Source organism: Neobacillus paridis, assembly GCF_016765675.1.
Lineage (GTDB): Bacteria > Bacillota > Bacilli > Bacillales > Cytobacillaceae > Neobacillus > Neobacillus paridis.
In genome coordinates, this window is sequence record NZ_JAESWB010000278.1 from 57,672 (window position 1) to 163,907 (window position 106,236).

Consider the following 106,236-nt stretch of genomic DNA (forward strand, 5'->3'; position numbering starts at 1 on the left):
TTAACATTTTTTTATAAAAAACCATTTTTTACACATACTACTGTTATCAGAATTTTGCTGTGTGGGAAGTGAGATTTTGGAACAAACCATCTACATTCGCATGCGACACCGCGTTCAATCTTGTCCCCGCCAGACGATTTATTTAAAGGACGCTGCGCAAATCATTGCTGATGAAAGCAAGCTTATAAAGCTTCAACAAATGATCATTCATCAATTAACAGAAAACGACGGTAACATTGTTGTGATTGATATTATGAAGGTGATCCAGCTGATAACCAGCCAATTTGGGGACATAGAAGTTCAGACAATCGGCCCTGCCCAAACCATTATTGAAGTAGTGTCCAAGCAAAAAGGAGTCTCGATTCCTTTTTTTCTTTTAATATGGTTCCTATTATTTTTTGGTTCGGCGTTAACGCTGATGAATTTTCATGATGATGTCAATATGCGGAGTGTTCAGGAAAAGATTTATACCATTATTACCGGCAGGCAGGAAACAAAACCACTATTGTTTCAAATTCCCTATTCGATTGGGCTTGGCCTTGGGATGATTTTATTTTTTAACCATGTCTTTAAGAAGCGGATTAACGATGAACCGAGCCCGCTTGAAGTCGAAATGTTTAATTATCAGATGGATTTGGATAATTACGTCATCCTGCATGAAAATAAAGAGAGTATGAAACGGATACATGACGATTAAAATAATCCTTACCATTTTTTTAGGGGTTGCAAGTGGATTATCTGTTGGTGCCGGTTTTGTTGCCTTTCTAACTGTACTGGGCATTATTCCTCGATTGACTCAACTAACGAAAACGATGAAAATGATCCAATCCTATGAGTGGGCCGTTGTCATCGGGGCGCTTACAGGAGTGTTCGCAAGCTTAAGAGACCCATCGCTGAACCAGTCTCCTTACCTGTTAATTCCCCTGGGGATTACCGGTGGAGTCTTTATCGGAATGTTAGCAGCCGGTCTTACAGAAGCCTTAAATGTATTTCCGATTCTTGCAAAAAGAATTCGTTTAGACGGAGAGATTGTGATTTTAATCATGGCCATTGTATTAGGTAAAATATTTGGTTCCATCTTTCAATGGCTATACTTTGTTCATCATTAACTACTTTTTAGAGATAAATTAAATTTTTGAAAGGAGTGGTTTTTTTGACACAAAAGCAGGTGGAAAAATGGCCAATTCCGAAATCAGTGAATGAAATTGAACATTATATGAAACAGCGGGTAGGACTGGGGGTAAGTTTTGACATTGGTGTCCGCAAATTGAAAATATTAAGATGCGATGTCCACATTTATTATATCAATGGTTTAACGGACACGATGTATATTATTCAACTAATAAGAGAGTTACTTGGAATTAATAACCGTGAAAAACTATCTTCCGACATATTTACACTTGTTGAAAATAGGCTGGCCAATCAATCGGTAGAAAAAACCCAGGAATTGGATCAATTAGTTACTGAGGTTTTATCCGGCCTTATTGGGGTAGTAGTGGATGGGGCGGATACAGCATTTATTATTGATGTAAGAAATTATCCCGGCCGGATGCCAATGGAACCTGATACCGAAAAAGTTGTCAGGGGCGCCCGCGACGGTTTTGTCGAAAATATCGTGTTAAATACGGCATTAGTCAGAAGAAGAATCCGTGATGAACGACTTCGCTTTGAGATGTATAAAGTCGGCAGACGGTCTATAACCGATGTGGCTCTTGCATACATAGAGGATGTTGCTGACCCTGATTTAATAAATATTTTAAGACAAGAGCTAAAGGCGATTGATATTGATGGAATCCCGATGGCCGATAAAACTCTTGAGGAGTTTATTGTGAAACAGGGAGCCAATCCCTATCCAATTGTGCGATATACGGAAAGAGCAGATGTCGCAGCAGCCCATATATTGGAGGGCCATGTAGTGATTTTTTGCGACACCTCGCCGAGTGTGATTATTACTCCAACTACTTTTTTTCACCATGTTCAACATGCCGAGGAATTTCGCGAAGCGCCAGCCATGGGGACCTTTGTTCGCTGGACGCGTTTTTTAGGTGTATTTACCTCGATATTTCTGTTACCGCTCTGGCTTTTATTTGTCCAGGAGCCATCGTTACTGCCGGAAAAACTTTCCTTTATCGGGCCTAACAAACAAACGAATATTCCCATTGTTGTTCAGCTGTTTATGGCTGATTTTGGGATAGAATTTTTACGCATCGCTGCTATACATACACCGACACCGCTTTCAACCGCGATGGGCTTGATTGCGGCTGTGCTAATCGGACAAATTGCCATCAGTGTTGGACTATTTGTCCCAGAGGTTATTCTTTACGTAGCAGTTGCCGGGATTGGAACCTTTACCACGCCAAGTTATGAATTAAGTGTTGCCAATAAAATTGCCAGGATGCTGTTGATGTTGGCGGTAGCCTTTTTCCATCTGCCGGGGTTTGTCATCGGCTGTACCTTATGGCTTATTTTCCTGGCTAATATGCGGGCGCTGAATACGCCATATTTATGGCCGTTTCTGCCATTTGAACCAAGAGGATTTATGCAGATTATTTTCCGCCAGTCGATCCCTGGGTCTGCATTGAGGCCAAGTATCGTTCACCCAAGAAATCGGTTCAGGCAGCCCCCCAAAAGGTAAATTTTAAAAGAAAAAATTGCAGAATAGCTGCAGTTATGCTAAAGTAATTTTAATTAAATAAAGAACTAAGCATAAAAATAGGCAGTATCTTTTGCAGATTCTGTCTATTTGTTTATTATTTAATAGGTTTGTCTACATAGACTGTAGTGAGTCGTTACGGAGAGAGGGAAGAAGATGTATTTTTACGGAACAACTGGAGTAAATAAACAAGGACATTTGGAAATAGGCGGTGTTGACAGCCTTGAGTTAGCAAAAAATTTTGGCACCCCTCTGTATGTATATGATGTTTCCTTAATTAGGGAAAGAGCTTCCGGATTTAAAAAGGCGTTTGCGGAACAAAATGTAAAAGCTCAAGTAGCCTATGCCAGTAAAGCATTTTCGACGGTGGCAATGGTGCAGCTTGCGGAGGAGGAAGGTTTATCTTTGGATGTAGTATCCGGCGGTGAATTGTATACGGCTTTGGCTGCCGGCTTCCCTGCGGAAAGGATTCATTTTCATGGTAATAATAAAAGCAGAGAAGAATTGGAAATGGCCTTAGATAACCAAATAGGCTGTATTGTCATTGACAACTTTTACGAAATAGAGCTGTTAAAAACCATTTGTCTAGAAAAATCAGCCAAAGTAAATGTTCTGTTACGAGTCACACCCGGTATTGAAGCACATACACATGATTACATTTTAACCGGGCAGGAAGACTCAAAGTTTGGCTTTGACCTACAAAACGGTCAAGCGGAAAAAGCACTTGCTGCTGTAATGGCATTTGAATCTTTCGATGTCCTTGGCCTTCACTGCCATATTGGTTCACAAATATTTGAAACAACCGGCTTTTTGCTGGCGGCCAGAAAAATTGTTGAGAAGCTGGCGGAGTGGAAAGCAAAGGTCGCCTTTGAAGCAAAGGTATTAAATTTAGGCGGGGGCTTTGGAATTCGCTATACGAAAGAGGATGAACCGATTCCGCCATCCCAATATGTCAGTGCGATTATCAAGGAAGTCAAACTTCTAATTGAACAATACTCCCTTGAAATGCCGGAGATCTGGATCGAACCTGGCCGTTCGCTTGTGGGGGATGCAGGAATGACTTTGTATAAAATTGGCTCCTCCAAGGATGTTCCGAACGTAAGGAAATATCTGGCGGTCGACGGCGGGATGAGCGATAATATTCGTCCTGCCTTATACCAGGCAAAATATGAAGCGGTCTTAGCCAATAAACCGTTAGCACAAAATACTGAAACGGTTTCAATTGCCGGGAAATGCTGTGAATCAGGTGATATGCTAATTTGGGATCTGCCTTTACCAAGGGCGGAAGAGGATGATATTTTAGCTGTTTTTTGTACCGGGGCCTATGGCTATTCGATGGCGAACAACTATAACCGGATCCCTCGGCCGGCAGTTGTGTTTGTGGAAAATGGAAACGCCACTCTTGTTGTAAAAAGGGAAACCTATGAAGATTTAATCAAGCACGATCTGCCATTAAAATAAGAGCTGCCGGAGAACCGGCGGCTCTTTATGCGTTTTAAGAGAAGAAGGACTTAATTGTATCAATTAACCAGATAAAGAATTGTTTGATTTTTTCAAGAAATCCTTGTCCCTCGTCTGATTGAAGGTATTTAGATATTCTGTCCTTTGCTTTATTGAGCTGATCGCTAACTTGATTCCAGTTAATATCAAGGTTTTTTAATTTGTTGAATAAGTTAATCAATCGTTGCATTTGCTGATCTGTTAAAGTTACATTTAAGTCTTTGGCGGCTTGTTCGATAATATTTCGCAATTCCTCGTCGTTTTTTGGTTTCTTTTTGGCGATTTCCTCTTTAACTTTGGCGATAAGGGCGGTGGCGTTCTCATTACCAATCGAATCCCCAAGCTTTGCAGTTTCAACCATTTCCTGGTTTGCTGCCTGCTTCACATCTTCCGGGATTGTTTTATCGGCGGAAATTTCATAAGCTTTGATAATCCCGGTAAGGGCAGCAGTTCCAGATACAGAAATGGGAGCCGTTATATAGATGTTTGCATCTTTGACACCTGCGGTTATAAGGGCGTTGACATACATTTCATCGGTAACCCAATTAATATTTTTGGTTTTCACCGTTATGCCAGATCCCTTAGAGGCAATCGTGATGGCTGAAGATGAAATGGCCCTTGTCCCAATTAAAGACTTGGCAATATATTTTCCCAGATATTGATGTTCCTCCTGATTGGACACAGTGACGATTTGAACATCTTTTGGCGCCCTCATTTCCTCTAACAAGCTGTTTTTTTGCGCTTCTGATAAATTTTCGCCTAAAGTGACAATCATATCACCTTCGGCCATATCAGCAAGACTATGTATCGGAAAAAGACACAAAATCAGACTTAGCAGCAGTATTAATCGTTTTTTCATCGAAATTCTCTCCTTGTTTGTTTATGTTTATAATATATCCGATTCTAATATAATTAACGAAAAAAACAAATTTGGAGTTTCATATAAAAATTAATAGTTTTTAATTTTTTCTGGAAAATGGATTATTTTTGATATTTGTTGTAGAATGTAGCCAGTAACAACTTCGGATACGGTATACTTGTTTTGGAGGATAGTTTTCCATGAAAAAAAGTAATTGGGCCTTATTTGGCATTCTTATTGCCATTTCTTTGATATGGGGGGCAATCTATTGGATGTTTATTGTACCGAAATAATAGATATTTTTTCGCACTTTTAGACTTCGGTTTACGGTGTATGCTTGAAACATTATCATCTTACGTACATATGATAAATAAATGGTTTATTATTTGATTCTTTTGGGAAAAATATACTATTGTTAAACCAAATAACTAGATTGGTTTATTTCATTTAATGAGGGATCTAAATGTTAATTCGTTATAAAAAAACATTCGAAAAAATTGCCATGGGTTTAATGTCATTTATGCCGAATGAGAAGGACTTAAAGAAACTCCAGCAAACAATGAAGGAATATGAGACAGAAGACACAAGGCAGCTGTTTTTATGGAAAGAGGAAGATATTATCGGGCTCCTTGGTGTTGTTTTTCATTCTGAGCGGAATGCAATTGAAATCCAACATATTTCCGTTAACCCCTCTCATCGATTCCAAGGGGTGGGAAAAAGAATGGTGAAGGCGCTTAAGGAAATGTATCCTGAAAAGGAAATAATCCCAAATGAAGAGACAGCTGCATTTATCGAAAAATGTGATATCTGCTGAATAAACAAAAAGGCAACTTTTATAAGTTGCCCTTTTTTGCTAACAGCATTCGGTTTCTTTCTTCAATCACACTCGTTCTGTCCCGTAACTTATGGCGGTGAATTAGCTCATCATTCGTTACATCACTCGCTTTCCCCCATTCTAATCCACGCTGTTGACAAATTTTGAGGCATTCGTCCATTAACGCCGAATCAATGATCGGCAGTGAAAAGCTGGTATAGAAATGGTTTGCTTCAATGGCCAGAAGACGCTCGTTTAAAACATTTATCAAATCCCCACTGTCAATGCCAAGTTTCACTAAAGAATCTGCCTGTGTTTCAAATATTTTAATCGCTTTTTCCAGTGTTCGTTTGGCACCGGCGAAATTTTCTCTACGGTGGTGATATGCGGATACAGCCATTAAAATGAGACCAACCCAAATGGAATCCTTGTTTCCCGGATCGGACTGTTTCCAATAATCCTCCAAAATTTCGTGACATTCAAAATAATCTCGATCACCGTGAAAATGAATTAAATAGTCAATGTATGCTGTTGGATACAATGGAGTCCCCCCATTCCTTATAACTCCATTTTACCATATCAAGATGCTGGAAACTGCATAAAAACATGAATAAAAGACCCGAAGATCCGGGTCCTTTTTTATCGGCGATATGAAGGCTATTTATTCTCTGTTTATGGGCATACCTCAGTTTCCATTTACCATACCCAAGCCGCACCAACGATAATTAACAAAATAAACAATACTACGATTAACGCAAATCCGGCTCCGAAACCGCCAACGCCTACGCCATCAGCCATATCTAAAACCTCCTAAAATTTTTTTCCTTCTCTAGGTTAGAATGGCTGTTGTAAATTCTAAAAATAGCCATCAAAACCAAGCCAATACCTAGAGAGGACGCCAAGCGGCGTGTTTTCTCTAATATCATATGAAGGGTATTTGTCCATTGTTATGGGCGAATGTCATCACTCCCTTAACTGCATTAATGATGAAATGATTTACTATTGAGATAAACTGACAAAATCCCTATACTAAGAATAGTTATTTTTTGAAAAAGCGGAGTGAAAGAGATTCTTCCTTTTTTCCAAAAGTCGGATCCTATCCATTTTGTGTCATGAATGATGCTGATTGATTACCATTCAAGCGCGGTAATAAAATTATTTCAGGAATTTTGGTGAAAAGTAATGCCTTACCAGGTAAAGATCGACGTATTTGAAGGTCCATTGGATTTACTGCTCCATTTAATTAACCGACTGGAAATTGATATTTACGATATTCCGGTCGCGCAGATTACAGAGCAATATTTATTATATATACATACAATGAAGGAGTTAAAACTGGATGTAGCCAGTGAGTTTCTTGTCATGGCCGCTACCCTTTTGGCGATTAAAAGTAAAATGCTGTTGCCAAAGCATGATGAGGATCTTTATGACGAAGATCAGGAAATTGCCTTTGAAGAAGACCCAAGGGATGAGCTGGTCGAGCGCCTAATTGAATACCGCAAATTTAAAGAAGCAGCCCAGGGCTTGAAATCAATGGAAGAGGAACGTGGTCTAATGTACTCAAAGCCGCCGAGTGATATGTCTGATTTTGTGAAAGACATTGAGCCCCCCAAGGCAGAATTACAAGTTTCGCTTTATGACATGTTAGCTGCTTTTCAAAAATTGTTACGCCGAAAGAAACTTCAGCGTCCATTGGCGACGAAAATAGCCCGTCAGGAAGTCTCAATTGAAACAAGAATGACAGAAATATTGGCTGATTTAAAGGAAATTAATGGGCGGATGAACTTTAATGATTTATTTCCACAACCAACAAAAGACCATATTGTTGTCACCTTTTTGGCTATTTTAGAACTGATGAAAAGGAACGAAATTGATGCCTGGCAGGACGAGAATTTTGGTGAGATTTTTGTCGAAGCTGCTAAGAAAGGAGCTGATTCGGTTGACCATTATTAACTGGACAAGCATACTTGAGAGCTTGTTATTTGCTGCCGGGGATGAGGGGTTAACGTTAAAACAAATAGCTGAGGTTTTAGAAATAGACGAACTGGAGGCAAATGATGTTATTGAGGACCTCAGGCAAGAGTATGCTGCAAACGAAAATCGGGGGATTATCATCGTTCAGCTGGCTGGAACGTATCAGTTGGCCACTAAGAAAGAAAATGCCGATTATTTAAAAAAACTCGTGGATTCCCCCAATACCTCGACACTGTCGCAGGCAGCGCTGGAAACCTTGGCGATTATTGCCTATAAGCAGCCGATTACTCGAGCGGAAATCGAAGAAATTCGTGGAGTAAAGTCGGAAAGGCCGTTACATACGCTTATGGCAAAAGCATTAATCAAAGAGGTCGGCCGTGCAGAAGGGACTGGAAGGGCCATTCTTTATGGGACGACGAAGGAATTCCTTGATTATTTTGGATTAAAAAGCCTGGAGGAGCTTCCGGCACTTCCAGATAAGGTGGAAGATGAATATATTCAAGAGGAAGCCGATTTATTTTTTGAGAAATTTCAAGAAACCATCAATTCATAAGCCGCAAATTGATGCTTGATTTATGTTAAAATAGTGGTATGTTTCGATATTGCGCAATTGAGTAAGGAGCGGATTACGTTGCTAATTAAAGAATGCAAAGGGTATGAATTGGAGAAGGCAAAATCAAATACCTCCGAGGACTTTTTTAACAGAAGCGAACTGACCTATATCGACGATGGGGTTGAAAAAACGCTACATGTTCTATACGTACGTTATTTTGATGAATTATTCCCTGAATTTACTCCGTTTGAAGCAGATCCAGTTTTTGTCCATGACGGCAATGAAGTAAAGTTTAAAGACATTGTTGCCCTGGTTTGTTTCCTGAAAAATCCCGGGTTAAGAGAACGGAAACGTCTCTATATCAATTCAAAACAGGAATTTGCTGCTTATTTTCAGGATATTAATTTTGAAAAAATAAAAGAAATTTTTACATCGCTTCAACAAAAGCAAGGGTATGAGCTGCGTTCTCCAATAGAATTTATGATGCAGCCACAAGTAAAATAAATTAACGTTCATTTCCAGGACTGTCCTTTTAAGAGGGCAGTCTGTTTGTTTTTTTGGGGTCTTAATAAATTCGTTCATACATACCATTTAGAAAAGATTGTTGGGAGAGTGGCAACGAATGGACCATTTTAGCCAATATGTCAGTGAACTATTTAAATGGAATGGTCAAATGAGGCAGTTTCTCGAGTCTAATCATGTAAGGCAGGATTCTGAATTATGGGAAAAGCTTGATCAATTTGCTGATTTGATAGAGCATACCAACCGTGATTTATCCGACGAAGAATTGCTGCAGTTACAGGCTAAGGCAGAACATATTCACGAGGAAATGGAGTCTTACTTTAACCGGAAACAGGAAAATATGGTGGGAACCATAATGGTGACGGAAAAAAGCCTGCCGCCGGGTGGACATACACTGCCCGATCTTCCATATCCTTATGATGCTCTGGAACCCTATATTTCAAAAGAGATTATGAGGCTTCACCATGACCAGCATCATCGTACGTATGTGGAGGGGTTAAATAACGCCGAGCTTGAAATGAAAAAGGCCAGAGAGTCTAATGATTATACCATGATCAAACACTGGTCACGTGAGCTTAGCTTTCACGGATCGGGCCATTATCTTCATACCATTTTTTGGAGAAATATGAGTCCAAATGGCGGCGGCGACCCCCAGGGGCTGCTAAAAATGGAGATAGAAAATTATTTTGGCAGTGTCAAGGCCTTTAAAAAACATTTTTCAGAAACGGCAAAACAGGTGGAAGGTGTCGGCTGGGCATTGCTCGTTTGGTCGCCAAGAGCTAAACATTTGGAGCTATTACAAACGGAAGGTCACATGCTCATGACGCCATGGGATACGACACCGCTGCTTGTTCTTGATGTATCGGAGCACGCCTACTATCTCCAATATAAGAATAAACGATCCGATTACGTGGATAATTGGTGGAATATCGTCAATTGGCATGATGTTGAAATGAGATTTGAAAAAGCAGCCGATATCAACTGGCCTTTTAGATAGAAAAGGTATCAGACGATTCGTTTACCGGTGCTTTTTTTACAAGGAGATAAAAAATTTAACTGCTTATATCGATGCCCCCTTACTGAAAAAGCCAAGCAGCAGAGTTTTTGTCATATCACACCTTGTCCCGCATAAAATTTAATAAATAATGAGAAGGACGAGGTATACCAATGAAAATAATAAGAAGGCTCATGTTTCTTTCACTTATGATTACTATATTCATTGTCAATATTCCTCATAAGGTTGATGCTTCACTGGGGGTAAGTGCAGCAAGCGCTGTTTTAATGGAACAGAAATCGGGACGTGTCCTTTTAGAGAAAGAAGCCTATACGAAAAGAAGAATCGCCAGTATAACGAAAATAATGACCGCGATTCTTGCGATAGAATCCGGCAAGCTGGATAAAACTGTGACGGTTAGTGAAAAAGCAGTCCGGACAGAAGGTTCATCCGTTTATTTAAAACCCGGACAAAAAATAAAGCTTGAGGATTTAGTCTATGGATTAATCCTCCGGTCGGGGAACGATACAGCTGTGGCCATTGCCGAATATATCGGTGGCAGTGTTGACGGATTTGTTTATTTAATGAACCAAAAAGCCAAAGAGATCGGTATGGTCAGCACTCATTTTGCTAATCCACATGGACTTGATGATCATGAAAACCATTATTCCACTGCTTATGATATGGCCCTCTTAACCCGTTATGCTATGCAAAACAAAACTTTTCAGAAGATCTTTGGGACAAAGGTGCACCGTGCACCAAATCCAAATGAGGCTTGGGATTACAAATGGACGAACAAAAATCGCCTGCTGACAAAATACAAATATTGCACTGGCGGGAAAACCGGTTTTACTAAACGGGCCAAGAGAACGCTCGTTACAACAGCAACAAAAGGAGATATGGATCTCATTGCCGTCACCTTAAATGCTCCAGATGATTGGAATGACCATATATCCATGTATGAGACGGGTTTTATAAATTATGATATGGCTGAGGTTATATCAAAAGGGAAAATCACGATTGGAAAAAATAAATATTATAAAAACGATCAATTATATATTAAAAAATCAATTCTCTACCCGGCAACGAAAGAGGAAATGGACTTATTTAGCGTCAAATACAAATTGAACAAGCCCGAAAAAAAGTGGCTTTCGAAACATCAAGAGCATGTTGCCGGAAAAGCAGTTGTTTATTTAGATGGAAGAGCAGTTGAGGAAACACCCATTTTTTATCAAAATGAAACCGCAAAAAAGAAAGGTTTCTTTGATTTTATGAAGGAAATATTTCTTTCGATTATGGGTGTGAAGCTACATGGTTAATTATATTTGGGTTGGAATGACGATTATTGGCATTATTTTCGCGCTGGTGAATGGAACAATGGATGAGGTCAACAAGGCGGTGTTCGACGGTGCCAAAGAAGCAGTGACCATTTGTATTGGGTTGATTAGTGTGCTTGTCTTTTGGCTGGGAATGATGCGAATTGCCCAAGAATCAGGTTTGCTTGAGAAATTATCGAGACTGTTCCGTCCGCTCGTTAAAAAAATCTTTCCTGAGGTTCCGGAGAATCATCCTGCAATGGGGTATATGCTGTCAAATATGATTTCGAATATGTTTGGCCTGGGAAATGCTGCAACACCGCTCGGTATCAAAGCAATGGAAGAATTAAAAAAGTTAAATGGCGGCAAAAATTCAGCCTCCAGGTCGATGGTTACTTTTTTGGCGATGAATACTGCCAGTATAACACTTATCCCGACAACGGTCATTGCCATTAGAATCAACTATCATTCTGCATCGCCCACTGAAATTGTCGTACCGACGATCATTACGACTGTTTTATCGGCAATTGGGGCCATTCTCATTGATCGCTATTTCTATTATCGAAGAAGCCGAAAAGGAAGATGATACATGTCGCTTTCGACGATCTCAATCACATTTATACCACTATTAATTGGTTTTATCCTGCTCTATGGCACATTTAAACAAGTACCAACATATGAAAGTTTTGTAGAAGGCGGAAAAGAGGGGATCAAAATTGCCGTACAAATCATTCCATTTTTAGTAGGAATGCTTGTTGCAATATCCATTTTTCGGGCATCCGGGGCCCTAGAGGCATTAACAAATCTCCTCCGCCCGTTGATGAAAGCAATCGGAGTCCCAGTGGAAATTGTGCCGCTATTATTTATTAGACCGATCTCGGGAACAGCCGCTCTCGGTATGACAAGTGATTTGATTGCTAACCATGGACCAGACTCTTTTATCGGCCGACTTGCTTCGATCTTACAGGGGAGTACGGATACGACCTTTTACGTATTAACCGTTTATTTCGGGGCCGTCGGGATAAAAAAAATGGGTGATGCCTTAAAGGTAGGACTATTGGCCGATGTCGTTGGAATTGTCATTTCCATAATAGTAGTAAGTGTCATTTTTGGAGCTAAATAGGATGATATTACCCCGAAATAGAGCAGGTCTTCGTTAAAAGGCCTGTTTTTAAATTTGTCGATAATTTTATATATCCAATCTCTGTAAAAATGTGTATAATATTGCTAGTTTAATAGAAAAGAGGGATCCTATGAAATCTATCTGGAAAAAGATTAGTACCATCGGTATTGGTGCGGTGTTGATGACATCGACAATTTTTACCTCTACCGCCCAAGTTACTGCAGCGGGTAAGCAAGGAATGAACAAATCGGCGATTCAAAAAAAACTCGCCCCAATTAAGCAGAAGATTAAAGAAAGCAAAGCCTCCTTACTAAGTGATGATACCCTCATTATTAAGTATAAGCAGCCGATCAATCAAGGGGAAGTAAAAGGAGTAAATAAAGACTTTATTATCACGCAAAATGTCAAGCAATTAGGATATATAGTCGTTAAGCTGCTTAAGAAAAATAATCTGCAAAAAGTCACCCAGGCATTCCAAAAAAACAGCAAGGTCCTTTCGGTTGAAAGAAGTGTAATGTATAAAACATTTTCGGTCCCGGCAGACCCGAAGGTGAACGATGAATACCATTTATCCATGTTAAATATCGCAAAAGCACAGCAATTAGCTGGAAAAAAGAAAGTGAAAGTTGCCGTCATCGATACGGGAATTGATCAAAACCATCCGGAATTAAAGGGTAAGGTGCTTCCAGCTTACAATATCATTAACCCGATGAATCATGGCGCACCTGATACCCACGGCACCCATGTAAGCGGGATTATTGCCGCTGCGAAAGGGAATGGAATCGGCGGTTATGGTATAAACCCGAATGTGGAAATTTTGCCGATTGACGTCCTTGACCGTGATGGTTTGACATTAGGCATGACATTTGACTATACAGTTGCCCAAGCAGTTCTCTATGCAGCAAGCCACGGTGCAAAAGTGATTAATATGAGTCTTGGATCGCCATTCCCATCGACGATTCTTAAAGATGCGGTTGATACAGCGATCCAAAAAGGCGTCACTGTTGTGGCTGCCGCCGGCAATGATGCCGAAGCGTATCCAAATTATCCGGCAAGCTATGAAGGCGTCATTGGGGTCGGGGCAGTGAACAACAAGAAACAGCTCAGCTGGTTTTCTTCCTATGGCCCGTCCGTAGACCTTGTGGCCCCGGGAGAAGATATTTATGCTCCTATTTATGATTATGAGAAAAAATCTTCCTTTGAGACGCTGAGCGGAACGTCGATGTCCTCTCCGATGGTGGCAGGGGTCGCTTCACTGCTTTTATCCAAGCATCCAAACCTGAAGCCCGCCCAAGTAGAATACATACTTGAACATACTGCAAAAGACTTGGGAGCAAAAGGATACGATATAAAATACGGGAATGGACTCGTCGACCCAGTCGGGGCATTAAACTATAATATTAAGAATCTACCCTCTTTCGTTACGGCGAAGTGGACGAAAAAGGATATTTTACAAAAAGCAACCACATTATCGTTCGCAGATTCAAAAGAGCTTACGGAAAACTTTACAAAACCGTCGGAACAAAAATGGTATCAATTCCCTGTGAAAAAAGGCGAATTTATCCAAACCGCTTTAAACGGTCCAAGTCAATATGACTATAAAATGACACTTAATATTTACTCTGACGATCAGACATTTTCTGTAGATGTCAATAAGCAAGAAGCCGGAAAAACGGAAGGAAAGCTAATCCAGGCGCCTTTTTCCGGAACAATGGCAATCGGGATCAGTGATGTTAATGGAAATTATGATGAATCACCGGCTAAACGGTCAACCTTCCGCCTAGCAATCCAACGTTCTGCCGAAATGCCGGAGGATGAATCAACGATGGAAGCGCCGATTGAGGTAAAATCATTACCATATACATCGGAATCTCTCACCTTTATGGGAGAAAATGGCGATGATGATTATTTCCGTTTTAAAACGGGTGAAGAAACAGCTGCAAGAGTAACCTTATCGGGAGTTGCCGGGATTGATTCCAATATTCAAGTCTATGATTTGTCAATGTCAAACGAAGCTGGGCAGCAAGGAGAATCCGGAGCGACTGCAACCAGTTCTAATCAGCCTAATCCAGACACCCTTCCGGTAGATCAACTACCGTCTGTTGCGCAAATGGATCGAAATGGGATTGGCGCCGGGGAAAAACTATCATTTGAAGTTACCCCAAATAGGGAATATCTCGTAAAGGTATCAAGCAAACCAATGCTGCAAAACGAATCCGACATGGGGATGACGATTTTCGATCAATCAAGCGAGGAAACTCATTCCTCTTTATTGCCATATACAGTGAAAATTGAAACAAAGGTTCTCCCGCAAGACGAAGATAATATCGGGAATGGCGAGTCTGGCGGCGAAGAAGGTGATTCAGCTTATTATCAAACAATCTTGGATAGTGCCATTCCTACTAAAATTGGACAACCAATTAAAGGATATATTCAAAACTCAGGTGATGAGGATTGGTACAAAATCGAACCAAGCCAAACAGGAATCTATCAATTTAGTTTAGCGAATGATGACTCAGACAAGCCATATGTTGAATTATATCAAGTCATCAATAGTAAAGATGAGTATGGAAAGCCGATCCTTGATTTTTCGTATATTGGAAGTAATGAAAGTGACAATTTGTTTACAGGCGAATTGAATGGGACGATGCATACAGGATTGAAGAAAAACGAAACGTATCTGATTCATTTTACGGGTAATCCAATGATGGATATGGGCGTCTCCATTGACCCGTATAATCTATCTTCAAAACTGTTAATCTCAAACCCGGGGGATCAATATGAAGATAATGATGCAACAGAAAACATAAAAGATCTTCCAGCGTCCGTTATCCGTGGCAATTTTGCCATGCCAAATGATATCGACAATTTTTACTTAAAAGGGAACAAGACGCAAATTTACAGTCTGTTATTTGAAAGCGGAAAAGCAAGTGAAAAAATGCTGCAAAAATATCCAAAGGAATTGTTTGGGGACATCTATGGAGTTGCGATTGTCTACCGTGATATAAACAAAAACCGGAAAATTGATGAGGCAGATAGTGAAATGGCCACTATCATGATCAAAGGCCTATTTGAAGGTGCTTCCAACAACTACGGTTCGTTTAAGGTCGAAAAAGGTCAAAACTATATTATTTCGATTATCGGACTGACGGTTAGTTCAACACAATTATCACTAGTCCCGTATCAATTAACCGTTGCTCCGGTTCCGACCAAAGATGAAGACAGTAAGTCCAAGGTGAAAAATAATATACCATCCAAGCCGATTAGCCTGAAAAAGAAAAATTCTCATACGCTTTACGCCACCGGCCATTTAAATAGTGGTATAGGATATGGCGACGAAGACTGGTATGTGGTCAATGTGAAAGACAAGCTAAACGGATATATTTCCTTTGAATCGGGAAATGAGGTGGACGGAGTTATTTCCCTCTATAAAAATGGAAAGCTTATTTCAAAAGCCGATTACTATGGAGCAGGACAAGCAGAAATGATGCGGGTTCAGTTGAAAAAAGGAAAGTATCACATTAAAGTGAAAGATGTATTTGGCAACTCCACGATTAAACCTTACACAATTAAAATTACGAATTAGCTGAAAGCTAAAAATCAGGCGCCATGCGAAACATTCGCGTGGCGCCTGTTAATGATTGCAATTCACCGGGCAGTGGCTGCTCGGTTTTCTTATTTTATTTAATGGAGCCGTTGCTTTGAAAAGTCAGCAATTTATGTCATAATTCAGTAGGAAGAATGAATATATGAGTATTTTTGAATTGAATCGACAATTGATTTTTGAAATAATATTGAGGTGGAATAGATGGAACGATTACAAAAAGTGATTGCCCGTGCTGGCATCGCATCCAGGAGAAAAGCTGAAGAGTTAATTATCGCCGGCAAAGTGAAGGTTAATGGAAAAATTGTTACAGAGCTTGGAGTTAAAGTTTCTCCTTCCGACCGGGTAGAAGTCAATGAAATTCCGATCGAGCGGGAAGAACCAGTTTATTTTCTTTTATATAAACCTAGAGGTGTGATCTCAAGTGTCAGTGACGATAAAGGAAGGAAGGTTGTTACTGATTTCTTTGCTGATTTGAAGGAAAGAATTTTTCCAATTGGCCGGCTCGATTATGATACATCTGGATTATTACTGCTGACAAACGATGGGGAATTTGCCAATTTACTGATGCACCCCAAAAATGAAATTGAAAAGGTTTACGTTGCCAAGGTTAAAGGAATCCCCTCAAAAGAGAATTTGAAGAAATTAGAAAAAGGGATTCAGCTTGAAGACGGCAAGACAGCACCTGCCAAAACCAAAGTCCTTTCCATTGATAAGAAAAAACAAACAGCTATTGTTGAATTAACAATCCATGAAGGAAGAAATCGTCAGGTGAGAAGAATGTTTTCTGCAATCGGTCATGACGTGTTGAAACTGAAGCGAGAGCGTTATGCTTTCTTAACATTAAACGGATTAAGGGCCGGTGAAGTTAGAGAATTAACTCCGCATGAAGTGAAGCAATTAAGAGCAGCTGCGCTGGAGAACGGGAACAAAAAATCGAAAAAAGGATAAACTTGGGAAGGGTATCCATCGCTATTATAAAAAATTCATAGAAACGTCACAATTTTGTTCTTCGATAAACACTATGTTAATAATGAAAAATGGTATAATTTAGCTTAACTGTTTCATGTTTTAATGGAGGGGTTTTGATGAAAAAACGGCGATTAATAATCAGAACGGTGATTCTGACAATCCTGGTAGCGGCCGTTGCTTATACACTATATGCGAATTTTATGCAAGACCATAAACAAAAGGTGGCCGTAGGAGACCAGGCCCCAGATTTTGTTTTGACTGATATGCAGGGAACCAAACATCGCCTTTCTGACTATAAAGGACAAGGGGTTTTTTTGAATTTTTGGGGAACGTGGTGCCCGCCCTGCAAAAAGGAAATGCCTTATATTAATAACCAGTATCATCAATTTAAAGACCAGGGTGTACAGGTGTTAGCTGTTGATATTCAGGAATCGGAACTTGCAGTCAATCAATTTGCTGCTCACTACAAGCTGGATTTTCCAATCATGATTGATACAAACAAGGAAGTTATGACTACATATGGCGTAGATCAACTGCCGGCCACATTTTTAATCGATAAAAGTGGAAAGGTTGTCAAGTATCATACCGGTGAAATGACGGAAAATGATGTAAGGGAATTTATGGAGAAAATAAAACCTTAGCGGTTATGGGGAGTTTTTACAATGAAAGATGTCAAATGTGAATGCGGTCACGTCAATCCACATGGAACTGTACTGTGTGAGGCTTGTGGAAAAATACTTGACGAGCAGGAAACGAATAAGCAATTGCTTGATATGCGTTATGAGGGCAGTGCCCGCCGCTCCCAAACGTATAATAAAACAATGATTGATAAAGTATGGAACTTCTTCTCCTCTGTTAAAGTTGGTGTCTGGCTGATTGTCATTACGTTAATAGCATCCATTATCGGAACGATACTGCCGCAGAAAATGTACATAGACCTGCCGCCTGAAGTTTACTATGAACAAGAATACGGCACATTCGGAAAGTTATATTATCAATTGGGCTTTGATAATCTATATGGATCATGGTGGTATTTATTATTAATTGCCTTGATTGGTGTATCGCTTGTGATTTGCAGCCTTGATCGAGTGATCCCCTTATATAAAGCGCTAAAGGCACAGCGTGTTACCAGACATGAAGGCTTTTTAAAACGGCAGCGCGTTTTCGGGGTTACCCAAAATGCTGATAAAAGTGACTTGGCCATTTTAAAGCAGCATCTCGTACAAAAACACTATCATGTTCGTGAGGAAAATGGTAATTTACTAGCAGAAAAAGGCCGGTTTTCACGCTGGGGTCCATATGTGAATCATGTTGGGTTGATTATCGTTCTATTTGGCGGCATGCTTCGTTTTGTCCCAGGAATGTATGTGAATGAAAATCTTTGGATCCGTGAAGGCGAAACGGCTTTGGTTCCGGAAACAGGTGAACAATTTTATTTGCATAATAACCAGTTTATATTGCAGCACTATGATAAAAATAAAAATAAAAAATTTGAAAAGGCGCTTGCAAAAGCCGGAAACGTCGTGAAGAACTATCAATCAAACGTTGTTTTATATAAACGTACAGGAGAGAAAATTCCCGGGGAAAAGCCAAAACTTGAGAAAGTGAAAGAATATAAGGTTCGGGTTAATCATCCGCTAACATTTGAAGGCTACTCCGTTTATCAGTCATCGTTCAGAAGTGAAATGAATGCGATGAGATTTGCCCTCACTAATAAAAAAACAAACCAATCTTATGGAGAGTTAAAAATAAATCTGCGCGAGCCAAAGGAAAAATATGATTTGGGTAATGGATATTCGGTTGAAATCCTTAATTATTTTCCCGATTTTGAGTTTGGAAAAGATGGAGAACCTACGACAAAATCACGGGTACCCAATAATCCTGCATTTGTTTTTCGCATGTATTCTCCGGAAAAACCAAAAGGGGAGACAAGTTTTGTGGCGATTAGACAAACGATTGAGCCATTTGGAAATAATACCTATAAAATGGCGTTTAGAGGTATCGAAACAAAAAATGTTTCCGGTTTTGTTGTTCGGAAAGATTCATCCTTATGGTTAGTTATTTTGGGTGGCATTTTATTCATGATCGGTGTAGTTCAAGGGGCCTATTGGAATCATCGCCGGATTTGGGTACAAAACAAAAATGGGGAAATCTGGATAGCGGCGCATACGAATAAAAACTGGTATGGGTTAAAAAGGGAACTGGAAAAAGTCCTTGAAGAGACAAACATAAACATGCCCGAAGATCAACTTCAGCGGGAAGAGACGGATAAGGAGGGAGTATAGTTGGTTACAATAAGTAGTAATTTATTGTTTGCTGCTTTTATTCTTTATTTAGTTGCAACCGTGTTTTATGGCGGCTCAATTAAAGCAAAGAAAGATCCAAATGAAACAAAGAAAACAAATAAATGGGGTAGTATTGCTGTATTTTTAACCATTATTGGCTTTATTTCACAGCTAGGCTACTTTATTACAAGATGGATTGCGGCCGGACATGCTCCAGTTAGCAATATGTTCGAATTCACCACTTTTTTTGGCATGGCTCTTGTTGGTGCCTTTATTGTGATTTATTTTATTTATCGAAGTACGTTGCTTGGATTATTTACGATGCCAATTGCTATTTTGGTGATTGCTTATGCAAGTATGTTTACAAGGGATGTTACGCCATTAATTCCGGCACTGCAAAGCTATTGGCTAAGTATTCATGTTACCACTGCAGCTATCGGGGAAGCTATTTTAGCCATCAGTTTTGCCGCAGGTCTTATCTATTTGGTTAAGGCGATTGATCAAACAAAATCGAATAAACGAACTTTTTGGCTTGAGATCGTCATGTTTGCATTAGTTGTTGTACTTGGTTTTGTTGTTGTTTCAACTGCTTTTTCCGCCATCGGCTATCAGGAGAAATTTACTTGGGTAGATAAACATGGTAACGAAGCGAATCTTGAATATACAATGCCTGCCTTGACTGGACCTCATGAAGGTAAATTATTGACAAGTGACGGATTCAAACCATTAGTTGAAATGCCGGCATTGATTAATGCTAAAAAGTTAAATACTGTTATTTGGTCGTTTTTAGCTGGATTTGTTCTTTATGGTGCTATCAGACTTATCCTTAGAAAACGGATTGCAGCTGCACTTAAGCCAATGGTAAAAAATATTAAACTTGATTTCGTCGATGAAATCAGCTACCGTTCCGTATTAATTGGGTTTCCGGTTTTTACATTAGGCGCTTTGATTTTTGCGATGATCTGGGCACAGGAGGCATGGTCCCGCTTTTGGGGCTGGGATCCTAAAGAAGTATGGGCCCTGATCACGTGGCTGTTTTATGCTGCCTTCCTGCACCTGCGATTGTCCAAAGGCTGGCATGGTGAAAAGTCGGCATGGCTTGCTGTCATTGGCTTCGTTATTATTATGTTCAACCTTGTTGCGGTCAACCTTGTAATTGCCGGTCTTCACTCTTATGCCGGTTCTTAAAAGACAAACGTATAGCCTTCACTGTAAGTGAAGGCTTTTATAAAATTATTAAACATTTTTCACATTGTCATATTATTGACACTTTTTAAGCCATTTATTGACATTGAACATATGGCAAAAAGGTAAACCATTTTGTAAAATAATCATCATGGGGGGATTACAATGGAAAAAGAAGTGAAAATTTTAGTTGTTGATGATGAAGAACGGATTCGCCGTTTATTAAGAATGTATTTGGAACGAGAAGATTTTATTATAGATGAAGCTGAAGATGGGAATGAAGCACTATCAAAAGCAATTTCCAACGACTATGATGTTATTCTCCTTGACCTGATGATGCCGGGCAAGGATGGTATTGAAGTTTGCCGTGAACTTAGAGAAAAGAAGGCAACACCGGTTATTATGTTAACGGCAAAAGGTGAAGAAGTGAATCGTGTTCAAGGCTTTGAAGTTGGAACCGATGACTATATTGTAAAACCTTTTAGCCCGCGCGAAGTTGTCTTACGGGTAAAGGCAATCTTGAGAAGAGCGTCGCGAACCACTTACCTGCAAACAGAAACAACAACAAAGGATGTTATTGTATTCCCGCATCTCACAATTGATAATGACGCCCATCGAGTAATGGCTGATGGGAAAGAAGTAAGCTTAACACCCAAAGAATATGAACTGCTCTATTTCCTTGCCAAAGCACCGGATAAAGTGTTTGATCGTGAACAATTATTAAAAGAAGTTTGGCATTATGAATTTTTTGGCGATTTGCGTACAGTTGATACCCATGTGAAACGTCTTCGTGAAAAATTAAACAAAGTTTCCGAACAGGCTGCCAGGATGATTGTAACAGTTTGGGGTGTAGGCTACAAGTTTGAGGTAACAAATGAATGACCTTTTTACGAAGTGTTGTAGGTAAACTTTGGTTTACCATCCTTTTATTAGTTTCATTAGTTCTGTTTATTTTAACAGTAATGCTTCTCGAATTTTTTCAAAACTATGCGATTGAGAAAACCCAGGATGATTTAACCAATACAGCCGAAAAAATCGCTCGGATATTAGAAGAACACCCCAATAAGGAATTGCCAATTGGTTTGGAAATATCATGGGAAGTGATCGACAAAGTAACGAAAGTGGTCATCATTAAAAATGACCATGAAGTCTATTACTCACCCAACACGGGGAACGATCAAAAACTAACACTTAACGATATTAAGAATGATCCGGAATTATCACAAGTACTCGATAAAAATAAAACGGTTGAAAAAGTGTCCAATTTATCCACCAAGAATAATGTCAATAATAAGGATGCTGATTATTCCATTATCGGCGTACCACTGCATCTTTCAGGAGAAAATGGTGGAGTTTTTATCTATCAATCTCTGGAAGTCATGAAGGATACTTCTCAGTCAACAACTAAATTTATCTTACTTGTTGCTGGTGTAGCGATTATTTTAACGACTATTTTCGCCTTCTTTTTGTCTACCAGAATTACGGCTCCGTTAAGAAAAATGCGGGAAGCTGCTTTTGAAGTGGCAAGAGGGAAATTTGATACAAAAGTGCCAATCCTCACCCATGATGAAATTGGAGAACTGGCAACAGCTTTTAATCAAATGGGGCGGCAGCTAAAATTCAATATGAATGCCCTTAATCAAGAAAAAGAGCAGCTGTCCAGTATTTTAAGCAGTATGGCAGATGGGGTGATCACCTTTAACCGTGATGGGGCCATCCTGATTTCAAATCCCCCGGGTGAACGCTTCCTTCAATACTGGTATTATGAAAAAGGAGAAGGTGCAGAATCGGAGGCGATTCCCTCCCAAGTAATGGAACTGTTTCACAAAGCAGTTGAAACGGAAAAAGAACAAATGGGAGAAATATCGCTTCAGGGACGACATTGGGTCATTATTGTCACACCGCTTTACAGTAATCGATTTGTCCGCGGGGCAGTAGCCGTATTAAGAGATATGACCGAAGAAAGGCAATTGGATAAAATGAGGAAGGACTTTATTGCCAATGTGTCCCATGAGCTTAGAACGCCTATTTCCATGTTGCAGGGCTACAGTGAAGCGATTGTTGATGATATTGCGGAATCTCAAGAAGAGAAAAAGGAAATGGCTAAGGTTATTTATGATGAATCCCTTCGTATGGGCCGCCTTGTCAATGAACTGCTTGATCTTGCACGCATGGAAGCCGGACATCTTCAATTGACGAAGGAAAAAGTAAATGTTTCTACCTTTATCAATCGAATTATTCATAAATTTCAAGGGCTGGCAAAGGAAAATGAAATTTATTTGAATACAGAAATTGAAGCTGGAATCGATTTCTTCTACTTCGACCCTGATCGCATCGAACAGGTTCTGACGAATCTAATTGATAACGCCATCAGGCATACACCAAAGGGAGGCTCTGTTGTACTAACGGTTGCTCCGGATGACAAAGGAATGAGAATGGAAGTAAGAGATTCAGGATCAGGGATTCCAGAGGATGACCTGCCATTCATTTTTGAACGTTTTTATAAGGCAGATAAAGCAAGAACACGTGGAAAGTCCGGTACAGGACTTGGACTCGCTATTGCCAAAAATATCATTGATGCCCATAAAGGAACGATTTCGGTTCACAGCAAGCTTGGTCAAGGAACGACATTTTCCTTTCTTTTGCCGCGAAATAAGGCAGATTAAACGACTTCTTGCCGATTGTTCTTGATTCACGGGAAACATTCATTCGTGGATAAACATTTTCTTAGGCTCTTCCAGATTATTTGGATGGGCCTTTTTTATTTTATTTTTTGCTAAAAATTCCCTTTCATTTTATTGGAAAACAGTCTATATTTATTAGGGTGAAACTTTTCCTACTGAAATAGCGACTAATTCAATGAACGGGGAGGGGAAATGATGGACTCCGTTTTCGATGAACTATATAAAAAATATCACCATGATGTCTTTCAATTTTTGTTTTATATGGTCAGAAACAGGGAACAGGCAGAAGATCTAGTGCAAGAGGTCTATATTAGGGTGTTCAAGTCCTATACTCGCTTTGAGGGCAAAAGCAGCGAGAAAACATGGCTTTTTTCGATTGCCAGAAATGTAGCCATTGATTATTTTCGCAAGCAAAAGGGCTGGAAGGACAAACTGATGGAGAAGTTTGATTGGTCTACGAATCAAGTAAAAGATGACTATCCAATTCCCGAAGAAATTACCATTCAAAAAGAAGAAATTCAATGGATATATAAATGCTTGGAATATTGTACAGTGGATCAACGTGCAGTCGTCATTTTAAGGTTTATACATGATTTATCGATTGCGGAAACAGCAAAGGCTTTAGGATGGACTGAAAGTAAGGTAAAAACAACGCAGCATCGTTCGTTAAAGGTTATAAAAAAGCATATGGAAGCCTTTTATGAAAAGGAGGGAATGCATAGTGAAAAAGTCAGAGTGGAGCGATAGAGAGATTGAAGAATTATTGCGTAAAATGCCCAAAATACAAGATTATCGCGATCCTCGTGACATTTACCAAAATCTTTCCTTTAAAAGACGAAAATCGCCTTCTTGGGTGTTGCCAAGCATTGCAGCAGCTGCGGCTCTTTTTCTAGTGCTTGTTCTTGGACCCAAACTTTTCGATGGAGGGGGGAGGGCGCAGTTATCTCTTGATAAAGCTGGAGGAGAAAAAACAGTTGAAGACAAAAGTCTGATGAGAAAAAATGAGACTGGAGCCAATAAAATTACCATGTCAAGTATGGACAAGAATTCTGAGAAACGGGCTCCTGAGCTGATGAAGTCTGCTGTTTATGATGAGGAGGTTGGAAACGGGAAGGTAATTACCTATTGGATCCCGGATGATCAGGTCCAAAACCTCATTCCAGTGTCCATGATTATTAAGGATCCGCAAAACAAGTCATGGCTGGATTTGTTTAACGAGCAGATGGAACGCTTAAATGAAGATGGCTGGGGATTAACGGACTACTACCCAATAAAAGCAAAATTTAGCCTGGATAAAAAGAATCAAACTCTTGACGTTAATGTTCCGAGTGACCATCCATACGGTCAGGGTGCTGCAAATGAGAAATTTATCGATATTCTTAAAAAAGATATAGCATCCAATAGTAATTTGAAAAAGGTTAGATTGTTTACGAACGGGAAGCCTGGGATCGAATTTGGAAATTATGGAAATATCCCAGAACTTACGATCGAACCTGAAAAAAATCACGCCTTTTTGTTTTATTATCCGAATAAAAATGAATCTCCTTTTCTCGTTCCAACAATTGAATCATTTAAAACGATTAAGGATGCGCTCATTGCCATGAAAAAAGATCTGCCAGATTATGGGCTTAAAAAATCAATGATGTTTGAACTGCAGGAAAAGGATTTGGCGATTCGAAATAAAACATTACATGTATCAGTGAAGAAAGATTCGAAAATAAAGAATGATCAGCAAACCTTGTTTTCATATGAGGCCCTATTATTAACCGCTAAAGAATTTGGTTTGGAAAAAGTGGTAATCAATGATGCACCTTTAAAACAAATTGGCCCATTTCATCTTTCTGAGGAAAACAAGGTACCAATTGCCCCTAATCTGCGTAATATAGATTATTGATCGTAATCAACCTTTTTGGTTGATTTCTTTTTTTGCTCTGGCTCCTATTTTTTGTATAAATTGACCGTCATCTCCAAAATATAACAAATATGTTTGTTCCACCTCCACAATATGTTCTAAAAATGAAGGGGATTACATATCGTGAGGAGGAGAGTTTTGATAAGGAGGAAAAGGGAAAAAATGCGTGACTACATAAGGAGGTTTTTAATTGCCATTATTATGGCACTTTGTGTAAGTTTATTATTTTTAGGAGGGAAACATTCGGAAGCTGCAGGTGTCACAAATAAAGGGGAGAATGGGCATTGGCTTTGGCCTACGGACGGTATCATCACTGATACCTATGGAACAAGGCTGGGGAAACATAAGGGAATTGACATTGCCGGGGGAAGGGAAACTCCAATTATTGCTGTCCAAGATGGTGTAGTGGAGAAGTCCTATTTCTCCGATACATATGGAAATGTGGTTTTTATCAAGCATGTAAATAATATTGTTGCCGTCTATGCTCATTTAAACAAACGAATGGTTCATAAGGGCCAGAATATCAAACGAGGACAACTTATCGGAAAAATGGGTAAGACTGGACAAGCCACCGGTACACATCTTCATTTTGAAGTACATAATCGGGAATGGCGTTACGATAAGAAATTTGCCTTTAATCCGGAAAAATTATTGGGCAGTACTGAAGTAGGTGAAGTTGTGCAGGCTGGAGTGGCTCGAAATCGAGCATTGACCGCCAGTTCCCATGTTCGATCACTCAAGAGAGGGAATGTACGGAATACTGGGCCGGCCAATCAATATGTTGTCCGTCGTGGTGACACATTATCTTCCATTGCCTTAAAGAAAAAGGTACCTGTCGCCAAAATCAAGAAAATGAACGGCCTGAATTCAGACTTCATAGTTCCTAATCAAGTTTTAATCCTAAAGTAAAAAAATCGACCCACTGTCATAAAAGACGGTGGTTTTTTTGCATTTATTTACTATATTATGAACAAAAAGTTAATCTTTTTTTCTTTCGCTTAACAAAGTGAATTTTTTTCAGTATAATGTAGACATAAAAAATATCGATCTATCTTCGGGGCTGGGTGAGATTCCCGACCGGCGGTAATAGAGCAATGCTCTTAAGCCCGCGAGCCGTTTCGGCAGGATTTGGTGCGATTCCAAAGCCGACAGTATAGTCTGGATGGGAGAAGATGGAGGTTCTGCAGACGTTTGCAAAAAATTTACATAGCAAGCGTTTATTGAACATGCCTAAAAACTCCCTCAAGTCAATTTATTGAGGGAGTTTTTTTGTGGGATGTCCGAATGCTGAACCTCTCTTCCTAAATGATGGATCAAAAGGAGAGAGGAAGATGAAGAAGATGAGAAAAAAACACTCAAAGGTGAAAGTAATGGTATCCATTGGGATGCTGAGCAGTATTGCGTATCTATTAATGGTACTGCAGTTCCCATTACCGTATTTTCCTAATTTCTTATTTGTCGATTTCAGCGACATACCTGCCATGCTTGCCACTTTAATTTTCGGTCCAGTTGCTGGAATACTGGTCGAGCTGTTAAAAAATGTTTTAGACTATGTTGCAACCGGAAGTCAAACCGGAATTCCGGTTGGCCATATTGCCAATTTCTTTGCCGGTATTATATTTATCCTGCCAACCTACCTTGTTTATACCCGAATCAAATCAAGGAAGGGAATGACGCTGGGATTGATTGTCGGAACGGTTATTATGGCTGTGGTCATGAGCATATTAAATTATTACGTCATTCTGCCGGCTTACACGGCGTTATTAAATATGCCTGATATGCGAAGCTATGTCATTCCCTTTATTTTACCATTCAATATCATTAAGGGTATCATGATGTCGATTATTTTCATGCTGCTATTTATTCGCATGCAGGCATGGATCAATAAATTTTCTGTTGTGAATAATGCTTAATCAAATGAAAAGCAGCCTGATAATAATGGCTGCTTTTTTCATTTATCATATAAAAAATAACCCCCGCTTTGAAAGAAGCGGGGGTAGTAGCTTAATCTTTAAATTGAAAAATTACTCAAATTTGTTTGGATCTCCATCAAAAGGCTCATCTGCAACTTTAATAGAATCAGTTGGGCAGCCTTCGAAGGCATCCATCATATCATCGATTAATACATCAGGAATTTCAACAATTCCTTCATTATCGTCAAGGGTTACAAATGCAATCCCGTCATCATCATAATCATAAATGTCTGGAGCAGCTGCACCGCATGCACCGCATGCAATACAAGTTTCCTTATCTACAATAGTATACTTAGCCATGAAAAAACCTCCCAGTATTATTCAAAAAAAATTCTTAATTGTTTACCGGTTTTAAAATATTTGGTAAACGTGTTTTCCACCTCTATTTTAAAACTGTATCGGTAACTTTTCAATAGGAAAATAATTATTATCATTAAGGTTTGTTTATTTTCAAAACTTGTTGCTTTTTAGGACAACATGATCCTGATTTTCATGTTAAAATATATAGAGTTTAAGACGAAAAATGTAGAATGAACTCAAAATGTGGTGGTTAAAAAATGGTTCAGCTGACATCCATCATTCTTTATTGTTTAAAGCAGTTAAGCAAGGAAAGAACGGTGTATTCCATTTATCACCTCCTAAATGGGAAAAAATCTTCACAAACCATTCAGGATGCTCATTTATTTTCCCTAAAGAAATTCTTTGGTGTGCTTTCACCTTTATCAAGAGATTCGTATGATAGCATGATTCGAACCCTGCAGGAACAAGGGTACATAATTAATCATGGGGAACAACGTTTTCTGCTCACCTCTTCGGGTGAAAGTTTTTTAAACAAGCATCCGATTTTAAATGAGCTGAACGGCTGGGAGTATCACCAAATTACCTGGCCGTTTTGGGAACGACTTTCATTACTTATTCAGGTGGCCTCCAATATTGTACACCAAGAAAAATGTTATATTCCGATTCAAAAAAACAAAGATGTTCATCAATGGGTTAAAACCGTTCTGAAGGAAATGAAGGTTCCAAAATATGATCTTGGCAGGATGATCTACCAAGAGCTCATCGCTTGTTTTGAACATAATAAGACATTGGACCCTTCCGTATTAGTTTTTCGTTTAACTGGTTTTCAGCAAATTGGTTTAACGCCGATGCAAACAGCCCAAAAATTATCAATGAATCATTTTGATTATCAGCTTCAGTTTATCAATATTATTCATTATATGATCCGAAAGATAGCTGAAAAACCTGAGCAATTTCCGATACTGTCCTTGCTTCAGCAGGAACTGAGACAACAGCATGAACTGACCCAGTCTTCAAGAAAAACGTGGCAATTACTCATTCAAGGCTATTCTCTTGAAGCAATTGCCCGTTTGCGTAAATTAAGGGAAAGTACAATCGAGGATCATCTTGTTGAAATTGCTTTATATGTAAATCATTTTTCAATTGATCCATATGTGGAGCAAAAGTTACAGGAAGAAATTTTAGCGGTTTCAAGACGGATTGCCTCGAGACAATTAAAGCTAATAAAAGACCAGGTAAATAAGGCAAGTTACTTTCAGATAAGGTTAGTGTTGGCAAAGTATGGTGGTTCATAATGGAATTAGAAGATTTACTAAAAAAACAGTTTGGCTTTACGTCGTTTAAAACGGGACAAAAGGAAGTAATTTCTGCACTTTTAAACAAACAGCATACGTTAGCCATGCTTCCCACCGGAACGGGAAAATCATTATGTTATCAACTGCCTGGCTATATATTTGAAGGGCAAATTGTCATCGTCTCCCCACTGCTTTCTCTCATGCAGGATCAAGTGGAGCAAATGAAACAGTACGGTGAAAAGCGGGTCGTGGCGCTTAATTCATTTCTAAGCCAGGAAGAACGAGGGAATGTCCTGGCATTCTTGGATCGCTACAAATTCATTTTTATCTCACCGGAAATGCTAATGTCTCCATATATTATTCAAAAGCTTAAGAACATATCCATTTCGTTATTTGTGGTTGATGAGGCCCACTGTATTTCCCAGTGGGGTTATGACTTTCGTCCGGATTACTCGAAGCTTGGAGAGGTTCGAAAAACCCTTGGTAACCCTCTTACACTTGCACTCACAGCAACCGCAACAAGTAAGGTTCGTGAGGATATCATTCGCTCGCTGGGGCTTAACGGGGTAAAGAAGATTGAGTCGACCATTGATCGCCCCAATATCGGTTTTTTTGTGGAACAAATAGCGGATTATCGCCAGAAGGAAGATCGTGTCTTGGAGCTTGTAGCTCAGCTGCAAAAACCGGGGATTATCTATTTTTCCAGTAAAAAGGCTGCTGAACAGATGGCTGACCTTCTATCCGAACAACAAATTTGCCGCGCAAGTGTTTATCACGGGGGATTAGATCAAGATACAAGAATATTAATTCAGCAGCAATTTATTTATGGTCAGCTCGATGTGATTTGTGCCACAAGCGCTTTTGGGATGGGGGTAAATAAAGAAAATATTCGTTTTGTCATCCATTTTCATATGCCGATGCAGTTGGAATCCTATTTGCAGGAAATTGGCAGGGCCGGTCGTGACGGAGAGCCCAGCATTGCCATTTTGCTTTATTCCCCTGGCGACGAGTTGCTTCCCCTGCAACTTGCTGAAGGAGAGTTGCCCTCTGAGTCCCAAATTGATTGGTTATTTAACCTCCTGGAGAATGAGGGAGAGTCAGTAAACGGGGGAAGGAAATTATCAGAAACATGGAGGGAACTTGGCGGTTTTTCAGAGGTGCAATGGCGAATCGTGGAGGAATTCGTAACTCGTCTTGGTCAGCAAAATAAAAACTTATGCAGCATCAGAAATGAAATAAAGGAATTTGCCAAAAGGAGAGGGCAGGCTAAAAAAGAAAGTATTTTTAAAATGAAGAGTTGGATTGACATCAATACATGCCGGCGTAAATTTATTTTACATTATTTTGATGATCCTTTCACTTCGGAGATAAACCAGTGTTGTGATCGATGTGGGCTCCAATTAGAACCATATCATTCATTTAAGAAGAGTCCACAAAAAGAAACAATCGATATTTCATGGAAAGAATATTTGCAAAAATTATTAATAAATGGCGTGTTGAATAAATGAAAAATAAATATAATGAGATTATTTCCAGTTTAACGGATAAGGAATTGCTTTTTCACCTATATTTAACGCAAATCATCATTCTGTTCATTTCAGCTATTTTAGGATGGATCTTATTTGGGGATCTTTCTTATTGGGATCATTTTCAACTAAGCGATCCCAATCTTTATAAAGTAGGGTTAAGCGCAGGAATAGTAGTGGTCATCACCGATATTGTCCTTATGAAAGTATTGCCGTCCTCGTTTTATGATGATGGCGGTTTAAATGAACGGATATTTAAGGGGCGTCATCCGTTTCACATTATAGTAATAGCTGCCTTTGTTGCTTTTAGTGAGGAGCTATTATTTCGCGGTATTATTCAAACAAAGCTCGGGCTTATCTTGGCAAGTATCATTTTTGCGATCATTCATTATCGTTATTTATTTAATTGGTATCTGTTTTTGAATATTGTCTTACTTAGTTTTGTCATCGGGGTCATTTATCAGTGGACAGGAAACTTTGCGGTTACATTTATTATGCATTTTGTCATAGACTTTTTATTGGGGATCTATATTAGGTTTAGACATTCTCTAAAACGTTGCTAACTAACAGTAAGGAGTGAAGGGCCCTGTTATGAATAGTGAAGAACCATATAGAGAACAGGCAGAACGAACAAAACGGTCGATTCAGAAATTAACTGATACCGGAGAATATGACCAATTGCCGCCGCGAGCGAGGCTTCACCGCCGAAAAAAAAACAAAAGAAAAAGGAAGCTTAAATATCCACTGATCCGATTTTTGGTTCTGGTCTTCATATTGCTGCCTATTATCATTTTTACACTTATTTCTCATTACAATGGAAAAAAGGTTCAGCCGACAGACAAAACAAACCCCAGTAATGTTGGTTATGAAACGATCCATCTTGAACAATCAAATGATGATGGCGGAATAAGAGTCGATAAACAGAAAGTAAAAAATCAGGAAAAAAGCAATTCGCAGGTGCCCTGATACTAGATCATCACTAGCCAATCTTCATGATTGGTTTTTTGGCATATTGGGGCGGACAAGTTCATAAGATGGTATGGAATGGAGGGGATAAGATGGATACTCCAATCCAATTGCTAGAAAACACGGATCTGGCAACAAAACAAATGTTAGAAAACCTTAGAAAAAGAAAGGAAAAGTTTGATCTTGCCGAAAAACGGCATTATCTATCCATTTATGCTACCATTCTAATCGCTTTACTGTTTTTTTGTTATTTTTATTTTACCATCGCTCAACATTATTCCTATTCTTTTTTTGCGATGTTTACTGCCGCCTTGAATGATGAAGTGAATGTTTATTTGCTCTCAGCATCGCTGATTAGCTATGGGGCAATGAATGTATTACGACAGCAAAAGGAGAAGAAGGAAAAGGAATATCAAGAATTACGGTGTGAAATTGTCGATCGAAGTAAGGATCTATGGAAAAAAGAAGAAGAATGGAAAAATCGCCACCTCGTTTTTGAAGTAATGAAAAAACATTACGATATTAATCTGTACCATGAAAAAAAATAGAAGCAGCCGCTACTGCTTCTTAGAATATTGTCTTTTTTCCTTGCTCTTCTTTCAAAATTTCTACTGCTTCACGGAATCGCTGTGAATGAATGATTTCCCGCTCGCGTAAAAAGCGCAATCCATCATTTAAGTCCGGATCATCACTCAAATTGATAATCCATTGATAGGTCGCTCTAGCTTTTTCTTCAGCAGCGATATCTTCATAAAGATCTGTAATCGGATCACCCTTTGCCTGTATATAAGTAGCGGTAAAGGGAACACCTGCTGCATTATGGTAAAACAGTGCTTTATCATGATCAGCATAATGCCCATCCAAGCCGGCCGCCTTCATCTGTTCCGGAGTGGCATCCTTTGTTAATTTATAGACCATTGTGGCGATCATTTCCAAATGAGCAAACTCTTCGGTACCGATATCAGTTAAAAGTCCAATTACTTTATCAGGGATCGTATAACGCTGATTTAAATATCTTAAGGCTGCAGCCAACTCACCGTCAGCACCGCCATATTGCTCAATTAAAAATTTGGCCAGCATCGGATTGCAGCTACTGACGCGAACAGGATATTGCAGTTTTTTTTCATATATCCACATTGCTTTCCTATCCCTCCCATAACGAGCTTAGATAACGGGCTCATCCACTTTTATACTTATCTGGCCGCATCCGTTTGCGAACGTATGCTCCGTACTTTAAACCTGCCATGGCCAGGGCGTATCGTCCCAATTCCAAGGATGTCCGGAGTAACTATTGCCAAACTGTTGCAGGGGCCCAAATTGGCTTTCGAATTGCTTCTTAATTCGTTTTCTTTCTTGTACATAGTGATTAAATTGGTGAATGGCCTCAAGGTCATCGTTATGTGTATCCAAGTACAGCGTAAGTTCGACTAAAACAAAATCAACAGCCTGCAGCTGCTCCATTAAATGATAATATTCAGCAGGCACCTGCTTCATGAGGGCACCCCCTTATTCCCTTTTTCATATGGACTATACCAAGGATCATAAAATGCTTTCCAGAGTGTACCGGTTCTTAATGCCTCCATAGGTGAAAATTGCGGTAAATTTGGCGGTTGGAAACCGATATATAAATGCGGTGGAGTTGAATACGTTTTTTCAACCATTGGTTTACATGGATCAAATGGGCTTACATACGGATGATATGTTTTGAGATGAGTATGCATCATTACCCTCCCTTTGCTAATCAACATCATTCAATCATATGACCGGTAATTGAATAACATGACATAAATCTTTACCATATGCAAGGATTTTTTAGGAGAAAGTCGAAGTATAATAAGGTGAAAGTACTTAATTTTTGAGGTGATGGGACATGTTTGTAAAACATATGATGATTCCACGGCATGAATGTGTGATTGCTCAAGAAAATGAAACCTTGAAGGAAGTTTTACAAAAATTGGAGGAACATCATATTGATGGGCTGCCAGTTTTACAAGGAGATCGTTACCTTGGGGTTGTGACCAGATATCGGATTTATGAAAACTTCTTCCGTTCGGAAAAACTAAAGGAGGATTATCTCACCTCTACTCTGGCAAAGGATATCGCTTCTCATCAAGAAAAGTTTCTGGTCGGTGGCGAATTATTTGAAAGGACGATGCTAGATTTAAAGGATTTTCCATTACTTGCTGTTGTGGATGAGAATCATACCTTTCTGGGGATCGTCACGCGTGCAGATGTATTAAGTTTCTTTGAGAGTGCCTTTGGCGTGAATCGCCCGGGAATAAGGATTGCGTTTACATCGGTGGAAACGGAAGGAAGAATCGCCCGGCTATCTGAAATAGCCCATCACTTTCACGAACACATCATTTCACTTGTCACCTTTGATGAAACGGATAAACTTGTTCGAAGAATTGTTATGAAAATCGAAAAGAATGATAATATTGATAAGTTTGTCAAAAAGCTAGAAGAACATGGCTTTAGAATATTAAGTATTCAAGAAGTTTAAGGTATTTAAATAAAGCTCCCTCTCATACGTTTTTGTGAGAGGGATTTTTTACATATTGCTAATAGTTCCCGTAAGTGTTTTTTAGTCAATGCTTTATTATGGTATGATTTCTTAAAAAAGAAATGGGGCATAACACAATGCAAATATTATTGTTGCTGCTGATTATTTTTGCCGCCTGCCTGTTCCTATATATGCTGCGACAAGCGTTTCTTAATCATGTTGTCCGCCATGAATTTAATTTTTCAGATTTTCCTCAGTCTTTTGGTCAAGTTGTTATTTTTTTTATTTCGGACATTCATAGAAGGACGATTTCTGATGCAATTATTAATGAAGTAAAGGGAAAATCCAATCTGGTTATTATCGGCGGCGATTTAACAGAAAAGGGCGTTTCTTATAAAAAGATAAAAACAAACCTCGTTAAATTGAAGCAGCTTGGTCCGATTTATTTTGTTTGGGGAAATAATGATTATGAAAAGGATGTTCAAAAGTTAGAAGCTATCATGAGCGAGACAGGTGTTACGATATTAGCCAATACGGCCGTTCATTTCACTTCAGAAAAGGGAGAAAAATGGAGCTTGCTTGGGGTCGATGAAATGGGACAGGAACGGGACCGTCTTGACTTAGCCCTTTTAGCTTCCGATAAAAAAAGCTTCAAAATTCTTGTAAGTCATTACCCTGCGATTACGGAAAAGATTCTTCCAGAACATGAAATTCGTTTAGTATTAAGCGGGCATACACATGGAGGACAAATTCATATACTGGGGTTTAGTCCACAAAAAAGAGGGGGGGTAACCAAGTTAGAGAATACCACTCTGCTTATAAGTAATGGATATGGGACGACTGCGCTGCCATTAAGACTTGGAGCACCGGCTGAGTGCCACCTGATAACCGTTTCCAACCGTTAATTCCCTTTGAGACAATTCACCAACCTTCCTCTCAGGCATAGACTAAAACAAGAGTAGTCATATGCAGGGGGCAAAATTATGCGCTTAGAACGCTTAACAACAAACAAGATTAAAATTTTTTTAACCTCTGACGATTTAATCGATCGAGGACTTTCCAAAGAAGACATCGGGAAGGATGCCAGTAAGTGGAATCAGCTTTTTCATGAAATGCTTGAGGAAGCGAGTTTGGAATTTAACGTTGACATACAGGGATCCGTAGCAGTTGAAGTTTTCTCGCTTCAGGCTCAAGGGATGATTATGATTATTACTGTTGACGATGATAAAGAAGAAGCATTAGGCGATGGCTTTATTGAAATGCAGGTAAGGGCTTGCGGTATGGAAAAACTCCTTTTTGAATTTGCGGAATTGGAAGATCTGATAAATGCAGCAGAAAGACTTGCGGCAACAGAACTTTTCGGCGGAACCATCTTTACATTGAATAATGTCTATTACTTGTTAATGGATCAAGCTAGCAATGAACAAAATGAAAAGGCTGCCTGCCTATTATCTGAATATGGAAATGCCTCAATCCTCAGCCCTCATATTCTTGTTGAATACGGTAAGATCATTATTAAAAATAAGGCAGTAGAAACCCTCCTTCATTATTTTAAATGACTTTTTTAAAATAACTTTCGAAGGAGGAGTTCCTCGCTACGAACGCCATTCCGCGTTTATCAGGTTTCTTATACTCCACAAGTATTCCTTGTTAACTAAGGAATGGCAGCGTTTACATAGGTGGAAAATTGAAGGGGGAAAGGAAGCATATATTCCTTGCATTAATCCTTTAAAGGTGTATACTTGTGACTGAAAGCGGACAGCATTCTTACAAGTGATTTCTTAGGAGGTTTACAAATGGTAGCCGAAAATGGTACTGGTAAGACTACTCAAGAGGAGCAGCTTGATGTGTTGAAATCAACACAGACAGTCATTCACAAGGCTCTTGAAAAGTTAGGATATCCCGAAGAGGTATATGAACTTTTGAAAGAGCCATTACGTATGATGACAGTTAAGATTCCAGTTAGAATGGATGATGGATCCGTTAAAATATTTACCGGTTACAGAGCACAGCATAATGACGCTGTAGGACCAACAAAAGGAGGCATTCGCTTCCATCCGGATGTAACAGAGACAGAAGTGAAAGCATTATCAATATGGATGAGTTTAAAATGTGGTATTGTTGACCTGCCATATGGCGGCGGGAAGGGCGGGATTGTTTGTGACCCCCGTGATATGTCCTTTAGAGAACTAGAGAGGTTAAGCCGTGGCTATGTACGGGCAATCAGCCAGATTGTTGGACCAACAAAGGATATTCCTGCTCCAGATGTCTTTACCAATTCGCAAATTATGGCGTGGATGATGGACGAGTACAGCCGAATTGACGAATTTAATTCACCTGGATTTATCACCGGTAAACCGCTTGTTCTTGGCGGTTCCCATGGTCGTGAATCGGCAACGGCAAAAGGCGTAACCATTTGTATCCGTGAGGCAGCTAAAAAACGGGACATTGATATAAAAGGTGCAAGAGTGGTCATTCAGGGTTTCGGTAATGCTGGCAGTTATTTGGCAAAATTCATGCATGATGCCGGTGCAAAAGTGGTTGGCATATCTGATGCATATGGTGCTTTATATGACCCGAACGGCCTTGATATTAATTACCTTCTGGATAGAAGAGACAGTTTTGGTACGGTGACCAAATTATTTGATAACACGATTACAAATAAAGAGCTGCTTGAGCTGGATTGCGACATTCTTGTTCCGGCAGCAATTGAAAATCAAATTACAGAAGAAAATGCTCACAATATTCGGGCAAGCATCGTTGTTGAAGCAGCAAACGGTCCAACAACATTGGAAGCAACCCAAATATTAACAGAGCGTGGCATCCTCCTTGTTCCGGATGTACTGGCTTCGGCCGGCGGTGTCACTGTCTCTTACTTTGAGTGGGTTCAAAACAACCAAGGTTATTATTGGACAGAGGAAGAAGTAGAGGAGAAGCTGGAAAAGATCTTGGTCAAAGCATTTAATAATATTTATTATACTGCCCAAACACGCCGTGTTGATATGCGCCTTGCGGCCTATATGGTCGGAGTCAGAAAAATGGCAGAAGCAAGCCGCTTTAGAGGCTGGATTTAAGATTGAATTATTAAAGAAAAACTCCTATCATTATCAGGTAGGAGTTTTTAATGTTTTGAATAAGGAGTGTAATCACGGTGCAAAATGAAGAAATTATCATAGTTGGCGCCGGTCCTTGTGGGCTAGCGGCAGCAATTGCGTTGCAGGATATTGGAAAAAGCCCGCTTATTATTGAAAAGGGCAATGTAGTAAATTCGATTTATCATTACCCGACACACCAAACATTTTTTAGTACAAGTGAAAAATTAGAAATCGGCGGTTTTCCATTTGTCACGGATACGTATAAACCAAAAAGAAATCAGGCGCTTGTCTATTACCGCGAAGTGGCAAAACGGAAAAATTTAAGAATCAATGCTTATGAACAAGTAATGAAAGTTGAGAAGTCCATCGAGGGCTTTACGGTTAATACTTCAAAAGGCACCTATCATGCACGTTACATTATAATTGCAACCGGCTACTATGATCATCCAAATTATATGAATGTCCCGGGTGAAAATTTACCCAAGGTATTTCATTATTTCAAAGAAGCCCATCCTTATTTTGATAAGGATGTCTGTGTAATCGGCGGAAAAAATTCCAGTGTCGATGCCGCTCTTGAACTCGTAAAGGCGGGAGCGAGAGTCACGGTGTTATATCGCGGAGGGGAATATTCGCCAAGTATCAAGCCATGGATTTTGCCTGAATTTGAATCGTTGGTGAGAAATGGCGTGATCAGCATGCACTTTAATGCCCATGTAAAGGAAATAACTGAGACAACTGTCGTTTATCTTCAAGATGGAAAGGAAATATCTATAGCTAATGATTTCGTTTTTGCAATGACTGGCTATCATCCTGATCACCAATTTTTAAAAGCTATCGGTGTCCAAATTGACGATGAAACAGGGAGACCGATCATTAATCCCGGGACGATGGAGACCAATATTACGGGTGTATACATTGCCGGAGTGATTGCTGCAGGGAATAATGCTAATGAAATCTTTATTGAAAATGGCCGGTTCCACGGGGAATTAATTGCTAAATCCATCTTAGAAAAAACGCAAGGGTGATTGAATGATGAAAAAAGTAGTTTTATTAACAACCGGCGGTACAATCGCCAGCAAACCGAATAAAGCATCCGGTAAATTATCCTCAGGTGCATTAACGGGTGAGGAACTGGCGGCTATGTGTCAATTACCAGAGGATATTGAAGTAATTGTTGAATCTGTGTTTCAAAAAGCTAGTATCCATATTACTTTTGACGATTTACTCGTGCTCAAAAGTAAAGTTGAAAATTATTTTGAAGATGAATCTATTTCTGGCATCGTGATTACTCACGGGACGGATACGATGGAGGAAACTGCCTATTTTCTTGACCTGACGATTAGCGATCCGCGGCCAGTTGTAGTAACAGGTTCGCAACGTTCCCCGGAGGATTTGGGAAGTGATGTTTACATTAATCTACGTCATGCCATTTACACTGCCTGCTCAACCGATTTGCATAATGCGGGAACGGTCGTTGTCTTTAATGAACGAATTTTTGCGGCTCGATACGTAAAAAAAGAGCATGCCTCAAATATTCAAGGATTCAATGTTTTTGGCTTTGGCTATCTTGGTATTATCGATAATGATCAAGTTTATGTCTATCAAAAGCCAATAAAAAGAGAGTATTTTAAAGTCCGCTCAAGTCTGCCGCAAGTCGAGATCATTAAATGTTATATTGGTGCTGATGGGAAATTCATCAAGGCAGCCAGAGAAGCCGGGGTCAAAGGAATTGTTCTAGAAGGTGTCGGGCGGGGGCAAGTTGCTCCAAAGATGATGCAGGAAATCGAGGCAGCTATTCGGGCAGGAATCAAGTTGGTCATTACCACCAGTGCCGAGGAAGGCTCAGTTTACACGACCTATGATTACGAGGGAAGCGCCTATGACCTTTATCAAAAGGGCGTTATTCTTGGCAGTGATAATGATTCAAAGAAAGCAAGAATAAAATTAGCCGTGGCCCTGGCAAGTGGAATTGAGAAAATAGAATTCTAACAATAATGATTTGTAAAAAAATCAGTTAAGTGAGGGAATCTTTCATTTTATTCATCCCCTATTTCGTGGTACGATGAAGAAAATGGATTCTGAAAAGAGGTTCGACATGCTGGGAATATTATCAGCCGGATTTGCCCCTGGTTTGGCTTTACTGAGTTATTTTTATTTAAGAGATGAATATGAACCGGAACCAATCTCCTTTGTCTTACGGACATTCTTATATGGTACCCTTCTCGTATTTCCAATTATGTTTATTCAGCATGTACTTGAAACGGAGCATGTGATTAACTCGAATCTTACAGGGGCATTTTTCAGCACAAGTCTGTTGGAAGAGTTTTTTAAGTGGTTTATCCTTTATTATGCAGTATATCAGCATGTGGAATTTGATGAACCATTCGATGGGATTGTTTACGGGGTTGCTGTATCACTGGGCTTTGCTACAATTGAAAATATTTTTTATTTGATTGCTAATGGGGTTGAACATGCGGTGACCCGCGCCCTATTTCCTGTTTCCAGTCATGCGCTCTTTGGGGTAATAATGGGCTTTTATATTGGGAAAGCCAAGTTTACTGAAGGAAGAAAAGCAAAATGGATTCTTTTTTCATTATTATTACCATTTATACTTCACGGTTTTTACGATTACATTCTGCTTTCTTTGGAGCATTGGCTCTATATTATTTTTCCATTTATGATTTTCCTTTGGTGGTTTGGATTGACAAAAGTAAAAAAAGCAAAAATTTTAAGTGTCAAACATATGAAAAAACGTTTCACTGTCCAAAAAACTCTTCATTCTTGATGAAGGGTTTTTTCTTTGTGGAATAAAAATGTGCGATTAACAAAAAATAGGTGTACTGTAAATGATTTATAATGGGGGTAATTATTCCATGAAAACAAAAGCCGGTTTGCTGAAACGGTTGATCATTGCCGCATTAGTAATGACATCCCTTCCATTTATAAGTACCCAAAAGGTTCAGGCCTTTTCTAATCAAATCATCCAGCAGGGTGCAGTCGGAGAAGATGTCATAGAACTACAATCAAGGCTGAAATATATTGGTTTCTATCATGGGAAGATAGATGGAGTTTTTGGCTGGGGGACTTACTGGGCATTGCGAAACTTTCAATATGAATTTGGATTGCCCATCGATGGCTTGGCCGGACAAGCTACAAAGGCAAAACTTGTAAAATCAACCAAATATATTAGAAATGCTGGTTCAGCGAACAATCCTAAAGCAGCTAAAAACACGGGAAGCAAAGCGTCAGCTGTCAACATTCCCAGAGGTTTCTCGCAAAATGATATTCAATTAATGGCGAATGCTGTACATGGTGAATCAAGGGGAGAACCTTATATTGGCCAAGTTGCCGTTGCCGCCGTGATCCTCAATCGAGTGGAAAACCCAAAGTTTCCTAATTCGATTGCTGGAGTCATCTTTCAGCCGGGGGCCTTTACAGCCGTAGCGGATGGGCAAATCTGGCTAACTCCGAATGAAACATCAAAAAAGGCAGTCATTGATGCAATTAATGGGTGGGACCCTACGGGGAATGCTATTTACTATTTTAATCCTGCAACTGCAACAAGTGCGTGGATCTGGTCAAGGCCACAAATCAAAAGAATTGGGAAACATATTTTTTGCAAGTAGGGGTGAAGTAAAATTGATAAGAGGTTTAATAATAGGTGTTTTGGCACTTGGGGTAATTGGGACTGGTTATTGGGGTTATCAAGAGCATCAAGAAAAAAATGCCATTCTCCTAAATGCTGAAAATAGTTATCAGCGAGCATTCCACGGTCTAACATACCAAATGGATTTATTGCATGATAAAATTGGTGCAACACTGGCAATGAATTCACGGCATTCATTGTCGCCGTCTTTAGCTGAGGTCTGGAGAATTACTTCAGAAGCCCATAACAATGTTGGTCAGCTTCCTTTGACATTATTGCCATTTAATAAAACAGAAGAGTTTTTAACAAATATAGGAAATTTCAGTTATCATACGGCCGTTCGGGATTTAGATAAAGAGCCCCTGACTGAGAAAGAATATAAAACTTTACAGGTGCTTTATAAACAATCCGGCAATATTCAAAGTGAGCTTCGCAAAGTACAGCACATGGTTTTAAAAAATAACCTGCGTTGGATGGATGTTGAGCTAGCCCTGGCTTCCGGTAAGGAAACGACAGACAATACGATTATAGATGGCTTTAAAACTGTCGAAAAAACAGTCTCTGGCTTTGATGAAACAGATTTTGGCCCGACGTATGCCAACATGCAGCAACGAGATGAGAATTTTAAAAATGTTCAGGGAAGTCCGATATCACGAACTACTGCGCTCAAAATTGCCAAAAAATATATGAACTTCGATGGTAATGCGAAGGTTAAAGTGACCGAAAATGGGAAAGGTTCTGATTATGGTTTTTATAGTATTTCGCTAAAAAATTCCAAAACCGGTCAGGAAGCCAGCATGGATATCACAAAGAAAGGCGGCCATCCCATTTGGTTTATCAATCAAAGGAAGGTCAGGAAACCAACAATAAGCCTGCATGATGCTGTGACAAAAGCCCAAGCATTTTTAAAGGATACCGGCTTTACCGGTTTAGAATTATCCGAAAGCACCCAATACGACAATATCGGTGTCTTAAATTTTGTGACCAATACGAACGGGATTCGCATTTATCCGGAATCGATCAAGGTTAAAGTTGCTCTTGATAATGGTGATATTGTTGGTGTATCTGCAGACGAATACTTAACGTCATACCAGAAGCGGACATTTGAAAAACCAGCTATAACCTTAGAGCAGGCACGGAAAAAAATGAATCCCAATTTAAAAGTAATGGAAGACAGACGGGCAGTCATCATCAATGATGCCAATAAGGAAGTATTGTGCTATGAGTTTCTTGGTACCATTAAAGATGACACCTATCGCATCTTTATCAACGCCGAAAATGGAAGGGAAGAGGAAGTAGAAAAACTAAAAAATTCTGAAACGGTGTATGACGATGTTTTATAGGGGAAAAGCATGCTGCTTTTCCTTTTCCTTAGTTAAGTCAAACATAATAAAATACTGCGATCATAAGAAGATGGAAGATATGAAGGAGGATTTTTTTGGAAAGGGCTGAGAAATTTTTATTTAAACTTGTTATTGTTCAATTTTTATTTTTAATATTGACCCAAATCTTTTTTCACCAACTTAATTTTTTGCCAGAAGTCAAGCAATTAACGAAGTATGAAGGGGTTACTAAAAATACAATAACCGATATTCTTGAAACCTTAAAAGGAAAATAAAAGCAGGGGAGCCTGCTTTATTTTTATGAATTGAGCGCAAAAAAAAAAGAAGCATTTCTTTATCTTATGGTAAAATAAAGAGAAGCCAGCATAGTGATGATTTTGATAAATGTAGGAGGACTTATGAAAAAGAAATTATCTATCGCCATTGATGGGCCAGCAGCAGCGGGTAAAAGTACGGTTGCGAAAATTGTCGCAGAAAAATTATCCTATCTATACATAGATACCGGGGCAATGTACAGGGCGTTAACATATAAAGCGATAATCGGCAATCTGGACATTGAGGATGAAGAAGCTTTATTAAAATCCCTCATGTCTACAGAAATTGAATTAGTTCCTGCAGAAAGTGGACAATTAGTATATCTCGACGATCAGAATGTAACCCATGAGATTCGTACTGCTGCAGTTACCAATTCTGTTTCAATTGTTTCCAAACACCCAAAGGTGCGTAAGGAAATGGTCAAAAGACAGCAAAAATTTGCCCAAAACGGCGGTGTGGTCATGGACGGGAGAGATATCGGGACACATGTCCTGCCAAACGCTGAGGTTAAAGTATTTTTACGGGCGAGCGTGGAGGAAAGGGCTTTGCGTCGTCATTTGGAAAATCAACAAAAAGGTTTCCCGTCAGATTTGGAAAAATTAAAACAAGAAATAGCACTAAGGGATAAAATCGATTCGGAAAGAGAAACAGCCCCATTGAAAAAAGCCGAGGATGCAATTGAAATCGACACGACCTCTTTGACGATACCAGAAGTAGTCGATCAAATAATGGCTCTGGTGGACGAAAGGATTGGTCAGATGTGACCTTCTATGATTTTGCAAGATCTGTTGTAACGGTGATTTTTAAACCACTTTATCGGGTTCAAGTAATCGGGATTGAGAATTTCCCCAAAGACTCACGCGGAGTTCTTCTATGTTCCAATCATATCCATAATTTTGATCCGATTCTTGTTGGGATTTGTGCACCGAGACCGGTCCACTTTATGGCAAAAGCAGAAGTCTTTCGTGTTCCGGTGTTAGGGGGAATTGTCAGAAATCTCAATGCTTTTCCGGTAAAGCGTGGCATGAGTGATCGTGAGGCACTTAGAAAAGGTCTAAGTATTTTAAAAGAAGGTCATGTTTTAGGACTTTTTCCCGAAGGAACCAGAAGTAAAACAGGAGAACTGGGGAAAGGACTGGCTGGGGCAGGTTTTTTTGCCTTGAGAACAGATGCTGACGTTGTCCCTTGCGCTGTGATCGGTCCTTATAAAAGCTTTCATAGAGTAAAGGTAGTTTTTGGAAAGCCAATTGAGATGGAAAAATTGCGAAAAGAAAAAGCTTCTGCTGACCAGGTAACTGAATTAATTATGGCAGAAATTCATAAACTTATAAGAGAGTATCAGTAGCTTCTGCTTGACAAAATAGACTATTTATAAGAAGTTATTAATTAAGATTCTTTTTCGAATATTCTCTAGTTTTACTCGATTATTTTCATTATTTAGCGCAGAATGCTCTTACTGAAAATAAAGCATTTATATATTTTGTAGTAAATGGATTAAGGAGGATTACATATGTCTGAAGAGTTAAATCAAGTTGAGGTCAAGAGTTTTGAAGTCGGTGACAAAGTAACCGGACAAGTTACAAAGGTTGAAGAAAAACAGGTTATTGTAGATATTAAAGAAAGTAAACTGGATGGTATCATTCCGATCAGTGAACTTTCAAGCTTGCATATTGAAAAAGCTTCAGATGCTGTTCAAGAAGGAGAAGAATTGGAATTAGAAGTCTTAAAAGTTGAAGAAGAGGCATTAATCCTTTCAAAGAGAAAAGTGGATGCCGAAAAAGCCTGGGATACTTTGGAGCAGCAGTTTCAAGCTGGCGAAGTGATTGAAACTGAGGTCAAAGACGTTGTCAAAGGCGGACTTGTTGTTGATCTGGGAGTGCGCGGCTTTGTCCCGGCATCACTGGTTGAAACGCATTTTGTCGAAGATTTCAGTGATTATAAAGGACGTACATTAACGTTTAAGATTGTCGAACTTGATAAAGAAAAGAATCGCTTAATTCTTTCCCATCGTGCAGTAGTCCAAGAGGAAAAAGGAAAACAAAAACAAAACCGGCTTGAAGAACTGCAGCCAGGTCAAGTGATTGAAGGCACAGTCCAAAGAATCACTGATTTTGGTGCTTTTGTCGATATTGGCGGAATCGATGGTCTTGTTCATATTTCTCAGTTATCCCATGAACATGTTGACAAACCTTCTGACGTTGTCCACGAAGGTCAAAAAGTTCAGGTAAAAGTATTAAGTGTTGATCGTGACAACGAAAGAATTTCCTTATCCATTAAAGAAACATTACCAGGTCCTTGGTCCAATATTGCTGAAAAAGCTCCTAAAGGAAGCATTTTAACCGGAACCGTGAAGCGGCTCGTTTCCTACGGTGCTTTTGTCGAGGTATTCCCGGGAGTAGAAGGACTTGTGCATATTTCGCAAATTGCCCATAAACATATTGCTACACCACACGAGGTGCTAAAAGAAGGGCAGGAAGTTCAAGTTAAGGTACTGGATGCAAACGAAGCTGAACAACGTTTATCATTAAGCATTAAAGAGCTTCTCGAAAAAGAGCCAGAGGAAAAGTTTGATTATGAACTTCCGGAAGAAACAAAAGGCTTCCAGCTTGGAGAAGTTATCGGGGATAAACTAAAGAATTTAAAAAAATAATGGTGATAAACTGTGTCGAGATCTGAACGAAAGTGGGATCATATTCGCTATGCCCTTGCAAATCAGCAGAAATCGGTTTTTGCATTTGATGATATAAAATTTATTCATCAAAGTCTGCCTAATATTAGTACGTTCGATGTTCGATTAGACCACTCGATTGGCGAACTTTATTTAAGTTCGCCAATTTTTATCAATGCCATGACAGGCGGCGGTGGCGATCGAACCTATCGCATTAATAAGGAACTGGCACAAGTAGCCAGGGATACGGGATTGGCAATGGCTGTCGGCTCTCAAATGGCTGCCATCAAGGATAAGACAGAAAAATATACCTTCGAAGTGGTCAGGAAGGAGAATCCTTCAGGAATTGTGATTGCCAATCTGGGAAGTGAGGCTGCCGCTGATCAGGCTAAAGAAGCGGTTGATATGATTGAAGCGAATGCTTTGCAAATCCATTTAAATGTGATTCAAGAGCTAACGATGCCGGAAGGAGATAGAGATTTTACCAGGGCACTGAAACGAATTGAGGCCATCGTCAGGGCCGTTGAAGTGCCGGTAATCGTCAAAGAAGTTGGTTTCGGGATGTCACGGGAAACAGTCGAGTCACTGGCCTCGATTGGCGTGTCACTGGTTGATGTTGGCGGTTTTGGTGGGACCAATTTTGCCGAAATAGAAAATAAACGCCGGGAAAGGGAACTTTCCTTTTTTGCTGATTGGGGGATTCCTACGCCTATTTCAATCATTGAGGCATCTTCCATTGCTGATCATTCTATTTCTATTATTGGTTCAGGAGGGTTCCGGGGAGCAATCGATGTTGTTAAGGGGATCGCAATTGGTGCTGAAGCCATCGGGATGGCCGGCTTCTTTTTAAAAACGCTGGTTCAAAAAGGAATTGATACTTTAAGGGAAGAAATTGATCGACTTCATCAAGAAATAACTCTCATTATGACGGCATTAGGGGCAACCAGTATCGCTGATATTAAAAGAACTCCGTTAATCATTTCCGGAGATACCTATCATTGGTTAAACCAAAGAGGTATTGATACGAAAAAATTTAGCCAGCGGAGCATAAAATAAAGCTCTCACTTCGTGAGAGCTTTATTTTTCTATCTTTTTCCATCATTTAAGCCCCTGGCTTCCTCGGGACTTGATAATTTAGTGGCACCAGGATAATGCAGCGCTTGATCGCGGTCGGATTCCACTCTCCGCGATGCCTTTAACTTTCTTTCGTGTCGGTCATTTCCCATCATTGCACACCTCCTCCTAATAAGATGATTCACTTTGAAAATATTATTCCTAGTAGTATGAAACTGCCTATGGGATACCCATAATAGGAGTAATCGGAGGTGAATCGATTGGAAGGGGCAATGTTTTATTGGATCTTTTGGATCTTTTGGGTGTATGTAACGTTTATGATGGAGAAATCAAACCAATATCGCCTCAAACTGGCAGCCATTATTTTAATTGTTATCATTTTGTCTAATAGTCATTTGTTTCTGGGAAGATTTGAGATAACCTGGAGTGGAATATTGTTACTATTATTTTCTTACTTTTTTATTGCTAATGAAAAATTTACGGCTATCATTTATTATTCTATTTGTGCCTTAATTATTTCGATCGCCTATGTTTCGTTTCATTTATTTGAAATTTTTGACCCAATCTGGGTTATTTTAAAAAAAGAATGGCTGATCAGTATAGGCATGTGCTTTTTAACCATCATTTTACAAAAAAAATTGCATGGGAGAATTGTAATCGCTGTAAGTGGTACAATGCAGGGAGAGTTTCTAACGGCGTTTGTTTTAAATAAACTGCATATTCCCTATTCGGTTGGTGGCTTTGCTTACTTGGATGTTTGTTCCTTAACTTCAGTATTACTAGTATGCTGGAGTTTATTAGAAAATTTAGGTGCTTTCCTGCAGAACCAGCTGCAACTTTATGAGAAAGCGAAGCAAAAGTCTTCATGATTCAATTGTCACAACCTTTCCATTGCGGGTAAGGATTAACATTTGCTACACTATAAAGGTTGGCCCTTCTATGTACCAGAAGGGTTTCTTTTCATTAATACTTACAGGGTAAAATGGTTGATGTTTATTATTGGTATAGAAAGGACGGCGATTGGTATGGTTAAACCTGTTATTGCCATTGTCGGCAGACCGAATGTCGGGAAATCCACCATATTTAATAGAATTGTGGGCGAAAGGATTTCCATTGTTGAGGATGTTCCAGGGGTAACGCGAGATCGTATCTATAGCTCTGGAGAGTGGCTTTCTCATGATTTTAATATTATTGACACAGGAGGCATTGATATTGGCGATGAGCCGTTTTTAGAGCAAATCCGTCAGCAGGCCGAAATAGCCATGGATGAAGCAGATGTCATTATATTTTTAACGAATGGCAGAGAAGGGGTTACACCTGCTGATGAAGAAGTCGCAAAGATTCTGTATAAAACGAAGAAGCCTGTCATTCTTGGGGTAAACAAAATTGATAATCCGGAAATGCGTGATCAAATTTATGATTTTTATACGCTGGGTTTTGGTGAACCCATCCCGATTTCGGGGTCCCATGGATTAGGAATAGGAGATTTATTAGATGCAGCAGCAAAATACTTCCCAAAAACAGAAGAAACGGAGTATGCTGATGATGTTATTAAGTTTTCGCTCATTGGCCGGCCAAATGTCGGAAAATCTTCATTGGTAAACGCCATTTTGGGCGAGGAACGTGTCATTGTCAGTCATATTGCTGGAACAACAAGGGATGCAATTGATACTCCCTATACGTATAATGGTCAAAAATATTCGATCATCGATACTGCAGGAATCAGAAAAAAAGGCAAGGTATACGAGACAACTGAAAAGTACAGCGTTCTTCGAGCGTTAAGGGCAATCGAACGCTCCGATGTTGTCTTGGTGGTTCTGAATGCTGAAGAGGGTATTATTGAACAGGATAAAAAAATTGCCGGATATGCACATGAAGCCGGCAGGGCTGTCGTCATCGTCGTCAATAAATGGGATGCTGTTGAAAAAGATGAGAAGACGATGAAGGAGTTCGAACAAAAAATCAGGGATCATTTTTTATTCTTGGATTATGCACCCATTGTCTTTTTATCAGCTAAAACAAAGAAACGGATCCATACGCTTTTGCCAATGATTAATCTTGCCAGCCAAAATCACTCGATGCGGGTTGAGACAAGTGTTTTGAACGATATTATTATGGATGCTGTGGCAATGAATCCAACGCCGACAGATAAAGGTAAACGGTTAAAAATCTTTTATGCTACCCAAGTTTCTGTTAAACCGCCAACATTTGTTATATTTGTGAATGAACCAGAATTATTGCACTTTTCCTACGAGCGTTTTTTGGAAAATCGCATTAGGGATGCTTTTGGATTTGAAGGTACACCGATCAAAATATTTGCCAGGGAAAGAAAATAAACGAAGGAGAGTGAATGTTATGCAGAACAAGAAGGAGGTTATTACTGTTATTGGAGCCGGCAGCTGGGGAACGGCATTGGCCATGGTTCTAGCAGATAATGATCATGCAGTGCGCTTATGGAGCCATAATGAAGAACAAGTTAAAGAAATTAATGAGGCCCATACCAATAAAAAATATTTGCCGGGAATTTCTCTTTCGGAGTTAATTACCGGCTATGCTTCTCTTAGTGATGCTTTAGCCGGTATTGAAACAGTCGTTCTAGCCGTACCTACTAAGGCAATTCGCGAAGTAATTGGGAAAATGCGTGAAGTGTTAACGGCCCCCATCACGATCGCTCATGTAAGTAAAGGAATTGAGCCCGATACATTACTAAGAATTTCCGAAATGATCAAGGAAGAAATGCCGGCAGAACTCCTTAAGGATGTTGTTGTTCTTTCCGGTCCCAGTCATGCCGAAGAGGTAAGCTTAAGACATCCGACTACGGTTGCGGTAACCTCGGAAAATATGGCGGCTGCAGAAAAAATTCAGGATTTATTCATTAACAATAACTTTCGTGTCTACACTAATTCCGATGTCATTGGAGTGGAAATAGGCGGTGCATTAAAAAATATTATTGCCTTGGCAGCTGGGATTACCGACGGTCTCGGCTATGGTGATAATGCAAAGGCGGCATTGATGACCAGAGGGTTAGCAGAAATTGCCCGTCTTGGCACGAAGATGGGCGCAAACCCGTTAACATTTTCCGGTTTAGCAGGCATTGGTGATTTAATTGTCACCTGTACGAGTGTACATTCGAGAAACTGGAGAGCGGGTAATATGCTTGGAAAAGGAAAGTCACTTGATGAGGTGCTTGATAGTATGGGAATGGTCGTCGAAGGGGTAAGGACAACGAAGGCTGCCTATCAGCTCTCCAAAAAATATGATGTCAAAATGCCGATTACTGCGGCTTTGTATGAAGTTCTTTTTAATGGCAAAGATGCAAAGGATGCAGCAGAAATACTTATGTCCCGGGGAAAAACGCACGAGATGGAAGATTTAGTTAATATACTAGAAGAAAGAATCGATGAAACGGAATTTAATTGAAAAAGAGAGCCCTTTTTATTAGCTATTTGGGCGTTCGTCGAGACGTTTTTTCTTATGGATGCATACAATGCAAGCGAAGCAAATTGGTAGTATGACGCCTGGAGAATGGGTAATTTAGTCTAAACGTTGCTAAAGTAAAGTTTACGCCCCCTTTACTTTAGCTTTTTTTTTATGCATCTCGCCTTTCTATGCTATAATAACAATCGATTAAAGGGGGGGATAAAGTTGTCACCGGGTATGCTGAAAATGTGGATTTCGATTGCCGGTATGGGTTTAATGTTTTTGGCTATTATTACGATTTATTTAAGCAGATATAAACTGCATGGTTTCCTTCGGCTTGTTACGGCAGTTCTCGCTTATATCTTTATGATCTGTGCCGGTTTGACGTTGCTGATTGTGTTCTTAGCGTAAAGTGGAATAAATACATAACAATAAAGGTGATTAAATGAAAAGGAAATTGCTTGGTTGTCTAATAGCTTTTACTACTTTTCTACTGGCTGGATGTATGTATCCGAAAGAAAACCTTGCACAGAATCAAGTCCCTTATAAGGAGCAAATAAAAACGGTGCAAACTGCTGTAGATTCATTTAGAAAGGATAACGGCGGGATTCTTCCCATCAAAACAAAGGATGCGACAACACCAATTTATCAAAAATATCCGATTGATTTTAAGAAAATTGCTCCAAAATACATCGCTGAGCCCCCAGGAAATGCATTTGAGAGCGGCGGGGTGTTTCAGTATGTACTGGTAAACGTGGAAACGGATCCAACTGTTAAATTGCTTGATCTAAGGACAGCTGAGGCCATTCGTGATATCAATTTAAGGATTAAAACAAATGGTTATCCACCTTTTAAAAAGGAAATTGCTAAAAATATTTATTCACTTGATTTTAAAAAACTGGGGTATGAACAACCCCCATTTGTAACCAGTCCTTTTACAAATAAAAACCTGTCATTTGTTGTAAATACCAAAGCGGAGGTATATGTGGATTATCGCCCCGACCTTTACGAGGCTATCAAAAAAAATCATAAACCCTTAAAGCCTGGTGAGGATATCCGCTCTATTTTAGTTGATGATTCGATGTTTGTTCCAGCGTATTCATTGCCCTATACGGTCGATGCGAAAACGAAAGAACCGATTTTTCTCGAAAAATAAAACTGATTTCTTTAATATCTTAGTTCACTACATCCAATTTAGCTAGATATGTCATCGATTTTTAATTTTTGTCATAACCCTTTTTCTGCAAAATATATTGTAGGAGAAGGGTTTTTTGCTGAAAATAGCTGACTATTATAATTAAGTTCACAATCCCGAATTTTAAATAGAAACCCTCCAATTCAATTGAATTTAAAACAAGATAGATACTAAATAACTTATGAATAGGTGAGAAGGAGGGAGAAAATTTTACAAAACTGTCATAACAGGATAGGACAACGTCATAAACATATACTGTCCTAAAATACCTAATGGATGAAATTATCCCACTTTAGTCTATGATCGGGAGGGGATCACTTGGAAAAGGTCGATATTTTTAAAGATATAGCCGAAAGAACAGGCGGCGATATCTATTTAGGAGTAGTCGGTGCAGTACGGACCGGAAAATCCACATTTATTAAGAAGTTTATGGAGCTGGTCGTTTTACCGAATATAAACAGTGAAGCGGAGAGGTCTCGGGCACAAGACGAACTGCCGCAAAGTGCTGCAGGGAAAACCATTATGACAACAGAGCCAAAATTTGTTCCCAATCAGGCAGCCACTGTTCACGTTGATGAAGGCTTGGATGTAAACATAAGACTGGTCGATTGTGTCGGCTATACTGTACCAGGTGCCAAAGGTTATGAGGATGAAAATGGACCGAGAATGATTAACACTCCATGGTATGAGGAACCGATTCCATTTCATGAGGCTGCTGAAATTGGTACGAGAAAGGTAATCCAAGAACATTCAACCATCGGAGTTGTCGTAACAACGGATGGAACGATTGGAGAAATTCCAAGAAGCAATTATATCGAAGCAGAGGAAAGAGTTATTGAAGAACTGAAGGAAGTCGGGAAACCATTTATCATGGTGGTAAACAGCGCCCAGCCATACCATCCAAGTACGGAAACGTTAAGAGCGAATTTAGCGGAAAAATACGACATTCCGGTCTTGGCGATGAGTGTGGAAAGCATGCGTGAAAGCGATTGTCTTAATGTCCTTCGGGAAGCGCTTTATGAGTTCCCTGTCCTCGAGGTAAACGTCAATCTTCCAAGCTGGGTGATGGTATTGAAAGAAAACCATTGGCTCAGGGAGAGCTATCAGGAGGCCGTAAAAGAAACGGTCAAAGATATTAAGAGATTAAGAGATGTTGACCAGGTTGTGCAACATTTCAGTGAATATGATTTTATCGACAGAGCCGGACTAGCCGGTGTTGAAATGGGCACAGGAGTCGCCGAAATTGATTTATTCGCACCCGATGAACTATATGATGATATTTTAAAAGAAATCGTCGGTGTTGAAATTAGAGGTAAAGATCATTTATTAGAGTTAATGCAGGATTTTGCCCATGCAAAGGCGGAATATGATCATATCGCTGATGCCTTAAAAATGGTGAAACAAACCGGATACGGAATAGCTTCACCGACGCTTTCCGATATGAGCTTGGAGGAGCCGGAAATCATTCGTCAAGGTGCCCGTTTCGGTGTGAGACTAAAAGCAGTTGCTCCTTCGATCCATATGATTAAAGTCGATGTTGAATCAGAATTTGCACCGATTATTGGGACTGAAAAACAAAGTGAAGAGCTTGTTCGCTATTTAATGCAAGATTTTGAGGATGATCCGCTGTCCATATGGAATTCAGATATTTTTGGACGTAGTTTAAGTTCGATTGTTCGCGAAGGAATTCAAGCAAAGCTTTCATTGATGCCGGAAAATGCCAGATACAAATTAAAAGAAACATTAGAAAGGATCATTAATGAAGGATCAGGCGGATTGATTGCCATCATTCTTTAAACCGGGGCTCCGAAGCGGGTCCCTTTTTTAGTTGTGAAGAAAAGTTTGCTTTTATTTCATGAATTCTTCTTGATATGCTTAATTGATTGTGATAATCTTTTAACAGATTACGTTATAGTGCTTAAAACCCTTATATGATAGGATTTTGCCTTAAAACTTGATTGCTGCTTAAAAAAGTTAATTATTTTTTGGGCTTTCATGTTAAAATAGCGCTTTGACGTATAGAAATTAGAAAAATTGTTTAGAAATGTAGATAAGTAATCTCATTTATCTGATTAATCTTTGGGAGGAGGTGAATGGCATGAACAAGACAGAACTTATTAATAAGGTAGCTGAGGCTGGCGAACTTTCAAAGAAAGACGCTACAAAAGCAGTTGATGCTGTTTTTGATACAATTCTAGATGCTTTAAAAAATGGTGATAAGGTACAACTTATTGGATTTGGTAACTTTGAAGTACGCGAGCGTGCTGCACGCAAGGGTCGTAATCCTCAAACTGGCGAGGAAATCGAAATTAGTGCTAGCAAAGTTCCTGCTTTCAAACCAGGTAAAGCACTTAAAGATGCTGTAAAATAATTACATATATGTTGCTTTAAGTGAACGCTTAGGCAAAAGGTCATGGCATGCATTGTCCATGGCCTTTTTTCTTTTGTTTGCTTAATCGGTTAGATGATCGGTGCTTTTGGATAGAATCTTAGGGGGATATCATTTTATTTTTTTGCCTGCATTGAAAGGATTATGCTAATATGTATATTGAATTTGTCAACTTTTTTACGACAGGCGTGGGAGGAATTGAAATGTCAGAGGTCAATCGTACCCAAATAGAAGAGGCGGTACGTTTAATATTGGAGGCAATTGGTGAAGATCCCAACCGTGAGGGGTTGCTCGATACACCAAAACGGGTGGCAAAAATGTATGAAGAAGTCTTCAACGGCTTAAAGGAAGATCCAAAACAATATTTTGAAACCATTTTTAGTGAAGATCATGAAGAGCTTGTTTTGGTAAAAGATATCCCGTTTTATTCGATGTGTGAACATCACCTTGTCCCGTTTTTTGGCAAAGCACATGTTGCTTATATTCCGCAAAATGGCCGCGTTACCGGTTTAAGCAAATTAGCGCGAGCGGTGGAAGCCATTTCCCGTAGACCACAGCTGCAGGAACGAATTACGTCAACGATCGCTGATAGCATAATGGAAAAATTGGAGCCCCATGGAGTTATGGTTGTTGTCGAAGCAGAACATATGTGTATGACCATGAGAGGGGTTAAAAAACCGGGTTCAAAAACAGTGACGACTTCCGTTCGCGGGACACTTGCAGAGGACCGTGCAGCTCGATCAGAAATACTCTCCTTAATTAAAAATTAATCAAACAGATTTGAGGTGACCAGAATGGAAAAGCGGCAGTTACAAACAAACGATTATGTGGTTATTAAAGCAAATGATGATGGTGTCAACGTGATTGGGTTAACGAGGGGAACCGACACCAAATTTCATCATTCGGAAAAGCTAGACAAAGGGGAAGTGCTTGTCGCCCAATTTACGGAACATACATCTGCCATCAAAATTAGAGGGAATGCACAAATTTTAACCCAATTCGGCGAAATAAATAGTGAGCAAAAGAAATAGATTTATCCCAAAAATGGTTGATTGAAAGTGGAAATTATTTATTTTGTAAATTCAGCCCATAAAAAATTCTTTTATGTTATAATGGTTTCTGCCTTGTTTAATGGAGAAGTCAGATATGAAAAGTTCAATGGGCTCGAATTTTTCTTTCTTAATAGGTTAAACAATACATATAGAATTTTATTTTTGGGGAAGCAAGGGTGTGATTTGGGTGCAAGAAATTCGACAAAAATTTACCTGCATGAAAGGGAAGGTTGAAAAGTATGTTTTTAACAATTATTTGCTAAAACATATTGAAACTCCGATCATTGATGAGGATAAACTGCTCATTTTAGTTTCAATAACTGACCTTCTTGAATTACCGATTGCGAAACTAGAGAATTACACACTTTCCACCATGCTGATCCAAACCGCTCTCGATACCCACGAACATATCTCCGAGAAAACAGATAATGAAAAAAGCCGGCAATTGACGGTTTTAGCTGGGGATTATTACAGCGGTCTTTACTATAAGCTTTTGGCAGATTCGGAAGAAATTATGATGATTAAAACACTTTCTAATGGTGTTAAAGAAGTGAACGAACACAAAATTGCCGTTTACCATAAAGAATCAGATAACCTCGAAAACTTAATGAATAATATAAAGTCGCTTGAAAGCGCATTGCTTAAAAACTTTGCGAACTACTTTCAACTGGACTTATGGAATGAGCAAACAGCCAATATATTACTGTTTAAACGGTTACTTGCAGAAAAAAAACAGTATGTTCAACGGAAATGGTCAATTGTTTTCGAAGCAATAATGCATATCATTAATTCTCATGATGATGTCCATTTATCTGAACTAACGGATAAACAACAATCTCATTTAATCAACGTATACGATCAACTTCTTGATCGAACGAAACAAACAATTGAAGATGGAATGAACAAGATTCCTTTCTTAAATGAGTTCCTTGAAAGCAGAATTGGGTTTCTGGTAAAACAACACCAGCCATATGTAAAAACTTTTTTGGAGGAAGGGTAAAAAATGCAGCAATCGAAAGAAGAACGGGTTCATCATGTGTTTGAAAGTATTTCCGAAGACTATGATAAAATGAACTCAGTCATCAGTTTCCAACAGCATCTCAGGTGGCGGAAGGATACGATGAAACGAATGGATGTACAGCCTGGTTCTAAAGCGCTTGACGTTTGCTGCGGTACAGCTGATTGGACGATTGCTTTGGCAGAGGCTGTTGGTCCAGCTGGGGAAGTCACCGGTTTGGACTTTAGTGAAAATATGTTAAAGGTCGGAAGAGAAAAAGTGGAGCATTTGGGTCTAAAACAGGTGAAATTAATCCATGGTAATGCGATGGAGCTCCCGTTTCCCGATAATAGCTTTGATTATGTCACCATCGGTTTTGGCTTGCGAAATGTTCCTGACTATCTTCAGGTATTAAAAGAAATGCGTCGGGTTGTCAAAACTGGTGGAAAAGTGGTCTGCCTTGAAACTTCCCAGCCTACCTTAATTGGCTACAGGCAGCTTTTTTTCTTTTACTTTCGCTTTATTATGCCATTATTCGGGAAAATTCTCGCCAAAAGCTACAAAGAATATTCATGGCTTCAAGAATCAGCACGTGATTTTCCAGGGATGAAAGAATTAGCCCAATTGTTTCAACAAGCAGGATTAAAAGATGTAAAATATAAGCCGTACAGTGGCGGTGCTGCTGCTGTCCATATTGGTTATAAAAGATAGAGAATGTTACGAAACAGGATGAAAGCTCAGGTGAATACAAATGAAATTAAAAATGATGTATTCATTTTTGAATTCGGATATCAATATTATTGAGAAAGAGCTGGGAGAGACGATTCAAGCAAGGTCTCTTCTTTTAAAACAAGCTTCAATGCACACATTGCAGGCTGGAGGAAAAAGAATTCGTCCTGTTTTTGTTTTGCTTGCTGGTAAATATGGCGATTATGACATTAATGTGATGAAAAATGTCGCTGTCGCTCTTGAATTAATCCATATGGCTTCACTGGTACATGATGATGTGATTGATGATGCCGATCTTCGCAGGGGACAGCCTACTGTGAAAGCAAAGTGGGACAGCCAAACGGCAATGTATACAGGTGATTTTGTTTTTGCTCTTGCGCTCAAATTGATGACAAATATCAAAAATCCGGAAGCCCATAAAATACTAGCCAATACTATGGTGGAAGTGACGGTCGGAGAAATACAGCAGATTAAAGATAAATATCGTTTTAATCAAAATCTGCGGGATTATCTTCGCAGAATTAAACGAAAGACCGCTTTGCTTATTGCTGCGAGCTGTCAGTTAGGTGCAATAGCGGCTAACGTAGAAGAATCAGTCCATAAAAAACTATACCTGTTTGGTTATTTTGTTGGTATGTCCTATCAAATTATTGATGATATCTTAGATTTTACAGGGACAGAAAAGGAATTGGGAAAACCGGCTGGAGGTGACCTCCTGCAAGGAAATATTACGGCACCCGCCCTGTTTGCGATGGAAAATAAGGAAATCAAGAAGGCCATTGAGACAGTTCATGAAAATATGACTGCTGCGGAAATTGCCAAGATTATCACTTTAATCAAACAATCAGGGGCGATTGCCAAATCAGTCGCACTAAGTGACCAGTACCTAGATAAAGCTTTAAGGATTCTTGACGAATTGCCGGATAATAAAGCAAAAAAAGCCCTGCGTGACATTGCCAAGTTTATTGGAAGACGGAAATTTTAAGCTTACTTAAGGTTATTGAAAAAGTGTCTAATTAATGTTACTATTTTCCTGATTATTCTTATGAATATCATATACATATTGATTTAGGAGTGGAATTGATGGAGAAAACGTTTCTAATGGTAAAGCCTGACGGGGTACAGCGTAATTTGATAGGGGAAATTGTTGCCCGTTTTGAGAAAAAGGGATTTCAACTTGTAGGAGCCAAGTTAATGAGCATTCCTGTTGAATTGGCCGAGAAGCACTATGGCGAACACAAAGAACGTCCATTTTTTGGTGAATTAGTTGATTTTATTACATCTGGTCCAGTATTTGCAATGGTGTGGCAAGGTGAAAATGTCATAGCCACAGCCCGCCAAATGATGGGTTCAACAAACCCGAAAGATGCTGCACCTGGTACGATCCGTGGGGATTTTGGGTTAACAGTTGGCAAAAACGTAATCCATGGTTCTGATTCACCTGCAAGCGCTGAACGGGAGATCGGCCTGTTTTTTAAAGAATCGGAATTAGTTGATTATTCCAAGCTAATAAATGATTGGATTTATTAATCCAACTCCTGCACCTGTATGATTATCATACGGGTGTTTTTTCTTTCTCTATAGAAAATTTCCTGATATTTTCTGAATTATTCTACTAGAGTAATTTCCTTTGATATGATATATTGATACATAATTCTTTAATGAGTTGAAGGGGGAAAGAGAATGGGGCTCAGGTACTTAACAGCGGGGGAATCCCATGGACCACAATTAACGACGATTATCGAAGGGTTACCTTCGGGCATGCCGCTAGTTGTCCAAGATATTAATGAAGAACTAGCGAGAAGGCAGAGAGGCTATGGCCGGGGGAGAAGAATGCAAATTGAAAAGGATACTGTCGAAATGATGTCAGGTGTCAGGCATGGAAAGACCATCGGCTCACCTGTTGCATTAGTCGTGAAAAACAATGACTGGAAACATTGGACTAAAATAATGGGTTCAGAACCTCTTCAAGAGGGGCAGGAGGAGGAAATAAAACGGAAGGTTACTCGTGCTCGTCCAGGACACGCCGATTTAAACGGCGCCATTAAATATGGACACCGGGATATGAGAAATGTTTTGGAGCGTTCCTCAGCCCGGGAAACAACGGTAAGAGTGGCAGCTGGGGCAGTCGCTAAAAAACTCCTTTCGCTGGTTGGGGTAGAAATTGTCGGCCATGTTGTAGAAATTGCCGGAATCAAAGCACAAGCTGCCAGCACTCTTTCGCTAGAAGAGATAAAAGAGCGGACAGAACATTCACCGGTACGAGTGGCTGATCCGAATGTCGAGCAGGAAATGATGGATGCGATCGATGAAGCGAAAAAAAATGGCGACTCTATTGGAGGTGTCGTTGAGGTAATCGCTGTTGGTATGCCAACAGGGGTAGGCAGTTATGTTCATTACGACCGTAAATTAGACGCAAAGTTAGCGGCAGCGATCGTCAGTATCAATGCTTTTAAAGGTGTTGAATTCGGCATTGGCTTTGAGGCAGCCCGGAAGCCAGGAAGTGAAGTCCATGATGAGATTGCTTGGGACCCGAAACAGGGGTATTATCGCAAAACAAACCGGCTGGGAGGCTTTGAAGGTGGAATGACCACCGGGATGCCAATTGTTGTGCGCGGTGTCATGAAGCCAATACCAACTCTTTATAAACCGTTGATGAGTGTGGATATTGAAACAAAAGAGCCGTTTGCAGCTAGTGTTGAACGTTCTGACAGTTGTGCTGTACCGGCGGCGGCTGTGGTGGCAGAACATGCAGTGGCTTGGGAGCTGGCTAATGCCCTTGTGGAACAATTTTATAGTGACCGCTTTGATACCTTTGCTGAAGAAATTAAAAGACAGCATGAATTTGCGAGGAATTTTTAATGGAGACAATACAAATCGGAACAAAATCTAAACAATACAATGTTTTTCTTGGAGAAGGGGTTTGTAAAGATATTCCGGCCTTTTTAACTGCCCATTTTCCGAACCTTACTAGAGTGTTAATTATGACCGATGAAACGGTTGCTAAACTTCATCTCGACAAAATCCTTCCGCTCACGAAAAAGTGGAACCCAGTTGTGTATACAGCTCCAAGCGGTGAAAAGGCAAAAACCTTTGATATTTATTATCAGGCCTTATCGACTGCTCTTGAAAATCATCTGGATCGAAAGTCGCTTATCTTATCATTAGGCGGCGGTGCTGTCGGTGATTTGTCAGGGTTTGTCGCCGCATCATTTATGAGAGGCATCCCGTTTATTCAAATTCCGACCACAATTTTAGCGCATGACAGTGCAGTTGGCGGCAAGGTAGCAATTAATCACCCGCTCGGAAAGAATATGATTGGTGCTTTTTATCAGCCAGAAGCCGTCTTTTATGATTTAGAACTGCTGACAACCCTGCCTGCAACGGAAATCCGCTCTGGATTCGCCGAGGTGATTAAGCATGCTTTGATTCACGATTTATCGTTTTATCAATGGCTGAAGGAAAATATTGATGATTTACAATCACTCTCAATCAAGCAGCTATCTTATTCATTAATTAAGGGGATAAAGATAAAAAATGATTTTGTCAGCAAGGATGAAAGGGAAACAGGGATCAGGGCATATTTGAATTTTGGACATACGCTCGGGCATGCCATAGAGGCAGAGATGGGCTATGGAAATTTCACCCACGGTGAATCAGTGATGATTGGGATGATTTTTGCATTGAAACTGAGCCAGGAAATACAGGGGCTTTCATTTAATTTCGCCGAATTCAAAGCATGGGTAGAGAAGTTGGGGTACGAAACCCGGATCCCCAAAGGGCTATCAGCTGCCCAATTGCTTACTAAAATGAAGCAGGATAAAAAGTCTATTGGGGAAACGGCTCGTTTTGTTTTACTTGAGCAAATTGGAAAGCCAGTTTTAAGAGAAATTGACGATTCGCTATTATTAGATCAAATGAAAAATTTTTAAATCAGGGTGGGTTGTTATGATTAGAGGGATCAGAGGAGCGACGACGGTTAACAACAATAAAGCTGAAGAAATTCTTAACGCGACCGAAGAGTTAATCGCAAAAATAATTGAACTGAATAAAATCCAGCCTGAATCCGTTGCCTCCGTCTTTATTTCAACAACAGAAGATCTTAATGCCGTTTTTCCTTCAAAGGTTTTGCGGAATTTTCCAGGCTGGACTTATGTTCCGGTCATGTGCATGCGTGAAATTCCGGTTCGTGATTCATTAACCAAGTGCATCAGAATTATGCTCCATGTAAATACGGATGCAGCCCAGAATGAAATCAACCATGTATATTTAAATGGGGCAAAAATATTGCGTCCAGACTTGACCAGTAGTCTTAGGTAAGCCATCGGTTAGATTCATGTGAGAAATGGAGTGGGATAGATGAGATTTAAACAGCAATTATTAACATTGACCCCTTATCAGCCTGGAAAATCGATAGAGTCTGTAAAAAGGGAATATCATCTGGAACATATTGTTAAGCTGGCGTCAAATGAAAATCCATTTGGCTGCTCGCTGCAGGCGTTAGCTGCACTTCAACAAAGTGCCGCAAGCTTGGCGATTTATCCAGATGGGTATGCGACCTTGTTAAGAGAGAAGCTTGCAGCTTTCTTAAATGTTTCCGAGGATGAGCTGATTTTTGGAAACGGGTCCGATAACCTTATTCAAATCATTTCCAGAGCGTTATTACATCCAGATGCAAGCACGATTATGTCTGAGCATACTTTCTCTCAATACAAACACAATGCGGTCATTGAGGGAGCGATTATTAAGGAAGTTCCTGCGATTCATGGTGAACATGATCTTGAGGCAATGCTTGCTGCAATTGATGAGAAGACCAATGTAATCTGGGTTTGCAGTCCAAACAACCCGACAGGTACATATATTTCAGAACAAAAATTAGTCAATTTCTTGGATCGGATTCCGCCGCATATTCTTGTTGTTCTGGATGAAGCTTATCATGAATATGTTGTTGCTGAAGATTACTATGATTCCATCAGCTTAACGCGCAAATATGATAATTTAATTGTTTTAAGAACATTTTCAAAAATTTACGGCCTAGCCGCTTTAAGGGTTGGATATGGGGTAGCCAATCCAGGCATTATAAAAGCACTTGAACCAGCTCGCGAACCTTTCAATGTTAATGCTTTAGCTCAAATGGCGGCGGCGGCGTCAATTGCCGACCAGGATTTTGTCAAAACATGCAGAGAAAAGAACCGACAAGGTCTTGCTCAATTTTATGAATTCTGTCACGAGCATAACCTGAAGTATTATCCATCGCAAACCAATTTTATTTTAATTGATTTCCAGATAGACGCTGACAAAATATTCCAATTTTTATTGGAAAGAGGATATATTGTCCGTTCTGGAAAAGCTCTTGGATTTCCGACTTCTGTCAGAATTACAGTTGGTTCAGCTGAACAGAACGACGGGCTGTTAAGGGTCCTGGAAGACTTTTTGGCTATTAGGAAAGCATAAAATTTTTTCGAATTTTTTACTTTCCTATGTCGCATTCATTTCAACTGCGTCTCCTGAACGGTCCTTAAGGACTCGCCAGTCGGCGAGTTTTCATTAGAAAGTAGACAAGTAGGAAGCTGTAGCGGCGATCCTGCGTTGAAGCGGAATAGATCCGCTTTTCTTTTAGGGGGAATTAAACTTGAATGGCCGGGTATTTATCATTGGCTTAGGATTAATTGGCGGTTCATTAGCACTTTGCATTAAAAAAGCACATCAAGATGTGACCATTATAGGCTTTGATATTAATAGAGAACAGGCGAGGCTTGCCAAAATGTTGGGGGTGATCGATGAGGCAGCGGAAAACATCCCAGATGGGGCTCTTGACGCTGATCTCATTATCGTATCCGCCCCTGTTAACGATACAAAATCGATTATTCAGGCTTTGGCAAATTTAGCGTTAAAGCCTAATGTGATCGTAACGGATACAGGAAGTACGAAAAGAACAATTGTTGAAACAGCAATAAATTTAAAGGAAAAAGGGATTACTTTTATTGGCGGACATCCAATGGCGGGCTCCCATAAAAGCGGTGTATCGGCTGCAAAAGAAATCCTATTTGAAAATGCCTTTTACCTCTTGACACCTGATGAAAATACTCCTGCGTCAAAGGTTGAGGAACTAAAAAAATGGCTCAGGGGCACCAATGCCAAGTTTTTAACGGTGACACCCCATAACCATGATTATGTAACCGGGATTGTCAGTCATTTTCCGCATATTATTGCAGCTTCCATTGTTCGCCAAACCGAAAAATTATCGGAAAAAGAGCAGTTGATCCCACGTCTTGCTGCTGGCGGATTTAGAGATATTACCCGGATTGCTTCCAGCAGCCCAAAAATGTGGAAGGATATTTTGCTGCAAAATCGTGAGGTTTTAATTGAGCTGCTTAATCGGTGGCAGGACGAAATGAACACAGTAAAAGAACTGCTTGAATCAGGAAAAGGCAAAGAGATATATGAATATTTTTCCCTAGCGAAGCAATTTCGTGATGGTCTGCCGCAAAAGGAAAAAGGGGCTATTCCGTCTTTTTACGATTTATTTGTTGATGTCCCCGATTATCCCGGGGTTGTAGCAGAGGTTATTGGTTATTTGGCACGGGAAAAGATTAGCATTACCAATATCCGTATCCTTGAAACACGTGAAGATATTATTGGTGTCCTTGTTATCAGTTTTCAAACAGAAGAGGACCGTGAACGGGCGGAAAAGTGCATCCTTTCCTATACCAGCTTTAGTACATCTTATGGGCTCTAAAATGATTGTAAAAAGGTGATAAAATGGCTTCAGTTAAATTAAAGACGAATATAAATAGGTTGAATGGAAAGATTGAGATACCTGGAGATAAATCGATTTCCCATCGTTCGGTTATGTTTGGGGCCATCGCCCATGGCGAAACGACGGTGACCAATTTTCTCCCTGGGGAAGATTGTTTAAGTACGATTTCCTGCTTTAGAAAGCTCGGGGTGAGGATTGTGGAGGAAAATGGCCGGCTTCGCATCTTTGGGAAAGGCTTTGAAGGATTATCGGAACCAAGTGAAGTATTGGATGTTGGCAATTCCGGAACCACCATTCGATTACTGATGGGGATTTTGGCAGGAAGACCCTTTTTCTCAACCCTTGCTGGCGACCAATCCATCGCCAGAAGACCAATGACGAGAGTAACCGGACCATTAAAGCAAATGGGGGCGGTAATTGATGGAAGGAAGGACGGGGACTATACGCCAATAGCAATCCGCGGCGGTAATTTGAAGTCGATCCATTATCAGCTTCCTGTCGCCAGTGCCCAAGTCAAATCGGCTTTAATTTTGGCGGGGCTACAGGCTGAAGGGACTACGACCATTCAAGAACCTGCTGAAACAAGGGATCATACGGAAAGAATGATTCGTCAGTTCGGTGGTGAAATTCAAACAGACCAACGACTGATTACCGTCAAAGGAGGCCAACGCCTCAGAGCGGCAGAGGTTCATGTACCCGGAGATATCTCTTCGGCTGCTTTTTTCCTTGTGGCCGGGGCTGTGATTCCGGAGAGTGAAATTGTCTTAAAAAATGTCGGATTAAACCCAACAAGAACTGGTATCTTCGAGGTGCTGGAAAAAATGGGGGCAAATGTTCAAATTATATCAAATGATCCTGACTCCTTTGAACCCTCTGGTGATATAGTGGTTAAATCATCAAATTTGACCGGAACGATAATTGAAGGTGACTTAATTCCGAAACTTATTGACGAAATTCCCATCATCGCTCTTATGGCTACACAGGCTAAAGGAAAGACCATTATTAAAGATGCTGAAGAATTAAAGGTGAAAGAAACGAACCGAATTGACACTGTTGTCGAGGAACTGAGAAAATTGGGGGCCTCGATTGAAGCAACCGCAGATGGCATGATTATTTATGGACAAACTAAATTAACCGGTGGAACGGTTTCCAGCCACGGTGATCACCGCATTGGGATGATGCTGGCCATTGCTGCTCTCGTATGTGACGGGGAGGTAATTTTGGAAAATCCGGAGTCTATCTCGGTATCGTATCCGAATTTCTTTCTTCATTTACATCATTTAATCCAATAAGAGCCGCAATGCGGCTTTTTCTTTTTAAAAAAATCAGCTTCGTTGACATAGTTTTAGCCACTTCAGCATAGCTTGTCTTAAAAAGCAGAAAGGGTGGCAGGATGGCGTATATCATTGAAAAGGCCAATATCCTTAAGAGTAAACAACTGAAAACACAATCATTGTTGGTGGATGATGATAAAATATCAGCCATTATCACTCGTCCAAAGCAATATCGAATGATTAGGATGAATCTGGAGCCATTTATTATGACCCCATCTTTTGTTCTATTAAATTCAAACATTTCACCTCATGAATCCTTTCAAGTGCTAAAACAAACCATCATCGAGCAGTTCATCCAGAAGGGCTGCACAACATTATTTACTTATGTTACCGTTTCATTTGAAAATGAACTGCTTGACAAAGTGAATGAAATGAAATTAGCATTAATGAACAGTCCGATCGACTATATCATCGCGGTAAAAATCCCATTAAGCCTCGTTACCCCTTCGTTTATTAGAAAATGTAAGCAAGAAAAAATCCCGGCATTTTTTATTGAAGTGGACGATTATTCGAAGTTGACCAAAGTTCCCTGGGGGTGGATCAGGGAGGCATTGTTTCCGTACAATTGCCCTTTTATTCCGATTATTTCTTCGGCTAAAAAGAAGGAAGCAAGGGCCTTGTTGTCGAATTGGAACAATATAATGATAAAAGAGAAAATCCCGGCACTTTATCAGGAAATACCGGAAAACAGGCCGATTTCAACAGTTGTCTTAAATAAGATTGGCTTTTACCCACAAAGATCCAGCTTAATGAATGGAACCGAGTTAAGCTATAATTTATATATGAAAACAAGGGAAATCAAGAATGTTGATGAAGAGGAATTATTTTTTTATCATGGTGATAGACTTGTCATAACTGTACACAAGGGAAAAATTGTCCGTTGTTTAAAGGATGTTCGATATAAACCAGGGTATGGCGAACATATTATGATGCGAACTCCAGCTTTTTTTTCTTTGTAAATTTAGATAAAGAGGTAAACTAACTATGGATCGAGTCAATAAAATTTTAAATTTATTAGAAACCGGCCAACATAAAGAAGCCCTTGCTGAATATAATGATGTATTAAACAGCGGCAGTCATGAAGAGAAATTTCTGCTTGCAGAAGAATTGTTTCAGTACGGTTTCCTTGATGAAGCTAAGGGATTAATTGAGAAGTTGTTAACGGTATTCCCAGAGGAGGGGGAGCTCCTTATCTTATTAGCTGAGATTTTAGTCGAAGCAGGAGAAGAAGAGGAGGCCATTCTTGTTCTGGAAAAAATTTCAACGCAAGACGCTAATTTCGGACAATCATTATTAATTTTAGCCGATCTTTACCAAATGGAGGGTCTTTACGAGGTTTCCGAAAATAAGCTATTACAGGCAAAAGAATTATTACCTGATGAAATCATTATTGATTTTGCCCTGGCTGAGCTATACGGGGAACAAGGTGAAATCCTTAAGGCATTAAACGCTTATGAGACCGTATTAAAAGAAACAAACGAGCTTGCGGGGATCAATCTTAACAGTCGGATTGCAGAGCTGTTGAGTGCTTCAGGAAAGTTTGAAGAGGCATTAACTTATTATGATCAGGCATTAAATGATAAGTTGGAACTGAATACCTTGTTCGGCTATGCTTTTACGGCATTGCAGGCCGGCTATAATCGGACGGCAATCGAGAAGTTCGAAGAGCTTAAGGAGCTTGATCCTGAGTATCATTCACTGTATTTACCCCTGGCATCAGCCTATGAGCGGGAAGAGGAACTTGAAAATAGTTTAAAAACCATTCAAGAGGGAACCAAGCAGGACGAATTTAATAAAGAATTATTTTTTCAAGGCGGGAAGATTGCATTAAAATTAGGTAAGGAAGTGGAAGCGGAAATGTATTTCCGTGAATCGCTTGGCCTAGACCCGGGATTTATCGAAGCAGCTTTAACATTAAATAAGCTTTTTCTTAAACAGGAGAGATATGAGGAGATTGTCCAATTAATTTCGGAACTTGGCTTAATGGAAGAAGACGAACCGCAGCTTTTATGGGACTCCGCCTTGGCATACGAAGGATTAGAGGATTATTCACAAGCATTAGACAAATATGAAAGTGCATATACTTATTTTAAGAATAATGAAGCGTTTTTACTTGATTACGGATATTTTTTAATTGAGGAAGGAAAAAACGACCTTGCTGCCGAAATTTTTAGACAGCTAGTAAAGAAGGACCCGACTAATACGGAATATGTTGATGTACTCGAACGACTTACGGATAGAGAAGAATGATGTTGAATATGCAGAGGAGGGAAATGCCGATGACAACCCCTGTTTCTGTCAACGAGAAGAAAGATTTTATTCGCTGGTTTCTAAATCATTACCAATTAAAGAGAAGAGAATGTGTCTGGATTCTCAATTATTTAATGAGTCATGATCAGCTGATGGAAAAGGTTCATTTTGTGGAGCAGGCACAATATTGTCCCCGCGGCCTGATAATGTCAACACATTGTGTCGATAAGGTGCCATTTCGTTTTTACAAAGAAAATGTAATGACCACAGATGCGGAGAAATCTTTTCATGATATCCGGTTAAATCGGGATGAAGATATTTACATTCAGTTAAATTTTCATGCCTCTAACCAGGCCCATCAGTATGTAGCAGTGCTTGAGGAAAATCCATATGTTCCAAAACATTTGCAAGTAAATGAGAAGGACGGCAAGGCTGCTGAACAAATGTTAGAAAAGAGCATTGAACGGTTCCAGCGGGAAAAGCTGCTGCAATTAATTGATGAGGCTCTTGACCGTCAAGACCGCGAAGCCTTTCAAACTTTAACAGATAGATTAAAAAGATTACCACGGTCAGAATAGAAGGAAGTTTGCATTAAGCAGACTTTCTTTTTTCATTTTATGTTACAATTTGTTTAAATGTTTGAGGATTAATGGTACGATTGGGGTATTGAAGAAAAAGGTTGGTGTAAAAAATGAAATGGATATCTCAAGATGTTGAAACATACTTAACTGCCAAAGAGTATGTGGATACCGCTGTAGTGCCTTTATACCCGGTTTCGCTTGGGGAAGGGATGAAGCAATCAGCTGCTGCAGTAGAGTTTATCACATTATTAACTGCTTATTTAGAAAAACAATTTACCGGTAGAATTTTGTTGTTTCCGCCTTTTACATACCTTGATAGTGAACAATGGGATAACATTCTGTCAGATATACATAAATGGGAAGATAGTATAGTTGCCAGCGGCTTCAAACATATTTTCTATGTCACTTCCGATCTTGAATGGCGAAGCCGGGAGGATGAGTTAAATGGTACGCTCATTTGGCTTCCGTCGATCCCGCTGGAGCATATGAATGATTCACAGAAATTAACGATGATTGATAGTCAAGTAAAACAAATCATAACGATTTTTACCCAAAAGTGGCATAAAAATGATTAAAACGTTGTATATTAAAATTTTTTAAAATAGTATGATATTGACCTTGTTGAAAGATTGATATATCATTGTTATGTCCTAGTTTTACAAGTGTATAAAATTAGTCCGTGGACTTAACTTCATGAATGGAGGGGGGATAAGCATGAGTAAAGATCGCGTTTCAAGACGTCAGTTCTTGAGTTACACTCTAACGGGTGTAGGCGGATTTATGGCGGCAGGGATTTTAATGCCAATGGTTAGATTTGCTGTTGATCCTGTATTAAAAGCAGAAGCAGCGGGGGAGTTTGTTGCAACCAAACAAAAGGTAGCTGATTTAACTAATGAACCGGTTCGCGTTGACTTTACCTATAAGCAGAAAGATGCATGGTACGAGTCAGACGTAACAGAATCTGCTTGGGTTTACAAGGATGATGCAGGAAAAATTATCGCGTTGTCGCCAGTTTGTAAACATTTGGGATGTACAGTTAACTGGGGGTCTGATAAGGCACATCCGGATCAATTCTTCTGTCCATGTCACTATGGACGTTACACAAAAGATGGTACCAACGTTCCAGGTACACCGCCTTTGGCTCCATTGGACGTGTACCCATTTAAAGAAAAAGACGGTTATCTTTATTTAGGAAAAGCTAAACCACGGAAGGAGGCGTAATCATTGTTAAACAAACTTTACGATTGGGTAGATGAGCGTTTAGATATTACGCCTTTGTGGCGCGATATCGCGGATCATGAAGTACCAGAGCATGTTAACCCGGCGCACCATTTTTCCGCGTTTGTATATTGCTTTGGTGGAATGACATTCTTTGTCACGGTAATTCAGATTCTTTCCGGAATGTTTTTAACGATGTACTATGTACCGGATATTAAAAACGCCTGGGAATCCGTTTATTATCTGCAAAATGAAGTTGCATTTGGAAAAATCGTACGCGGAATGCATCACTGGGGAGCAAGTTTAGTACTTGTAATGATGTTTTTACATACACTGCGCGTATTCTTCCAAGGTGCTTATAAAAAGCCTCGTGAATTAAACTGGATTGTCGGAGTATTAATTTTCTTTGTTATGCTTGGATTAGGTTTTACTGGATATCTGCTGCCTTGGGATATGAAAGCGCTGTTTGCAACGAAAGTAGGCTTACAGATTGCTGAGTCCACTCCGTTCATTGGTTCGTACGTGAAAGTACTGCTAGCCGGTCATGAACATATTGTCGGGGCACAGACGTTAACCCGTTTCTTTGCGATTCACGTATTCTTCTTACCGGCAGTGTTGTTTGGATTGCTCGCAGCACACTTTATCATGATTCGGAAACAAGGTATTTCCGGACCACTATGATTCTTTTTAGACAGTAAATTAGTGATTTTTTCTAATTTTTATAGAAAAAGGAGGGGATTGCTCGATGCATCGCGGTAAAGGTTTAAAGTTTGTCGGTGACTCACGTATATTAGCACCTGAGGCAAGAGAAAAGAAACTTCCAAAAGATTACTCGGAATATCCAGGTAAGACAGAAGCCTTCTGGCCAAACTTCCTTTTGAAAGAATGGATGGTTGGAGCAGTATTCCTTGTCGGAATCTTATGTTTAACAGTTGCCCACCCGGCTCCGCTTGAAAGAATTGCGGACCCTACAGATACAAGCTATATCCCGTTGCCAGACTGGTATTTCTTATTCTTGTACCAATTGCTCAAATACAGCTATGCGTCTGGACCTTATACAGTTATTGGAGCCATAATTATTCCTGGACTTGTTTTTGGCGGCTTATTATTAGCTCCCTTTATCGACCGCGGGCCAGAACGCCGTCCAAGCAAGCGTCCTTTAGCGACTGGATTTATGTTGCTTGCCTTGGCAGCGATCACATTTTTAACCTGGCAATCGGTTGCTACACATGACTGGGCAGCTGCAGAGCGCCAAGGAAAAATTGTCGAAAAAGTTGATATTGATAAGACAAGCGAAGGATATCAAATCGCCAAAGCGAATACCTGTATTACTTGCCACGGCGACAGCTTACAAGGCGGACCAGCTGCACCTGCATTAACCAAAACAGGTTTATCTGCTGATGAAATTGCCAAAATTGCCAAAAATGGCTTTAAAACAATGCCTGCCGGAGTTTTCAAAGGAAGCGACGAAGAGTTGAAAAAACTCTCTGAATTCATTTCCGGACTTGGCAAGTAATCAATTGACTCTTCTAAAAGCTGACGAAGTTCGTCAGCTTTTTTAGCTACTAGGAAAGGATAAAATTTTTCCGAATTTACAAGGGATCGAGGTGTTCCTGTGCGCTGGATTTATCCTCTTTTGGCTAATCGGCCGTTGTTAATCGTATTGCTGATTATTAATATTGCTGGAACCGTCTACGGATATTATTGGTATGGGTGGCAGTTAAAGGAGACGTCAGCAATTTTCCTGCCATTTGTACCTGATAGTCCGACTGCCAGCCTCTTTTTTGTCTTCGTTCTGATTGCTTTTTTATTAAAAAGGAACTGGCCATTATTGGAGGCTTTAGCAATTGTGACTTTATTTAAATACGGCATTTGGGCTGTTGTGATGAATATTTTAGTATATTTTGTTCAGGACGAACTGGACCCGGTTGGGTTTATGCTAATATTCTCTCATTTTGCCATGGCTGTAGAAGGCGTTTTATTTGCCCCGTTTTACCGCTTTAAATGGTGGCACTTAATCATCACAGCCATTTGGACATTACATAATGATGTGATTGATTACGTTTTTTTCATGATGCCAAGGTATCATATGCTTGATCAATATATGCCACAAATCGGTTATTTTACTTTCTGGCTTTCCAATTTCTCGCTTGGGCTTGCTTATTTTGTAGCGCTTCGACCGTCACGCTTTAAACTGGAAATAAAATAGTCATACAGGAAGTAAAAATTGGTCTAACCTTGTCCACCCTTTCATACATTTTATTAGTAATGAAAGGGGGGACTGTTATGAAAGGAAAATGGCTTTATTTAGTTGCAATCATCTTAATGCTCACTCCCATAACAGTAATTGCTGAGGTACAAACACCAATGGAGAAATTGGATGATATTTCTGATGAAGCACTCCAAATGGTGAAGTATCATAGATATGGTGATGCCAAAAAATTACTTGATTACTTTTCCGACCAATTTACCAGCGTATCGGGCAAGGCGCAGCCGTTAACGATGGATGAGGTAAGAATTATTAACACTTCTCATGATGAAGCAATGGAAGCGGCCGTAAGCCCGACGATGAATCATGAAGAACGAATTAACAGGCTTACCAAATTCAGACTTGTTATTGATGCCATTGTTACAAGCCACCAACCGTTGTGGACGGAAATGGAAACCCAAATTATGACCGCGCTTACTGAGGCAAAAGTTGCTGCCGTTAATGGTGATCGTTCCCAATTTCATACAAGCTATAATACCTTCCTATCATTGTATAACATGATTTACCCAAGTATGAAAATCGATGTACCGGCAGAGAATATACAAAGATTAGATGCCCGCATCAAATATATTGATGAGTACCGTTCAGCTATTTTGACAAGCAAGGAAAAACAGACTGAATTGGAAAAGCTTGATACGGACATGAAAAATCTGTTTGCCAATATTGAAAACGATGAAGCCGATCCTTCATTATGGTGGGTGATTATTTCCACTGGCAGCATTATTATCATGACCTTGTCATATGTTGGCTGGAGAAAATACCAAGGGGAGAAAGAAATAAAGAAAAATGCTCGGGAAAAGCATAAAGATTGACGCATCTAATTAGCTTAACTACAATATTGTCTAAGAAGCTGGTTAGGAGTGTAAAATTATGTACCTATTATATTTTGCGATCATCGTATTAATTCCTCTATGGGCACAAATGAGAGTAAAAAGTACCTTTGCAAAATATTCACAGGTCCGATCCGCCTCTTATCGAAGCGGCGCTGAAGTAGCAAGAGAAATATTAAATGCCAATGGCTTGTATGATGTTGGTGTTGAAGAAGGGCGCGGGTTTTTAAGCGACCATTATGATCCGCGGTCGAAAACGGTTAGATTGTCACCAGAAAATTTCCATGGTCATTCAATTGCGGCAGCTGCAGTGGCAGCACATGAATGCGGACATGCAATTCAAGATTCACATGGATACGTTTTTTTACGTTTTCGCTCTGCATTAGTACCTGTAGCCAACTTTGGCTCCAATGTATCATGGATCTTAATTATGATCGGACTTTTAGCCGATGCCACAAATATGCTGTTACTTGGGATTATTTTTATGGCTGCAGCTGTTCTATTTCAAATCGTCACCCTCCCTGTTGAGTTTAACGCATCCAGCCGGGCAATGGATCAGGTAGTTTCCTTGGGGCTCATTTCTAACCGGGAAGAGCGTGAAGCCAGGAAAGTATTGAATGCTGCGGCGCTTACCTATGTCGCTGCTGCGGCGGTGGCGGTTCTTGAATTGTTAAGGCTTGTCCTCATATACACAGGCATGAATCGAAGCGATGATTAACAAGAAAAGCGCAAGCGCTGGACAATTAAAAGGCAATGTCGACGATCGACATTGCCTTTAGTGTTGGATTGGCATTTTGTTTTCATCAAGGGTGAAACCTTCGCCATGGACATCATGGACAACGGAGATCGATATAAAGGCATGCGGGTCAACGGAAGTAATGATATTTTTTAGCCTCATAATTTCATTTTTTGCGACAACACAATATAAAACGTCGGTTTCTTTTTTTGTATATGAACCGTAGCCTCTAAGTGCAGTTACACCACGGCCCATCTCTTCCATAATTTTTTCGGCGATTTGTTCGTTTTGCTTCGAAATAATCATTGCACCGCGGGCAGTATAGGCACCTTCCTGAATGAAATCTATCACTCGTGCGGCAACAAAGACGGCAACCAGCGTATACATTGCTTGTTTATATTTTAAGTAGGTAAACAATGAAAGTGTAATCACACAGGCATCGAATAGGAACATGGTTTTACCCATATTCCAGCCGAAATACTTCTGAACAAGTCTGGCAATAATATCGACGCCTCCAGTCGTACCGCCAAACCGAAAAATAATCCCTAAACCAATGCCGGCAAAGACTCCGGCAAATAAAGCAGCTAAGGTTAAGTCGTGCTGGAGCGGCATATTGATCGAATAGCGCTGGAAGATCCAAAGGAAAATAGAAACTCCTACAGTGCCAATAATGGTATATAAAAAGGTATTACGACCTAGAATCTTCCAGCCGATTAAAAACAGAGGAATATTTAACAGCAGGTTCGTATAGGACGGATCCCAGTGAAACAAGAAATATAGAATCAGCGTAATACCGGTGAAGCCGCCTTCGGCTAGTTTATTTTGCATATTAAAATTTACCAGACCAAAAGCCATAATGGCTGTGCCCAAAAAAATGAACAAAATACTTTTTAGCTTAAGTCCAAAGATCATGAAACATTCACCCCTCCCAAATTTTAAAAATTCTAGAATAAATCAAAGATAACGAATATAGTTTACCAAAATAATCTGCTGTGGAAAATGTCGTAATAGGTAAAATCATTTGTAAAACAGACTTAATTTAGCTAACATAAAAAATAGAAAATAAGCACCGCTGAATGTAGTAGTTAAGAATGGATAAAAGAGGGGTGAGATTAATTGGCAGCCGCAAAAACAATGAAAGACTTACAGAAAGAAGTTGATACATACATTAGTCAATTTAAAGAGGGATATTTTAGCCCACTTGCCATGCTTGCCAGATTGACCGAAGAACTTGGAGAACTCGCCAGAGAAGTCAACCATTATTATGGTGAAAAGCCAAAAAAGTCCAGTGAAACGGAAAAAGCGATGGAGGAAGAGCTTGGAGATTTATTATTTGTACTTATTTGTTTTGCTAATTCATTACATATTGATTTGGAAACCGCCCACGATTATGTCATGAATAAATTTAATACAAGGGATAAAAACCGCTGGACAAGAATTGAGCAAGAATGATTGGAGTGAAGAAGATGAATCCAATAAAAATAATTATTGCCGGACCTCGTGGTCGAATGGGGCGCGAGGCAGTAAACCTGGTAACAAATACAGAGCATTTTGAACTCACAGCTGTTTTAGATCATAAATTTGATGGGATGATGTTAAGTGATTTGGAAGGATTTCAATCCATTGCCAATGTCCCCATCTATACAGATATTGACATCTGCCTGCAAAAGATTGAGGCAGATGTCCTAATTGATTTAACGACACCTGAAGCCGGGCCGCACCATGTTAGAACAGCATTAAACTATAATGTTCGTCCGGTAGTTGGGACAACAGGGTTTTCAAAAGAAGAATTACAAGAGTTTGAAGAGCTTTGTAAACAAAAGGAATTAGGCTGTATCATTGCTCCCAACTTTGCCATTGGCGCTGTCCTTATGATGAAATTTTCCCAACTGGCAGCAAAATATTTCCAGGATGTAGAAATTGTTGAAATGCACCATGACAAAAAGCTTGATGCTCCTTCAGGAACCGCAGTTAAAACGGCTGAAATGATTGCTGCTGTTAGAGAGGCAAAAAAACAGGGGCATCCCAATGAAAAGGAAACCATCCAAGGTGCGCGCGGAGCGGAATACGATGGAATGCATATTCATTCGGTAAGGCTGCCGGGACTAATTGCCCATCAACAAGTCATGTTTGGTTCAGATGGGCAATCACTAACGATTCGCCATGACTCCTTTAACCGTGCATCCTTTATGTCCGGCGTTAAAGTTGCGGTGGAAACCGTCATGAAGCATAATGGCTTTGTTTATGGATTAGAAAATATTTTAGATTAGGAGCTATACTCATGAATATTGCTTTAATCGCCCATGACCGTAAAAAGAATGATTTAGTTCAGTTCGTTACCGCATACCAGCAAATTTTTGCCAAGCATAACCTATTTGCAACGGGAACCACAGGCTTAAGAATTAGTGAGGCTACCGGTTTATCAATTACCCGTTACCAATCCGGCCCGCTTGGCGGCGATCAGGAAATCGGCGCGATGATTGCCAAGAATCAAATGGATGCCGTTTTCTTTTTTCGTGATCCGTTAACGGCCCAACCGCATGAACCGGACGTCTCAGCACTCATTCGTCTTTGCGATGTTTATTCGGTACCGCTGGCTACAAATATGGGCAGTGCTGAGCTGTTAATCAGAGGCATGGATAAGGGCCTGATGGATTGGAGAAAAATCGCCAGAGAGAATGGTGAGGCAGATGGAAGATAGCTCATTACATATTTTAGCGTTTGGGGCCCATCCAGATGATGTGGAAATTGGTATGGGCGGAACGATAGCCAAATTAACAAACGAAGGAAAGCGGGCCGGGATTTGTGATTTAACCGATGCTGATCTTTCCTCAAATGGAAATGTACGCTTAAGGAAAGAAGAGGCTGCAAAAGCCGCCGAGATATTGGGGCTTTGTTTCCGAACATCACTAGGTTTTCCTGATCGCGGCCTATTATTAAAAGAAGCTTATATAAATGAAATCGCCAAAATGATTCGAATACACAAGCCTAAAATTGTGTTTGCACCCTATTACCAAGACCGGCACCCTGACCATGGGAATTGTACTCGCCTGGTTGAGGAGGCCGTATTTTCAGCCGGTATCAAAAAATATCAGACAGAAGGGTGTAATGAGCCTCACAAGGTTGAGAGAGTCTATTTTTATATGATTAATGGCTTTCACCAGCCTGATTTTATCGTAGATATTTCCGCATTTATCGATACAAAGCTTGCAGCGCTTAGGGCTTATCAAAGTCAGTTTGAAATGACAAAAGAGAGTTTTAATACCCCGCTTGTCAATGGATACATTGAAACGGTAGAGGCAAGGGAAAGAATGTTTGGACAATTAGTGAATGTAACTTATGCTGAAGGCTTCAAAACGAAAGTACCCCTTCTTTTGAAGCGTGATTTGTTAGGAGAATAAAGAATGAGGAAATTAAAGATTGGCATTACCTGTTACCCCACCGTTGGGGGTTCAGGTGTTGTCGCAACAGAATTAGGAAAAATGCTTGCTGAAAAAGGCCATGAAATTCACTTTATTTCATCAAGCATCCCCTTCCGTCTCAACAAGATTTATCATAATATTTATTACCATCAGGTTGAAGTAAATCAATACTCTGTTTTTCAGTACCCGCCTTATGATATTGCCTTAGCAAGCAAAATGGCGGAGGTAATTAATCGGGAAAAATTGGATGTGCTTCATGTGCATTATGCCATGCCTCATGCAGTATGTGCAATCCTGGCCAAACAAATGGCGGGCCGAGATGTTAAAATCGTAACCACGTTGCACGGCACCGATATCTCGGTGTTAGGCCATGACCCTTCATTAACCGATGCCATTAAATTCGGAATTGAGAAATCAGATGCTGTAACTGCCGTCTCCAATGCCTTAGTCAATCAGACATATGAGCTCATTAATCCCGATAAACAAATTGAAACAGTCTATAATTTTATTGATGATCGTGTTTATCGGAAAACCGACGCTCAGCATTTAAAGTCGGAATTTGGCATAAAAGAGAATGAGAAAGTGATCATTCATGTTTCCAATTTTCGCGCAGTAAAACGTGTCCAGGATGTTGTCAAAACATTTGCGAAAATCTCCAGCATTATGCCGGCGAAATTACTGCTTGTTGGTGATGGACCGGAGATGACGGTTATTTGCAAGCTGGTCAGACAACTTGCTTTGGAAGACCAAGTAATTTTTCTCGGTAAACAAGAAAACCTTGAGGAGTTGTACTCGATTAGTGATTTAATGTTACTATTATCACAAAAAGAAAGCTTTGGTCTTGTCCTTTTAGAGGCGATGGCCTGTGGCGTTCCATGTATTGGAACGAATATCGGCGGCATCCCGGAGGTAATTCAAGATGGCGAGACGGGATTTATATGCGAACTTGGAAATATTTCGGATATTGCAAATAAAGCGATTTCCTTATTAGAAGATTCACAACTCCATCAACAATTTTCCCATCAATCGATCAAATTGGCAGAGACAAAGTTTAAGTCGGAAGCAATTGTACAACAATACGAGGAATTATATTTTCGATTACTAAATTAGGTGAAAAATATGAAAGAACCCTTTTTATCAGCGATACCTGTATTAAAGCGGCTAGAGGATGCGGGCTACGAGGCTTTTTTTGTCGGCGGCTCCGTCCGAGATTATTTACTTCACAAACAAATTAGTGACGTCGATATTGCCACTTCGGCAACACCCGACGAGGTAAAAACAATTTTCTCAAAGACGGTTGACATTGGGATTGAGCATGGGACCGTTCTGGTTTTATATGGTCAGAAATCCTATGAGGTAACCACCTTTAGATCAGAAGGAGAATATCAGGATTTTCGCAGACCAAAACAGGTTTCCTTTATCCGCAGTTTAACTGAAGATCTTAAGCGCAGGGATTTTACGATAAACGCAATGGCAATGGATCGAACGGGAAAATTAATTGATCCGTACCAAGGACAATTGGCGATAAAAGAAAAACGAATCCAAACAGTTGGCCAAGCCAGAGACCGCTTCAGCGAGGATGCCCTAAGAATGATGAGAGCGGTCCGTTTTGTCAGTCAGCTCTCTTTTCATATCGCTGAAAATACAATGGCGGCATTAAAAGAACTTGCCCCCTTGTTGGAAAAAATTGCTGTCGAGCGAAAAAAAACCGAGTTTGAAAAAATGTTAGTTGGTGAAAATTGGAAAGAGGCAATTGCGATTATGCTGGAAACCAATCTCTTTGCTTTTTTACCGGGGTTACAAAACCGTAAACAGCAGCTTGCCACAATGATGAACTATGATTGCGCCGGCTTTAAGAAAACTGAAATGTGGTCTTTGCTTGTTTACTGTTTACAGTTAAGTGAACATGTAACTGAACCCTTTTTAAGGGATTGGCGGCTTTCTATTAAAGAAATAAACGATATAAAGCGAATTTTAGGTTATTTGAAAAAGAGACTGCAACAGGAATGGTCGGTTTTTGATTTGTATAAGGCCGGAAGTGCTGCCGTGATAGAATCTGTTGAAAAGTTGTATCTCGCCATCAGCGGGCAAAACGAAAAAAATACGATTCCCCCATTGCTTGATTACTATCAGAGCCTTCCGATAAAAGACAGCAAGGATCTCGCAGTAACAGGAAATGACTTAATGGAATGGTTTCAAGCTAGCGGGGGCCCTTGGATAAAAGAACAGCTGGTATCAATTGAAAAGGCGATTCTAGCCGGGAAAGTTGTAAATGAAAAACGAAAGATTAAGGAGTGGCTGATGGCATGCAGTCAGAATTAAGAAAACAACTGCTTGATGCCTTCACGAATGCCGGTGAGTCTTATTTATCGGGACAACGTTTAGCCGAGCTTGTCGGCTGTTCCAGGACGGCAGTATGGAAGCATATTGAGGAATTAAGAAAAGAAGGCTTTGAATTAGAGGCAGTTAGAAAAAAGGGTTATCGGATCGTCAAAACACCGGAAAAGTTAACGGCTGATGAAATAATGCTCGGACTAACGACTTGTTTTATTGGAAAAAATATCCATTATGAAGAAAGCGTAGAATCAACACAAAAGATTGCTCATCAACTGGCAGCAAAAAACGTTCCCGAGGGGACGGTTGTCATTGCTGACGAACAAAGGTCCGGTAGAGGAAGAATGAATCGAAACTGGCATTCGCCAAAATATACCGGGATTTGGATGAGTCTTATTCTTAGGCCGAATATCCCCCTTTCAAAGGCACCGCAATTAACCCTTTTAACAGCAGTTGCCATCGTCCAGGCAATTGAAGAAATAACCGGGATTACGGCGGAAATCAAATGGCCCAACGATGTTTTGATTCAGGGAAGGAAAATCACCGGGATCTTAACCGAATTACAAGCGGAAGCCGATCGGATTCATTCAATCATCATCGGGATTGGCATTAATGTTAATCAGAAGAAAGAGGACTTTCCAAGAGAACTTCAAGAAAAGGCCAGCTCTCTTTTGATTGAAAAAGGGACTCCAGTTTCCCGGGCAGAAATGATCAGAAGTATTTTTAAGCACTTTGAAAAATTATACCTGCTCTATTTAGATAAAGGGTTTTTCCCAATTAAATTATTATGGGAAAGCTATGCAATCAGTATTGGAAAAATTCTTAAAGCGAGAACTTTAACAGAAGTGATCGAAGGAAAGGCTTTGGGAATTACCGAAGAGGGTGTATTAAAAATAGAAGATGCGTCCGGGACGATTCATCATGTTTACTCGGCTGATATTGAACTTTAATCATGCACATTATTCTTGCATGCTACTTGTATTTTTTGTACAATTTTCTTGGGCAGTATCTTTTTGAGAACTGCACCTGCTTTGCTCATACAAAACTAATTTAAAGGTTCTGCCTAGATCCGTTAATCGGACCGGGACAGAGGGATGGAACAAATAAAAGAGTACAGGATCCTTCTGCCTTCAGAAGGATTTTTTTGTCTAGCTCCAGCGCCTATCCCCTCGAGGTCAAATAACCTTCGACCTAAAAAGTCGAAAAGCAGACTTTTAAGGTCGAAGAACATTTGCTTGTCGGGGATGACCGAGGCGCTTGCGCTTTTCTAATTGTCGTCTCTTCTAGTCGTTTTATCACCTCTCCCAATAGAACAGGAGGGAAAAGATGAAGCAAACAACAGATTTTCTGAAAATGAAGGAAATGGATGAAAGGATTGTCATGGTGACGGCCTACGATTTTCCGTCTGCCAAGCAAGCAGAGCAGGCAGGAGTGGACGTCATTCTCGTTGGCGATTCTCTAGGGATGGTGGTTTTAGGCTACAATTCTACCGTGTCCGTAACACTTGAGGACATGATTCATCATGCCAAGGCGGTAAAACGGGGGGCAAAGGACACGTTTATTGTCGTCGATATGCCGTTTCTCAGTTATCATTTATCAATTAGAGATACGTTGATCAACGCTGGAAGAATCATTCAAGAAACAGGAGCACATGCCGTTAAGTTGGAAGGGGCAGATGAGGTCATTGAAAAAATTGCTGCTTTAACAAAGGCAGGAATCCCTGTATGTTCTCATTTAGGGTTAACACCGCAATCTGTTGGTGTTTTGGGCGGCTATAAAGTTCAAGGAAAAGACGTACAGGCAGCAAAAAAATTAATCGAAGATGCAAAAAAATGTGAAGCTGCCGGAGCGTTTGCCCTTGTGTTGGAATGTGTGCCAAAACAACTTGCCGCTGAGGTGGCAAAATCTCTTTCCATTCCCGTGATAGGTATTGGTGCAGGAATGAATGTCGATGGGCAAGTCCTTGTATATCATGATATTTTAGGCTACGGAGTGGAACGGGTGCCGAAGTTTGTAAAACAATATCACTCCGTCCATCCAATTATGGTTGAGTCAATTGAAGCCTATGCTCGTGATGTGAGAAATAAGCAATTTCCTGAAGATAAACATTCTTTTACGATGAAGGAACAGGAATTAAAGGCCCTTTACGGAGGTTTGGAATGAAAGTCATCACAACGATCAAAGAAATGCAGGCAGAAATGGGCTTACAAAGGCAAACCGGCAAAACGGTAGGGTTTGTACCGACAATGGGGTACCTCCACGAAGGACACTTGTCATTAATAAAGCATGCCCGTAAGGAAAATGATCTCGTCGTATTAAGCATTTTTGTCAATCCCATTCAATTTGGTCCAAACGAGGATTATGCCACATATCCACGTGATTTTGAGCGGGATCGTGCCTTGGCTGAAGGTGAAAATGTTGATTATCTGTTTTATCCGTCAGTTGAGGAAATGTACCCTCATAACCTATCGGTTAAAGCAGTTGTATTGGAACGGACCTCGGTTTTATGCGGCAGATCCCGTCCCGGGCATTTTGATGGTGTTGCAACCGTAATAACCAAGTTATTTCATATTGTGATGCCGACAAGGGCCTATTTTGGCAAAAAGGATGCCCAGCAGGTAGCGGTTATTGAGGGGCTAATTGCTGATTTTAATTTTCCCGTTGAACTGGTTGCTGTAGATATTGTCCGTGAAGAGGATGGACTTGCCAAAAGCTCACGAAATGTTCGCCTCCTCCCTGAGGAAAGACAGCAGGCACCACTGCTTTACAAAAGTTTAACGACAGCAAAATCACTGATAGAACAGGGAGAAAAAGATCCGGCAACGATCGTGAATGCTGTCAAGGAAATGATTATCAGCCGAACAAACGGGACCATAGATTACGTTGAAATTTATTCCTATCCTGAGCTTGAACCGTTGGAAACATTGACAGGACGATTCATCCTTGCATTGGCGGTCAAATTTTCCCACGTTCGGTTAATAGATAATCTCATTATGGAAATCGATTGAATATAGGAGGACCAAACCAATGTTTCGCACCATGATGAATGGGAAAATCCATCGCGCTACTGTTACCGAAGCCAATTTAAACTATGTGGGCAGTATTACAATTGATCAAGATATACTGGATGCTGTTGGCATGCTGGCGAATGAAAAAGTACAAATTGTCAACAATAACAATGGTGCCCGGCTTGAAACATACATCATTCCCGGGGAAAGAGGAAGCGGGATTATTTGTTTAAATGGAGCTGCAGCCCGCCTTGTGCAGCCTGGTGACATAATCATTATTATCTCGTATGTAATCTTGCCTGAGGAAAAAGCTGCGGCTCATCAACCAAAAGTGGCAATTATGGATGAACATAACCGCATTAAGGAACTATTAACTGGCGAACCAGCCCTTACGATCATGTAATATCCCGATGTTTCGGGGTATTTTTTTTAAGACGTTGAAACTTTGGTTAAACAGAGTGTGTTTTCTTTTTAGTCTTTTTATGATACCGTTTAAGGAACGAAGTCTTGGGGTGTAAATGAAATGTTTAATAAATTTGTCGTAATTGATTTGGAAACAACTGGGAATATTCCTAAAAAAGGTGATAAAATTATTCAATTTGCTGCCGTAGTAATCGAAAATGGAATGATTACGGAACAATACTCGTCATTGATTAATCCCCAAAAAGCGATCCCGGTTTTCATTGAAGAACTAACTGGAATTAATGACGAAATGGTCATAAATGCTCCCATTTTTTCGGAAATTGCTCCGAAAGTCATCTCCTTATTAGATGGTGCTTATTTTGTTGCTCATAATGTTTTATTTGATCTTTCCTTTCTTCAAGAGGAATTAATTAATGCTAATTATGAAGGCTTTTATGGACCTGTATTGGATACGGTAGAATTGGCTCGAATATTGTATCCAACAGCAGACGGATATAAGCTGTCAGACTTGGCTGAACAAGAGAACCTAAGGCATGATCGCCCGCATCAGGCCGATAGTGATGCGGAAGTAACGGCCGAACTTCTACTGATTTTTCTAAACCGGTTGATGACTCTGCCTCGCCACACACTTAAGCAGCTTGTTCCGCTGGCTGGGGGGTTAAAAAGTGATTTGCAGCAGCTGCTCGATGAAATGTTGGATCCTCTTGAAGGCACGGAGATAACTTTACCGCAACATATAGAGATTTTTAAAGGAATCGCCCTAAAAAAGACATCGCCACAACCAGATTTTCCAGTTGCCTCCAGGAATACATCATATCCCGAAAATGACGAGGATAAGATAAACATCCTTCACAAAGGTTTCAAATCGTTTGAGAAGCGAATTGGTCAATTTCAAATGATGGACGCCGTTTACAATGCCTTTTTAACTGATCGGCATTTATTGATTGAGGCCGGCACTGGAGTAGGAAAATCCCTTGGATATCTTTTACCCGCTGCTTATTTTTCGCAGCAGTGTAAGCGACCAATTGTTATCAGTACTTTCACCATTCCATTGCAAGAGCAGCTGTTAAGAAAGGAAATCCCTTTCCTTAACAAGCTTTTACCTTTTAACATTCAGGCTGCCTTGCTCAAAGGCAGAAGCCATTATCTAAACTTGGAGAAATTCCACCAAACATTATTGGATGAAAATGATAACTATGATACAACCTTGACAAAAATGCAAATTCTCGTCTGGTTGACAGAGACAGAGACAGGGGATAAGGATGAATTAAATTTATCAAGCGGAGGGCAACTATTTTGGGACAAAGTAAGGAATGGACAGGCAGTCTATGAAACAAATTCAGATTGGCTAGAAAAAGATTTCTTCTTAAAGGCTAAAAGAGATGCTGCAACGGCCGATCTCATTATTACAAACCATTCCTTGTTGTTAAGTGATATGACCGGAAAAGGACCCAGTTTGCCGCGATATGACTATGCTATTATTGACGAAGGACATCATCTTGAAAAATCAGCAACACAATTTTTGGGAGCATCGTTAGATTATTTAAGTATTCGATTATTCATTGGGAAATTCGGAACCTACGACCAATCACAGCTTTTTTATCAGATGGAAGAGATTGTGAACCGGCTGGCTGCTGATAAGGAAATAGCTGTTGTTCCCCCCTTTGAACTTAATCAACTGGTGTTGGATTTAATGTATGAAATCGATGAATTCTTTAAGCTGCTTGTTTTATATGCCAATACGAGACTTGCCGCTGGACAGCGTTTGTATCGTGCCAAAGTCCCTTATTTCCGCTTCAACAATGAAAAGGAAGGAAAGGCAGTATCTCATAGTGCTGAAAGAATTGCCTTTTTACTAAAGGATCTCGAGCAGGCGATTAAGGAGCGGCTTGAATGGATTATATCTGAGGGTATGGTCCTAACCAGTACGCAATTAAATAAACTTGAAGAAATCCAGTTATTTTTAACAGAATTGGCGGATCTTAGAGAAACAGTTGTGGCTTGTTTTTTAAGCGAATCCAATCATGTCAAGTGGATTGAAATCGACAGTCGTTCGCCGCAAAATATTACTACTTTTATCGCTCAGCCGGCAACAGTCGCTGATAAGTTAAAGGAGAACTTGTTCAACGCTAAGAAAGCGGTTATTGTTACCTCTGCTTCCTTAACCGTTAATCACTCGTTTCAATACATACTAAAAGGACTTGGCTTGGACCCTGTTTTAACTGAAACAGTTTTGATTCCGTCTCCATTTGATTATAAGAAACAAGTGCAACTATTAATTCCGGAAGATTTGCCGGAAATCAACACAGTCACGTTGGATGAGTTTGTCATCTCTTTAGCGGAACAGATTATTTCGATTGCTGAAGCAGCCAGAGGAAGAATGTTAATTCTTTTTACCTCCTATGACATGCTTAAAAAGACATATGAATTAATCAAAGAGAGCGGCTTTTTAGACGACTATGTTCTAATGGCCCAAGGGATCTCAAGTGGCAGCCCGGCTAGATTGACGAGGAATTTTAAACGTTATGATAAGGCGATACTGCTTGGAACGAACAGCTTTTGGGAGGGAATTGATATACCCGGGGAGGACTTATCCTGCCTATGTATTGTCAGGCTTCCATTTAGTTCACCGGAAGAGCCGTTAACCGAGGCGAAGAGCAAATTAATATTGGAACGGGGCGGCAATCCGTTTATAGAGTATGCTCTTCCAGAAGCAGTGCTCCGTTTTAAACAAGGATTTGGCCGCTTAATTCGCACAGAAAACGATAAAGGGATTATTGTCGTGTTTGATAAAAGAATCATTACGACAAAGTATGGCAACAGTTTTTTTGAATCGATTCCACCTGTATCGGTACGAAAAGGACCTGTGAATGAGTTAGTACAGATTATCCATACGTGGATCTGATAAAAAATGGAAAAATGCACATCCTATTATGGTATAGGAGGTGCCCTGATGAAATTCCTGTTCATCGTTTTAAGCGTCTTTCTTTCATTCTCATCGAATGTAACGGCAGCTTCACCCGTTTCAAATCAAATAGAAAAGATAAACGTAAATGTCAGGGACCATGAAATGGCTGTTTCCTTTTTAGGATTATCTGAGGGGGAAGCAACTCTTATCCAAGGCCCTAACGATAACAATATATTGGTAAATACCGGCGGCAATGGGACAAGGTCTGAATTGGAAGATTGGTTAAACCGCTATAATGTCGATAAGCTGAATACCTTAATTCTGACGAACGATTTTACCAAGGTTTCTTACAAGCTGATCAATGAACTGATTTCCGAATATAAAATTGAAGAAATTATTGCAACAACGAAACTGGCAGACCAATTGGCAAAAAACTTAACGACAAAAATGACCATTACCAATTGGCAGGAAGGAAGCAAAACCAAGGTTCTTCCTGAGGCAACTGCTACTGTTCAATATGCAGGGGTTAAACCGCAAGAAGGTTTAGATTTTATGCTGGAGTTTTTTAACCACCGCATCTTCCTCATGACCTCCTGCAGCGAACGGGCGGAGCAAGTACTGTTGAAGAAAAATGTGAAGGATGTTCATGTTTTTAAGCTGCCCAAGTATACCAAAGAAAGTCCGATTTCTGAGACGTTAATCCATTATCTGAATCCCCAAATATCGGTGCTGTTTGCTGCTGCAGAATACGGTCCCAATCCTGACGTGCTATATGATTTAAATGATACGTGGTCAGAGATTTACTATACAAAGCGGCACGGCACGATTACGATCAAGTTTACGGAAACGAAATTTGAGGTTATTACAATCCCGGTTACCGCTGAGGAATAACTCCAGAATTTTTGAAAAAATTCTCCTAAAACAGGCTTGATTTAGCTTATTATTGTGGTAACCTATTATAATAATGAAGTAGATGACTATATAAAGAAGTGATGGAAAGTGAAAAAGTGGATCATTTCAATACCGATTGTTCTTGTCTTAATATTTGTTGCCGGTTTTTTTAAGGTGTATTATAGTTCAATGGAACCGGTTAAGGCAGCTGAAAGAAAATCCCTTAAGCTTGCAGGGGAAGAAATAAGCAAAGTAGATGACTTTCATATTTATAATGGTCAAGAACAGGTAAATGTGCTTGAAGGGAGAAACAAACAGGGTAAAAAAATAATTGTTTGGATTCCTGAAAAAAGTAAACAGGTCATTGTAAAGCAAGCGAAAGATGGCATTTCAAAAGAGGAAGCCATTCAAAAACTGATGCAAGAAAAGAATCCTAAAAAAATTATCTCAGTCCGCCTAGGAATGGAAAAAAATATTCCTTTATGGGAAATTTATTACCGTTCTCAAAATAACCTGATAAATTATTACTATATTGATTTTGAAACAGGGAAATGGCTGAAAAAAATTGAAAATTTATAGCAGCGATGGAGATTGGAGGAAAAAGAAATGGTGTTGGGATTAGCTAACAGGGTATTGTCACTTACACCGTCATCGACATTGGCAATCACCGCTAAAGCAAAAGAATTAAAAGAACAAGGGGAAGATGTGATTGGTTTAGGGGCTGGAGAACCTGACTTTAACACGCCACAGCACATTCTGGACGCAGCTGTTGAATCGATGAACGAGGGTTTTACCAAATATACCCCATCAGCGGGTCTACCTGCGCTCAAGCAGGCTATTATCAGGAAGTTGGAGACTGATCAAGGGATAGCCTATCAACCGAATGAAATCATTGTTGGTAATGGCGCCAAGCATGTGTTATATACTTTGTTTCAAGTACTGCTAAATGACGGAGATGAAGTCATTATTCCAACCCCATACTGGGTCAGTTACCCTGAACAAGTTAAATTGGCAGGTGGGGTGCCCGTCTTCATTGAGGGCAAAGAAGAAAATCAATTTAAAATTACAGCGGAACAATTGGAACAAGCAATAACAGACAAAACAAAGGCTGTTATTATTAATTCACCAAGCAATCCGACAGGGGTCATATATACAGAAGGAGAGCTTCGAGAATTAGGAAGAGTCTGCTTGAAAAAGGATATCCTTATTGTTTCCGATGAAATCTATGAAAAGCTTATTTATGGTGGTGCCAAGCATGTCTCGATTGCCCAACTTTCTCCGGAACTAAAAGGGCAAACGATTATTATTAACGGGGTTTCCAAGTCGCATTCGATGACAGGATGGAGAATTGGTTATGCTGCTGGCAACGAAACAATTATTAAAGCGATGACGAACCTGGCCAGCCATAGTACATCTAATCCGACAACTACGGCTCAATATGCTGCAATTGCGGCCTATAATGGCCCTCAGGAGCCGGTCGAGGAAATGCGCAAGGCATTTGAGCAACGATTGGAAATTATTTATAATAAATTAACGTCTATCCCAGGTTTTACCTGCGTAAAGCCGCAAGGAGCGTTTTATCTCTTCCCAAATGTCAAGTCAGCTGCAGAAATGGCTGGTTATCAAAATGTCGATGATTTTGCAGCCGCCTTGCTGGTTGAGGCAAAGGTAGCTGTCATTCCGGGTTCAGGTTTTGGGACACCAGACAATATCCGCCTGTCTTATGCAACATCACTTGACCTGTTAGAGAAAGCTATTGCCAGAATAAAGGAATTTGTGGAAGCAAAGAGTCATGCAAAATAATCTACAGCCTGCGGAATGCAGGCTGTTTGTTTTCCTTTTCCAAAGCTGGATGCCCTTCGGGTCTTACTGGGAGTAATCGTTCATGATATACTGATTAAGAGGTGTCCAAACATGAAATCAAATATTCTAGCATGGCTGGAGGAGGGGAATATTACCGTCCCTAGTCTATTATTTTCGGAATATCGAAAGCTTAATTTGAATGAAACGGAACTTGTTCTCCTATTGAATATTTTAACTTTTTTAGAAAGAGGAAATTATTTTCCGACACCGGAAGAGCTGTCAGCAAGAATGACCATTTCCACTGCGGATTGTCATGAAATGCTTAGACGATTAATGCAAAGGGGATTCCTTGAAATTATTGAGCAATACTCGAATGAGGGCATCCGCTTTGAAAAATACTCGATTAAACCTCTGTGGGAAAGACTTGTCGAGCAGTTTTTAGTGAACCACCAGAGTGGCCTGCAGGAAGCAACCAGGAAAACTGAAGAAATGGATCTATATACTTGTTTTGAGAAGGAATTTGGCCGGCCGCTTTCCCCATTTGAATGTGAATCACTAGCTATGTGGATGGATGATGATCATCATGACCCGATTATCATTAAAGCTGCATTGAGAGAGGCTGTGATGTCGGGAAAACTTAATTTCCGCTATATTGACAGAATCCTGTTTGAATGGAAGAAAAACGGGATTAAAACGATAGAGCAAGCGAAAAATCAGGGGCGGAAATTTCGCCAAAAACAGCTGCAAAAAAGTAATCCCAAGGAAGAAGCCCACAATCCTTCCGTTCCATTTTATAATTGGTTAGAGAATTAACGGGGGTGAACAAGTTGCTGAATAATAGCCAAATCCGATTTTGTTTAGACCAAATAGGCGAAATGTTTCCTAATGCACATTGTGAATTACATCATTCCAATCCTTTTGAATTGATTATCGCTGTTTCCTTGTCAGCACAATGTACCGATGCTTTAGTAAACAAGGTAACAAAAGAGCTATTTAAAAAATATAAAACCCCGGAAGACTATTTAAACGTATCCTTAGAAGAATTACAAAACGATATCCGCTCGATTGGACTTTACCGCAATAAGGCGAAAAATATCCAGAGTCTGTGCCGGATGCTTCTGAATGAATATGGCGGCAAGCTTCCAATGGACAGGGATGAGCTGACCAAGCTTCCTGGGGTTGGACGGAAAACAGCCAATGTGGTTGTGTCGGTAGCCTTTAATATTCCGGCAATTGCCGTCGATACACATGTTGAACGGGTGAGCAAGCGGCTGGGAATTTGCCGCTGGAAGGACTCGGTTCTGGAAGTAGAGAAGACATTAATGAAAAAAATCCCTAAAGAGGAGTGGTCTGTTTCCCATCACCGCCTTATCTTTTTCGGCAGATATCATTGTAAAGCACAAAATCCGAAGTGTGAAAGCTGCCCATTATTAGAATTATGCCGCGAGGGGAAAAAGAGAATGAAAGGAAAGACGGTTATCAATGGATCAGTTAAATAGTACTGTTACCGCGATCCTCGAAGAATGGAAGATAACCAAGCCAAAACTGGAGGAACTATTTCGAAAACGTGATCAAAAAAGTGCGAAGCAGTTCATGGAAAAAGGTATTTTTTTGTTCAAACAATTTTTATTTATAACTAATGACCTGCCTGTTTCTATCGAACAGACGATACCTTACCAGCAATTAACCTATAAACCGGTAAATCTTGAAGAAAGATTGGAATTTATTGGTTCTCGTCCTCATTTACATCATGCTTACCGCCAGTTAGCTGAACTAATGGTGGAACTGGAAAAAATGTATGTAAAAAAACAACTCCAAAAAAATCGTCCAGCTAAATAAGCTAGACGATTTTTTTGGCTAATCTAACCATTAGAATCGGAATTTTCAGGGGGTGCAGTTGGATCTTGACCGTCACTGTTCCCATTGTTATGCCCGTTATTGTTTTCGTTCACATTTCCGTTTCCGTTACCAGTCCCATTTCCGTTACCAGTCCCGTTTCCATTATCGTTGCCATTCTCATTTCCCGTTCCATTCCCGCTGCCATTCTCATTCTGATTTCCATTATTGTTTCCAGTTTCATTTCCATTGCCATTATTGTTTTCATTCCCTGGTTGATTATCTTTGGCCGTTTTTGGGACTGTGATGGAAATCGTTACTGGATCACTCTTTTTACTTCCACTGATGGCTACAACCGTTATTTTGTATATTTTTCCTGGCTCAGCGGGAAGAGTTATCTTATTGTCCTGAGCTGTATAGTGTTTCTTACCGTCTGAGACATCAAATGTAACGGATTCATTTGTATTTTTATAGGACCAGGTTACCGCAATGCTATTTGTTGTTTCATCATAACTTGCTGCCAAATTAGTAGGAGAATCTAATTTGTAATATTTTTGCGAGACTGTTCTTGGCGCATGCCCCTTCAGTGCATATTCGATATCAACCTGGCTGCTTGGTGTATATTCACTGGCAAGAACCGGCGGCATTGACCCCTTTTCAATTCTAACCTTTTGCACCGAACTTGGCATTGTAAAGTCAGGTGTATCAATATCCTTGGATACATAGGCCATTAAGTCTTTAAAAATCAACTGGGCAATTCTTTGGTTATCACCAACTGCCAATATTGGAGTACTTCGATCTTTATAACCGGTCCAAATGGAGGCAGTGTAATTTGTCGTATATCCAGTAAACCAGGCGTCAGGTACTGCACTCCTGCTAGGAATATGCCACTTGCTTATCTCCTCATCTGTATAGTTGGTAGTACCTGTCTTACCGGCAATTGGCAGACCGGGAACTTTCGCTCTCACGCCGGTACCTGGATATTCTAAGACACTTTTTAACATGTCAGTAATCATGAAAGCAGTGGAATCCTTCATTGCCACTTTGGGCTCAGGTGCCAAACTGATAACAGTACCATCACGCAGCTCGATTTTTGTAACTGCATGCGGTTTTGTATAAACCCCATTATTACCAAAAGCACTGTAGGCACCGGCCATTTCCAGCGGGGAAACTCCGACTGTTTTTCCGCCAAAACCGCCGATTGCATAGGATTCGTAAATTTCTTTCAAGGGGATGCCGATACCCTTTGCGAAGTTTTTCGCTTTAACCAGCCCAACCTTCTGTAAGGTTTGGACGGCGGGACTGTTACGGGAAAGCTGCAGTGCTGTTCTAATCGTCATCGCACCCTTATAGGATTGGTCCCAGTTTCCAAACTTCTTCCCTGTTGAATAGGTAATTGGTTTATCCTCAATCATTTGATAGGTTCCCCAATTTAAATATTCGATCGCTGGGGCATAATCAAGCACAGGCTTAATCGTCGACCCAGGCTGCCGCCTTGTATCAATGGCATAGTTAAAGCCGCGTTGCACCTTTTGGTTCCTGCCGCCACCAATGGCCCGAATTTCTCCTGTTTTTGTATCAAGGAGGACAATTCCAGCCTGAAACTGATCGTCAGGATAGGGAATATCCTTTGAATTAAGAAGATTGTACACATGCTCTTGGGCATTTTTGTCTAATGTCGTATGAATGGTTAAGCCATCCGTCATAATATCAAAATCAGTATTTTCTTTTACTTCATCAATAACCGCATCGACAAACGAATCAAACGGCTTATCGTTTATCTTCCGGTCCTTTGGCTTCAGGACGGTGTCTTTCACCGAGACTTTTTTGGCCTCATCCATTTGCTTCTTGGTAATGTACCCATGCTGATACATGAGACTTAGAACAATATTCCGCCTTTTTTCAGCTAAATCCGGGTGGGTAAACGGATTATAATTATTAGGGCTTTGCGGCATCCCGGCGATTTGGGCCGCTTCCGCCAAATTTAATTCATTTAATTCCTTCCCATAATATACTTTAGCTGCGGTGGCAATACCATAATTGTTACCACCAACCAATACTTTGTTTACATACATTTCAAAAATCTGGTGTTTTGTGTATTTTTGTTCCAGTTGAAAAGCGAGCCATGCTTCCTGCACTTTACGTGAAAGTGTCTTTTTATTTGTTAAAAAGGCATTTTTCACGACCTGTTGAGTAATCGTACTGCCGCCTTCCGCCCCAAAGCCACGCTGGAAATTAGCTAAAACGGCCCCTGCAAAACGGATTGGGTCGATTCCATGATGCTTATAAAAGCGATAGTCTTCGGTCGCCAAAATGGCATTTTCAACGACTGGGGGGATGTCTTTATAATTGACGTATTCCCGATTAACGGCGCCAACTTCCGTTATTAAATCACCATTTTTATCTAAAACCTTCGAAGGGATCGGATCTTTTAATAATTTCGGATCAAGTGGCGGAGCATCTTTGACAAGATAAGCGAAAGTGCCAACTCCGGCGATAATACAAATAATACCAAATGCCACCAGGGACAGAAAAATCTTTTTCAAGAGACCCCGAGATTTTTTCTTTGGTTTTTGCTTAGCCTTTTGCTGCTGGAGCTTCTTTCGGCGTTCCTCTCTTGATTGATATTGTTCAGCCATTTTTGAAGTAACCTTCCTTTCTAACCTTTGGATTAGTATTAGCAAAGGTTAAGTGCATCTAATATTTTAATATAGTCGATTCGAGGTTGAAAACCAAGGGGGATGAAATAACCATTTTGCTCAATTTCACCTTTTGTGATCGATTTCCTACCTCCATTTTTCATTCTATCCCAAAATCCTAACAAATGCTTTGCCTCAAGGAAATACACTTCCTTCAATTTAGTAAACATTAGGATGACAAAACATATTCCTCCCTGTTCAATTACAGCTTGCATGTGTGAAATCTGATGCTGATGGAAATTTTTTAACGGAAAAGAAGTAAAATTTCTCGTTTCCTTCGCTTCAAAATCAATATATTTGCCCTTATATACTCCATTATAATCGGTAGTCGAGGCAAGTTTAAAATAAGCTTCTTTGATCACAGCAGCGCTTCGTTTCGGGTAATCGACCTGGACGATTTGAATCGGGGTCGGCTTCTTGTGAACGACAGCTATTTTTCTGTCTCGGTAATATTTATTGGTCTCATTTAAATCTTCTTCAAGTGTCATTCCCCGATTTCCATAGGATTCATTTTTGCCGGTATGAGTGATCCGGTTTTTTGGCAGCTCATTCTGGTTAAACTTTTTACCATTTGGATAATGAATCTCCATGTTATGCACCCCTTTATGCCATACTTTATCATACCAAATCTTTGGACAAATCGGATGAATAAATTGTCCAGTTCTACAGATGCTACTAACAATTGTACCTTCATTGTCAAGAAATAGCATGAATCTTATCAGTAAAACAGATACCGCGTTTCACAGATAATATAATATGGTTGGGAAATATATTTATCAACCCATTCCCTGCTCAGATAACTTATAAACTATTAAAAAGGGAAAGCAGAGTATATATGAATCATCTTACAATACAGGAACAGCATATTATCCGTCAAATTAGATGGGAAACTAAAAAGAAAAACGTCGATAATATCTCGCGGACAAATGCGTACTTTACTTACTTTAAACAGAATCCCGACATTCTTTGGGCTTTTCTAGCCAGCATGGTATCAAGGAATGGCGGCTGGAATATGTGTGACCTTAAAGGAAATATTTTTTCCCAACTGATTGCCCCTCAAACCAGAAAACAACTCTTTTTAACTTACGAAAGAGCCAATTGGCTTATATTCCAGGATGCCTTTCCACAGTTGCTTATTTATCAATATTCGACGAAATTCAGCCGACCTTTGTTTCATTTACTGCCTTACTTCAATATTTCCAAATTTATTCAGAGGGAATGGAAGCGTTATTGGGAGGAAAAGGACAGGGAACGTCTAACAACCGCGTTAATTATTAATGAGCAGAACGTAATTCAAACACCGGTAATCGAACATCCCGTTTATCAGAAGAAAGTTTTTCACTCTTTGCTGTTCCATTTTCAGGATTGGCTTCACTTCAGCTGTGTCCTCTTTCCCACTTGCGGCGGTGAGCTATATGGAGCTAGTGTCAATGGGTTCAGCAAATTATCAAACCGGATCGGCTTGGGGAAAAGGCTTGTCAGTATTCTCTTTCATCCCCGTCTGTTTCCCCATTTTTTTGAGTTTGCCGAAAAAACTGCGCATACCGGCTCCAGATATGATTATGAACAATTTTTCAAGCAAAAGACTGTTCGAAAAACGCCGATGCTGCGGACAAGCTTTCCTATAATCGAACACCATCAGCAGACATTTGAGGATTGGAGTCAACAACGGGTGATATCCCCGGCATGGTTGTACGTTCCGGCAAAGCACAAACACCCGATTCATTTAACGGATTGGTATTTTGCTAAGTCTTATCAGCTGGAACTATTGCTAACACTGCAAAAAGCGTTACAGCTAAAAGGCTTAAAATAAGAAAAGTGAAGGCCCCTCGAGGGGATAGGAGCCTGAACTGGACAATAACAAAAAGCAAGGTTGCCCTTGCTTTAGTGAAAGGTTTTAAATTAAGTTGATGGTCTGTCGGGGCCTTCAAGTTTTTTATCGCCATAACCGGCTCGTCTTTCTGTGTCAGCTTGCATCGGCTGCTTTTTATTCTTGTTATCTTTTTTAGACACTATCAACACCTCCGAGTATAGCTTGCGCTGTTTTTGGTTTTTCATGCGAAAGTGGAAATTGTCGAAGTAATAGCGGGAACTTGCCACAATGACACTATCTTTGACGAATCACTTCTAGTTTTGTCAAGGAGGAAGGAAGAAGAAATATAATGGAGAATAAAAGTGATTAAGAAAATACGAGGGGGATATAAAAATGACTGATTCACAAACCGAAAAGGAAAGACTCCTATCCATGCTGGCGGAAATCCAAGACCAATTAGAAGAATTAGAATCGGTTCTGGAGGCTTCTTTCTCCGAGCAGCGAAATAGAATGAAACGGGATGAGCAAAACAAATTAGTTAATACAGCCAATCAGCTTTCCAGCTTGGAAAACAAATATAGCCATTTTCATCACATATCCCATAATGAAGATAGGATTTGCACCGCTCCGGCTAAAACGCAAAACTTAAAATGGGCGTTTAAGTAATTCGATCGTTTAAAATGAACGGAATTCAAAGCATTGAGAATTCACTCCATAACTTCCGATAAAACCACCAAAAAAAGATGCCAAAGCATCTTTTTTAGTTGTTATTTCTGATGAGGGAGTTTTCGAGAGCCATTTCAGGGAATGTTGCTCCATGACTTTCTAGCTCACGAACTAATGTGCGATATTCTTTAATGCTAATTTCATTATAAATATAAGTCTTTTTGGCAAAATCCATGAGCGCATTAACATCTTCAGTAAAGTAATTTCGACTTTTGATAAATTTCTCTTTTAATTCGCGAATATTCATTTTTCTCCTCCTTCATCATTTTTTAGCTATTAGGAAAGTATAAAATTTCCACCCAATTTTATACTTTCCTATGTCGCATAAATTCAACTATGCCTCTGTCTTCGTCCTAACGGTCTCGCCAATCGGCAAGTTTTCATTTATATCGTAACATGAATGAAAGGGCTTTCTTAGTTTTTTAAAAATTTAAACTTTAGACAGACTTCCACTAATTTTGACAAAATCTTTATTCCTTGGCTTTATTCACCTTTCATTTTTGTCCTTCATAAAGTGTAATAGTGATAAATGCGGAGGAGATGTTTGCCCATGTTTGCTAAAAGGAGAGCAACGAATCACTTTTATAATGGATCCCAGGGGCAAATGATGAACCAAGTTCCCATGGGGTACCCACAAAACCAACTGCCATATACTGCTCAGCCCATTCCTTTTCAGCACCGGCCTCAAAAGCAAGAATGGAGTTTGATTCAGCGGCCTGGTCCTTTTTATCCACAAGGATTTCAACCATATACGCAAAGCTTTTATCCCGGTCCGGGACCTCAACAGTTGTCATATCAGAATCAATACGCTTTACAAAAAGATTCGCAGTTTTTATTTCAAAATCCGTTACAGCCGAAGGAAGAAATGATTACAAACCCTTACTTGCCGATCAATGGTTTCCCAATTATGAACCCGTACCCAAAACAAAGCTTCATTCCAAAACCTCCGAACGGAATACAGTCGATTATGAATTCCTTTAAATCGCAGGACGGGTCAGTGGATTTTAATAAAATGATGAATACGGCGGGACAAATGGTGAATGCCGTTACGCAGGTTTCATCACTTGTAAAGGGATTGGGAGGGATTTTTAAAACATAAAGAGACGGCCAATTAAGCCGTCTTTACAATTTTTGCTACTAAAATTAATCAATTTCAATCATTTTCCCTCTTTCTCGGGGAATGCGCACCCGTAATAGGCCGTCACGATATGAAGCTTTAATCATCTTTTCATTAATTGTATGGGGAAGTGAAATCGTTCTTGAGGATTGCTGACGGACAAATTTACGCTGATAAATTTGATTTCTGCTATCTTCGGCTGTTTCCAGTTCTTTATTTTCAACGGAAATTGTTAAGTAATTACCGGTAATGTTTAAGTGAATTTGTTCCTTTTTTACACCGGGTAGTTCAGCAGAAACAATATATTCATCTTCGGTTTCAACAGTATCTACGTGGAAGCCCCCCTCAAAAGGAAAAGGAGTTTTGAAAAACTCATCAATGGATTGCAAAAATCCTCTAATTGGCTTTTCATTAAAAAATTCGTTCATTGCTTTTCGAAAGTCGGCAAATGGATCCAGCGGCATTTTTGAGTTATTCTTATCGCTTGGAAGATTAGATGACAAGGTAAACCCCTCTCTTTCCCAATTTTCACACGATATCATATGCATTGAAAGCCGAGGTTGTGACATCTTTTCTATCCAGCGAAATGGAGGTTAATTATTCCTATGGGGGGTTTTTCAAAGCAAATGTGAAAAAAACCGCAGCAACGATCGGCTGCGGTGGTTAAACAAGGTGGATTTCCTCCATTAATATTTCAATATCCATAATCATATTTCCTTGATCATCGACTTCAATTAATTCATCTTTTTTCATTTTTGTCAGGGTCCGGCTGATGGTTTCTCTCGTTGTACCAATCATATTGGCTAAATCTTTGTTGGTAAAATGCGATTTTAACAAAATAGTTCCATCGTCTTGTTTCTCCCCATGATTTTTGGACAAACGAATTAACAGCTTGACGATTTGTTCATAGGTATTATTTAGGATTTGCTCTTCTAAACGGTTTTGTAAATCAACAATTTTTTCGCCTAACACCCTAAAAACCTTAATACAAAGCTCAGGATTTTCAATCAGGACGTTTTCAAATTTGGCAATTGGAATGGTGATCAGTGTCGCTGGTTCTAGCACTTCGGCATATGCAGGATAATCCCCTTTTCTGAAGAAGCCGACATGCGGAAACATATCGCCATTTTTCATAATGTTAACAATTTGTTCCTTGCCGCTGACATCACTTTTATATATTTTAATTTTTCCTCTATAAATAAAATAGACATTTTCGAGCGGGTCCCCTTGAAGGAAAACATGGCTGCGTTTTTTCCATTCCCTCACAATCGAAATATCCGTGATTTTTGTCAGCTCAAAATCATTTAAATCACGAAACAGGGAGAAGCCGGAAAGGAGTTTTTTTATCTCGTCAATCTTCATTCAATCACCTTCACAATATGTTCACTCACTTTATTGTAACAAATAGTAAGCCTGAATGATTACTTTTTTTGCCGAAAAATCATGGTCCTCTAAAAATACGATTATTTTTCTTTAATAACGAACGTTTATTCGCTAAAATAGAGATAATGGGGTGATATGGATGAGTTTGAAAAAAAGTTTACCGGAAATTCTTGAAGACTTAAAAATAAATGATGAATTCAAAGAAAATATTGTAACATGGCGTACGATTCCCGAGAAGGAAGCAAAAACTGTGGCATTGCCGGAGGATTTACATCCCGCACTCATAAAGGCGCTTCATGCTAAAGGAATTGAACAACTTTATACCCATCAGAAGTCAGCATATGAGAAGATCATGGCGGGCAATAATATGGTAGCAGTAACGCCAACTGCTTCTGGGAAAACATTATGTTACAACCTGCCTGTTTTGCAAACGATTCTAACGAATCCTAGTGTCCGGGCGCTCTATATGTTTCCGACCAAAGCACTCGCTCAAGACCAAAAGAGTGAGATCAATGAAATGATTCAAGCGGCAGGTGTTGAGGTAAATAGTTATACATATGACGGTGATACACCGGCAAATATCCGTGGACGGGTCAGAAAAGCAGGTCATGTGGTGATTACCAACCCGGATATGCTCCACTCGGCGATTCTGCCGCACCATACGAAATGGGTTTCATTATTCGAAAATCTAAAATTCGTTATCATCGATGAGCTTCATACGTACCGCGGCGTCTTTGGCAGTCATGTAGCCAATGTTATTAGAAGGTTAAAACGAATCTGCCGTTATTATGGCAGTCAGCCTGTTTTTATTTGTACGTCCGCTACGATTGCCAATCCGCGGGAACTGGCAGAAGCATTAACCGAGGAAAAAATGACACTCATTGATAATAATGGGGCACCGAGCGGGAGGAAGCATTTCGTTTTCTATAACCCGCCCATCGTTAATAAGCCGTTAAATATCAGAAAAAGTGCTACGCTCGAAGTCCGGAAGCTTGCCGGGGAGCTTTTAAAAAACAAAATCCAAACAATTATTTTTGCCAGGAGCAGAGTGAGGGTCGAAATTATCTTAACTTATCTACAGGAGTTAGTTAAACATCAATTAGGGCCTAAATCAATCGTAGGTTACCGCGGTGGTTACCTGCCGACCGAACGGCGGAAAATCGAGAAAGGCCTGCGCTCCGGTGAAATTTATGGAGTGGTCAGCACAAATGCACTCGAACTTGGTGTTGATATTGGCCAGCTGCAGGTTTGTATTATGACCGGATACCCTGGAACGATCTCCAGTGCCTGGCAGCAGGCCGGAAGAGCGGGGAGGAGACATGGAGAGGCCTTGGTTATTATGGTGGCGAGCTCAAGTCCGCTAGATCAATATATTATCCAGAATCCCGGCTACTTTTTTTCAAAAAGCCCGGAAACAGCAAGGATTAATCCTGATAATCTCATTATTTTAATTGATCATATGAAGTGTGCCGCCTATGAGCTGCCGTTTAAAGCAGGCGAAGAGTTCGGCGCTGTCGGGACTGAGGAACTGTTGGAGTATTTAACCGAGGAGCGGGTTCTTTACCGCAATGGAGATAAGTGGTACTGGATGAACGACTCTTTTCCCGCCCACAATATCAGCCTGCGTTCGGCCTCCCAGGAAAATGTGGTGATTGTTGACCAAACAGATGTCGCAAGTGTAAAAGTGATTGGTGAGATGGACCGGTTTTCAGCGATGACACTGCTTCATGATGAAGCAATTTATTTGCATCAAGGAAGGCAATTTCAAGTGGAAAAACTTGATTGGGAGGAAAAGAAGGCGTTTGTTCGTGAAGTCGATGTTGATTATTTTACGGATGCCAATTTAGCCGTCCAATTAAAAGTTTTAGAGGTCGATAAGCTGCAAACATCCAAAGCCGTGGAAATGGGTTTCGGTGATGTCAGTGTCAGAGCGATGGCAACGATTTTTAAAAAAATCAAGTTTGAAACGCATGAAAATATTGGTTCGGGACCGATTCATCTTCCCGAGGAAGAACTTCATACAAATGCCGCATGGATCTCATTACAGCAATCATTGACGGAAATGGGGCAGGATCGCCTTGAACAAGGTTTAATCGGTGTCGCGCATGCTTTAAATCATATTGCCCCGTTGTTTGTCATGGCTGATCCACAGGATATCCATGTCATTCCGCAGGTCAAGGCAGACCATAATGAAAAGCCAACGATCTTCTTTTATGATCGTTATCCAGGCGGCATCGGTTTAAGTGAAAAAATTTATGGTAGTATGGAACATGTCTTTTCCGAAACAAGGAAAATGATTATCGGCTGTGAATGTGAATCCGGCTGTCCGTCATGTATCGGTACGGAGGCAATCAATCAAACGGCCAAAAGGGACGCGTTAAAGATTATTGAAGCCTGCTTTCCAGCTTTTTATGTTGACAAGGAAGTGCCATCATGTCATTAAAAAATAAATTAAACCGCTTAAAACCATATTTATCGGGAGCAGAGCGGGCAGAAAAAAACAGTTCCTTGGCACCCAGCAACGCCATTGATGTGCCTTTCCAAGAACGCTGGGAAGAGGAAGGGATATTCCCTTATTTTTTCGATCAGAACTACTGTTTAGTCAGGGAAGTGAAATACCCCCTGGCGCAAAAACACGGACATTATCGATTTGAAGATTTTCTTACCGCGGTGGACATTTGGAATCATACGGCTATAAACCATCCGCTATCCGCCCGCGGATTCCAGCCGGAGGACCTGTTTTTTTTCGATACGGAAACCACCGGACTTGGAGGCGGTGTTGGTAATACAATTTTTTTACTTGGTTATGCCAGTGTTTCCGGCGATCAGTTAATTGTGCGTCAGCACATTCTTCCGCATCCGGGGGCAGAAGTCCCTTTATACCAAAGCTTTTTGGAAAAAGTGAATTATAAAACACTCGTTACTTACAATGGGAAATCGTTCGATTGGCCGCAGGTTAAAACAAGACATACGCTAGTAAGGGAGCATGTTCCGAAACTGCCGGCATTTGGTCACTTTGATTTATTTCATGCGGCAAGGAGGTTATGGAAACATAAATTGGATCGGATAAAACTAGCGGTGGTCGAGAAACAGGTTTTGGGGGTGGAAAGAGTGGATGACATCCCGGGCTTTTTGGCGCCGATGATTTATTTTGATTTCATTGAAAGCAAAAAGCCGGAGGGCATACTTGGCATTTTGAAACATAATGAAATCGATATTTTATCACTTGTGACGTTATATGCGCATCTCACGTTCCAATTATGCGGGGTGGACCCCGGTCGAACGAGGATGGAAACCTATGAGGTGGGGAAATGGTTTGCGGCAATTGGCGAAAGAGCCGAAGCAGAGAAAACATTCACAAAACTGACTGATAGCCAGGATTTAACCTCTTTTCACGCCAAACAGGCATTAGCCTTACAGGCAAAGAAAGACCGCGATTGGGAAAAGGCGAAACAATTATTTCTAGATGTTGCCGATTCAGAGGAAGAATTGTTAAGTCTGGAGGCTTGTGTTGAACTTGCGAAAATATATGAACATAGATTAATAGATTTACAACAGGCGGTCTTTTTTTGTGACAAGGCGCTTCGTCTGTCCTTACAGGTTAGGGGCAAGGCTAAATTATCAGGTGAAACCTCAGGGGAACGTCTGAAAAAAAGACATGATCGCTTAACGAAAAAATTGGCTAAACTTTCCTGATATTAGCCAGTTTTAGCAAACATGATACAAAAAAACTGATGGTTGGGCAATTTTATTAGAAGTAACAAAATGTTCACATTTGCAACCGAAAAAACCAGTAATTCCATATTGTTAATCTTCAGTTAACAAGGTACAATTTACAATTGTTGAGAAAAACAACTCTAGAAACTTATGGAGCTGGTATTATGTACAAAGCGATTTTATTCTTATTTTTTGTGGTCGTCTGTTTAACTGCTGTCGTTTTTACCAGTCTGAAAGATAGCTTTTATTCATTTTTTTAACCATCGCTGGGCTTGGTCTTTGAGCACTTGAAGATGGTTATAAACACAATTGGAATTAACCGCGAAAAATAGGTATTTTCATTAGTACAAGAGTACTCCTTTCTTCATAGGCTGTTAATGTAAACACTATATGAATGGAAGGGAGATAAAAACTATGTTTCTTGGAGCTAATGTTACACCACCGGTTATTCATCCGACCACCAATTTTGTGAATCATACTTTTTCTACTACGGTGGTGCCGCATATTCATCCGGTCCATACCACAACGGTAAACCATCATATGTTCCAGCATAAGCATTACTGTCCACACACCTCTTCTTGTTGCGAAGATGTATGTAATCAGCATGTGAACTGCTGTAATCCATGTGCACCAGGCGGAATGCCAGCTGCTAATGCGATGCCGGGATTTGGAATGGGTATGGGTGCTGCAGGATTCGGTCCAGGACCGTTTATGGGACCCAGACCTTAGAGCTTAAAGGAGTAAAATATATTTCAGGGGCTTTTAGCCCTTGTTTTTTATTTCTTTTTCTTATTGATATGGTATGCTGATTTTAAAAAAAATGTTTGTCCTATTTTAAAAAATTTTTGCTGAAGGAGAGCATTCTTGATTAAAGTATTAGCGATTTCCGGTTATAAGCCATTTGAGTTAGGGATATTTAAAAACGACCACCCATCTGTTTCCTTTATCAAAGCGGCGATTAAAAAGGCTTTAATACCTAAACTGGAGGAGGGACTGGAGTGGGTTCTAATCAGCGGACAATTGGGTGTGGAGCTGTGGGCAGCGGAAGTTGTTTTCGATTTGCAAATTGACTTCCCTGATTTAAAGCTTGCGGTGATTACTCCATTTCTCGATCAAGAAACGATGTGGAATGAGCAGAATCAAAAATGGTATGAATCGGTTCTGATGCAAGCCGACTTTGTAGATTCCGTGACCAAAAAAGGCTATGAAAAGCCGTGGCAATTTCGCTTGAAAAATCAGTTTTTTCTCGATAAAAGTGATGGCCTTTTATTGCTGTATGATCATGAGAAAGAAGGCAGTCCAAAATACTTATTTGAATTGGCCATGCAGTATCAGAAGAATCATGATTATCCGATTGAACTTATTACCTTCTCTGATTTACAAATGATCATCGAAGAAGAACAATGGAAACATTGGGAATATTAGCTATTTAAAGGAATAGTAATTGATTGTTGAATATAATCAATTATGATCTTACATCTTAGCTTAAGAAAATTGACAAAACCACAGATTTTTGAAAAAATAATAGGTAATGATGGGCAAAACTTGAGGTGATTTAAATGCTGTCAGATAAAATAAAATTAACCGCCAAAGATATTTTAGAGAAAGAATTTAAAACTGCCGTACGCGGTTATAAACAAGAAGAAGTAGATAAGTTTTTAGACCTAATCATCAAAGATTATGGTACAATGCATCAGGAAATTGAAGATCTTCAGCAGGAAAATCTAAGACTGCGAAAACAGCTTGAAGAGGTCTCGAAAAGACAGCCTGTGGCACAACCTGCCGGGACAACTAATTTTGATATTTTAAAGCGATTATCCAATCTCGAAAAGCATGTATTCGGCAATAAACTTGATGATTAACAGGGGATACCACGATTTCCAAATAATTACCATTGAATTAACAGCATGAGATACATATAATAAGATAGTAATCATTACTAACGTTCGGGTAATCGCGGCAATATTTGCTGAGGAAAGTCCATGCTCGCACGATGCTGAGATGCTCGTAGTGTTCGTGCCTAGCGAATTCATAAGCTAGGGCAGCCGGCGAAGCCGGTTGACGGCCGGGAAAATACCTAAGTCCGTTGGGATATGGTATGAATACCTATAAAAGTGCCACAGTGACGTAGCCTTTTCAGAAATGGAAAGGGTGGAACGGGTAAACCCCACGAGCGAGAAACCCAAATTATGGTAGGGGCATCTTCCCGGAGGAATTGAACAAAGGGAAGGACAGATGTAAAAATCTGTAGATAGATGATTACCGCCTTTGTACGAGATCTATGTCGTTTGTAGTACAGAGGAACAGAACATGGCTTACAGAACGTTTTTAATGAATAATTTTTGCCAATAATCGCCCTCCTAAATTGGGAGGGCCTTTTATTCGTATATAGGACTATTTTGTTATTGGACCATAATAATGGCTAAGAAAACAGCACATAGCAACGATAAGGGTGAAAATATGGGTACATATCAGATTATTGCGACCGCTGCGATGGGGCTGGAAGCGTTGGTTGCCAAAGAGGTACGGGCACTTGGATATGAATGCCAAGTTGAAAATGGTAAAGTCACATATACGGGAGATGAAAGCGCCATTGCCAGAAGTAATCTGTGGCTTCGAACGGCTGACAGGATCAAGCTAAAGGTCGGTGAATTCAAGGCTTTTACCTTTGATGAATTATTCGAACGGACAAAAGCCCTTCCTTGGGAAGAATTCCTGCCGGAGGACGCTGAGTTCCCTGTGATTGGGAAATCAGTAAAATCGAAGCTGTTCAGTGTTTCCGATTGTCAGGCGATTGTCAAAAAAGCGATTGTCGAACGAATGAAACAGCATTATAAACAAAATAGTTGGTTTGCGGAAAATGGCCCTTTATACCGGATTGAAGTGGCCTTATTAAAGGATCTAGCCACCATTACAATCGATGCCAGCGGACAGGGTCTGCATAAACGGGGCTATCGGACTGCCCAAGGGGAAGCACCGCTAAAAGAAACATTGGCTGCAGCCCTTATCATGTTGACTAATTGGCATCCTGATCGGCCATTCTACGACCCTTTCTGCGGCTCCGGCACGATTCCAATTGAAGCGGCTTTAATTGGCCAAAATATCGCTCCGGGTTTTAACCGTGATTTCGTTTCTGAGGAGTGGAAGTGGCTTTCTTCCCGGGTCTGGGAAGAGGCTAGAATCGAGGCGGAGGATTTGGCAAAATATGATCAACCGCTTGATATAACTGGCTCTGACATCGATCATCGCATGGTAAAAATCGCACAGGAAAATGCCTTTGAGGCCGGTTTTGGCGATCTGGTCCATTTTAAGCAAATGCAAGTGAAGGATTTTACAGCAACAAAAGAATACGGTGTGATTGTCGGGAACCCTCCCTATGGTGAAAGGATTGGCGAGAAAACGGCTGTTGAAGCAATGTATCGTGATATGGGGCAAGTCTTTAGCCGTTTTGATACCTGGTCCATTTACATATTGACCTCGAATGAACAATTCGAGCAATTATATGGAAAGCCGGCAACAAAGAAACGTAAGCTTTATAACGGTTCGATTCGTACCGATTTATACCAATATTGGGGCAGGAAACCGCCGCGAAATCATGAAGTTTGACACGATTCAATAAGAAAAGCGAAAGCGCCTTTGGTGGAGCTTCCGCTTTTCTTTGTCCAGCTGCAGCGCCTAACCCCTCGAGGTCAAAGAACATTTGCTTGTCGGGGCTGACCAAGGCGCTTCCGCTATTCTTTTTAGGGTGTTTTTGCCTATCCTCCCGAAAAGGTGGAATAAGGAGTACTTTACTGGGAGGTACTCCTTAAAAATCTCTTACTCAGTTTATGTTATTACGTTTAATTGCGCTAATTCCTGAATGATTGCCTCCATGTCAACAGACTCTTGTTGTATATTAAACTCGTATCTTCCATAGAAGTTAATATGTTGCCATGCAACTGGGGATATTTGTTTCATAACATCCGAATCCAGTCCCTTTGTTTCTCTGTAAGCCAACATATTAGATAAAATACTAGCATTGTAATAAATAATGCAATTGGAGAGTAAGCGACTGCATTCGCCCCAGATATGTTGGTCATTTTTGAAACGTAATTTTCCAAAATTAGCAAAGGATACTGCTTTGCGTAATTTATGATAACTTTCCCCCCGATTTAATGCCTTTTGCACATTCCGTCTTAAGGGTGGAGAATCAATATAATCCAAAAAATATAGACTTCTTATGATGTTATCGTACTCCCATAAAGCACGTTTGGTTTTGTTCTTCCGTGCATAAGCACTTAATTTACCAATAATAATGCTTTGTGTGGTTGTATTAACTGCAAGGGATAGCATAATTCGTTAAATATTTTCCCATTCTTCTATAATAAGATTCGTATTTATCTTTCGAACTAGCTTGGATGTTTGAATCTGTAAAGAGATTTGTTGACCTTATCGTGAATATCCTTGTAGCGTGGCGCAAACTGATAGCCAAAAAAGTGAAGAATAGCAAAATTCACTTCGTTGGTTCCATGTGTATCCGTGGAATGCACATCAGGCTGAATATCAGTTGTGTTATTAAATAAAATGTCAAATACATAATGACTTTCATGCTCGTTGGCCCCAATGATTCGGGCGTTAACAGGGATATGGTTGGCTACCATTGTGTAGGAAGCAATCCTTTTACCAAGACCAAAGTATTTAGGTGAATGACGGGAATTAATGGTATTGATTCGAGTCTCAGCTTTCTGTCCATCACTACTAGAATGAATCGTCTCCCCAATGTCATAATGTTTAAAGATTGGGAGTTTGGCTATTGCATTACTGATACAATCATTAGCTTCTTTTAAAGTCTCCAGACGGATAAAGTTATCAGATGTGGCAGCCAGTAACGGATAGCTATCAGAAATTTCCCCCATTCTCCCTAACCCCATGTTGGTTCCCCAAGCAATCAGACATGCGACAAGAATTCGATTGTCTTTATTCTGTTTGGCATAACGACCCAAGATGTGCTCAAATGAGTCAAGGAATTGACAGTGCTGCTGAACAAAATGCAAGACACTCCTAATGTCTATTTGCTTTAATGTATCATAGAATAATGATTAATAGATTCTGTGTCCCGAGTATAAGGTAATGTCCATCGGGTATGTGAACCCCGTTTTTTGATTTGAAGATGCTTATTTTCCCCAGATGAAATACTCTGGTTAACTTTAGTAATTCGATCTTCTAATCGCTTCTCAAGCTCCACTAAATGACTATGAATGAGTTGGTTAAAAATCGTCAGACCAGTATCAGCGATCAACATTTCTTTCTGTTCCCATTGACGATCATTGATCAGGTCATCCTCAAAACTGCGAAATCGGATACTATCACGACAAAAAATATCTCCTGCTTCCAAACGGTTGCGTAGGAGGCGATAGACTAAAAATTCATAGCGATCTGCTAAAATTGTTTTTTGTTCATAGATATAACGCTTCACACCATCGGATATGAAACCATTTGGCAAATGATCTGAGTGATATTGTCCTAACGCTTTATTATTATTAAAAGCAGTTTTCATAAAATTCACTGCTTTAATTAATAGATCATTTGGAGAAGGAGCTACGAAATCAACCTGCAAAAATATAGGTCTTAAATAACGTTTAAATCGTCGTGCCTGCTGATCAATATGTTCCCATTGGAAGGCAGTTTCATCATATTTTATATTTATAGTAATCTGTTTCGCTACGGATTCCAGTTTCTGACGTTCCAGAATAGTAAATGCACGGTCTTGAATATCCTTAAAGGGAGTATTGGCAGGAATATGATCATCAGTGAATATTTTAAACAGTTCCCCTGCTTTTTTCATGTCTTGATTACTCTCTGTATAGCACTTCGTAAACTCGTTCTTTTGCTGCTAATTTAGCTTCATCTGAATAACCCCTTACGCTATATATGAGGGTGTTGATCAGGTTGTCATGCATTCGTTGATAGCGATGGGATACAAAACATAACAAATAGACATAAACAATCCATACATTCAGCCGTTTGAGATTGTAGACAGAGTAGTAACTTACTAATGAAGCATAGTACTTGATGCTTTCGTTGGAAATACTTAATTTTGGTAACCTTGAGATTTGGCGAGCGCTATACCTTCGGCTTGGCGCTGTTTGATTTTCTTTCGTTCTTGTTCGGCCACATAAGAGAGAGGGCTTAGAAACTGATCTTCCATTAACTTTCCGATATCTCCCATCTCTCTTATATTTACGACTATCAAACAACGTTTCGTTTTCCAACACGACAATATTTGCTTGAATGTTCCTTGTGATGTATTTCCATTCGTGGATAATCCCTTCGTAATCCCTCCCCAATCGATCTAGGGCATCCAGATAAAGGAGATCCCCTTTTCGCAGGTTACGCTTCATCGTCTGGTAGCTGGGGCGATTAAAGTCTTTTCCACTTTGTTTATCAACAAAGATCATTCGCTCTTCGATGCCTAAATCTAACATTTTTTTCATTTGACGTTCTTCATTTTGATCTGTGGATGAAACGCGAACATAACCGATCTTTACAACGAACTTCCTCCAGAAGATTTATTTTCTTCTATCATTCTACTATATTTCGTTTCCAAAGGTATGATGAGTTTAATAAACGTATATAAAATCACTAGTGTTGCATTAATTTAATTTAACTATTAGGAATACTCGAAATGTTCAATTTTATTATTCTCTGCAAAGAAAAAGTCCTTTATAATGGATAGGTCAGGTGGTAATCCGTCCAAATCCAA

Annotated in this window: 112 protein-coding genes, 1 other RNA gene, 2 pseudogenes and 1 riboswitch; of the genes and pseudogenes, 98 read left to right on the top strand and 17 right to left on the bottom strand. The window is 40.0% G+C overall.

What is annotated here, in order from left to right:
- The first annotated feature begins 76 nt into the window (after window positions 1-76).
- From JK635_RS18045 to lysA, 4 genes are all read left to right on the top strand, one after another.
- A complete protein-coding gene (locus JK635_RS18045) occupies window positions 77-697 on the top strand; it encodes a stage V sporulation protein AA (RefSeq protein ID WP_202655333.1) in 621 nt (206 codons plus the stop codon).
- Window positions 687-1,109 carry a stage V sporulation protein AB gene (locus tag JK635_RS18050; protein ID WP_202655334.1) on the top strand — a complete coding sequence of 141 codons (423 nt, stop codon included), beginning with the start codon at window positions 687-689 and terminating at the stop codon, window positions 1,107-1,109. The genes JK635_RS18045 and JK635_RS18050 overlap by 11 nt, the downstream gene beginning before the upstream one ends.
- 44 nt (window positions 1,110-1,153) lie before the next feature.
- On the top strand, window positions 1,154-2,635 hold the full coding sequence (locus JK635_RS18055) for a spore germination protein (RefSeq protein WP_202655335.1): 1,482 nt from the start codon (window positions 1,154-1,156) through the stop codon (window positions 2,633-2,635).
- A 174-nt stretch (window positions 2,636-2,809) separates the two neighbouring features.
- The gene (gene lysA, locus JK635_RS18060) at window positions 2,810-4,114 is read left to right on the top strand and encodes a diaminopimelate decarboxylase (protein ID WP_202655336.1); all 1,305 of its coding nucleotides are present in this window, start codon (window positions 2,810-2,812) and stop codon (window positions 4,112-4,114) included.
- A gap of 34 nt (window positions 4,115-4,148) precedes the next feature.
- Here lysA and JK635_RS18065 read toward each other — a convergent pair whose 3' ends face one another.
- On the bottom strand, window positions 4,149-5,012 hold the full coding sequence (locus JK635_RS18065; protein ID WP_202655337.1) for a DUF1002 domain-containing protein: 864 nt from the start codon (window positions 5,010-5,012) through the stop codon (window positions 4,149-4,151).
- Window positions 5,013-5,475: 463 nt separating this feature from the next.
- Between JK635_RS18065 and JK635_RS18070 the strand changes: the two genes are divergently transcribed.
- Window positions 5,476-5,826, top strand: coding sequence for a GNAT family N-acetyltransferase (locus tag JK635_RS18070; protein WP_202655338.1), 351 nt, complete (start codon window positions 5,476-5,478; stop codon window positions 5,824-5,826).
- A gap of 19 nt (window positions 5,827-5,845) precedes the next feature.
- On the opposite strand, the gene JK635_RS18075 is transcribed toward JK635_RS18070, so the two are convergent.
- Both JK635_RS18075 and JK635_RS18080 read right to left on the bottom strand, forming a co-directional pair.
- Complete coding sequence (locus JK635_RS18075) at window positions 5,846-6,367, bottom strand: DUF309 domain-containing protein (protein WP_202655339.1); 522 nt, start codon at window positions 6,365-6,367, stop codon at window positions 5,846-5,848.
- Window positions 6,368-6,522: 155 nt separating this feature from the next.
- Window positions 6,523-6,624: a YjcZ family sporulation protein gene (locus JK635_RS18080; protein ID WP_202655340.1), complete on the bottom strand. Its 102-nt coding sequence runs from the start codon at window positions 6,622-6,624 to the stop codon at window positions 6,523-6,525.
- A gap of 384 nt (window positions 6,625-7,008) precedes the next feature.
- Here JK635_RS18080 and JK635_RS18085 point away from each other — a divergent pair, with 384 nt between their 5' ends.
- The 18 genes from JK635_RS18085 (at window position 7,009) to JK635_RS18170 (ending at window position 26,863) form a co-directional block, all read left to right on the top strand.
- Window positions 7,009-7,779: a segregation/condensation protein A gene (locus JK635_RS18085; RefSeq protein ID WP_202655341.1), complete on the top strand. Its 771-nt coding sequence runs from the start codon at window positions 7,009-7,011 to the stop codon at window positions 7,777-7,779.
- Entirely contained in the window at window positions 7,766-8,353 is a 588-nt protein-coding gene (gene scpB, locus JK635_RS18090) for an SMC-Scp complex subunit ScpB (RefSeq protein WP_235888200.1), read from the top strand. The genes JK635_RS18085 and scpB overlap by 14 nt, the downstream gene beginning before the upstream one ends.
- Before the next feature lie 78 nt (window positions 8,354-8,431).
- Window positions 8,432-8,857 (top strand): hypothetical protein, encoded by a 426-nt coding sequence (locus tag JK635_RS18095; protein WP_202655343.1) that lies wholly within the window; start codon window positions 8,432-8,434, stop codon window positions 8,855-8,857.
- A gap of 118 nt (window positions 8,858-8,975) precedes the next feature.
- Entirely contained in the window at window positions 8,976-9,872 is an 897-nt protein-coding gene (locus JK635_RS18100) for a superoxide dismutase (RefSeq protein ID WP_202655344.1), read from the top strand.
- Window positions 9,873-10,042: 170 nt separating this feature from the next.
- A complete protein-coding gene (locus JK635_RS18105) occupies window positions 10,043-11,188 on the top strand; it encodes a D-alanyl-D-alanine carboxypeptidase family protein (RefSeq protein WP_202655345.1) in 1,146 nt (381 codons plus the stop codon).
- Window positions 11,181-11,771 carry a nucleoside recognition domain-containing protein gene (locus JK635_RS18110; protein ID WP_202655346.1) on the top strand — a complete coding sequence of 197 codons (591 nt, stop codon included), beginning with the start codon at window positions 11,181-11,183 and terminating at the stop codon, window positions 11,769-11,771. Before JK635_RS18105 ends, JK635_RS18110 begins: the two co-directional genes overlap by 8 nt.
- 3 nt (window positions 11,772-11,774) lie before the next feature.
- Window positions 11,775-12,308 carry a spore maturation protein gene (locus JK635_RS18115; protein WP_202655347.1) on the top strand — a complete coding sequence of 178 codons (534 nt, stop codon included), beginning with the start codon at window positions 11,775-11,777 and terminating at the stop codon, window positions 12,306-12,308.
- Window positions 12,309-12,438: 130 nt separating this feature from the next.
- The gene (locus tag JK635_RS18120) at window positions 12,439-15,894 is read left to right on the top strand and encodes a S8 family peptidase (protein WP_202655348.1); all 3,456 of its coding nucleotides are present in this window, start codon (window positions 12,439-12,441) and stop codon (window positions 15,892-15,894) included.
- Window positions 15,895-16,116: 222 nt separating this feature from the next.
- A complete protein-coding gene (gene rluB, locus JK635_RS18125; RefSeq protein ID WP_202655349.1) occupies window positions 16,117-16,863 on the top strand; it encodes a 23S rRNA pseudouridine(2605) synthase RluB in 747 nt (248 codons plus the stop codon).
- A gap of 137 nt (window positions 16,864-17,000) precedes the next feature.
- Window positions 17,001-17,525 (top strand): thiol-disulfide oxidoreductase ResA, encoded by a 525-nt coding sequence (gene resA, locus JK635_RS18130; RefSeq protein ID WP_202655350.1) that lies wholly within the window; start codon window positions 17,001-17,003, stop codon window positions 17,523-17,525.
- A 21-nt stretch (window positions 17,526-17,546) separates the two neighbouring features.
- The gene (gene resB, locus JK635_RS18135) at window positions 17,547-19,169 is read left to right on the top strand and encodes a cytochrome c biogenesis protein ResB (RefSeq protein WP_202655351.1); all 1,623 of its coding nucleotides are present in this window, start codon (window positions 17,547-17,549) and stop codon (window positions 19,167-19,169) included.
- On the top strand, window positions 19,170-20,357 hold the full coding sequence (ccsB, locus tag JK635_RS18140) for a c-type cytochrome biogenesis protein CcsB (protein ID WP_202655352.1): 1,188 nt from the start codon (window positions 19,170-19,172) through the stop codon (window positions 20,355-20,357).
- Window positions 20,358-20,519: 162 nt separating this feature from the next.
- Entirely contained in the window at window positions 20,520-21,236 is a 717-nt protein-coding gene (locus tag JK635_RS18145) for a response regulator transcription factor (RefSeq protein WP_202655353.1), read from the top strand.
- The gene (locus JK635_RS18150) at window positions 21,233-23,020 is read left to right on the top strand and encodes an ATP-binding protein (protein ID WP_202655354.1); all 1,788 of its coding nucleotides are present in this window, start codon (window positions 21,233-21,235) and stop codon (window positions 23,018-23,020) included. The genes JK635_RS18145 and JK635_RS18150 overlap by 4 nt, the downstream gene beginning before the upstream one ends.
- A gap of 213 nt (window positions 23,021-23,233) precedes the next feature.
- Window positions 23,234-23,785 (top strand): RNA polymerase sigma factor SigX, encoded by a 552-nt coding sequence (gene sigX / locus JK635_RS18155; RefSeq protein WP_202655442.1) that lies wholly within the window; start codon window positions 23,234-23,236, stop codon window positions 23,783-23,785.
- Window positions 23,760-24,932, top strand: a complete 1,173-nt coding sequence (locus tag JK635_RS18160) for an RsiX family anti-sigma factor (protein ID WP_202655355.1) — start codon at window positions 23,760-23,762, stop codon at window positions 24,930-24,932. Before sigX ends, JK635_RS18160 begins: the two co-directional genes overlap by 26 nt.
- Before the next feature lie 180 nt (window positions 24,933-25,112).
- A complete protein-coding gene (locus tag JK635_RS24795) occupies window positions 25,113-25,859 on the top strand; it encodes a peptidoglycan DD-metalloendopeptidase family protein (RefSeq protein WP_202655356.1) in 747 nt (248 codons plus the stop codon).
- Window positions 25,860-25,996: 137 nt separating this feature from the next.
- Window positions 25,997-26,128: riboswitch (FMN riboswitch) on the top strand.
- A gap of 153 nt (window positions 26,129-26,281) precedes the next feature.
- Complete coding sequence (locus JK635_RS18170; RefSeq protein WP_202655357.1) at window positions 26,282-26,863, top strand: ECF transporter S component; 582 nt, start codon at window positions 26,282-26,284, stop codon at window positions 26,861-26,863.
- Between the two features lie 111 nt (window positions 26,864-26,974).
- Here JK635_RS18170 and JK635_RS18175 read toward each other — a convergent pair whose 3' ends face one another.
- Window positions 26,975-27,223, bottom strand: coding sequence for a 4Fe-4S domain-containing protein (locus tag JK635_RS18175; protein ID WP_202655358.1), 249 nt, complete (start codon window positions 27,221-27,223; stop codon window positions 26,975-26,977).
- Window positions 27,224-27,480: 257 nt separating this feature from the next.
- Here JK635_RS18175 and JK635_RS18180 point away from each other — a divergent pair, with 257 nt between their 5' ends.
- From JK635_RS18180 to JK635_RS18200, 5 genes are all read left to right on the top strand, one after another.
- On the top strand, window positions 27,481-28,518 hold the full coding sequence (locus tag JK635_RS18180) for a YpbB family protein (RefSeq protein ID WP_202655359.1): 1,038 nt from the start codon (window positions 27,481-27,483) through the stop codon (window positions 28,516-28,518).
- Window positions 28,518-30,026, top strand: a complete 1,509-nt coding sequence (locus JK635_RS18185) for a RecQ family ATP-dependent DNA helicase (RefSeq protein WP_202655360.1) — start codon at window positions 28,518-28,520, stop codon at window positions 30,024-30,026. The genes JK635_RS18180 and JK635_RS18185 overlap by 1 nt, the downstream gene beginning before the upstream one ends.
- The gene (locus tag JK635_RS18190; RefSeq protein ID WP_202655361.1) at window positions 30,023-30,607 is read left to right on the top strand and encodes a CPBP family intramembrane glutamic endopeptidase; all 585 of its coding nucleotides are present in this window, start codon (window positions 30,023-30,025) and stop codon (window positions 30,605-30,607) included. Before JK635_RS18185 ends, JK635_RS18190 begins: the two co-directional genes overlap by 4 nt.
- 28 nt (window positions 30,608-30,635) lie before the next feature.
- Window positions 30,636-31,010 carry a hypothetical protein gene (locus JK635_RS18195; RefSeq protein ID WP_202655362.1) on the top strand — a complete coding sequence of 125 codons (375 nt, stop codon included), beginning with the start codon at window positions 30,636-30,638 and terminating at the stop codon, window positions 31,008-31,010.
- Between the two features lie 92 nt (window positions 31,011-31,102).
- Window positions 31,103-31,558 carry a DUF2663 family protein gene (locus JK635_RS18200; RefSeq protein WP_202655363.1) on the top strand — a complete coding sequence of 152 codons (456 nt, stop codon included), beginning with the start codon at window positions 31,103-31,105 and terminating at the stop codon, window positions 31,556-31,558.
- Between the two features lie 19 nt (window positions 31,559-31,577).
- Here the strand turns inward: JK635_RS18200 and JK635_RS18205 are convergent, their stop codons facing one another.
- The 3 genes from JK635_RS18205 to JK635_RS18215 form a co-directional block, all read right to left on the bottom strand.
- Window positions 31,578-32,147, bottom strand: a complete 570-nt coding sequence (locus tag JK635_RS18205; protein WP_202655364.1) for a manganese catalase family protein — start codon at window positions 32,145-32,147, stop codon at window positions 31,578-31,580.
- Between the two features lie 96 nt (window positions 32,148-32,243).
- Window positions 32,244-32,504 carry a spore coat protein CotJB gene (locus JK635_RS18210; protein WP_202655365.1) on the bottom strand — a complete coding sequence of 87 codons (261 nt, stop codon included), beginning with the start codon at window positions 32,502-32,504 and terminating at the stop codon, window positions 32,244-32,246.
- The gene (locus JK635_RS18215; protein WP_202655443.1) at window positions 32,501-32,731 is read right to left on the bottom strand and encodes a spore coat associated protein CotJA; all 231 of its coding nucleotides are present in this window, start codon (window positions 32,729-32,731) and stop codon (window positions 32,501-32,503) included. Before JK635_RS18215 ends, JK635_RS18210 begins: the two co-directional genes overlap by 4 nt.
- Window positions 32,732-32,880: 149 nt before the next feature.
- Between JK635_RS18215 and JK635_RS18220 the strand changes: the two genes are divergently transcribed.
- The 14 genes from JK635_RS18220 to fni all read left to right on the top strand — a co-directional run bounded on the left by JK635_RS18220 (window position 32,881) and on the right by fni (window position 45,636).
- Window positions 32,881-33,513 (top strand): CBS domain-containing protein, encoded by a 633-nt coding sequence (locus tag JK635_RS18220; protein ID WP_202655366.1) that lies wholly within the window; start codon window positions 32,881-32,883, stop codon window positions 33,511-33,513.
- Between the two features lie 137 nt (window positions 33,514-33,650).
- A complete protein-coding gene (locus JK635_RS18225) occupies window positions 33,651-34,418 on the top strand; it encodes a metallophosphoesterase (protein ID WP_202655367.1) in 768 nt (255 codons plus the stop codon).
- 78 nt (window positions 34,419-34,496) lie between these two features.
- Entirely contained in the window at window positions 34,497-35,072 is a 576-nt protein-coding gene (locus tag JK635_RS18230) for an adaptor protein MecA (protein ID WP_202655368.1), read from the top strand.
- A 237-nt stretch (window positions 35,073-35,309) separates the two neighbouring features.
- Complete coding sequence (locus JK635_RS18235; RefSeq protein WP_202655369.1) at window positions 35,310-36,587, top strand: Glu/Leu/Phe/Val family dehydrogenase; 1,278 nt, start codon at window positions 35,310-35,312, stop codon at window positions 36,585-36,587.
- A gap of 77 nt (window positions 36,588-36,664) precedes the next feature.
- Complete coding sequence (locus JK635_RS18240) at window positions 36,665-37,633, top strand: YpdA family putative bacillithiol disulfide reductase (RefSeq protein WP_202655370.1); 969 nt, start codon at window positions 36,665-36,667, stop codon at window positions 37,631-37,633.
- A 7-nt stretch (window positions 37,634-37,640) separates the two neighbouring features.
- The gene (locus JK635_RS18245) at window positions 37,641-38,597 is read left to right on the top strand and encodes an asparaginase (RefSeq protein WP_235888209.1); all 957 of its coding nucleotides are present in this window, start codon (window positions 37,641-37,643) and stop codon (window positions 38,595-38,597) included.
- Window positions 38,598-38,703: 106 nt separating this feature from the next.
- The gene (gene prsW / locus JK635_RS18250) at window positions 38,704-39,393 is read left to right on the top strand and encodes a glutamic-type intramembrane protease PrsW (RefSeq protein ID WP_202655372.1); all 690 of its coding nucleotides are present in this window, start codon (window positions 38,704-38,706) and stop codon (window positions 39,391-39,393) included.
- A gap of 139 nt (window positions 39,394-39,532) precedes the next feature.
- Complete coding sequence (gene sleB / locus JK635_RS18255; RefSeq protein WP_235888210.1) at window positions 39,533-40,234, top strand: spore cortex-lytic enzyme; 702 nt, start codon at window positions 39,533-39,535, stop codon at window positions 40,232-40,234.
- A gap of 13 nt (window positions 40,235-40,247) precedes the next feature.
- A complete protein-coding gene (gene ypeB, locus JK635_RS18260) occupies window positions 40,248-41,597 on the top strand; it encodes a germination protein YpeB (RefSeq protein WP_202655374.1) in 1,350 nt (449 codons plus the stop codon).
- A 95-nt stretch (window positions 41,598-41,692) separates the two neighbouring features.
- The gene (locus tag JK635_RS18265; protein WP_202655375.1) at window positions 41,693-41,872 is read left to right on the top strand and encodes a YpfB family protein; all 180 of its coding nucleotides are present in this window, start codon (window positions 41,693-41,695) and stop codon (window positions 41,870-41,872) included.
- A 123-nt stretch (window positions 41,873-41,995) separates the two neighbouring features.
- Window positions 41,996-42,676, top strand: a complete 681-nt coding sequence (gene cmk, locus JK635_RS18270) for a (d)CMP kinase (RefSeq protein WP_202655376.1) — start codon at window positions 41,996-41,998, stop codon at window positions 42,674-42,676.
- Window positions 42,673-43,257, top strand: a complete 585-nt coding sequence (locus tag JK635_RS18275) for a lysophospholipid acyltransferase family protein (protein WP_202655377.1) — start codon at window positions 42,673-42,675, stop codon at window positions 43,255-43,257. Before cmk ends, JK635_RS18275 begins: the two co-directional genes overlap by 4 nt.
- Window positions 43,258-43,422: 165 nt before the next feature.
- Window positions 43,423-44,562: a 30S ribosomal protein S1 gene (rpsA, locus tag JK635_RS18280; RefSeq protein ID WP_202655378.1), complete on the top strand. Its 1,140-nt coding sequence runs from the start codon at window positions 43,423-43,425 to the stop codon at window positions 44,560-44,562.
- A 12-nt stretch (window positions 44,563-44,574) separates the two neighbouring features.
- Window positions 44,575-45,636, top strand: coding sequence for a type 2 isopentenyl-diphosphate Delta-isomerase (gene fni / locus JK635_RS18285; protein WP_202655379.1), 1,062 nt, complete (start codon window positions 44,575-44,577; stop codon window positions 45,634-45,636).
- 29 nt (window positions 45,637-45,665) lie between these two features.
- Here fni and JK635_RS18290 read toward each other — a convergent pair whose 3' ends face one another.
- Complete coding sequence (locus tag JK635_RS18290; RefSeq protein ID WP_202655444.1) at window positions 45,666-45,806, bottom strand: YpzI family protein; 141 nt, start codon at window positions 45,804-45,806, stop codon at window positions 45,666-45,668.
- A gap of 99 nt (window positions 45,807-45,905) precedes the next feature.
- Between JK635_RS18290 and JK635_RS18295 the strand changes: the two genes are divergently transcribed.
- The 29 genes from JK635_RS18295 to JK635_RS18435 all read left to right on the top strand — a co-directional run bounded on the left by JK635_RS18295 (window position 45,906) and on the right by JK635_RS18435 (window position 71,396).
- Window positions 45,906-46,523, top strand: coding sequence for a YphA family membrane protein (locus tag JK635_RS18295; RefSeq protein WP_202655380.1), 618 nt, complete (start codon window positions 45,906-45,908; stop codon window positions 46,521-46,523).
- A 156-nt stretch (window positions 46,524-46,679) separates the two neighbouring features.
- Window positions 46,680-47,990 carry a ribosome biogenesis GTPase Der gene (gene der, locus JK635_RS18300; RefSeq protein ID WP_202655445.1) on the top strand — a complete coding sequence of 437 codons (1,311 nt, stop codon included), beginning with the start codon at window positions 46,680-46,682 and terminating at the stop codon, window positions 47,988-47,990.
- Window positions 47,991-48,009: 19 nt separating this feature from the next.
- Window positions 48,010-49,074: an NAD(P)H-dependent glycerol-3-phosphate dehydrogenase gene (locus JK635_RS18305; protein WP_202655381.1), complete on the top strand. Its 1,065-nt coding sequence runs from the start codon at window positions 48,010-48,012 to the stop codon at window positions 49,072-49,074.
- A 225-nt stretch (window positions 49,075-49,299) separates the two neighbouring features.
- The gene (locus JK635_RS18310) at window positions 49,300-49,485 is read left to right on the top strand and encodes a DUF2768 domain-containing protein (protein WP_202655382.1); all 186 of its coding nucleotides are present in this window, start codon (window positions 49,300-49,302) and stop codon (window positions 49,483-49,485) included.
- Between the two features lie 34 nt (window positions 49,486-49,519).
- Complete coding sequence (locus JK635_RS18315) at window positions 49,520-50,230, top strand: YphF family lipoprotein (protein WP_202655383.1); 711 nt, start codon at window positions 49,520-49,522, stop codon at window positions 50,228-50,230.
- Between the two features lie 357 nt (window positions 50,231-50,587).
- Window positions 50,588-52,066 carry a stage IV sporulation protein A gene (gene spoIVA, locus JK635_RS18320; protein WP_202655384.1) on the top strand — a complete coding sequence of 493 codons (1,479 nt, stop codon included), beginning with the start codon at window positions 50,588-50,590 and terminating at the stop codon, window positions 52,064-52,066.
- 301 nt (window positions 52,067-52,367) lie between these two features.
- A complete protein-coding gene (locus JK635_RS18325; RefSeq protein ID WP_202655385.1) occupies window positions 52,368-52,640 on the top strand; it encodes a non-specific DNA-binding protein Hbs in 273 nt (90 codons plus the stop codon).
- A gap of 221 nt (window positions 52,641-52,861) precedes the next feature.
- On the top strand, window positions 52,862-53,428 hold the full coding sequence (gene folE, locus JK635_RS18330) for a GTP cyclohydrolase I FolE (protein WP_202655386.1): 567 nt from the start codon (window positions 52,862-52,864) through the stop codon (window positions 53,426-53,428).
- Window positions 53,429-53,452: 24 nt separating this feature from the next.
- The gene (gene mtrB, locus JK635_RS18335; protein ID WP_202655387.1) at window positions 53,453-53,689 is read left to right on the top strand and encodes a trp RNA-binding attenuation protein MtrB; all 237 of its coding nucleotides are present in this window, start codon (window positions 53,453-53,455) and stop codon (window positions 53,687-53,689) included.
- 208 nt (window positions 53,690-53,897) lie between these two features.
- The gene (locus JK635_RS18340; RefSeq protein WP_202655388.1) at window positions 53,898-54,710 is read left to right on the top strand and encodes a heptaprenyl diphosphate synthase component 1; all 813 of its coding nucleotides are present in this window, start codon (window positions 53,898-53,900) and stop codon (window positions 54,708-54,710) included.
- 3 nt (window positions 54,711-54,713) lie between these two features.
- Window positions 54,714-55,418: a demethylmenaquinone methyltransferase gene (locus JK635_RS18345; protein ID WP_202655389.1), complete on the top strand. Its 705-nt coding sequence runs from the start codon at window positions 54,714-54,716 to the stop codon at window positions 55,416-55,418.
- A 40-nt stretch (window positions 55,419-55,458) separates the two neighbouring features.
- Window positions 55,459-56,421 (top strand): heptaprenyl diphosphate synthase component II, encoded by a 963-nt coding sequence (gene hepT / locus JK635_RS18350; protein WP_202655390.1) that lies wholly within the window; start codon window positions 55,459-55,461, stop codon window positions 56,419-56,421.
- A 98-nt stretch (window positions 56,422-56,519) separates the two neighbouring features.
- Window positions 56,520-56,966, top strand: coding sequence for a nucleoside-diphosphate kinase (gene ndk, locus JK635_RS18355; RefSeq protein ID WP_202655391.1), 447 nt, complete (start codon window positions 56,520-56,522; stop codon window positions 56,964-56,966).
- Window positions 56,967-57,119: 153 nt separating this feature from the next.
- On the top strand, window positions 57,120-58,298 hold the full coding sequence (gene aroC / locus JK635_RS18360) for a chorismate synthase (protein ID WP_202655392.1): 1,179 nt from the start codon (window positions 57,120-57,122) through the stop codon (window positions 58,296-58,298).
- The gene (gene aroB, locus JK635_RS18365) at window positions 58,298-59,368 is read left to right on the top strand and encodes a 3-dehydroquinate synthase (protein WP_202655393.1); all 1,071 of its coding nucleotides are present in this window, start codon (window positions 58,298-58,300) and stop codon (window positions 59,366-59,368) included. Before aroC ends, aroB begins: the two co-directional genes overlap by 1 nt.
- A gap of 16 nt (window positions 59,369-59,384) precedes the next feature.
- Complete coding sequence (gene aroH / locus JK635_RS18370) at window positions 59,385-59,756, top strand: chorismate mutase (protein WP_202655394.1); 372 nt, start codon at window positions 59,385-59,387, stop codon at window positions 59,754-59,756.
- A 39-nt stretch (window positions 59,757-59,795) separates the two neighbouring features.
- Window positions 59,796-60,890: a histidinol-phosphate transaminase gene (gene hisC, locus JK635_RS18375; protein ID WP_202655395.1), complete on the top strand. Its 1,095-nt coding sequence runs from the start codon at window positions 59,796-59,798 to the stop codon at window positions 60,888-60,890.
- A 178-nt stretch (window positions 60,891-61,068) separates the two neighbouring features.
- Window positions 61,069-62,175, top strand: coding sequence for a prephenate dehydrogenase (locus JK635_RS18380; protein ID WP_202655396.1), 1,107 nt, complete (start codon window positions 61,069-61,071; stop codon window positions 62,173-62,175).
- A gap of 23 nt (window positions 62,176-62,198) precedes the next feature.
- Window positions 62,199-63,488 (top strand): 3-phosphoshikimate 1-carboxyvinyltransferase, encoded by a 1,290-nt coding sequence (gene aroA / locus JK635_RS18385; RefSeq protein ID WP_202655397.1) that lies wholly within the window; start codon window positions 62,199-62,201, stop codon window positions 63,486-63,488.
- A 101-nt stretch (window positions 63,489-63,589) separates the two neighbouring features.
- Window positions 63,590-64,489, top strand: a complete 900-nt coding sequence (locus JK635_RS18390) for a hypothetical protein (protein ID WP_202655398.1) — start codon at window positions 63,590-63,592, stop codon at window positions 64,487-64,489.
- A gap of 25 nt (window positions 64,490-64,514) precedes the next feature.
- The gene (locus JK635_RS18395) at window positions 64,515-65,780 is read left to right on the top strand and encodes a tetratricopeptide repeat protein (protein WP_202655399.1); all 1,266 of its coding nucleotides are present in this window, start codon (window positions 64,515-64,517) and stop codon (window positions 65,778-65,780) included.
- Window positions 65,781-65,809: 29 nt separating this feature from the next.
- A complete protein-coding gene (locus JK635_RS18400) occupies window positions 65,810-66,358 on the top strand; it encodes a ReoY family proteolytic degradation factor (protein ID WP_202655400.1) in 549 nt (182 codons plus the stop codon).
- 113 nt (window positions 66,359-66,471) lie between these two features.
- Window positions 66,472-66,936 carry a YpiF family protein gene (locus tag JK635_RS18405; protein WP_202655401.1) on the top strand — a complete coding sequence of 155 codons (465 nt, stop codon included), beginning with the start codon at window positions 66,472-66,474 and terminating at the stop codon, window positions 66,934-66,936.
- A 139-nt stretch (window positions 66,937-67,075) separates the two neighbouring features.
- The gene (locus JK635_RS18410) at window positions 67,076-67,582 is read left to right on the top strand and encodes a QcrA and Rieske domain-containing protein (RefSeq protein WP_306792967.1); all 507 of its coding nucleotides are present in this window, start codon (window positions 67,076-67,078) and stop codon (window positions 67,580-67,582) included.
- Between the two features lie 3 nt (window positions 67,583-67,585).
- Window positions 67,586-68,260 (top strand): menaquinol-cytochrome c reductase cytochrome b subunit, encoded by a 675-nt coding sequence (gene qcrB, locus JK635_RS18415; protein ID WP_202655402.1) that lies wholly within the window; start codon window positions 67,586-67,588, stop codon window positions 68,258-68,260.
- Between the two features lie 64 nt (window positions 68,261-68,324).
- The gene (locus JK635_RS18420; protein WP_202655403.1) at window positions 68,325-69,095 is read left to right on the top strand and encodes a menaquinol-cytochrome c reductase cytochrome b/c subunit; all 771 of its coding nucleotides are present in this window, start codon (window positions 68,325-68,327) and stop codon (window positions 69,093-69,095) included.
- Between the two features lie 99 nt (window positions 69,096-69,194).
- Window positions 69,195-69,788, top strand: a complete 594-nt coding sequence (gene lhaT / locus JK635_RS18425; RefSeq protein WP_202655404.1) for a lipoprotein heptaprenylglyceryl N-acetyltransferase LhaT — start codon at window positions 69,195-69,197, stop codon at window positions 69,786-69,788.
- Window positions 69,789-69,865: 77 nt separating this feature from the next.
- Window positions 69,866-70,660 (top strand): sporulation protein YpjB, encoded by a 795-nt coding sequence (gene ypjB, locus JK635_RS18430; protein WP_202655405.1) that lies wholly within the window; start codon window positions 69,866-69,868, stop codon window positions 70,658-70,660.
- Between the two features lie 58 nt (window positions 70,661-70,718).
- A complete protein-coding gene (locus tag JK635_RS18435; protein ID WP_202655406.1) occupies window positions 70,719-71,396 on the top strand; it encodes a zinc metallopeptidase in 678 nt (225 codons plus the stop codon).
- 57 nt (window positions 71,397-71,453) lie between these two features.
- Here the strand turns inward: JK635_RS18435 and JK635_RS18440 are convergent, their stop codons facing one another.
- Window positions 71,454-72,326: a YitT family protein gene (locus tag JK635_RS18440; RefSeq protein WP_202655407.1), complete on the bottom strand. Its 873-nt coding sequence runs from the start codon at window positions 72,324-72,326 to the stop codon at window positions 71,454-71,456.
- 222 nt (window positions 72,327-72,548) lie between these two features.
- On the opposite strand from JK635_RS18440, the gene JK635_RS18445 reads away from it, so the two are divergent.
- The 17 genes from JK635_RS18445 (at window position 72,549) to JK635_RS18525 (ending at window position 88,042) form a co-directional block, all read left to right on the top strand.
- Entirely contained in the window at window positions 72,549-72,866 is a 318-nt protein-coding gene (locus JK635_RS18445) for a nucleotide pyrophosphohydrolase (protein WP_202655447.1), read from the top strand.
- A gap of 14 nt (window positions 72,867-72,880) precedes the next feature.
- Entirely contained in the window at window positions 72,881-73,684 is an 804-nt protein-coding gene (gene dapB / locus JK635_RS18450; protein WP_202655408.1) for a 4-hydroxy-tetrahydrodipicolinate reductase, read from the top strand.
- Between the two features lie 11 nt (window positions 73,685-73,695).
- Window positions 73,696-74,115 carry a methylglyoxal synthase gene (mgsA, locus tag JK635_RS18455; RefSeq protein WP_202655409.1) on the top strand — a complete coding sequence of 140 codons (420 nt, stop codon included), beginning with the start codon at window positions 73,696-73,698 and terminating at the stop codon, window positions 74,113-74,115.
- Entirely contained in the window at window positions 74,105-74,815 is a 711-nt protein-coding gene (gene bshB1, locus JK635_RS18460; RefSeq protein ID WP_202655410.1) for a bacillithiol biosynthesis deacetylase BshB1, read from the top strand. Before mgsA ends, bshB1 begins: the two co-directional genes overlap by 11 nt.
- Window positions 74,816-74,818: 3 nt before the next feature.
- Complete coding sequence (gene bshA, locus JK635_RS18465; protein ID WP_202655411.1) at window positions 74,819-75,946, top strand: N-acetyl-alpha-D-glucosaminyl L-malate synthase BshA; 1,128 nt, start codon at window positions 74,819-74,821, stop codon at window positions 75,944-75,946.
- 9 nt (window positions 75,947-75,955) lie between these two features.
- Window positions 75,956-77,158 carry a CCA tRNA nucleotidyltransferase gene (locus tag JK635_RS18470; protein WP_202655412.1) on the top strand — a complete coding sequence of 401 codons (1,203 nt, stop codon included), beginning with the start codon at window positions 75,956-75,958 and terminating at the stop codon, window positions 77,156-77,158.
- Entirely contained in the window at window positions 77,143-78,120 is a 978-nt protein-coding gene (locus tag JK635_RS18475) for a biotin--[acetyl-CoA-carboxylase] ligase (RefSeq protein ID WP_202655413.1), read from the top strand. The genes JK635_RS18470 and JK635_RS18475 overlap by 16 nt, the downstream gene beginning before the upstream one ends.
- A gap of 376 nt (window positions 78,121-78,496) precedes the next feature.
- Window positions 78,497-79,333: a 3-methyl-2-oxobutanoate hydroxymethyltransferase gene (panB, locus tag JK635_RS18480; protein ID WP_202655414.1), complete on the top strand. Its 837-nt coding sequence runs from the start codon at window positions 78,497-78,499 to the stop codon at window positions 79,331-79,333.
- Window positions 79,330-80,178, top strand: coding sequence for a pantoate--beta-alanine ligase (panC, locus tag JK635_RS18485; RefSeq protein WP_202655415.1), 849 nt, complete (start codon window positions 79,330-79,332; stop codon window positions 80,176-80,178). The genes panB and panC overlap by 4 nt, the downstream gene beginning before the upstream one ends.
- A 19-nt stretch (window positions 80,179-80,197) precedes the next feature.
- Window positions 80,198-80,581 (top strand): aspartate 1-decarboxylase, encoded by a 384-nt coding sequence (gene panD, locus JK635_RS18490; RefSeq protein ID WP_202655416.1) that lies wholly within the window; start codon window positions 80,198-80,200, stop codon window positions 80,579-80,581.
- 120 nt (window positions 80,582-80,701) lie between these two features.
- Window positions 80,702-83,506 (top strand): ATP-dependent DNA helicase DinG, encoded by a 2,805-nt coding sequence (gene dinG / locus JK635_RS18495; RefSeq protein WP_202655417.1) that lies wholly within the window; start codon window positions 80,702-80,704, stop codon window positions 83,504-83,506.
- 48 nt (window positions 83,507-83,554) lie between these two features.
- Entirely contained in the window at window positions 83,555-84,400 is an 846-nt protein-coding gene (locus JK635_RS18500; RefSeq protein WP_202655418.1) for a ComEC/Rec2 family competence protein, read from the top strand.
- 108 nt (window positions 84,401-84,508) lie between these two features.
- Window positions 84,509-84,979 carry a cell wall elongation regulator TseB-like domain-containing protein gene (locus tag JK635_RS18505; protein WP_202655419.1) on the top strand — a complete coding sequence of 157 codons (471 nt, stop codon included), beginning with the start codon at window positions 84,509-84,511 and terminating at the stop codon, window positions 84,977-84,979.
- Between the two features lie 27 nt (window positions 84,980-85,006).
- Window positions 85,007-86,203, top strand: a complete 1,197-nt coding sequence (locus tag JK635_RS18510; RefSeq protein WP_374049118.1) for a pyridoxal phosphate-dependent aminotransferase — start codon at window positions 85,007-85,009, stop codon at window positions 86,201-86,203.
- Window positions 86,204-86,314: 111 nt separating this feature from the next.
- A complete protein-coding gene (locus tag JK635_RS18515) occupies window positions 86,315-87,016 on the top strand; it encodes a DnaD domain-containing protein (RefSeq protein WP_202655420.1) in 702 nt (233 codons plus the stop codon).
- 14 nt (window positions 87,017-87,030) lie between these two features.
- Entirely contained in the window at window positions 87,031-87,702 is a 672-nt protein-coding gene (gene nth / locus JK635_RS18520; protein WP_202655421.1) for an endonuclease III, read from the top strand.
- The gene (locus JK635_RS18525; RefSeq protein WP_202655422.1) at window positions 87,686-88,042 is read left to right on the top strand and encodes a YpoC family protein; all 357 of its coding nucleotides are present in this window, start codon (window positions 87,686-87,688) and stop codon (window positions 88,040-88,042) included. The genes nth and JK635_RS18525 overlap by 17 nt, the downstream gene beginning before the upstream one ends.
- Window positions 88,043-88,065: 23 nt before the next feature.
- Here the strand turns inward: JK635_RS18525 and JK635_RS18530 are convergent, their stop codons facing one another.
- Both JK635_RS18530 and recU read right to left on the bottom strand, forming a co-directional pair.
- Window positions 88,066-90,678, bottom strand: coding sequence for a transglycosylase domain-containing protein (locus tag JK635_RS18530; RefSeq protein ID WP_202655423.1), 2,613 nt, complete (start codon window positions 90,676-90,678; stop codon window positions 88,066-88,068).
- A 38-nt stretch (window positions 90,679-90,716) separates the two neighbouring features.
- Window positions 90,717-91,328, bottom strand: a complete 612-nt coding sequence (recU, locus tag JK635_RS18535) for a Holliday junction resolvase RecU (protein ID WP_202655424.1) — start codon at window positions 91,326-91,328, stop codon at window positions 90,717-90,719.
- Between the two features lie 245 nt (window positions 91,329-91,573).
- Here recU and JK635_RS18540 point away from each other — a divergent pair, with 245 nt between their 5' ends.
- Together JK635_RS18540 and JK635_RS18545 are read left to right on the top strand one after the other, a co-directional pair.
- Window positions 91,574-92,551 (top strand): DUF2515 domain-containing protein, encoded by a 978-nt coding sequence (locus JK635_RS18540; RefSeq protein WP_202655425.1) that lies wholly within the window; start codon window positions 91,574-91,576, stop codon window positions 92,549-92,551.
- A gap of 393 nt (window positions 92,552-92,944) precedes the next feature.
- Window positions 92,945-93,217 carry a hypothetical protein gene (locus JK635_RS18545; RefSeq protein WP_202655426.1) on the top strand — a complete coding sequence of 91 codons (273 nt, stop codon included), beginning with the start codon at window positions 92,945-92,947 and terminating at the stop codon, window positions 93,215-93,217.
- A gap of 94 nt (window positions 93,218-93,311) precedes the next feature.
- Here JK635_RS18545 and yppF read toward each other — a convergent pair whose 3' ends face one another.
- Together yppF and JK635_RS24390 are read right to left on the bottom strand one after the other, a co-directional pair.
- Window positions 93,312-93,524 (bottom strand): YppF family protein, encoded by a 213-nt coding sequence (yppF, locus tag JK635_RS18550; protein ID WP_202655427.1) that lies wholly within the window; start codon window positions 93,522-93,524, stop codon window positions 93,312-93,314.
- Window positions 93,525-93,834: 310 nt separating this feature from the next.
- On the bottom strand, window positions 93,835-94,071 hold the full coding sequence (locus tag JK635_RS24390) for a hypothetical protein (protein ID WP_235888202.1): 237 nt from the start codon (window positions 94,069-94,071) through the stop codon (window positions 93,835-93,837).
- Between JK635_RS24390 and JK635_RS24395 the strand changes: the two genes are divergently transcribed.
- Window positions 94,065-94,376: a YppG family protein gene (locus tag JK635_RS24395; RefSeq protein ID WP_235888203.1), complete on the top strand. Its 312-nt coding sequence runs from the start codon at window positions 94,065-94,067 to the stop codon at window positions 94,374-94,376. The genes JK635_RS24390 and JK635_RS24395 overlap by 7 nt on opposite strands.
- A gap of 44 nt (window positions 94,377-94,420) precedes the next feature.
- Here JK635_RS24395 and JK635_RS18560 read toward each other — a convergent pair whose 3' ends face one another.
- Together JK635_RS18560 and JK635_RS18565 are read right to left on the bottom strand one after the other, a co-directional pair.
- Window positions 94,421-94,897 carry an Hsp20/alpha crystallin family protein gene (locus tag JK635_RS18560; protein ID WP_235888204.1) on the bottom strand — a complete coding sequence of 159 codons (477 nt, stop codon included), beginning with the start codon at window positions 94,895-94,897 and terminating at the stop codon, window positions 94,421-94,423.
- Window positions 94,898-95,057: 160 nt separating this feature from the next.
- Window positions 95,058-95,756 carry a Crp/Fnr family transcriptional regulator gene (locus tag JK635_RS18565; protein WP_202655428.1) on the bottom strand — a complete coding sequence of 233 codons (699 nt, stop codon included), beginning with the start codon at window positions 95,754-95,756 and terminating at the stop codon, window positions 95,058-95,060.
- A 160-nt stretch (window positions 95,757-95,916) separates the two neighbouring features.
- Here JK635_RS18565 and JK635_RS18570 point away from each other — a divergent pair, with 160 nt between their 5' ends.
- From JK635_RS18570 to JK635_RS18600, 7 genes are all read left to right on the top strand, one after another.
- Window positions 95,917-98,220: a DEAD/DEAH box helicase gene (locus JK635_RS18570; protein WP_202655429.1), complete on the top strand. Its 2,304-nt coding sequence runs from the start codon at window positions 95,917-95,919 to the stop codon at window positions 98,218-98,220.
- Window positions 98,211-99,473 carry a ribonuclease H-like domain-containing protein gene (locus tag JK635_RS18575; protein ID WP_202655430.1) on the top strand — a complete coding sequence of 421 codons (1,263 nt, stop codon included), beginning with the start codon at window positions 98,211-98,213 and terminating at the stop codon, window positions 99,471-99,473. Before JK635_RS18570 ends, JK635_RS18575 begins: the two co-directional genes overlap by 10 nt.
- A gap of 435 nt (window positions 99,474-99,908) precedes the next feature.
- Entirely contained in the window at window positions 99,909-100,223 is a 315-nt protein-coding gene (locus JK635_RS18580) for a CotD family spore coat protein (protein ID WP_202655431.1), read from the top strand.
- Between the two features lie 138 nt (window positions 100,224-100,361).
- On the top strand, window positions 100,362-100,919 hold the full coding sequence (locus JK635_RS18585) for an SLOG family protein (protein WP_202655451.1): 558 nt from the start codon (window positions 100,362-100,364) through the stop codon (window positions 100,917-100,919).
- A 134-nt stretch (window positions 100,920-101,053) separates the two neighbouring features.
- Complete coding sequence (gene gpsB / locus JK635_RS18590; protein ID WP_202655432.1) at window positions 101,054-101,356, top strand: cell division regulator GpsB; 303 nt, start codon at window positions 101,054-101,056, stop codon at window positions 101,354-101,356.
- A gap of 80 nt (window positions 101,357-101,436) precedes the next feature.
- An RNA gene (rnpB, locus tag JK635_RS18595) (RNase P RNA component class B) lies at window positions 101,437-101,817 on the top strand.
- Window positions 101,818-101,954: 137 nt separating this feature from the next.
- Window positions 101,955-103,100, top strand: coding sequence for a THUMP domain-containing class I SAM-dependent RNA methyltransferase (locus tag JK635_RS18600; protein ID WP_202655452.1), 1,146 nt, complete (start codon window positions 101,955-101,957; stop codon window positions 103,098-103,100).
- Window positions 103,101-103,319: 219 nt separating this feature from the next.
- Here JK635_RS18600 and JK635_RS25895 read toward each other — a convergent pair.
- Window positions 103,320-105,577 (bottom strand): annotated as a pseudogene (locus JK635_RS25895) (Tn3 family transposase); the annotation flags it as partial.
- A pseudogene (locus JK635_RS18620) lies at window positions 105,577-105,967 on the bottom strand (recombinase family protein); the annotation flags it as partial. The pseudogenes JK635_RS25895 and JK635_RS18620, both read right to left, overlap by 1 nt.
- Window positions 105,968-106,236: the final 269 nt, after the last annotated feature.

Coding starts and splice junctions, on each gene's coding strand:
- JK635_RS18570 (WP_202655429.1), top strand. CDS start 95,917: ATGAGTTTGAAAAAAAGTTTACCGGAAATTCTTGAAGACTTAAAAATA.
- JK635_RS18070 (WP_202655338.1), top strand. CDS start 5,476: ATGTTAATTCGTTATAAAAAAACATTCGAAAAAATTGCCATGGGTTTA.
- der (WP_202655445.1), top strand. CDS start 46,680: ATGGTTAAACCTGTTATTGCCATTGTCGGCAGACCGAATGTCGGGAAA.
- JK635_RS18105 (WP_202655345.1), top strand. CDS start 10,043: ATGAAAATAATAAGAAGGCTCATGTTTCTTTCACTTATGATTACTATA.
- JK635_RS18195 (WP_202655362.1), top strand. CDS start 30,636: ATGAATAGTGAAGAACCATATAGAGAACAGGCAGAACGAACAAAACGG.
- JK635_RS18230 (WP_202655368.1), top strand. CDS start 34,497: ATGCGCTTAGAACGCTTAACAACAAACAAGATTAAAATTTTTTTAACC.
- mgsA (WP_202655409.1), top strand. CDS start 73,696: ATGAATATTGCTTTAATCGCCCATGACCGTAAAAAGAATGATTTAGTT.
- aroC (WP_202655392.1), top strand. CDS start 57,120: ATGGGGCTCAGGTACTTAACAGCGGGGGAATCCCATGGACCACAATTA.
- JK635_RS18315 (WP_202655383.1), top strand. CDS start 49,520: ATGAAAAGGAAATTGCTTGGTTGTCTAATAGCTTTTACTACTTTTCTA.
- JK635_RS18065 (WP_202655337.1), bottom strand. CDS start 5,012: ATGAAAAAACGATTAATACTGCTGCTAAGTCTGATTTTGTGTCTTTTT.
- aroH (WP_202655394.1), top strand. CDS start 59,385: ATGATTAGAGGGATCAGAGGAGCGACGACGGTTAACAACAATAAAGCT.
- bshB1 (WP_202655410.1), top strand. CDS start 74,105: ATGGAAGATAGCTCATTACATATTTTAGCGTTTGGGGCCCATCCAGAT.
- JK635_RS18150 (WP_202655354.1), top strand. CDS start 21,233: ATGACCTTTTTACGAAGTGTTGTAGGTAAACTTTGGTTTACCATCCTT.
- JK635_RS18185 (WP_202655360.1), top strand. CDS start 28,518: ATGGAATTAGAAGATTTACTAAAAAAACAGTTTGGCTTTACGTCGTTT.
- JK635_RS24795 (WP_202655356.1), top strand. CDS start 25,113: ATGCGTGACTACATAAGGAGGTTTTTAATTGCCATTATTATGGCACTT.
- JK635_RS18540 (WP_202655425.1), top strand. CDS start 91,574: ATGAATCATCTTACAATACAGGAACAGCATATTATCCGTCAAATTAGA.
- sleB (WP_235888210.1), top strand. CDS start 39,533: ATGACATCCCTTCCATTTATAAGTACCCAAAAGGTTCAGGCCTTTTCT.
- JK635_RS18405 (WP_202655401.1), top strand. CDS start 66,472: ATGAAATGGATATCTCAAGATGTTGAAACATACTTAACTGCCAAAGAG.
- JK635_RS18515 (WP_202655420.1), top strand. CDS start 86,315: ATGAAATCAAATATTCTAGCATGGCTGGAGGAGGGGAATATTACCGTC.
- JK635_RS18215 (WP_202655443.1), bottom strand. CDS start 32,731: ATGCATACTCATCTCAAAACATATCATCCGTATGTAAGCCCATTTGAT.
- JK635_RS18500 (WP_202655418.1), top strand. CDS start 83,555: ATGAAATTCCTGTTCATCGTTTTAAGCGTCTTTCTTTCATTCTCATCG.
- JK635_RS24390 (WP_235888202.1), bottom strand. CDS start 94,071: ATGACAACTGTTGAGGTCCCGGACCGGGATAAAAGCTTTGCGTATATG.
- JK635_RS18475 (WP_202655413.1), top strand. CDS start 77,143: ATGCAGTCAGAATTAAGAAAACAACTGCTTGATGCCTTCACGAATGCC.
- prsW (WP_202655372.1), top strand. CDS start 38,704: ATGCTGGGAATATTATCAGCCGGATTTGCCCCTGGTTTGGCTTTACTG.
- gpsB (WP_202655432.1), top strand. CDS start 101,054: ATGCTGTCAGATAAAATAAAATTAACCGCCAAAGATATTTTAGAGAAA.
- JK635_RS18390 (WP_202655398.1), top strand. CDS start 63,590: ATGGCGTATATCATTGAAAAGGCCAATATCCTTAAGAGTAAACAACTG.
- JK635_RS18210 (WP_202655365.1), bottom strand. CDS start 32,504: ATGAAGCAGGTGCCTGCTGAATATTATCATTTAATGGAGCAGCTGCAG.
- aroA (WP_202655397.1), top strand. CDS start 62,199: ATGGCTTCAGTTAAATTAAAGACGAATATAAATAGGTTGAATGGAAAG.
- JK635_RS18400 (WP_202655400.1), top strand. CDS start 65,810: ATGACAACCCCTGTTTCTGTCAACGAGAAGAAAGATTTTATTCGCTGG.
- JK635_RS18235 (WP_202655369.1), top strand. CDS start 35,310: ATGGTAGCCGAAAATGGTACTGGTAAGACTACTCAAGAGGAGCAGCTT.
- JK635_RS18200 (WP_202655363.1), top strand. CDS start 31,103: ATGGATACTCCAATCCAATTGCTAGAAAACACGGATCTGGCAACAAAA.
- JK635_RS18290 (WP_202655444.1), bottom strand. CDS start 45,806: ATGGGAAATGACCGACACGAAAGAAAGTTAAAGGCATCGCGGAGAGTG.
- bshA (WP_202655411.1), top strand. CDS start 74,819: ATGAGGAAATTAAAGATTGGCATTACCTGTTACCCCACCGTTGGGGGT.
- ndk (WP_202655391.1), top strand. CDS start 56,520: ATGGAGAAAACGTTTCTAATGGTAAAGCCTGACGGGGTACAGCGTAAT.
- JK635_RS18410 (WP_306792967.1), top strand. CDS start 67,076: ATGAGTAAAGATCGCGTTTCAAGACGTCAGTTCTTGAGTTACACTCTA.
- rluB (WP_202655349.1), top strand. CDS start 16,117: ATGGAACGATTACAAAAAGTGATTGCCCGTGCTGGCATCGCATCCAGG.
- JK635_RS18175 (WP_202655358.1), bottom strand. CDS start 27,223: ATGGCTAAGTATACTATTGTAGATAAGGAAACTTGTATTGCATGCGGT.
- dinG (WP_202655417.1), top strand. CDS start 80,702: ATGTTTAATAAATTTGTCGTAATTGATTTGGAAACAACTGGGAATATT.
- JK635_RS18575 (WP_202655430.1), top strand. CDS start 98,211: ATGTCATTAAAAAATAAATTAAACCGCTTAAAACCATATTTATCGGGA.
- JK635_RS18050 (WP_202655334.1), top strand. CDS start 687: ATGACGATTAAAATAATCCTTACCATTTTTTTAGGGGTTGCAAGTGGA.
- JK635_RS18440 (WP_202655407.1), bottom strand. CDS start 72,326: ATGATCTTTGGACTTAAGCTAAAAAGTATTTTGTTCATTTTTTTGGGC.
- JK635_RS18110 (WP_202655346.1), top strand. CDS start 11,181: ATGGTTAATTATATTTGGGTTGGAATGACGATTATTGGCATTATTTTC.
- JK635_RS18245 (WP_235888209.1), top strand. CDS start 37,641: ATGAAAAAAGTAGTTTTATTAACAACCGGCGGTACAATCGCCAGCAAA.
- ypjB (WP_202655405.1), top strand. CDS start 69,866: ATGAAAGGAAAATGGCTTTATTTAGTTGCAATCATCTTAATGCTCACT.
- sigX (WP_202655442.1), top strand. CDS start 23,234: ATGGACTCCGTTTTCGATGAACTATATAAAAAATATCACCATGATGTC.
- JK635_RS18420 (WP_202655403.1), top strand. CDS start 68,325: ATGCATCGCGGTAAAGGTTTAAAGTTTGTCGGTGACTCACGTATATTA.
- hisC (WP_202655395.1), top strand. CDS start 59,796: ATGAGATTTAAACAGCAATTATTAACATTGACCCCTTATCAGCCTGGA.
- JK635_RS18325 (WP_202655385.1), top strand. CDS start 52,368: ATGAACAAGACAGAACTTATTAATAAGGTAGCTGAGGCTGGCGAACTT.
- JK635_RS18345 (WP_202655389.1), top strand. CDS start 54,714: ATGCAGCAATCGAAAGAAGAACGGGTTCATCATGTGTTTGAAAGTATT.
- yppF (WP_202655427.1), bottom strand. CDS start 93,524: ATGAATATTCGCGAATTAAAAGAGAAATTTATCAAAAGTCGAAATTAC.
- JK635_RS18205 (WP_202655364.1), bottom strand. CDS start 32,147: ATGTGGATATATGAAAAAAAACTGCAATATCCTGTTCGCGTCAGTAGC.
- JK635_RS18600 (WP_202655452.1), top strand. CDS start 101,955: ATGGGTACATATCAGATTATTGCGACCGCTGCGATGGGGCTGGAAGCG.
- JK635_RS18170 (WP_202655357.1), top strand. CDS start 26,282: ATGAAGAAGATGAGAAAAAAACACTCAAAGGTGAAAGTAATGGTATCC.
- resA (WP_202655350.1), top strand. CDS start 17,001: ATGAAAAAACGGCGATTAATAATCAGAACGGTGATTCTGACAATCCTG.
- JK635_RS18395 (WP_202655399.1), top strand. CDS start 64,515: ATGGATCGAGTCAATAAAATTTTAAATTTATTAGAAACCGGCCAACAT.
- JK635_RS18220 (WP_202655366.1), top strand. CDS start 32,881: ATGTTTGTAAAACATATGATGATTCCACGGCATGAATGTGTGATTGCT.
- cmk (WP_202655376.1), top strand. CDS start 41,996: ATGAAAAAGAAATTATCTATCGCCATTGATGGGCCAGCAGCAGCGGGT.
- JK635_RS18225 (WP_202655367.1), top strand. CDS start 33,651: ATGCAAATATTATTGTTGCTGCTGATTATTTTTGCCGCCTGCCTGTTC.
- JK635_RS18525 (WP_202655422.1), top strand. CDS start 87,686: ATGGATCAGTTAAATAGTACTGTTACCGCGATCCTCGAAGAATGGAAG.
- JK635_RS18530 (WP_202655423.1), bottom strand. CDS start 90,678: ATGGCTGAACAATATCAATCAAGAGAGGAACGCCGAAAGAAGCTCCAG.
- mtrB (WP_202655387.1), top strand. CDS start 53,453: ATGGAAAAGCGGCAGTTACAAACAAACGATTATGTGGTTATTAAAGCA.
- JK635_RS18145 (WP_202655353.1), top strand. CDS start 20,520: ATGGAAAAAGAAGTGAAAATTTTAGTTGTTGATGATGAAGAACGGATT.
- JK635_RS18120 (WP_202655348.1), top strand. CDS start 12,439: ATGAAATCTATCTGGAAAAAGATTAGTACCATCGGTATTGGTGCGGTG.
- JK635_RS18305 (WP_202655381.1), top strand. CDS start 48,010: ATGCAGAACAAGAAGGAGGTTATTACTGTTATTGGAGCCGGCAGCTGG.
- dapB (WP_202655408.1), top strand. CDS start 72,881: ATGAATCCAATAAAAATAATTATTGCCGGACCTCGTGGTCGAATGGGG.
- folE (WP_202655386.1), top strand. CDS start 52,862: ATGTCAGAGGTCAATCGTACCCAAATAGAAGAGGCGGTACGTTTAATA.
- JK635_RS18085 (WP_202655341.1), top strand. CDS start 7,009: ATGCCTTACCAGGTAAAGATCGACGTATTTGAAGGTCCATTGGATTTA.
- lysA (WP_202655336.1), top strand. CDS start 2,810: ATGTATTTTTACGGAACAACTGGAGTAAATAAACAAGGACATTTGGAA.
- JK635_RS18435 (WP_202655406.1), top strand. CDS start 70,719: ATGTACCTATTATATTTTGCGATCATCGTATTAATTCCTCTATGGGCA.
- JK635_RS18565 (WP_202655428.1), bottom strand. CDS start 95,756: ATGAAGATTGACGAGATAAAAAAACTCCTTTCCGGCTTCTCCCTGTTT.
- aroB (WP_202655393.1), top strand. CDS start 58,298: ATGGAGACAATACAAATCGGAACAAAATCTAAACAATACAATGTTTTT.
- JK635_RS18115 (WP_202655347.1), top strand. CDS start 11,775: ATGTCGCTTTCGACGATCTCAATCACATTTATACCACTATTAATTGGT.
- panD (WP_202655416.1), top strand. CDS start 80,198: ATGTTTCGCACCATGATGAATGGGAAAATCCATCGCGCTACTGTTACC.
- resB (WP_202655351.1), top strand. CDS start 17,547: ATGAAAGATGTCAAATGTGAATGCGGTCACGTCAATCCACATGGAACT.
- rpsA (WP_202655378.1), top strand. CDS start 43,423: ATGTCTGAAGAGTTAAATCAAGTTGAGGTCAAGAGTTTTGAAGTCGGT.
- JK635_RS18545 (WP_202655426.1), top strand. CDS start 92,945: ATGACTGATTCACAAACCGAAAAGGAAAGACTCCTATCCATGCTGGCG.
- JK635_RS18510 (WP_374049118.1), top strand. CDS start 85,007: ATGGTGTTGGGATTAGCTAACAGGGTATTGTCACTTACACCGTCATCG.
- JK635_RS18180 (WP_202655359.1), top strand. CDS start 27,481: ATGGTTCAGCTGACATCCATCATTCTTTATTGTTTAAAGCAGTTAAGC.
- JK635_RS18470 (WP_202655412.1), top strand. CDS start 75,956: ATGAAAGAACCCTTTTTATCAGCGATACCTGTATTAAAGCGGCTAGAG.
- JK635_RS18580 (WP_202655431.1), top strand. CDS start 99,909: ATGTTTCTTGGAGCTAATGTTACACCACCGGTTATTCATCCGACCACC.
- panC (WP_202655415.1), top strand. CDS start 79,330: ATGAAAGTCATCACAACGATCAAAGAAATGCAGGCAGAAATGGGCTTA.
- JK635_RS18190 (WP_202655361.1), top strand. CDS start 30,023: ATGAAAAATAAATATAATGAGATTATTTCCAGTTTAACGGATAAGGAA.
- panB (WP_202655414.1), top strand. CDS start 78,497: ATGAAGCAAACAACAGATTTTCTGAAAATGAAGGAAATGGATGAAAGG.
- JK635_RS18100 (WP_202655344.1), top strand. CDS start 8,976: ATGGACCATTTTAGCCAATATGTCAGTGAACTATTTAAATGGAATGGT.
- JK635_RS18080 (WP_202655340.1), bottom strand. CDS start 6,624: ATGGCTGATGGCGTAGGCGTTGGCGGTTTCGGAGCCGGATTTGCGTTA.
- recU (WP_202655424.1), bottom strand. CDS start 91,328: ATGGAGATTCATTATCCAAATGGTAAAAAGTTTAACCAGAATGAGCTG.
- hepT (WP_202655390.1), top strand. CDS start 55,459: ATGAAATTAAAAATGATGTATTCATTTTTGAATTCGGATATCAATATT.
- JK635_RS18445 (WP_202655447.1), top strand. CDS start 72,549: ATGAAAGACTTACAGAAAGAAGTTGATACATACATTAGTCAATTTAAA.